General features: G+C 60.6%; 109 protein-coding genes, 2 tRNA genes and 1 riboswitch. Of the genes, 37 read left to right on the forward strand and 74 right to left on the reverse strand.

What is annotated here, in order from left to right:
* Positions 1-194 precede the first annotated feature (194 nt).
* Together PH562_RS20140 and PH562_RS20145 are read right to left on the reverse strand one after the other, a co-directional pair.
* Complete coding sequence (locus PH562_RS20140; protein WP_113229311.1) at positions 195-1,109, reverse strand: flagellin N-terminal helical domain-containing protein; 915 nt, start codon at positions 1,107-1,109, stop codon at positions 195-197.
* A gap of 255 nt (positions 1,110-1,364) precedes the next feature.
* The gene (locus tag PH562_RS20145) at positions 1,365-2,279 is read right to left on the reverse strand and encodes a flagellin N-terminal helical domain-containing protein (RefSeq protein ID WP_113234034.1); all 915 of its coding nucleotides are present in this window, start codon (positions 2,277-2,279) and stop codon (positions 1,365-1,367) included.
* Positions 2,280-2,611: 332 nt separating this feature from the next.
* Here PH562_RS20145 and PH562_RS20150 point away from each other — a divergent pair, with 332 nt between their 5' ends.
* A complete protein-coding gene (locus PH562_RS20150) occupies positions 2,612-4,555 on the forward strand; it encodes an O-linked N-acetylglucosamine transferase, SPINDLY family protein (protein ID WP_285175274.1) in 1,944 nt (647 codons plus the stop codon).
* 52 nt (positions 4,556-4,607) lie between these two features.
* On the opposite strand, the gene fliP is transcribed toward PH562_RS20150, so the two are convergent.
* The 13 genes from fliP to flgF all read right to left on the reverse strand — a co-directional run bounded on the left by fliP (position 4,608) and on the right by flgF (position 13,701).
* Positions 4,608-5,366, reverse strand: a complete 759-nt coding sequence (gene fliP / locus PH562_RS20155; RefSeq protein WP_285175276.1) for a flagellar type III secretion system pore protein FliP — start codon at positions 5,364-5,366, stop codon at positions 4,608-4,610.
* Positions 5,363-5,857: a flagellar basal body-associated FliL family protein gene (locus tag PH562_RS20160; protein ID WP_285175279.1), complete on the reverse strand. Its 495-nt coding sequence runs from the start codon at positions 5,855-5,857 to the stop codon at positions 5,363-5,365. Before PH562_RS20160 ends, fliP begins: the two co-directional genes overlap by 4 nt.
* Before the next feature lie 23 nt (positions 5,858-5,880).
* Entirely contained in the window at positions 5,881-6,594 is a 714-nt protein-coding gene (gene flgH / locus PH562_RS20165; protein WP_113229314.1) for a flagellar basal body L-ring protein FlgH, read from the reverse strand.
* A complete protein-coding gene (locus tag PH562_RS20170) occupies positions 6,591-7,130 on the reverse strand; it encodes a MotE family protein (RefSeq protein ID WP_285175281.1) in 540 nt (179 codons plus the stop codon). Before PH562_RS20170 ends, flgH begins: the two co-directional genes overlap by 4 nt.
* Positions 7,127-8,245 (reverse strand): flagellar basal body P-ring protein FlgI, encoded by a 1,119-nt coding sequence (locus PH562_RS20175; protein WP_113229316.1) that lies wholly within the window; start codon positions 8,243-8,245, stop codon positions 7,127-7,129. Before PH562_RS20175 ends, PH562_RS20170 begins: the two co-directional genes overlap by 4 nt.
* A complete protein-coding gene (gene flgA, locus PH562_RS20180; RefSeq protein WP_374821788.1) occupies positions 8,242-8,727 on the reverse strand; it encodes a flagellar basal body P-ring formation chaperone FlgA in 486 nt (161 codons plus the stop codon). The genes PH562_RS20175 and flgA overlap by 4 nt, the downstream gene beginning before the upstream one ends.
* A 34-nt stretch (positions 8,728-8,761) precedes the next feature.
* A complete protein-coding gene (flgG, locus tag PH562_RS20185) occupies positions 8,762-9,550 on the reverse strand; it encodes a flagellar basal-body rod protein FlgG (protein ID WP_113229405.1) in 789 nt (262 codons plus the stop codon).
* Between the two features lie 96 nt (positions 9,551-9,646).
* Positions 9,647-9,997, reverse strand: coding sequence for a flagellar hook-basal body complex protein FliE (gene fliE / locus PH562_RS20190; protein ID WP_285175286.1), 351 nt, complete (start codon positions 9,995-9,997; stop codon positions 9,647-9,649).
* The gene (gene flgC, locus PH562_RS20195; protein WP_092709099.1) at positions 9,994-10,410 is read right to left on the reverse strand and encodes a flagellar basal body rod protein FlgC; all 417 of its coding nucleotides are present in this window, start codon (positions 10,408-10,410) and stop codon (positions 9,994-9,996) included. The genes fliE and flgC overlap by 4 nt, the downstream gene beginning before the upstream one ends.
* Positions 10,411-10,426: 16 nt before the next feature.
* Positions 10,427-10,819, reverse strand: a complete 393-nt coding sequence (gene flgB / locus PH562_RS20200) for a flagellar basal body rod protein FlgB (RefSeq protein ID WP_113229319.1) — start codon at positions 10,817-10,819, stop codon at positions 10,427-10,429.
* 119 nt (positions 10,820-10,938) lie between these two features.
* Entirely contained in the window at positions 10,939-11,484 is a 546-nt protein-coding gene (locus PH562_RS20205; RefSeq protein ID WP_113229406.1) for a flagellar protein, read from the reverse strand.
* Positions 11,485-11,568: 84 nt separating this feature from the next.
* The gene (gene fliI, locus PH562_RS20210) at positions 11,569-12,954 is read right to left on the reverse strand and encodes a flagellar protein export ATPase FliI (RefSeq protein WP_113229320.1); all 1,386 of its coding nucleotides are present in this window, start codon (positions 12,952-12,954) and stop codon (positions 11,569-11,571) included.
* A 12-nt stretch (positions 12,955-12,966) separates the two neighbouring features.
* Positions 12,967-13,701, reverse strand: a complete 735-nt coding sequence (gene flgF, locus PH562_RS20215; RefSeq protein WP_285175292.1) for a flagellar basal-body rod protein FlgF — start codon at positions 13,699-13,701, stop codon at positions 12,967-12,969.
* 223 nt (positions 13,702-13,924) lie between these two features.
* Between flgF and motA the strand changes: the two genes are divergently transcribed.
* From motA to PH562_RS20245, 6 genes are all read left to right on the forward strand, one after another.
* The gene (motA, locus tag PH562_RS20220; RefSeq protein WP_095433943.1) at positions 13,925-14,797 is read left to right on the forward strand and encodes a flagellar motor stator protein MotA; all 873 of its coding nucleotides are present in this window, start codon (positions 13,925-13,927) and stop codon (positions 14,795-14,797) included.
* 2 nt (positions 14,798-14,799) lie between these two features.
* On the forward strand, positions 14,800-15,747 hold the full coding sequence (locus PH562_RS20225; RefSeq protein ID WP_374821935.1) for a FliM/FliN family flagellar motor switch protein: 948 nt from the start codon (positions 14,800-14,802) through the stop codon (positions 15,745-15,747).
* A 63-nt stretch (positions 15,748-15,810) separates the two neighbouring features.
* Positions 15,811-16,347: a flagellar motor switch protein FliN gene (fliN, locus tag PH562_RS20230; protein WP_113229323.1), complete on the forward strand. Its 537-nt coding sequence runs from the start codon at positions 15,811-15,813 to the stop codon at positions 16,345-16,347.
* A gap of 50 nt (positions 16,348-16,397) precedes the next feature.
* Positions 16,398-17,441 (forward strand): flagellar motor switch protein FliG, encoded by a 1,044-nt coding sequence (gene fliG, locus PH562_RS20235; protein WP_113229324.1) that lies wholly within the window; start codon positions 16,398-16,400, stop codon positions 17,439-17,441.
* A 193-nt stretch (positions 17,442-17,634) separates the two neighbouring features.
* Positions 17,635-18,714, forward strand: a complete 1,080-nt coding sequence (flhB, locus tag PH562_RS20240) for a flagellar biosynthesis protein FlhB (protein WP_285175299.1) — start codon at positions 17,635-17,637, stop codon at positions 18,712-18,714.
* Positions 18,715-18,719: 5 nt separating this feature from the next.
* On the forward strand, positions 18,720-19,160 hold the full coding sequence (locus tag PH562_RS20245; RefSeq protein ID WP_113229326.1) for a hypothetical protein: 441 nt from the start codon (positions 18,720-18,722) through the stop codon (positions 19,158-19,160).
* A gap of 143 nt (positions 19,161-19,303) precedes the next feature.
* Here PH562_RS20245 and visR read toward each other — a convergent pair whose 3' ends face one another.
* The 13 genes from visR to PH562_RS20310 all read right to left on the reverse strand — a co-directional run bounded on the left by visR (position 19,304) and on the right by PH562_RS20310 (position 31,602).
* Positions 19,304-20,050 carry a transcriptional regulator VisR gene (gene visR, locus PH562_RS20250; protein WP_167078273.1) on the reverse strand — a complete coding sequence of 249 codons (747 nt, stop codon included), beginning with the start codon at positions 20,048-20,050 and terminating at the stop codon, positions 19,304-19,306.
* 11 nt (positions 20,051-20,061) lie between these two features.
* Positions 20,062-20,799, reverse strand: a complete 738-nt coding sequence (visN, locus tag PH562_RS20255) for a transcriptional regulator VisN (RefSeq protein WP_113229327.1) — start codon at positions 20,797-20,799, stop codon at positions 20,062-20,064.
* A 522-nt stretch (positions 20,800-21,321) separates the two neighbouring features.
* A complete protein-coding gene (fliF, locus tag PH562_RS20260; RefSeq protein ID WP_285175304.1) occupies positions 21,322-22,998 on the reverse strand; it encodes a flagellar basal-body MS-ring/collar protein FliF in 1,677 nt (558 codons plus the stop codon).
* Positions 22,999-23,166: 168 nt separating this feature from the next.
* Positions 23,167-23,568 carry a chemotaxis protein CheT gene (cheT, locus tag PH562_RS20265; protein ID WP_285175305.1) on the reverse strand — a complete coding sequence of 134 codons (402 nt, stop codon included), beginning with the start codon at positions 23,566-23,568 and terminating at the stop codon, positions 23,167-23,169.
* A 16-nt stretch (positions 23,569-23,584) separates the two neighbouring features.
* Complete coding sequence (gene cheD, locus PH562_RS20270) at positions 23,585-24,139, reverse strand: chemoreceptor glutamine deamidase CheD (RefSeq protein ID WP_015338784.1); 555 nt, start codon at positions 24,137-24,139, stop codon at positions 23,585-23,587.
* The gene (locus tag PH562_RS20275; protein ID WP_007695708.1) at positions 24,136-24,525 is read right to left on the reverse strand and encodes a response regulator; all 390 of its coding nucleotides are present in this window, start codon (positions 24,523-24,525) and stop codon (positions 24,136-24,138) included. Before PH562_RS20275 ends, cheD begins: the two co-directional genes overlap by 4 nt.
* Entirely contained in the window at positions 24,525-25,568 is a 1,044-nt protein-coding gene (cheB, locus tag PH562_RS20280) for a protein-glutamate O-methylesterase CheB (RefSeq protein ID WP_113229330.1), read from the reverse strand. The genes PH562_RS20275 and cheB overlap by 1 nt, the downstream gene beginning before the upstream one ends.
* Positions 25,565-26,473: a protein-glutamate O-methyltransferase CheR gene (cheR, locus tag PH562_RS20285; RefSeq protein WP_113229331.1), complete on the reverse strand. Its 909-nt coding sequence runs from the start codon at positions 26,471-26,473 to the stop codon at positions 25,565-25,567. The genes cheB and cheR overlap by 4 nt, the downstream gene beginning before the upstream one ends.
* Positions 26,470-26,937, reverse strand: a complete 468-nt coding sequence (locus PH562_RS20290; protein WP_285175322.1) for a chemotaxis protein CheW — start codon at positions 26,935-26,937, stop codon at positions 26,470-26,472. Before PH562_RS20290 ends, cheR begins: the two co-directional genes overlap by 4 nt.
* 4 nt (positions 26,938-26,941) lie before the next feature.
* A complete protein-coding gene (locus PH562_RS20295) occupies positions 26,942-29,227 on the reverse strand; it encodes a chemotaxis protein CheA (protein WP_285175328.1) in 2,286 nt (761 codons plus the stop codon).
* Between the two features lie 16 nt (positions 29,228-29,243).
* A complete protein-coding gene (gene cheY1, locus PH562_RS20300) occupies positions 29,244-29,609 on the reverse strand; it encodes a chemotaxis response regulator CheY1 (protein WP_004128526.1) in 366 nt (121 codons plus the stop codon).
* On the reverse strand, positions 29,606-29,902 hold the full coding sequence (locus PH562_RS20305; protein WP_069611290.1) for an STAS domain-containing protein: 297 nt from the start codon (positions 29,900-29,902) through the stop codon (positions 29,606-29,608). Before PH562_RS20305 ends, cheY1 begins: the two co-directional genes overlap by 4 nt.
* Positions 29,903-29,964: 62 nt before the next feature.
* Positions 29,965-31,602 carry a globin-coupled sensor protein gene (locus tag PH562_RS20310; RefSeq protein ID WP_285175449.1) on the reverse strand — a complete coding sequence of 546 codons (1,638 nt, stop codon included), beginning with the start codon at positions 31,600-31,602 and terminating at the stop codon, positions 29,965-29,967.
* A 719-nt stretch (positions 31,603-32,321) separates the two neighbouring features.
* Here PH562_RS20310 and PH562_RS20315 point away from each other — a divergent pair.
* The 3 genes from PH562_RS20315 to secD all read left to right on the forward strand — a co-directional run bounded on the left by PH562_RS20315 (position 32,322) and on the right by secD (position 37,052).
* Positions 32,322-33,842: an ArnT family glycosyltransferase gene (locus PH562_RS20315; protein WP_285175333.1), complete on the forward strand. Its 1,521-nt coding sequence runs from the start codon at positions 32,322-32,324 to the stop codon at positions 33,840-33,842.
* Positions 33,843-33,980: 138 nt separating this feature from the next.
* Positions 33,981-34,400, forward strand: a complete 420-nt coding sequence (locus PH562_RS20320) for a hypothetical protein (protein ID WP_285175335.1) — start codon at positions 33,981-33,983, stop codon at positions 34,398-34,400.
* A 93-nt stretch (positions 34,401-34,493) separates the two neighbouring features.
* Positions 34,494-37,052: a protein translocase subunit SecD gene (gene secD, locus PH562_RS20325; protein WP_285175337.1), complete on the forward strand. Its 2,559-nt coding sequence runs from the start codon at positions 34,494-34,496 to the stop codon at positions 37,050-37,052.
* Between the two features lie 46 nt (positions 37,053-37,098).
* Here the strand turns inward: secD and PH562_RS20330 are convergent, their stop codons facing one another.
* The gene (locus PH562_RS20330; protein ID WP_285175340.1) at positions 37,099-37,974 is read right to left on the reverse strand and encodes an SMP-30/gluconolactonase/LRE family protein; all 876 of its coding nucleotides are present in this window, start codon (positions 37,972-37,974) and stop codon (positions 37,099-37,101) included.
* A gap of 272 nt (positions 37,975-38,246) precedes the next feature.
* Here PH562_RS20330 and PH562_RS20335 point away from each other — a divergent pair, with 272 nt between their 5' ends.
* Positions 38,247-40,313, forward strand: coding sequence for an ATP-dependent helicase (locus PH562_RS20335; protein WP_285175342.1), 2,067 nt, complete (start codon positions 38,247-38,249; stop codon positions 40,311-40,313).
* A gap of 269 nt (positions 40,314-40,582) precedes the next feature.
* Here PH562_RS20335 and mmsB read toward each other — a convergent pair whose 3' ends face one another.
* The 8 genes from mmsB to PH562_RS20375 all read right to left on the reverse strand — a co-directional run bounded on the left by mmsB (position 40,583) and on the right by PH562_RS20375 (position 48,926).
* Positions 40,583-41,464: a 3-hydroxyisobutyrate dehydrogenase gene (mmsB, locus tag PH562_RS20340; RefSeq protein ID WP_113229339.1), complete on the reverse strand. Its 882-nt coding sequence runs from the start codon at positions 41,462-41,464 to the stop codon at positions 40,583-40,585.
* A gap of 22 nt (positions 41,465-41,486) precedes the next feature.
* Positions 41,487-42,545 (reverse strand): enoyl-CoA hydratase/isomerase family protein, encoded by a 1,059-nt coding sequence (locus PH562_RS20345; protein WP_285175343.1) that lies wholly within the window; start codon positions 42,543-42,545, stop codon positions 41,487-41,489.
* Between the two features lie 39 nt (positions 42,546-42,584).
* On the reverse strand, positions 42,585-44,180 hold the full coding sequence (locus tag PH562_RS20350; protein ID WP_285175345.1) for a GMC family oxidoreductase: 1,596 nt from the start codon (positions 44,178-44,180) through the stop codon (positions 42,585-42,587).
* 159 nt (positions 44,181-44,339) lie between these two features.
* Positions 44,340-45,323, reverse strand: coding sequence for a branched-chain amino acid ABC transporter permease (locus PH562_RS20355; protein WP_285175348.1), 984 nt, complete (start codon positions 45,321-45,323; stop codon positions 44,340-44,342).
* A 1-nt stretch (position 45,324) separates the two neighbouring features.
* Positions 45,325-46,212, reverse strand: coding sequence for a branched-chain amino acid ABC transporter permease (locus PH562_RS20360; protein WP_285175350.1), 888 nt, complete (start codon positions 46,210-46,212; stop codon positions 45,325-45,327).
* 3 nt (positions 46,213-46,215) lie between these two features.
* Entirely contained in the window at positions 46,216-46,917 is a 702-nt protein-coding gene (locus tag PH562_RS20365; RefSeq protein ID WP_285175351.1) for an ABC transporter ATP-binding protein, read from the reverse strand.
* Positions 46,918-46,919: 2 nt separating this feature from the next.
* Positions 46,920-47,702: an ABC transporter ATP-binding protein gene (locus PH562_RS20370; RefSeq protein WP_285175354.1), complete on the reverse strand. Its 783-nt coding sequence runs from the start codon at positions 47,700-47,702 to the stop codon at positions 46,920-46,922.
* A gap of 15 nt (positions 47,703-47,717) precedes the next feature.
* On the reverse strand, positions 47,718-48,926 hold the full coding sequence (locus PH562_RS20375) for an ABC transporter substrate-binding protein (RefSeq protein ID WP_285175356.1): 1,209 nt from the start codon (positions 48,924-48,926) through the stop codon (positions 47,718-47,720).
* A gap of 172 nt (positions 48,927-49,098) precedes the next feature.
* Between PH562_RS20375 and PH562_RS20380 the strand changes: the two genes are divergently transcribed.
* On the forward strand, positions 49,099-50,025 hold the full coding sequence (locus tag PH562_RS20380) for a LysR family transcriptional regulator (protein WP_285175357.1): 927 nt from the start codon (positions 49,099-49,101) through the stop codon (positions 50,023-50,025).
* 14 nt (positions 50,026-50,039) lie between these two features.
* Here PH562_RS20380 and galE read toward each other — a convergent pair whose 3' ends face one another.
* The 5 genes from galE to PH562_RS20405 all read right to left on the reverse strand — a co-directional run bounded on the left by galE (position 50,040) and on the right by PH562_RS20405 (position 53,896).
* Positions 50,040-51,077, reverse strand: coding sequence for a UDP-glucose 4-epimerase GalE (galE, locus tag PH562_RS20385; protein WP_285175360.1), 1,038 nt, complete (start codon positions 51,075-51,077; stop codon positions 50,040-50,042).
* A gap of 264 nt (positions 51,078-51,341) precedes the next feature.
* Positions 51,342-52,508: a pyridoxal phosphate-dependent aminotransferase gene (locus PH562_RS20390; protein WP_285175362.1), complete on the reverse strand. Its 1,167-nt coding sequence runs from the start codon at positions 52,506-52,508 to the stop codon at positions 51,342-51,344.
* A 145-nt stretch (positions 52,509-52,653) separates the two neighbouring features.
* Entirely contained in the window at positions 52,654-53,079 is a 426-nt protein-coding gene (gene mscL, locus PH562_RS20395; protein WP_047628143.1) for a large conductance mechanosensitive channel protein MscL, read from the reverse strand.
* A gap of 30 nt (positions 53,080-53,109) precedes the next feature.
* Positions 53,110-53,316 carry a hypothetical protein gene (locus tag PH562_RS20400; RefSeq protein WP_285175364.1) on the reverse strand — a complete coding sequence of 69 codons (207 nt, stop codon included), beginning with the start codon at positions 53,314-53,316 and terminating at the stop codon, positions 53,110-53,112.
* Positions 53,317-53,329: 13 nt separating this feature from the next.
* Positions 53,330-53,896: a TetR-like C-terminal domain-containing protein gene (locus tag PH562_RS20405; protein WP_285175365.1), complete on the reverse strand. Its 567-nt coding sequence runs from the start codon at positions 53,894-53,896 to the stop codon at positions 53,330-53,332.
* Positions 53,897-54,031: 135 nt separating this feature from the next.
* Here PH562_RS20405 and PH562_RS20410 point away from each other — a divergent pair, with 135 nt between their 5' ends.
* On the forward strand, positions 54,032-55,243 hold the full coding sequence (locus PH562_RS20410; protein WP_285175368.1) for an MFS transporter: 1,212 nt from the start codon (positions 54,032-54,034) through the stop codon (positions 55,241-55,243).
* A gap of 8 nt (positions 55,244-55,251) precedes the next feature.
* Here the strand turns inward: PH562_RS20410 and PH562_RS20415 are convergent, their stop codons facing one another.
* The 6 genes from PH562_RS20415 to PH562_RS20440 all read right to left on the reverse strand — a co-directional run bounded on the left by PH562_RS20415 (position 55,252) and on the right by PH562_RS20440 (position 61,718).
* Positions 55,252-55,695, reverse strand: a complete 444-nt coding sequence (locus PH562_RS20415) for a YybH family protein (protein ID WP_285175369.1) — start codon at positions 55,693-55,695, stop codon at positions 55,252-55,254.
* Positions 55,696-55,796: 101 nt separating this feature from the next.
* Positions 55,797-58,007 (reverse strand): 3-hydroxyacyl-CoA dehydrogenase NAD-binding domain-containing protein, encoded by a 2,211-nt coding sequence (locus PH562_RS20420; RefSeq protein WP_285175371.1) that lies wholly within the window; start codon positions 58,005-58,007, stop codon positions 55,797-55,799.
* Positions 58,008-58,020: 13 nt separating this feature from the next.
* On the reverse strand, positions 58,021-59,229 hold the full coding sequence (locus PH562_RS20425; protein WP_285175373.1) for an acetyl-CoA C-acetyltransferase: 1,209 nt from the start codon (positions 59,227-59,229) through the stop codon (positions 58,021-58,023).
* 50 nt (positions 59,230-59,279) lie between these two features.
* Positions 59,280-59,519: a hypothetical protein gene (locus PH562_RS20430; RefSeq protein WP_285175375.1), complete on the reverse strand. Its 240-nt coding sequence runs from the start codon at positions 59,517-59,519 to the stop codon at positions 59,280-59,282.
* Between the two features lie 31 nt (positions 59,520-59,550).
* The gene (locus PH562_RS20435) at positions 59,551-61,347 is read right to left on the reverse strand and encodes an acyl-CoA dehydrogenase C-terminal domain-containing protein (RefSeq protein ID WP_285175377.1); all 1,797 of its coding nucleotides are present in this window, start codon (positions 61,345-61,347) and stop codon (positions 59,551-59,553) included.
* Between the two features lie 98 nt (positions 61,348-61,445).
* The gene (locus PH562_RS20440; protein ID WP_285175379.1) at positions 61,446-61,718 is read right to left on the reverse strand and encodes a hypothetical protein; all 273 of its coding nucleotides are present in this window, start codon (positions 61,716-61,718) and stop codon (positions 61,446-61,448) included.
* Positions 61,719-61,829: 111 nt separating this feature from the next.
* Between PH562_RS20440 and PH562_RS20445 the strand changes: the two genes are divergently transcribed.
* The 3 genes from PH562_RS20445 (at position 61,830) to PH562_RS20455 (ending at position 67,533) form a co-directional block, all read left to right on the forward strand.
* A complete protein-coding gene (locus tag PH562_RS20445) occupies positions 61,830-65,516 on the forward strand; it encodes a peptidoglycan-binding protein (RefSeq protein WP_285175381.1) in 3,687 nt (1,228 codons plus the stop codon).
* A gap of 287 nt (positions 65,517-65,803) precedes the next feature.
* The gene (locus tag PH562_RS20450) at positions 65,804-66,727 is read left to right on the forward strand and encodes a sulfite exporter TauE/SafE family protein (protein WP_285175384.1); all 924 of its coding nucleotides are present in this window, start codon (positions 65,804-65,806) and stop codon (positions 66,725-66,727) included.
* A complete protein-coding gene (locus tag PH562_RS20455; protein WP_285175386.1) occupies positions 66,724-67,533 on the forward strand; it encodes a TIGR02186 family protein in 810 nt (269 codons plus the stop codon). The genes PH562_RS20450 and PH562_RS20455 overlap by 4 nt, the downstream gene beginning before the upstream one ends.
* Here the strand turns inward: PH562_RS20455 and PH562_RS20460 are convergent, their stop codons facing one another.
* Positions 67,534-68,037, reverse strand: a complete 504-nt coding sequence (locus tag PH562_RS20460) for a winged helix-turn-helix transcriptional regulator (RefSeq protein WP_167078285.1) — start codon at positions 68,035-68,037, stop codon at positions 67,534-67,536.
* A 112-nt stretch (positions 68,038-68,149) separates the two neighbouring features.
* Between PH562_RS20460 and PH562_RS20465 the strand changes: the two genes are divergently transcribed.
* The gene (locus PH562_RS20465) at positions 68,150-68,710 is read left to right on the forward strand and encodes a dihydrofolate reductase family protein (protein ID WP_285175389.1); all 561 of its coding nucleotides are present in this window, start codon (positions 68,150-68,152) and stop codon (positions 68,708-68,710) included.
* On the opposite strand, the gene pdeM is transcribed toward PH562_RS20465, so the two are convergent.
* The gene (gene pdeM / locus PH562_RS20470) at positions 68,707-69,444 is read right to left on the reverse strand and encodes a ligase-associated DNA damage response endonuclease PdeM (protein WP_285175450.1); all 738 of its coding nucleotides are present in this window, start codon (positions 69,442-69,444) and stop codon (positions 68,707-68,709) included. The two genes, PH562_RS20465 and pdeM, sit on opposite strands and share 4 nt — an antisense overlap.
* 41 nt (positions 69,445-69,485) lie before the next feature.
* Positions 69,486-71,996, reverse strand: coding sequence for a ligase-associated DNA damage response DEXH box helicase (locus PH562_RS20475; protein ID WP_285175451.1), 2,511 nt, complete (start codon positions 71,994-71,996; stop codon positions 69,486-69,488).
* 358 nt (positions 71,997-72,354) lie between these two features.
* Here PH562_RS20475 and PH562_RS20480 point away from each other — a divergent pair, with 358 nt between their 5' ends.
* Complete coding sequence (locus PH562_RS20480; RefSeq protein WP_285175391.1) at positions 72,355-72,858, forward strand: RrF2 family transcriptional regulator; 504 nt, start codon at positions 72,355-72,357, stop codon at positions 72,856-72,858.
* 30 nt (positions 72,859-72,888) lie between these two features.
* Positions 72,889-73,350, forward strand: a complete 462-nt coding sequence (locus tag PH562_RS20485; protein ID WP_285175393.1) for a carboxymuconolactone decarboxylase family protein — start codon at positions 72,889-72,891, stop codon at positions 73,348-73,350.
* A gap of 354 nt (positions 73,351-73,704) precedes the next feature.
* Here PH562_RS20485 and PH562_RS20490 read toward each other — a convergent pair whose 3' ends face one another.
* Positions 73,705-74,745 (reverse strand): glutamine synthetase beta-grasp domain-containing protein, encoded by a 1,041-nt coding sequence (locus PH562_RS20490; RefSeq protein WP_095433900.1) that lies wholly within the window; start codon positions 74,743-74,745, stop codon positions 73,705-73,707.
* Positions 74,746-75,189: 444 nt separating this feature from the next.
* On the opposite strand from PH562_RS20490, the gene PH562_RS20495 reads away from it, so the two are divergent.
* Entirely contained in the window at positions 75,190-75,381 is a 192-nt protein-coding gene (locus PH562_RS20495; RefSeq protein ID WP_015338743.1) for a DUF2735 domain-containing protein, read from the forward strand.
* Positions 75,382-75,390: 9 nt separating this feature from the next.
* On the opposite strand, the gene PH562_RS20500 is transcribed toward PH562_RS20495, so the two are convergent.
* Positions 75,391-76,026 (reverse strand): YitT family protein, encoded by a 636-nt coding sequence (locus PH562_RS20500; protein WP_285175395.1) that lies wholly within the window; start codon positions 76,024-76,026, stop codon positions 75,391-75,393.
* A gap of 107 nt (positions 76,027-76,133) precedes the next feature.
* Positions 76,134-77,078, reverse strand: coding sequence for a class I SAM-dependent DNA methyltransferase (locus tag PH562_RS20505; protein WP_285175397.1), 945 nt, complete (start codon positions 77,076-77,078; stop codon positions 76,134-76,136).
* Between the two features lie 165 nt (positions 77,079-77,243).
* Between PH562_RS20505 and PH562_RS20510 the strand changes: the two genes are divergently transcribed.
* Genes PH562_RS20510 through PH562_RS20520 form a run of 3 tightly spaced genes read left to right on the forward strand, consistent with a single transcriptional unit; the run spans position 77,244 to position 79,381 of the window.
* Positions 77,244-77,510, forward strand: coding sequence for a DUF6460 domain-containing protein (locus tag PH562_RS20510; RefSeq protein ID WP_047628163.1), 267 nt, complete (start codon positions 77,244-77,246; stop codon positions 77,508-77,510).
* Between the two features lies 1 nt (position 77,511).
* Complete coding sequence (locus tag PH562_RS20515) at positions 77,512-78,015, forward strand: CAP domain-containing protein (protein WP_113229367.1); 504 nt, start codon at positions 77,512-77,514, stop codon at positions 78,013-78,015.
* 16 nt (positions 78,016-78,031) lie between these two features.
* Entirely contained in the window at positions 78,032-79,381 is a 1,350-nt protein-coding gene (locus PH562_RS20520) for an MATE family efflux transporter (protein WP_285175398.1), read from the forward strand.
* Here PH562_RS20520 and PH562_RS20525 read toward each other — a convergent pair.
* Both PH562_RS20525 and PH562_RS20530 read right to left on the reverse strand, forming a co-directional pair.
* Positions 79,357-80,445, reverse strand: a complete 1,089-nt coding sequence (locus tag PH562_RS20525; protein ID WP_285175399.1) for a quinone-dependent dihydroorotate dehydrogenase — start codon at positions 80,443-80,445, stop codon at positions 79,357-79,359. The two genes, PH562_RS20520 and PH562_RS20525, sit on opposite strands and share 25 nt — an antisense overlap.
* Positions 80,442-80,798 carry a DUF952 domain-containing protein gene (locus tag PH562_RS20530; RefSeq protein ID WP_113229370.1) on the reverse strand — a complete coding sequence of 119 codons (357 nt, stop codon included), beginning with the start codon at positions 80,796-80,798 and terminating at the stop codon, positions 80,442-80,444. Before PH562_RS20530 ends, PH562_RS20525 begins: the two co-directional genes overlap by 4 nt.
* A 105-nt stretch (positions 80,799-80,903) precedes the next feature.
* Here PH562_RS20530 and PH562_RS20535 point away from each other — a divergent pair, with 105 nt between their 5' ends.
* From PH562_RS20535 to PH562_RS20550, 4 genes are all read left to right on the forward strand, one after another.
* Positions 80,904-81,332, forward strand: a complete 429-nt coding sequence (locus tag PH562_RS20535) for a hypothetical protein (RefSeq protein ID WP_285175400.1) — start codon at positions 80,904-80,906, stop codon at positions 81,330-81,332.
* A gap of 126 nt (positions 81,333-81,458) precedes the next feature.
* The gene (locus tag PH562_RS20540; RefSeq protein ID WP_285175401.1) at positions 81,459-82,127 is read left to right on the forward strand and encodes a S24 family peptidase; all 669 of its coding nucleotides are present in this window, start codon (positions 81,459-81,461) and stop codon (positions 82,125-82,127) included.
* Positions 82,128-82,142: 15 nt separating this feature from the next.
* Positions 82,143-83,372: a thermonuclease family protein gene (locus PH562_RS20545; protein WP_285175402.1), complete on the forward strand. Its 1,230-nt coding sequence runs from the start codon at positions 82,143-82,145 to the stop codon at positions 83,370-83,372.
* 176 nt (positions 83,373-83,548) lie between these two features.
* The gene (locus tag PH562_RS20550; protein WP_015338732.1) at positions 83,549-83,962 is read left to right on the forward strand and encodes a tellurite resistance TerB family protein; all 414 of its coding nucleotides are present in this window, start codon (positions 83,549-83,551) and stop codon (positions 83,960-83,962) included.
* Positions 83,963-84,016: 54 nt separating this feature from the next.
* On the opposite strand, the gene PH562_RS20555 is transcribed toward PH562_RS20550, so the two are convergent.
* Complete coding sequence (locus tag PH562_RS20555) at positions 84,017-84,892, reverse strand: transporter substrate-binding domain-containing protein (protein WP_285175403.1); 876 nt, start codon at positions 84,890-84,892, stop codon at positions 84,017-84,019.
* A gap of 421 nt (positions 84,893-85,313) precedes the next feature.
* Between PH562_RS20555 and PH562_RS20560 the strand changes: the two genes are divergently transcribed.
* Positions 85,314-87,320, forward strand: coding sequence for a methyl-accepting chemotaxis protein (locus PH562_RS20560; protein WP_285175404.1), 2,007 nt, complete (start codon positions 85,314-85,316; stop codon positions 87,318-87,320).
* A gap of 29 nt (positions 87,321-87,349) precedes the next feature.
* Here PH562_RS20560 and PH562_RS20565 read toward each other — a convergent pair whose 3' ends face one another.
* Entirely contained in the window at positions 87,350-87,925 is a 576-nt protein-coding gene (locus tag PH562_RS20565) for an acyltransferase (RefSeq protein WP_113229375.1), read from the reverse strand.
* Between the two features lie 118 nt (positions 87,926-88,043).
* A complete protein-coding gene (locus PH562_RS20570) occupies positions 88,044-89,270 on the reverse strand; it encodes an MFS transporter (RefSeq protein WP_285175405.1) in 1,227 nt (408 codons plus the stop codon).
* A gap of 100 nt (positions 89,271-89,370) precedes the next feature.
* Here PH562_RS20570 and PH562_RS20575 point away from each other — a divergent pair, with 100 nt between their 5' ends.
* A complete protein-coding gene (locus PH562_RS20575; RefSeq protein WP_285175406.1) occupies positions 89,371-90,273 on the forward strand; it encodes a LysR family transcriptional regulator in 903 nt (300 codons plus the stop codon).
* A gap of 85 nt (positions 90,274-90,358) precedes the next feature.
* Here the strand turns inward: PH562_RS20575 and PH562_RS20580 are convergent, their stop codons facing one another.
* From PH562_RS20580 to PH562_RS20590, 3 genes are all read right to left on the reverse strand, one after another.
* Positions 90,359-91,390: a RelA/SpoT domain-containing protein gene (locus PH562_RS20580; protein WP_285175407.1), complete on the reverse strand. Its 1,032-nt coding sequence runs from the start codon at positions 91,388-91,390 to the stop codon at positions 90,359-90,361.
* A gap of 183 nt (positions 91,391-91,573) precedes the next feature.
* Positions 91,574-91,647 (reverse strand) — tRNA-Gly (locus PH562_RS20585).
* A gap of 58 nt (positions 91,648-91,705) precedes the next feature.
* On the reverse strand, positions 91,706-92,800 hold the full coding sequence (locus PH562_RS20590; protein ID WP_069611245.1) for a 2'-deoxycytidine 5'-triphosphate deaminase: 1,095 nt from the start codon (positions 92,798-92,800) through the stop codon (positions 91,706-91,708).
* A 72-nt stretch (positions 92,801-92,872) separates the two neighbouring features.
* Positions 92,873-92,951, forward strand: a riboswitch (SAM riboswitch).
* Positions 92,952-92,994: 43 nt separating this feature from the next.
* On the opposite strand from PH562_RS20590, the gene PH562_RS20595 reads away from it, so the two are divergent.
* Positions 92,995-94,182: an O-succinylhomoserine sulfhydrylase gene (locus PH562_RS20595; RefSeq protein WP_285175408.1), complete on the forward strand. Its 1,188-nt coding sequence runs from the start codon at positions 92,995-92,997 to the stop codon at positions 94,180-94,182.
* A gap of 79 nt (positions 94,183-94,261) precedes the next feature.
* Here PH562_RS20595 and PH562_RS20600 read toward each other — a convergent pair whose 3' ends face one another.
* The gene (locus PH562_RS20600; RefSeq protein WP_285175409.1) at positions 94,262-94,975 is read right to left on the reverse strand and encodes a DNA helicase; all 714 of its coding nucleotides are present in this window, start codon (positions 94,973-94,975) and stop codon (positions 94,262-94,264) included.
* Positions 94,976-95,588: 613 nt separating this feature from the next.
* Here PH562_RS20600 and apaG point away from each other — a divergent pair.
* Positions 95,589-95,981, forward strand: a complete 393-nt coding sequence (apaG, locus tag PH562_RS20605; protein ID WP_113229412.1) for a Co2+/Mg2+ efflux protein ApaG — start codon at positions 95,589-95,591, stop codon at positions 95,979-95,981.
* Positions 95,982-95,987: 6 nt separating this feature from the next.
* Here the strand turns inward: apaG and PH562_RS20610 are convergent, their stop codons facing one another.
* The 3 genes from PH562_RS20610 to PH562_RS20620 form a co-directional block, all read right to left on the reverse strand.
* Complete coding sequence (locus tag PH562_RS20610) at positions 95,988-96,977, reverse strand: Hsp33 family molecular chaperone (protein ID WP_113229379.1); 990 nt, start codon at positions 96,975-96,977, stop codon at positions 95,988-95,990.
* Between the two features lie 158 nt (positions 96,978-97,135).
* Positions 97,136-98,053: an ornithine carbamoyltransferase gene (gene argF / locus PH562_RS20615; protein ID WP_285175410.1), complete on the reverse strand. Its 918-nt coding sequence runs from the start codon at positions 98,051-98,053 to the stop codon at positions 97,136-97,138.
* A gap of 73 nt (positions 98,054-98,126) precedes the next feature.
* Entirely contained in the window at positions 98,127-99,326 is a 1,200-nt protein-coding gene (locus tag PH562_RS20620; protein ID WP_285175411.1) for an aspartate aminotransferase family protein, read from the reverse strand.
* Positions 99,327-99,750: 424 nt separating this feature from the next.
* Here PH562_RS20620 and PH562_RS20625 point away from each other — a divergent pair, with 424 nt between their 5' ends.
* On the forward strand, positions 99,751-100,278 hold the full coding sequence (locus PH562_RS20625; protein WP_113229382.1) for a GcrA family cell cycle regulator: 528 nt from the start codon (positions 99,751-99,753) through the stop codon (positions 100,276-100,278).
* 192 nt (positions 100,279-100,470) lie between these two features.
* Here PH562_RS20625 and phoB read toward each other — a convergent pair whose 3' ends face one another.
* The 7 genes from phoB to phoR form a co-directional block, all read right to left on the reverse strand.
* Positions 100,471-101,154 (reverse strand): phosphate regulon transcriptional regulator PhoB, encoded by a 684-nt coding sequence (gene phoB, locus PH562_RS20630; protein WP_004128368.1) that lies wholly within the window; start codon positions 101,152-101,154, stop codon positions 100,471-100,473.
* A 31-nt stretch (positions 101,155-101,185) separates the two neighbouring features.
* Entirely contained in the window at positions 101,186-101,899 is a 714-nt protein-coding gene (gene phoU, locus PH562_RS20635) for a phosphate signaling complex protein PhoU (protein ID WP_015338719.1), read from the reverse strand.
* Positions 101,900-101,950: 51 nt separating this feature from the next.
* On the reverse strand, positions 101,951-102,766 hold the full coding sequence (pstB, locus tag PH562_RS20640) for a phosphate ABC transporter ATP-binding protein PstB (protein WP_285175412.1): 816 nt from the start codon (positions 102,764-102,766) through the stop codon (positions 101,951-101,953).
* A 15-nt stretch (positions 102,767-102,781) separates the two neighbouring features.
* Positions 102,782-104,083: a phosphate ABC transporter permease PstA gene (gene pstA / locus PH562_RS20645; protein ID WP_285175452.1), complete on the reverse strand. Its 1,302-nt coding sequence runs from the start codon at positions 104,081-104,083 to the stop codon at positions 102,782-102,784.
* Between the two features lie 29 nt (positions 104,084-104,112).
* Positions 104,113-105,594 carry a phosphate ABC transporter permease subunit PstC gene (gene pstC / locus PH562_RS20650; RefSeq protein WP_285175413.1) on the reverse strand — a complete coding sequence of 494 codons (1,482 nt, stop codon included), beginning with the start codon at positions 105,592-105,594 and terminating at the stop codon, positions 104,113-104,115.
* Positions 105,595-105,656: 62 nt separating this feature from the next.
* Entirely contained in the window at positions 105,657-106,676 is a 1,020-nt protein-coding gene (locus PH562_RS20655) for a substrate-binding domain-containing protein (RefSeq protein ID WP_483315366.1), read from the reverse strand.
* A 200-nt stretch (positions 106,677-106,876) separates the two neighbouring features.
* Entirely contained in the window at positions 106,877-108,103 is a 1,227-nt protein-coding gene (gene phoR / locus PH562_RS20660; RefSeq protein ID WP_285175415.1) for a phosphate regulon sensor histidine kinase PhoR, read from the reverse strand.
* A 273-nt stretch (positions 108,104-108,376) separates the two neighbouring features.
* On the opposite strand from phoR, the gene ppk2 reads away from it, so the two are divergent.
* Positions 108,377-109,258, forward strand: coding sequence for a polyphosphate kinase 2 (gene ppk2 / locus PH562_RS20665; RefSeq protein WP_285175416.1), 882 nt, complete (start codon positions 108,377-108,379; stop codon positions 109,256-109,258).
* Positions 109,259-109,282: 24 nt separating this feature from the next.
* Here the strand turns inward: ppk2 and PH562_RS20670 are convergent, their stop codons facing one another.
* Positions 109,283-110,530 carry a hypothetical protein gene (locus tag PH562_RS20670; protein WP_285175417.1) on the reverse strand — a complete coding sequence of 416 codons (1,248 nt, stop codon included), beginning with the start codon at positions 110,528-110,530 and terminating at the stop codon, positions 109,283-109,285.
* 405 nt (positions 110,531-110,935) lie between these two features.
* On the opposite strand from PH562_RS20670, the gene PH562_RS20675 reads away from it, so the two are divergent.
* From PH562_RS20675 to PH562_RS20690, 4 genes are all read left to right on the forward strand, one after another.
* A complete protein-coding gene (locus tag PH562_RS20675; RefSeq protein ID WP_285175418.1) occupies positions 110,936-111,895 on the forward strand; it encodes an NAD(P)H-dependent flavin oxidoreductase in 960 nt (319 codons plus the stop codon).
* Positions 111,896-112,033: 138 nt separating this feature from the next.
* Positions 112,034-112,109, forward strand: a tRNA-Thr gene (locus tag PH562_RS20680).
* Between the two features lie 273 nt (positions 112,110-112,382).
* A complete protein-coding gene (locus tag PH562_RS20685) occupies positions 112,383-112,631 on the forward strand; it encodes a DUF982 domain-containing protein (protein WP_285175419.1) in 249 nt (82 codons plus the stop codon).
* Between the two features lie 74 nt (positions 112,632-112,705).
* A complete protein-coding gene (locus PH562_RS20690; protein WP_113229390.1) occupies positions 112,706-112,957 on the forward strand; it encodes a DUF982 domain-containing protein in 252 nt (83 codons plus the stop codon).
* The last annotated feature ends 65 nt before the right edge of the window (positions 112,958-113,022 follow it).

The raw sequence follows: 113,022 nt of genomic DNA on the forward strand, positions 1-113,022 counted from the left end.
CCCACAGGCGGCAATCCATTGTCGCCTAAAACGAGACAAAGTCATAAGACAAGCGGTTTTCCGTCCGGGATTGCGTGAAGCCAAAGAGATGGAGCGGCTGGATTTCCGCGCCAAAACGAAAACCGCGCCTTCCGGAGAAGGCGCGGCAAAGTCGTTTTCCTGTATGGCCAGCCAAGGCGTGCTGGCGCTTCCTATTAACGGAAGAGCGACAGGATCTGCTGGGTCGAGGAGTTGGCGATCGACAGGGACTGAACGGCCAGCTGCTGCTGCGTCTGCAGAGCGGAGAGCTTGCTCGATTCTTCTTCCATGTTGGCGTCAACCAGCTTGCCAACGCCCGACTGGATCGAGTCGGAGAGCGAGGAAGCGAAGGTCGTCTGCAGGTCGATGCGGCTGGAAACCGAACCGAGCTTCGAACCCAGGCTGGTCATGGAGTTCAGAGCGGTCTGAACCATGTTGAGCGCGCTGGAGATCTGACCACCCGTCATGTTGGTGATGTCGAGGCTGAAGACCGAAGCGCCGACGGTGGTGTCCTTCGTGCCGAGAATGCCCGAAGCTGTGTCGATCGTGCCGGCTGTATTGGCGCCGAACAGAACGTTGCCGGTTGCGCCGGTGTCGAAAGCGTAAGAGGTCGAGCTGATCGAAACGGTGCCGTTGGTGCCGCGGATGAAGGACGATACGACCGAAGCGGAATCGCCGCTCTTGGCCATGACCCAGTTTTCGCCGTTGAACGAAGCCGACTGGGCAACGCTCTGCAGCTGCTGCTGGAGCTGCGAGATTTCTTCCTGGACCGACTTCTTGTCGACCGACGGTTCCATCGCGGTTGCAAGCTTGTCCTTGATCTGGCCGACGATGTCGATGGCGCTGGTGACGGCGGTGGTCGCCGTGTCAACCTTGGCAGCGCCGAGACCGAGAGCGTCGGAAACGGCGCCGATGGCGCTGTTGTCGGACTTCATGCTGGTGGCGATCGACCAGTAAGCAGCGTTGTCGGAAGCCTTGGAGATGCGCAGACCGGAAGAAACCGCGCTCTGCGTATCCTGCAGGTTCGTGCCGATAGTGCGCAGCGTCTGGAGAGCAGCCATTGCGGCGTTGTTGGTAAGAATGCTCGTCATGATATTTGCCCCTTTGGCAGTGGTTGGATAAGGGACATTCCGGACCTAAAACCGGTAACGGCATTCAGCATCATGCCTGCTAACCAAATTCGTTAAGGTTAACTCGCCGCTTCGATGGTCTTAAGAAACAGCAATATAGTTAAGAAAAGCTGAACTGCGTTTGGCCTAAAAATATAAAAAAAACCGCGCCTTAGGCAGGCGCGGTTAACTTGTTGTTTAGGATTTTCGACCAACGCGCAGCGTTGGCGCTTCCTATTAACGGAAGAGCGACAGGATCGACTGGGTCGAGGAGTTGGCGATCGACAGAGACTGGATGGCCAGCTGCTGCTGCGTCTGCAGAGCGGAGAGCTTGCTCGATTCCTGTTCCATGTCGGCGTCAACCAGCTTGCCAACGCCCGACTGGATCGAGTCGGAGAGCGAGGAAGCGAAGCTCGTCTGCAGGTCGATGCGGCTGGAGATGGAGCCGAGCTTCGAACCCAGGCTGGTCATGGAGTTCAGAGCGGTCTGAACCATGTTGAGCGCGCTGGAAATCTGGCCAGACGTCATCTTGCTGATGTCGAGGCTGAAGACCGACGCGCCGACCGTGGTGTCCTTCGTGCCGAGGATGCCCGAAGCCGTGTCGATCGTGCCGGCTGTATTGGCGCCGAACAGAACGTTGCCGGTTGCGCCGGTGTTGAAGGCGTAAGAGGTCGTGCTGACCGAAACGGTGCCGTTGGTACCGCGGATGAACGAGGAAACAACAGAAGCCGAGCCGTTGTTTGCGGCCATGACCCAGTTTTCGCCGTTGAACGAAGCCGACTGGGCAACGCTCTGCAGCTGCTGCTGCAGCTGGCCGATTTCTTCCTGAACGGAACCCTTGTCAACCGAGCCTTCCATGGCGGTTGCAAGCTTGTCCTTGATCTGGCCGACGATGTCGATCGCACTGGTGACGGCCGTCGATGCGGTGTCAACCTTGGCAGCGCCGAGGCCGAGGGCGTCGGAAACGGCGCCGATGGCGCTGTTGTCGGACTTCATGCTCGTGGCGATCGACCAGTAAGCAGCGTTGTCGGACGCCTTGGAGATGCGCAGGCCGGAAGAAACAGCCTGCTGCGTGTTCTGCAGGTTGCCGCTGATGTTCTGCAGCGTCTGGAGGGCGGCCATTGCGGAATTGTTGGTGATAATGCTGGTCATAGAGTTGTCCCCTGGAAACTGGATACAAAAGGAGGACATACCGGACTGGAAATACCGGCGATGACGGAGCAGCTTCATGCCCCTCGATCCATTTTCCTAGAGGACCAAACCCGTCATGTCGCGAGGAAGGTCGCACCCATTGCTTGCCAATTTCTTAAATCAGAAGCCGGTGGACACCGCCTCTCTGGAACGTGGCTAAGAATCCGTAAAGGCAATTTCGACCGGTGCTTCGGTTTCAGGCAAGCTCCGTGAGGGATCATGAAGCGAATCCATGATGCCGGCCCTCGCCTTTCGGCGGAAGCCAGTCAACATATCGCTCGGAGTTCTCGCTCGTGAATACGAAAAATGCCTTTGTGACAGCGTCCGGCTTCTATCAAAAGGGCCAATATACACGCGCCCTCGAAACGCTGAACGAGCTGCTGAACGTCGACAGGTCGCCCAAGACCTATGCGCTGCTGGCAAAGACGCTGCTGAAACTCGGTTTCCGATCGGATGCCGCGAGCGCCTACGAGCTGGCCGGCCGGCAAAAGCCGCAGCGCGACGACTATCTTCGGGAAGCTCTGCTGCTGCATGGCGATTGCGGCAACGACGATCAGGCTCTCGCGATCGGAAGTCTGATCCTGCCCCTGGCATTCAAGGATCCGGACCTTGCCTTCGTCCTTAGCCGCATCTTCCTCGGCCGCCAGCAAAAAGACCTGCTGACCGGCTTCAAGACGGTGCTCGTCGAAGGGCCGGAACTCAAGCATCGCCAGATGGCCGCAAGGTTGCTGACCGACGATCTCTATGACGAAAGCAACCGGCATATCGTCACGACCCTGTTCAAGAAACATCCCGACCATGTCATTTTCCGCGCGCTCTACCTGATCTTCGCGCGCGAGGTGTCCGATCTGGCCGTCGTCGAAAAACATATGGCACCGGTCATGGCATCGCTTGCACAGGGCAAGCTCGATCATGTCATTCCCGACAATCCCTTCTTCCATCTCCACTGGTGCGGCGACGAGGCGCTTAACAAGCTCGTGGTCCACGACACCGATCCATTGCCGGCGGGCCATGCAGAAGCCCGCCGTAAGCTGCCGCATACATGGGGCGGCAAGATCCGCATCGGCTATCTCTCCTCCGACTTCTGGCCGGGGCATGCGACGATGAAGCTGATGCAGCGCGTCCTCGAGTTGCACGACAAGGATCGGTTCGAAATCACCCTTTTCGACCACTCGGAGGCGGCTCACCAGAAAGAGGAAGCTTTCGACTATTCGGCGCTGGGGACGACGGTCGACATTCGTGGCCTTTCCAACCAGGCCGCAGCAGAAGCGATCCGCGCCCGCGGAATCGACATTCTCGTCGACCTCAAGGGGCATACCAAGGGAAGCCGCGCTTTCATCCTCAACTACATGCCCGCTCCGATCCAGGTCGCCTGGCTGGGCTTTCCCGGCACGACGGTCAACATCGACCTCGATTACATCATCGGCGACCATTACGTCCTGCCGGATCAGTCGAAGGCGCATTTCTACGAAAAGTATTGCCGCCTGCCCGAATGCTACCAGCCGAACGATCCGCTCAACCGCCCGAAGCCGCGGCCGACAACGCGTGCGGAGCACGGGCTGCCCGAGGACGCTTTCGTCTACGCTTCCTTCAACGGCAACCGCAAGATCACGCCGCAGATGGTCGACGTATGGTGCAATATTCTCAAGCGCAGCAAGAACAGCGTGCTCTGGCTGCTGTGCAACGGCCCTCGGGCGGAAGCCAATATCTGGTCGCGCCTCGAAGCCCGCGGCGTCAACCGCAAGCGGGTCGTCTTTACCAGCCGCATTCGCTACGAGGACCATATCGACCGCCAGCAGCTTGCTGACCTCGGCCTCGATACCTTCCCCGTCAACGGCCATACGACGACCTCGGAACAGCTCTGGGGCGGCCTGCCGGTTCTCACCATCAAGGGTACCAATTTCGCTTCGCGCGTGAGCGAAAGCCTACTGAATGCCATCGGCCTGCCGGAACTGGTGGCTGACGACGTCAAGGCCTATGAAGACATGGCGGTGCAGCTCGCCGGCCAGCCGGAGCGGATTGCCCAGTTCAAGGAAACGCTGGCGGCCAATCGCTATATCAAGCCGCTCTTCGATGCCGAACGCTTCACGCATCATCTGGAGAAGGCCTTCGAGATGATGGCGGCACGGGCCAAGCAGGGGCTTGCACCCGATCACATGGATGTGCCAGCACTGCCGGCGCGCTCGGAACCGTTCATGGAAGACGACCAGAACTCGGCGGCAATCGCCGCCGAGTAAGTTTCAGCGATCATCGGCGCGAGAGCTCCGGTGATCGCCTTCCGTCGTAATATCAGTGGAAAGAGCGGACGAGGCTGCCGACCAGAAGGTTCCAGCCGTCGATCAGCACGAAAAAGAGAATCTTGAACGGCAGAGAGATCGAGGTCGGCGGCAGCATCATCATGCCCATCGCCATGACGATGGTCGAAACGATCAGGTCGATGACCAGAAACGGCAGGACCACAAGGAAGCCGATTTCGAAGCCGCGGCGAATTTCCGAGATCATGAAGGCCGGGATGAGGACGCGATAATCGATCTTGTTGTCGATCACGGTCGTCTGTCCGCGTTCCTGCGCGAGATCGACGAAAAGCTTCAGGTCCTTGTCGCGCGTGTTGTTGGACATGAAGGTGCGGAAGGGCTCGGCGATACGCTGCACTGCGTCCGCTTCCGAAATCTGATTGGCGAGCAGCGGCTGCACGCCATCCTTCCAGGCCTGATCGAAGGTCGGCGACATGACGTAGAAGGTCATGAAAAGGGCAAGGCTCAGCAGGATCATGTTCGACGGCGTCGTCGCAAGACCCATGCCGGTGCGCAGGATCGAAAACGCGATGATGAAGCGCGGAAAGCTCGTCACCATGATCAGGATACCCGGCGCGATCGACAGGATCGTCAGGAGCCCGAAGGTACGGATGATCCAGGCGGCAACCGAGCCGTTGACCGGCGCGTTCAGCAGATCGGTGGGAAGCTGTTGCGACAATTGCTGCGCCGCCGCCAGCTCAGGCGACAATGCTGCAATGACGAATATGAACAGGGCAAGTGCTAATCGACTCATTCGATCACGAAAGTTCTGAAGATAACTTTCGATACCCGTCCTTCGGAGCGCAGGTCAACACGCTCCTGAATGTCATCCCGAAGATATTGCAGGCCGCGGGCACCTTCGATCTGCTGCAGGGAAACCGTGCGGATGTAAGCAAGGATATCCTGATGGACTGCCTGGGCGAGCTGCGCGTCCGGCGGCCCCTTGAAAACCAGCGCCAGCTCCAGCCTGATCCAACTCTGCGAGGGATAAGCGAGATTGGTGGTGATCGGATCGAGCGCAATGATGCCGTTTGCCTGGGCGGCTGCCGCAGCCTGCTTGCTGTCGCCGCCGGCCATTGCAATCGCCTGCACGGCAGCGGTGGCCTCCTTGATCCGCGGCGCCACCATGGTTCCCAGTACCCAGCCGCCGCCGCCGCCGAGCGCGGTCAGCACCAGTAGCCCGACGATCATCATGATCATCGGCGATCCCTTGCCCTTTGCCGGTTCGTCCGAGGCTGCTGCCATATCCCTATCCGTTCACTGTCAAATCAGAGCGGCGAGAGCAGGTCGACGGCCTGCTGCCCCCTCGGCGGCTGCTGTATTTCCGTCAAGCGGCCACGGCCGCCATAGGAGATGCGGGCCTCGGCGATCTTGTCGTAGGAAATGGTGTTGTCGGAGGTGACGTCCTGCGGCCGGACGATGCCGGCGACGTTGAGAATGCGGATTTCCTGGTTCATGCGCACTTCCTGCGAACCGCTGATCATCAGGTTGCCGTTTTCGAGAATGCCCGTCACGACAGCTGCGACCAGAAGGTTGATCTGCTCGGAGCGCTGCATCTTGCCCTTGCTATCCGTGCTGGTGTCGGAGCCCGAAGTCGCGTCGGCATTGGTGCTTGGCTGCCAGCCGAAGATCTTGGCGGTAATGTTCCAGTTCATATCGCTTTTGTTCGTGCGATTGCGATTGGTCTCGTTGTCCCAATTCGCCTTGTCGTTGATCTGAATCGTAACGGTCAGGATGTCGCCGACATTGAGCGCGCGCGCATCCTTGAAGAGGGCGGCCTGCGAATCGTTCCAGAGCGAATAGCCCTGCGCGACCTGATGAGGCCGCTTCGGATACTGCGACATCTGCGGCGTCTGCGCATATTGCAGGCCGCTGCCGATCGGACTCATGGCAGGCGCCCTGCCGATTTCCTTGAGGGCCTGCGACTGGCAACCGGCGAGGAAGACGACGATTGCGCAGGCGGCCGTAAGACGCGTGTTCATGAGGGGTCCTTCGACTTCGATGTATTCGGGTCGGATGCGCTGGCGATGATATTGGTGATGACGGCTGCCTTCTTCGCATCCATTTCCGCGAGGATCAGGCTCGACTGACGCGCGGAAAGCTTCATAATGATGGCCGCTGCGACAACTGTCCTCACATCGTTGAGGCTGGCAGCCGCCGCATCCGGCTTCATGTTCTTGTAGATATCGACCAGGCCGAGATCCGCTGTCTTGAGAAAGTCGTCGCGCTTTTTCAGCCAGTCCTCGTATTCGGCCTTGCGCTTGTCCATGGTGGCGATGCGCTGATCGACATCGGCCTGCAGCTTTTCCAGCTCCTGCTTCTGCAGCAGGTAGCGCTGATCACGGGCGGGATCGGCAATGTTGGTGCAGAACTGACGAATCTCGTCCTGGCTGGAGGCCGGATCGGTAACCGGCTTCGGGGCTTCCTGCGCCAAAGCCGTACCAAGCGACAAGAGCAAGATGCCCGCCGCAAGACTGCAGGCAATCAGCGCATTTCTTGCGATAGTGGTCAATATCATTGCAATACGAGCTCCGCTTGCAGCGCGCCGGCCGACTTGATGCCTTGCAGGATGGCGATGATGCCGTCCGGCTTGACGCCGATATTGTTGAGACCGGAGACCAGCGTCTTCAGGTCAGGCCCTTCCAGCACCGCCACGCGGCCGCCGCTCTTGGTGGCGGTGATATCGGTCTGATCCTGGATCGCCGTCTGGCCATCGGAGAAGGGTTCCGGCTGGATTACCTGCGGGTTCTCGCTCACCTGCACGGTCAGCGTTCCGTAGCTGACGGCGACCGGCGAGACGCGGACATCGGCGCCGATGACGATCGTTCCGGTGCGCTCGTTGATGACGACCTTGGCCGGCGTATCGGTCTGGACGTTGAGATTTTCGATGTCGGCCATCAGCCGCGTCAGGTCCGCCATCTTCGGCTTGGCGATCGTCACCTCCTGCGAATCCTTGGCTTCCGCGATCGGCGCACCGAAACGCGAGGTCGCCCAGGTATTGACCGTGTCGGCGATGCGAATTGAAGTGGAAAAGTCCGGATTGCGCAGCTGCAGGACCAGATTGACGGAATCCTTGAAGCGCGACGGCAGTTCGCGCTCGATGATGGCGCCGCCGGGCACGCGGCCGGCTGTCGTGACACCTTCGGTCACCGTGGCAGCGGCGCCCTGCGCCTGGAAGCCGGATACGATGACCGAGCCCTGCGCCACGGCATAGATCTGCCCGTCGGCGCCGCTGAGCGAAGTCATGATCAGCGTACCGCCGCGAAGCGACGTCGCATCGCCGAGCGAGCTGACCGTCACGTCGATGCGGCTGCCCGGGCTTGCAAAGGGCGGCAGGTTCGCCGTCACCATGACGGCGGCGGTGTTCTTGGCGGCGGATTGGCCGCCCTGCGTCGAGATGCCGAGGTTCTGCAGCATCGCGCGCATGGACTGCTCGGTAAAGGGCGAGGAACGCAGACCGTCGCCGGTCCCCTGGAGACCGACGATCAGGCCGTAGCCGATCAGCTGGTTGTCGCGGCCGGATTGCAGCGACGCGATGTCCTTGATGCGCGATTGCATCGCGAGAGCCGGATCGGCGACGATCAGGCTCGGCAATGCGAACAGGATTGCGAGTAGTTGACGAAGCCGTTTCATTTCGCGACCACGCGGATCGTGCCGTTTTGGAGGACCGTGCCGTTGACGATGATGCCGGAGTCCATATTGCGGGCGCGGACATTGTCGCCGACGGCGCCATCATCCAGCGGCGTGCCGGCTGCCGTGATCGTCATGCTGCCCATGCTCATCACCAGACGGACGTTGGAGCCGCGCGTTACCGCATAGGGCTGGCGCAGCGCGGAGATGGAGATGGTGCGGCCGGGAAGAAGCGTACGCTTTGACACCAGACCGGTGACCTCGCGGAGCCGCTTGGCATAGTCGCCACTCAGATTTGGATTGGTGACCTCGACCTCTTCGAGCTGGCCGCTGCTGATGATATCGCCCGGATAGATCGTCTCGGTCGGCACCACGGCGGTTCCGAAGCTGGAGCCGTCGGCGCTCATTGCGCCGGCCGGCGCAGCCGACGCGAATACGACGGAGAGGCTCGCTGCGGCGAACCATGCCATTGCCAAGCTTTTCATCCGGCGAAACCTCATGTTCGGCCCGTCCCTCTTGCTACTTCAGGTTCTTGCTGACGATCTGCGCCATTTCGTCGGCCGTCGTGATGACCTTCGAATTCATCTCGTAGGCGCGCTGCGCGGTGATCAGATCTGTGATTTCCTTGACCGGATCGACATTCGACGATTCCAGATAATTCTGCTTCAGATAGGCGAAGCCGTTCTGGTTCGGATCGGAAACGACGGGATCGCCCGAGGCAGGCGTCTGCGTGAAGAGGTTGCTGCCCATCGGCTGCAGGCCGGCTTCATTGACGAAATTGGCGATCTGTAGCTGGCCGAGCACCGTCGGCGTGGTCGCCGTACCGATGATCGCCGACACCTGGCCGGACTGGCTGATGGCGAGGCTGCTGGCATTGTTCGGGATCGTGATGCCCGGCTCCAACACGTTGCCATCAGGCGTGACGATCTGGCCGGTGTCACTCTTGTTGAAGGAACCGGCGCGGGTGTATGCGGTCGTGCCATCGGGCATCTTGATCTGGAACCAGCCGCGACCGACGAGCGCCACGTCGAGCTCGTTCTGGGTCTGCGACAGCTCGCCCTGGACCTGGATATTGCGCACGGCTACGGTCTGAACGCCAAGGCCGATGTTGGCGCCTTCCGGCACGACTGCCTGGTTCGGCCTGTTGGCGATGCCCTTGGCGCGCTCGGTCTGGTAGAGAAGGTCGGAGAACTCGGCGCGCGAGCGCTTGTAACCCGTCGTATTGATGTTCGCGATGTTGTTCGCGATCACTTCGAGATTGGTCTGCTGGGCGTCCATGCCCGTCGCGGCAATTGCGAGCGCTCTCATGCTTTCGTCCTTCGAGCCAGGGCGGACCTTCGAAACCGCGAAGCGGCTTGCGAACAACTCACGCCAAATCAATTAATTAGAGCGGGAAACCCCGCGCTAGATCTGCATCTTCGTAATATCGAGGAACGCCGAGACCACCTTGTCGCGCAGTGCGATCGCGGTCTGCAGGGTCTGATCGGCCTGCATGACCTTATCGACGACTTCGCGGGTACTCATCGTGCCCTTGATGCCGGCGAAGGAGGCGTTTTCAGCGTCCTTCAGCGAGTTGATGGAATCCTTCGCGACATTCGACATGACCGAGGCGAAGCTCATTCCTGCATCGACGCCCGCGGCAACGGCCGGCGAGGCATTCAGAGCGCTGGAAGCGGCGGAGGTCAGATCCGTGGCGATGCTGCCAAGGCCGCGGGTCGCCGAAAGAGAGGCTATATTCTTAACCGAGTCGATCATTGGTTCTTCAGCAGATCAATAGTGGAGGAGATGAGATCACGGGCCTGTCTGACCGTCTGCAGATTGGCCTCGTATGAACGATTGGCCTCCCGCATGTCGGCCATCTCGACGAGGATGTTGACGTTGGGCATCTTGACGTAGCCCTTCTGGTCGGCCGCCGGATTACTGGGATCGTATTCTTCGACGAATTTGCCCGTGTCCTGGCCCAGTTTCTTGACGCCGACCGTGGTCAGGCCATTGGCGCGATCCATTTCGGCACCGAACGTTACGGTCTTGCGTCGATAGGGATCGGCACCGGGCGTATCGCCCGTCGAGCGGGCGTTGGCGATATTTTCGGAGACAATACGCAGACGAGTCGATTGAGCCTCCAGGCCGGAGCCCGCAATCTTCAATGCGGCTGATAAAGGGTCCATGACATCTTCACTTCATCTATTGTTTTACGGTCATCAACATCATGCGATGAAAGGAGCCGACGAGAGCGGTGTTCAAGCTGTACTGGCGCTTGATGTCACCGGCCTTGGCGAGCTCGTCTTCCAGGCCGACGGTGTTACCCGACTCCTGGACACCAATTTCCTGATTGAGCGGCGCTTCCTCTACGTTGACGTTGCCGCTCGTGCTGAATTCGCTGCCCGAAAGATGCGCGGGATTGGTCCGGACCATACCGACGTTCTGGTTGTCCAGAACGGCCTGGAATGGCGTGACATCCTTGGCGTGAAACTTCGGCGTATTGGCATTGGCGATATTGCCGGCAACAACCTGCTGACGTACCTGGAGCCACTCGGCTTGCCGCGAGGCCAGGTCAAAGAGCTGAATGGGTTGCATGGGCTTCTCTCCGTTCTTACACTGTGAATCTAGCGGGATAATCTTGCGTGGGACTTGCGAGAAATGCGTTCCTGTAAAGTCTTCGAAGTGCCTGAAATCCGGGCGATTCCGGGTTTTCCTCAATTGTTGCCATAGACATCGCCCGTCGAGGTGACGATGACCCATTTTCCCTCTCGCTGTTCGATCGAGGCCAACCGACTGTTGTCAGGCAAAACAGATCCGACTCGCACGACATACATGCCGGTGTCGTCCTCGATCAGCGCGCGGCCATTGGCGACATGCAGCAGCTGGAAGGCAGACTTGCCGGGAAACGGCTGCTGATCGGCCGGCTGCCCCTTGTCGTCCTCACGGCCGGCATTGCTGACCGTCGCCGTCGTCAACGGATCGGGAATCAAATCTTTCGGCTGGTCAGGATTCTTGTTGACCATGGCGAGCGGCGACACGCTGACGATCGCGCGGCCAGGCCAGTTCGGCAAATCGCGGGTGCGATCGCCTTCGGCCACCTGAATGCCGAACTTGTCCGGGTTCAGAAAGACGTACCAGGGGAAGAAGGCAGAGGCGCCGGCAAGCGCCAGTCCCGTAAAGGCCAGAGCCTTGTCCGCAACGGTTCGCCTTCTCGCCGATTTCGGCGGGGCGACCGGTTCGTCAGCGTCGGATTCTTTCACTTCTGGCCCCTTTTTCGGCATGACATTCGGCGATATCCGGCAGGCTGCGGACAAGGAAAATCGAGGTAGTGCTGTGCATGACCATCACTTGGCTCTGGCGGGAACACCGCTCGAAGCGTTTCTGAGGGCCGTCGCAAGATCGGTGAACGCATCCGCCGACGGCTCTTCGCCCGGCGTCTGCTTCAGTATGTCGTAGATGATCGGCACCTGACGCACGGCGATATCGAGATCGGCGTCGGCTCCCTGGCGATAGCCGCCGATCAGGCGCAGGTCGCGCGTTTCCTCGTAGCGGTGTACCAGCGCCTTCAGGCGAGAAACCAGCTTCTCCTGATCCGAGGTCCAGGCCTTGCGGGCAAGACGCGAGACGGATGCGAGCGGATCGATCGGCGGATAGCGCCCCTCCTCGGCAAGGCTGCGCTGCAGGACGATGTGACCGTCGAGAATGCCTCGGGTGGAATCGGCGATGGGATCGTTATGATTGTCGCCATCGACGAGGATGGAAATTATGGCGGTGATGGTGCCGGTCCCCTCCGGTCCCGGGCCTGCCCGCTCGAGAAGGCGTGGCAACTCGGTAAAGACGGATGCCGGATAGCCGCGTGCGATCGGCGGCTCGCCGGAGGCAGTCGCCACTTCGCGGATGGCATGGGCAAAACGGGTGACGCTGTCGACGATCAGAAGAACGTTATCGCCTTTGTCGCGGAAATGTTCGGCGATGGTGATGGCCGAGAGCGGCGCCATCTTGCGCAGCATCGGGCTCTCGTCGCTGGTCGCAACGACGGCGACCGATTTCTGCATGTGGGAACCCAGCGTATCCTCGATGAATTCGCGCACTTCGCGGCCGCGTTCGCCGACGAGCGCGATCACCACCTTGTCGAAGGCTTCGGCTCTCGCCAGCATCGACAGCAGCGTCGACTTGCCGACGCCGGAGCCGGCGAAGATGCCGAGGCGCTGACCAAGGCAGAGCGGCGAGAAGATATCGATGGCACGGACGCCGGTCTTGAAACCGGTTTCGACGCGCTTGCGCGTCATCGACGGCGGGGCCGTGTTGGAGATCGAACGCGCTTCGAGACCCGCGGTCAGCGGTCCCAGCCCATCGATCGGCTCGCCGAGCGAGTTGATCGTGCGGCCGCACCAGCTGTCATCGGGCGCGATGCGGAAGGCACCTTTACGGATGATGGTGTCCTGGATACCGATCGGTTCGCCCGGCTCGATCGGACAGACATAGGTGAGATCAGGTTCGACGCGAACGACTTCGCCGAGGTGGACGCCCGTCGGCGATCGATGCGCGACGAAATCGCCGAGGCGCACCTGCCTGGAAAGGCCGGCAACCGTATAGTGTCCGGCAGCGATGGTGCGCACATGACCGCCATGGGCCACGGCATTCTCCGCCATCGCATACTGGCCCGCCAGTACGGCCATATGCGAAAGCTTCAGCGACACCGCGCCCTCCGGCAACCGATCCTCGACCATGACAAGTCCTCTTTACTGGCTACCGCCGAGGGTCTTGATGGCGTCGGTAAGCGTGCCTTCACTGCTGCTGGTGAGCGTGCTGATATTGTCGAAGGCGCGGCTGACCTCGATCAGATTGGTCATTTCCCGCATGCCGTTGACGTTGGAGTTTTCGAGATAACCCTGTGCAATGCCGATATTCGAGCGGTCGATGACAGGCTGTGGCGTATCGGTCAGCAGGATGCCGCTGTTTTCGTAGCGCAGGAAGCCCTTGCTGACGTCGGCGCTATAAAGGCCGATCTGACCCATGCTGCGGCCATTCTGCGTGATCGTGCCGTTCGACGCGACGCTCGGCGGACCGCCAGCGGGGTCGAGCTGGATCGGCGCACCGCCAGGATCGAGGACCGGGAAGCCACGCGTGGAAACCAGCGCGCCGCTTTCGGTCATGGTGAAGCGGCCGTCGCGGCTCAACACCAGGCCGGCCGGCGTGTTCATGCCGAAATAGGCGTCGCCCTTGACGGCGAAATCGAAGAGATTGCCGGTGTTCTGAAGTTCGCCATTGTCGGTGGAGAGATAATCGTTGCCCTGCGAGACGAAGGCGACCTTGGCGTTGAGCTTGTTTTGCGTATTGCTGAGGACCTGATCGAACTTGACCTCGGTACCACGGAAACCCGTCGTATTCACGTTGGCCAAATTGTCGGCGATCGTCGTCAGACGCCGCTCGAGCGCCATCTGGGACGACAGCGCGACATAAATACCAGACTGCATTTTCAACGCCCTCCGGACATTGGAGAATAACGGGAAAGGAAACGCCGTCGGCGCTCCTACATTTCGTTAGCGGGGCATGGATGCCCTTACCCGCCATCCTGCAGGGCTTGGCTTGTGCGAAGCTGACAAGGCAAAAAGGACGTTCAGGGGCCCATCGAACAGCCTCACGCAAGGCAGGTCCCCTAGTTCATCGTATGAAGCAACGTTCAGGTGTGGACCGACGATGAATATTATTATCGGATTTGTAGTGACCTGCGGCTGCATCATAGGCAGCTTCATGGCTATGGGCGGAGACGTAGGCGCGCTGTTCCAGCCCTTCGAATTTGTCATTATCGCAGGCGCCGGTCTCGGCGGCTTCATCATGGCCAATCCGATGAAGGTGGTGAAGGATTCGGGCAAGGCGCTCGGAGAGGCCTTCAGCCACAAGGTGCCGAAGGAGCGCGACTATCTCGACACGCTCGGTGTGCTCTACGCCCTGATGCGCGACCTGCGCACCAAGTCGCGCAACGAGATCGAAGCCCATATCGACAACCCGGATGAATCGACGATCTTCAAGGCCGCTCCGACGGTTCTGAAGAACAAGGATCTGACGGCTTTCATCTGCGACTATGTCCGCCTCATCATCATTGGCAATGCCCGCTCGCACGAGATCGAGGCGCTGATGGACGAAGAGCTCGAGACGATGCAGCACGACAAGATGAAGCCTTATCACGCGATCACGATCATGGGCGATTCTTTCCCGGCGATCGGTATCGTCGCCGCCGTTCTCGGCGTCATCAAGGCGATGAGCCACATCAACGAATCACCCGAGGTGCTCGGCCACCTCATCGGTTCGGCGCTGGTCGGCACCTTCCTCGGCATCATCCTGTCCTATTCCGTCTGCGCGCCGCTGGTCTCCCAGATCAAGGTCGTGCGCAACAAGCAGCACCGCCTCTACGTCATCGTGAAGCAGACGCTGCTTGCCTACATGAACGGATCCGTGCCGCAGGTGGCACTCGAATACGGCCGCAAGACCATCTCCTCCTACGAGCGCCCCTCGATCGATGCGGTCGAGCAGGAAATGATGAACCCCGGCGGTGAAAGCAAGGCAGCCTGACGATCATGAGCCAGCAATCCGCGCACAGGGCACAAACGATGGACCGCACCCTTTTTGCCAAGCTCACGGGCAATCTCGGCGATCAGGCGACGCTTGCAAAACTCGGCACAGCCTTCGCCCAGGTCTATGCCGAATTCCTGCCCGACGTCATCAAGAGCGAGACGGGCCTTGATATCAACATCGCCTATGCCGGCTGTCAGTCCGGCTCGATGAACGAGCTGATCGCCGGGCTTGGCGGCGGCCACGCCTTGGTCAACGGTTCGCTGCGCAACTGGGCGCCGAATTTCATTCTCGGCTGCGGCGCCGGCTTCATCATGACGCTGATGGAGCATATGCTGGGCGCGCGCGCCGAAGATATGGAAGCGCCTGTCGCCCGATCGCTTTCAGTGATCGAACTCGATCTTTCCGTCATGGTCTTCGAAAAGATCGCTAAAGTGCTCCGCTCGGCAGTGAATGCAGCCGGCGGTTTCGAGCCCTACCTCGATCCACCCTACAATATCGAGGACCGCCCGGCCGCCATCGGTGACAACGGTAACGATTTTGCCGCCGCGATTACGATGACGATCTCGCTTGGCAAGTCGATTTCGCAGATCGTTATCATCGCACCCCAACGAGATCTGCTGCGCACCGTCGTCAGCACGCCTCGCGCCAAGAACCCGACAGCCGCTTCCCAGGCATGGTCGGAGCAGCTCAGCGAGCAGGTCCGTCGCTCGCAGGTGACGCTCGATGCGCGAATCCGGTTGGAATCGCTGACGCTCGACACCATTTCCAAGCTCGCGGTCGGCGATATCATTCCCTTCATGGACACCGGCGATGTCCGCGTCGAAGTCAGCGCCAACAGCAAAGACCTTTACATCTGCGAATTCGGCCGCTCTGGCGAAAATTATACGGTGCGCGTCAAGGACAACGTCAATTCCGACGACGAGCTTCTCAGACACTTGATGAATTGATCGGCTGGCGCGTGATCCCGCACACGGCAGCTTGAGGCAAGTTTCAACTGGAATAGTGATTTCATGGCTACGAAGACGACACAGCAAAGCAGCGAGGAATCGCTGGAGATTTCAAACAGCGACGCCGCCCTGGACGAGGCCATCGATGGTCTGCGCGGCGTCCTGAAGAAAGATAACGAAGGCAGTCTGCCTGATTTCGACGCCGACGCATTCGGCGCGCAAACAGGAACGGATCTTTCCACCTTCGGCGATTTCGGCGACGACAATTCCGCTCCGGCCTTCGATGACGGCGAGTTCGGCGGCGTTTCCGCAGCAGCCGCACCGGCTGCCCCCGGCAGCGCGCTGACCGCCAATATGGACCTGATCATGGACATCCCGATCGACGTCCAGATCGTGCTCGGCAGCAGCCGCATGCCGGTATCCGGCCTGATGAACCTGACTGAGGGCGCCATCATCGCGCTCGACAAGAAGATCGGCGAACCGGTCGAAATTACCGTGAACGGCCGCAAGATCGGCCGGGGCGAGATTACCGTTCTGGAACATGACGACACCAGATTCGGCATCAAGCTCACTGAAATTTATAACGCAAAGAAAAGCTGAACCCGGCTCAGGATGAGCCCACTCCCCCTTGCGGGACGGAGACGAAGACCATGATGGACTTTGACGATTTCAGCGGCGCAATCGCCGAGAAACCGTTATCTCAGACTGAAAAGGCAGCCGCCGTCCTTCTCGCCATGGGCAAGCAAGTGGCAGGACGGCTGCTGAAATACTTCACGCAGAACGAGTTGCAGATGATTATCGCCTCGGCGCAATCATTGCGGCTCATTCCGCCGGACGAACTGGCGCAGCTCGTGGCGGAATTCGAAGACCTCTTCACCGAGGGCGCCGGCCTCATGGATAACGCCAAGGCCATCGAGAGCATTCTCGAAGAGGGCCTGACACCGGATGAGGTCGACAGCCTGCTGGGCCGCCGCACCGCCTTCCAGGCCTACGAGACGTCCATCTGGGATCGCCTGGGCGAAGCCGATCCGGTCTTCGTTGCCAAGTTCTTCCTGCGCGAGCATCCTCAGACGATCGCCTATGTGCTCTCCATGATGCCTTCGGCCTTCGGTGCCAAGATCCTGCTGCAGCTCCCTGAAGCCCAGCGCGCCGACATCATGAACCGCACCGTCAATATCAAGGATGTCAGCCCCAAGGCTGCTCAGATCATCGAGAACCGCGTTCTCGGACTGATGGCCGAGATCGACGCCGAACGCAATGCGTCCGGTTCCACGAAGGTTGCCGACCTGATGAACGAACTCGACAAGCCGGTGGTCGATACCCTGCTGAGCTCGCTGGAATCGATCAACAAGGAATCGGTCGAGAAGGTTCGCCCGAAGATCTTCCTGTTCGACGATCTCACCCGCATGCCGCAGCCGAGCCGCGTCCTGCTGCTCAACGACATCGCCGCCGACATCCTGACGATGGCGCTGCGGGGATCGGGCAACGAAATCCGCGAGATCGTGCTGTCCTCGATCAGCCCGCGTCAGCGCCGCATGATCGAATCCGACCTGCAGATGGGCAATGCCGGCATCAATCCGCGCGAAATCGCGATTGCCCGGCGTGCCATCGCCCAGGAAGCCATTCGTCTGGCCAACTCCGGCCAGATCGAGCTCAAGGCCAAGGAAAATACGCCTGTGGAAGAAGCCGCATAAGCGCGACGCGACTCAGCTAAAACGTCATAGACTGACAAGCTCTACGGCGCCGCGCGTCACATGTGACGCGCAAGGGTCGCCGTAGCACTTTAAGTCTGCTGCATAATTCCTCAAATCGATTCCGATTTGAGGAATTATGCCGAGGGCTGCGCATGATGCGCGGCCTCTTTCCGTTTCGTAAAGGGCAGCTGCTTTGGCTGACGAAGACAAGGACAGTAAAACAGAAAAACCGACGGAGAAAAAACTCCGCGATACGATCGAGAAGGGCAATGTCCCTCACTCCAGGGAAGCAACGCTCTTTGCTTCCATGCTCGCGACGGTCATCTACGTCACCTTCTTTCTGCCCGAGCGCATGGGCCGCATGGGCGAGGTTCTGCGCGACCTCTTCGAAAAGCCGGATCAATGGCAGCTGGAGACAGGCCCCGATGCCATCTCGCTGTTTACGCGTATAGGCTGGGAAATCGGCAACATGGTGCTGCCGGCCGTGGTGCTCTTCTTCACCTTCGGTATCGGCGCCTCAATCTTTCAGAACCTGCCGACCCCCGTTCTCGAACGCATCCGGCCGCAGTTTTCGCGCATATCGCCGGCGAAAGGTTTCACGCGCATTTTCAGCGCGACCGGCATGGTGGAGTTCGGCAAATCCCTCGCGAAAATCGTGCTGGTCGGCATTGTGATGTTTTTCGTCCTGCGGAGCCAGTATTTCCATGCGATCGATTCGATGGTGTCGGACCCGCAGACCATCTTCGTGCGCCTGTCGACGATCGTTCAGCGTATCCTGATCATCGTGCTGATGGCGACCGTGGTCGTCGGCGTTGCCGACCTGTTATGGAGCCGACACCACTGGTTTGACCAATTGAAGATGACGAAGCAGGAGATCAAGGACGAGCACAAGCAGTCGCAGGGTGACCCGATCGTCAAGTCTCGACAGCGCTCGATCGCACGCGACCGCGCCCGCCGGCGCATGATGAAGCAGGTGCCGCGAGCCACTCTCGTCATCGCCAACCCGACTCACTTCGCCGTCGCGCTGCGCTATGTGCGTGAGGAAAACGACGCCCCTGTCGTCGTCGCTAAAGGCCAGGACCTGATTGCGTTGAAAATCAGGGAGATAGCCGAGGCCAACAATATTCCCGTTTTCGAAGACCCGCCGCTCGCACGCTCCATGTTTGCGCAAGTCTCGGTTGATAGCGTCATACCGTCAGTATTTTACAAGGCTGTCGCAGAACTCATCCATCGGATCTATGCCGCGCAGTCGAATAGAAAACGGGTACGATAAACCAAATGAAAAAATGCCCCTACTCTGCCCAACGTGAACAAATACTAGCCGAAGCCATCAGCCCGGTCGCAAGCGAGTTGCGCCTCCTCGATGCCGCCGATCTGATCTCGCTGCTGCGCTTCGAACGATACGGCAATCTCGATGACCTCGTCGCCTCGGCCGCCGAGCTCTATTTTCTTCCGGGCGTGGTCAATTTCGGGCTCGGCGGCGACTACAAGCTCGATTGGGGCGGGCCGGCGGAAGTCACGCTCGATCTGGAGATCAAGCCGCGGGGCGTCACCATCTATGCCAAGCTTTCGCTCGCGGATCATCATGCGGGCATCGAGATCAACCACATTGCTTTCGACAAGGCCTCCGTCGATCCCGACGAGAACACGGCACTGCTCGCCCGCAGCCTAAGGGACGCGCGTTACGTCGTCCGCGGCGAGGCCGCACACGCATTCTGACGAAGTCCTTTTTCAAAAATCGGCAAAATGATTCGCGAGAGCGGCGTGCATCCGGCAGAAACCGGACCGCCGCTCTATTCGTTTGTTCGGTAACCTGTCGCAGGTGATTTCGTCTTGCTGCAATGCCCCGAGGCGCCGCTATCTCAGCTTATGTAGCCGAAGCGGATCGCCTTTGCGATGGCCTGGATGCGGTTGACGCTGTCGAGCTTGATCGTCGCCGATCCGAGATAGGCGTTGACCGTGTGCACCGACAATCCAAGCTTCTCGGCAATCTCCTCGCTGATACGCCCGTCGCCGGCAAGCTGCAGACAGGCGATTTCGCGCTCGCTCAGCGCTTCGGCGGCCTGTGAGCGGCGCTCATCCAGTGACAGGAGCTCCATCATGATCTGGCAGCTACGGCCGTGCAGCTCGACGATCATATCGCTCGAGAGATCCATGAACTTGGCCGTGAAGACGGTGTAGCCGTTACCGACGGCGCCCAGCCGCACGGGAAAGGCGGCACCGGCAAAAGGCAGGAGATGCGGCTTCAGGCGCTGCGTGAAGACGGCAAAATCCGGCGTCTCAGCCGTGCTGTCGCTATCGCGCCCGTTCCACATCAGCGGCAGCAGCGATTTGTCGATATGCTCGATCAGCGCTTCACCATAGGCCTCAACAAAGGATTTGCCGACGACGGAGTTGGCCGAGCCCCAATTATCGAGTTCGCACACCAGGCGCTGCTTGTGCGGCAGGCCGGAGCCGTGCAGGCGATAAACGGCGAAATGCTGCGCGTCTATCAGCTTTTGCATCGACACCAGCTTCGGGAACAGATCGGAGCGGCCGGAAATCCGCCCGGAACGGGTAAGCCGTGATTCGCCCGGCATATCCGTCGTCCTGTCTGGCTGATAGCGCATCCGGTCGGCCCTTAAACGAGATTGTTGCGCACTGCAAAGGCGATGGCCTCCGAGCGGGTCTTGGTGGCGGTCTTGCGCATGACGCTGGTGATATAGTTGTTGATGGTGTTGCGCGAGATCCCGAGGATCATCGCGATCTCATCGCTCGTCTTGCCTTCGGCGATCCAGAACAGGCATTCCAGCTCGCGCTCGGTCAGATCGAAATCACGCTCCAGCTTGCCCTCGAAGCAACGCGTGGAACTGGCGAGATAGCCGGCCAGGAGACCGACATCCCTCAACCGCTCAGGCAAAAGCACTGCCGCTTCGCTCGCCAGTAACAGCAGGGAGAAGCGAGTGCGACCGACATTGAACGTCAAGGCATGATATTGCCGGCCCACACCGTCCGGCAGCGAGACGTCATCGGGAAGCAGTGCCAGGCTCGGCTGAAACAGCGCCATGCACTTTTCCAGCTCGCCGATGCGGCCGTAACCACTCGTCAGTTCCGCCGCCAGACGCCGGACGAGATCGAAGGGCCAATCGGAGGAAATCACGAAGTCGAGGCCGCTTTCCTGGATGAGATCGGATCGGACCAGAAGATAATGGGAGGCGCCGGCATAGCTCGCCAAGGCGTGAAGGCCGGCTTGAAGATAGGCAGGACCTGAAACGGCATTCAGCTGCAGAATGAGCTGCTCGCGCGACATGGCTCCGGCGGACGCGATCGATCGCGCATCCCTATCGCCTTTGCTCATCTGCGATATCTGCATGTCCATACTTGCATTTCCTGCCGCTGTTGGACGATCGGTCGTCAACGAGAGCATTGTTCCGTCAGAACCCAATCCCTTTACCTCAAAGAACCGACAACGAATCTCGATGAGGCATCGAAGCCGGATCTTTCCCTACCGCGACACAACACTTTCCGGCGGCTTCGGGCGGATGGGCATCTCATCCCTGATTTCGACATCCGCGATCACACCGGCATGCATTGCCGCAAGCACGATCCACGAACCACAAGCTAATTTTTCCGCTCCGGAATCTACAAACTTAAAACATGTGAAACACGGAAAACGACGGCCGATTCGCTCGGAATACACGGTTATTACGCAATAGATATAGTATTTGTAAGTCGATTCTTCATACCCAGCAACCGTATATCAATTGAAATTCCATCTTACGAATACGTCAATTCGTCTGGCCGCGACTAATTGATCACAGGTGGCATCGACAATGATGCAAGTTCAAATGTCATCCACTGGATAGAAAAAAGGACCGAGAAAATTTCCCGGTCCTTTTTGTCAGGCGGCCTGGTCGACGGCCCATTTCCTGAGGATCTTTGCAGCGCGTTCTTCGCTGATCTCCACCATGCGGGACAGGCGGCGCTCCGGCCCTTCCTTGACGCGGCGGTTGAAGGTTCCGCCATCGTCGCCCATCGTCAGCAGGTCGTCGGTGCTGTCGAAGCCGAAGTCGGAGCCAAAGCCGTCCATCAGCGCGGCGCCGGGGCCGCCCACCGCCGGCGCGAAATCCGGTAGTTCCAGGCCCGCCGCTTCGGGAAGCGCAGTGCTGTTGGACGAGCCACCGAGCGAGCGGATCAGCGGACGGAAACCCATCCAAACGATCAGGAAGGCGACCGCGACGAAGGCCAGCGAGTTGATGATGCCGGCCATGTTGCGGCTCAGCATGTCGGTGATGCTGAAGCTGGAGGATGTGTCTTCAAGCAGCTGGTTGTCGAGGAAATCCATGGCATTGACGGTAACGATATCGCCACGGGCCGGATCCACGCCTGCTGCCGTTGCGACGATCTTCTGCATCTCCGCAATATAGGCGTCGATCTTGGCCTGATCGGCGCCCTGGCCGACCATTTGCGCGATGCGGCCCTTGTTGACCACCACGGCGACGGACAGCTTTTCGATCTTGTAGCTGGAGCGGGTCGTGGCCGTCGTCTTGCTGTTGATTTCGTAGTTGGTCTGCTCCTCGCGCTTGTCGGACTGATCGTTCGACGTCGGCGTGTTGCCGCCGGACTGCGGGGCCGCCTGCGGAATGTTCTGCTCCACGGTCGCGGCGCTGTCGGGCTGGCTCTGCTGCGACTTCTGAGCTTCCTTCACGGTACGGACGGATCGTTCGACCTTCGAGTCCGGATCGTATGTGGTTTCCTGCACCTGCTGGCTGTCGGTATTCAGCTGCGCCGTTACGCTGGAGCGGAAATTATCCATACCGAGGAAGGGCGCCAAGGCCTTGTCGATGTTGGATTCGACTTCGCTCTGCACGTTCTGCACGATGCCGAGATTGCGGCTGAGCGCTCCATTGCCGGGCTCGTCGCCCAATGCGAGCAACTGGCCTGTGGAATCGAGGATGGTCACGTCGTCGACCTCCAAGCCGGGAACGGCGGAAGCGACGAGGTGGCGAATAGCCGAAGCCGATTTGCGGGCAGCTTCCGCACTCGCGCGGATCATGACGGATGCCGTCGGCTTCTGATCCGCCTTCCGGAAGTTGCCGACATCCTGCATGACGATATGGACACGGGCAGCACTTATGCCGGCAATCGAGGTGATGGTGCGGCTGATTTCGCCCTCGAGAGCACGCACGCGGGTAACTTCCTGCATGAAGGAGGTCAGACCCAGCGAACCGACATTGTCGAAGAGCTCATAGCCGGCTTTGCCGCTCGTCGGCAGGCCGCGCTCGGCGAGAAGCGCGCGGGCCTTACCGGTCATGCCTGCCGGAACGGTCAGGCTGGAACCGTCCGTACCGACCTGGAAATTGATCTTGGCTTCTGCGAGCGCGATGCTGATCTGGTTGAGATCGGTCGCATCCAGGCCGACATATAGCGTTTCCTGTGCGGGCTTATTGACATAGAGGGCTGCAAAAAGGATCAGCAGCATGGACACCGCGCCCACGCCCCCCAGGATCATCAGCCGCGTTCTCCCGAGATTCTGAAGATTCCGAAGCAGAGGAACTAATTGATTTAACAGATTCATTCTGTTCTCGCACGATTCGTCAAAGACCTGATGGCTTTGTGCTATGCGGCAAAAATAGAAATCGAAACTTGTGCGAGCGTTTCGTCCGGCCAGAAAAGCCCAGGAAAAAACCGGGAAGATACGCCGGAGATTATATAAGAAAAACAGTATCTATTGCCGACGACGCGGTCAGAAGAAATCGAAATCGCCGGCAGCCTTTGCCATGGATTGGGCCATGGGCTGCGAATGAGTTTGAAAACCGCCGCCGCCGAGCGCCTTTTGCATCTCCGTCAGCTTGACCAGACTCAGCGCCGTCGCGAGATCCACCGTCCAACCCTCGGGCATGGTACCGGCAATGGTGTCGATGAATTCGGCGATGCCGCGCGTCTTCTGCACGGCAAGATCGATACCCTGCACCACCTTCATGGCCTCCGGCGAGGCCAGTATGTTGGCGTCGCTGATATCAAGCAGCTGGGGCTCGATGCGTTCGATCAGATAGGCGACGTCGTGTAATTCGGAAACGATGCGCAGGAGGATAGCCGGGAGCGTCTCCTCAATGGCGGCCGTCTCAACGCGCTGGAAGGGGGTCATGCGCTTGCCTCGTTGATCAGAAAAATTCGATCGTGTTGTCGACCGGCTTGGGAGCGACGACCGGACGCTGCTCCAGCGCAACGGTCTTCTGCGTCTCGGCGCCGGTCAGCGGATATTGCCTGGCCCTTCCGGAGATCGGCCAATATTCGATCTTGCGCCCGTGTTCGCCGCCCGTGCTGGAGCTGACGACCGGGATGCCTTCGTCTTTCAGAAATTGCATCGCAAAGATTGCGTTCTGCTCGCCGACATTGGAGAAAGTCGCGATCGTCTTGGCGCCGCCGAAAACTTTCGCCTCCAGCCGGTCACGCCTCGCGCCCTTCTTCAGAAGGCCGTTGATCAGAAGTTCCATCAGGTGCACGCCGTAACGCGTCGCATCGCCACCGCTCATCGGCGAGTTCGCCATCCCCGGAAGGAGGAAATGGTTCATGCCGCCAACGCCGGCGATGGGATCGCGCAGGCAAGCCGCCACGCAAGAGCCGAGAATGGTCGTCAGCACCACTTCGGGATCGCTGATGACCTTGTACTCGCCCTGAATAATATGCACGCGGCGGGCAGCACCCTCGACGATCATTTCAATGCTCCGAACACGGCCTCGATGGCCGCTTTCATCTTTTCGATGGTGAAGGGCTTGGCGAGAACGTTGTTGGCCCCGAGCTGCGCCGCCTTCTGGACCAGCGCACGGTCGCCCTGCGCCGTCAGAATGATGAAGGCCGCCTTCTTGGTCGCGGGGTTAGTGCGCACCGCCTGCAGGAGGCCGAGGCCATCCATCTTCGGCATGTTGAAATCGGAGATGACAAGATGATGCGGCTGCTGCTGCATGATCTTCATCCCTTGCTCGCCGTCGCCGGCGGCCGTGATCTGCTTGAAACCGAGCTGCGTCAGCGCATCGCTCAACAACAGGCGGCTGGTGACCTGATCGTCAACGATCAGAACTTTGATTTTCTCCGCTAGAGACATTATTCGCTCCCTTCCTTTCGGGCGGCTGTGGCTTTCAAAATTTCCTCGCCAATGGCGTTCAGCGGAAACTGCTGTTCGACTGCACCAAGCTCGTGGGCGACCCTCGGCATGCCGTAGACCACGCAGGTCTTCTCGTTCTGCCCGATGGTGCGCGCGCCGGCGTGGCGCATCTTGAGGAGACCGGCGGCGCCGTCGCGCCCCATACCGGTCAGGATCACACCGACGGCATTGCGGCCTGCCAGTTCGGCAACCGAATCAAAAAGCACGTCGACGGAAGGGCGATGGCCGTTCACCGGCCCGCCGTCTACCAGACGGCAATGGGGTGCTGCGGCATTGGCGACCCTAAGGTGCCTTTCGCCGCCGGGCGCCAGATAGATCTTGCCGATTTCCAGCCGCGCGCCATCTGTCGCCTCCTGGACGACCGGCGCGCAGAGGCGGTTCAGCCGCTCGGCGAAGCTGCGCGTAAAGGTCGGCGGCATATGCTGCGTGATAACGGTCGGCGGGCAATTGGCCGGGAACTTCTGCAAGACGTTGATCAGCGCCTCGACGCCGCCGGTGGAGGAACCGATGGCGACGATCTTGCGTCCCACGCGGAAGTCCGCGACGGCCGGCGGCGGCCCGCGCTGAGCGGTGGGCTTCACATACTGACGCTGGGAGCGAGCAGCCGCCTTTACCTTATCCGCCAGATCGCCGAAAGGATGCGGCTCGCCCGGCGAGGGCTTTCCGACGCAGTCGAATGCGCCGATTTCCAAGGCGGCAAGCGTCGCGTCGGCACCACGATGGGTCATGGTGGAGACCATGATGACCGGCATGGGCCTGAGCGTCATGATCTTTTCCAGGAATTCGAGGCCGTTCATGTTCGGCATCTCGATATCGAGGGTGACGACATCCGGATTGAGCGCCTTGATGGCGGCGCGCGCCTCGAGCGCATCGCCGGCCTGGCCGACGACGTCGACTTCCGGATCGGCGCGCAATACGGCCGTGATCAGGCCGCGCATGGTCGGGGAGTCATCGACGACGAGAACACGGGCAGCTGCGTTCATGGTTTCCTCCCCGCGTTCCTGCCGAGATAGCGATAGGTGGTGATGCCGATATTGTCGAAGACCTGCTTGGCCTCCCCGGCCACGCGTTCGGAGTGGCCGATATAGAGATGGCCGGCATCCTGGAGTTGGCCGGCGAAGCGCGTCCAGATTTTCGTCTGCGTCGGCTCGTCGAAATAGATAACGACGTTGCGGCAGAATATGACGTCGAACAGGCCCTTGAAGGGCCACTGCCCGAGCAGGTTCAGCTCGTTGAAGGTGATCAGCCGCTTGACGCGATCGTCGATCTGGAATTTGCGGCGACCCTGGACATTAACTTCCTGGAACCACTGCTTGCGCATGGCCGGAGAAACCGTTTCGAGCGAAGATTCATCATAGGCGCCGGCGCGGGCAAGCCCGAGGATCTTGGGGTCGATATCCGTCGCCAGGATCTTGAAATCGAAGTCAGCCACATTCGGCATCAAGGCAAGCACCGTCAGCGCGATCGAGTAAGGTTCCTGCCCGTCGGAGCAGGCGGCCGACCAGATGCGCACCCGGCCCCCAGCCTTGGCGCGTGCCAACAGGCCCGGCAGAACCTCGTCGCGCAGATGATCGAAATGATGATTTTCGCGGAAGAAGCGGGTGAAATTGGTCGTCAGATGCGACAGCATCTCGCGACGCGCCGCACTTCCAGCCGGCGAAGACACCAGCAGACAGTAGTCGCGGAAGCCGGCGAGGCCCAGCGCGCGGATATGCTTCGACAACCTTGAATAGACGAGCGACGCCTTGCTCTCATTGAGAGAAATTCCCGCATCCGCATAGATCATGGCGGCGATTTCCGAGAGGTCGCGCCGCGTCAGCGGATATTCGCCGCTCGCCAGCACCTCATCCGGAGACGCCTTGAAATCCATTGCTCCCATCACGCTCATGCAGCCTCGCTTTCGCTTTCAGGGAACAGGGCTTCCAGTTCGATCAGGCAGATCATGCGGCGGTCGATCGCCACGATGCCGCGGGCAAACTGCCGCTCGTGATCGGAGGAGACCTCCGGTGTCGGCTGGATGCTGTCGTCGGTGATGGTCAGAATGTCCGAAACCGCATCGACCAGGAGGCCGACCATCTTGCGCTTGACCTGCGCCACGATGATCACATGCCGTGCCGTCGGTTCCGCCCGCTTCATGCCGAGCCGGGCGGAAAGATCGATGATCGGCAGCACCGCGCCGCGCAAGTTGACGATCCCGAGCACGTAGCCCGGCGCGTGCGGCATGGCCGTTGCCGGGGTCCAGCCGCGGATTTCGCGAACCGACATGATGTTAACGCAGAATTCCTGATCGCCGATGCGGAAGGCGATCAGCTCGCGATTGCCCTGGCTCAGTTTCTTGTCGGCATAGGACATCAACTCACCCCACCGCCGCATAAGACATTTCGGGCTTCAACGACTGGCCACGCGAAGCGCCGACCACCGCATCGACGTCGAGGATCAGCGCCACGCGGCCATCGCCGAGGATGGTGGCGGCGGCAATGCCCGGGACATGCGTGTAGTTGGCCTCGAGGCTCTTGATGACGACCTGGCGCTGGCCCTGAATGGCATCGACCATGAGGGCGCGCTGACCGCCGCCTTCCGATTCCACCAGCAGCGCGACGCCTTCGACCGGATTGGCCTGCGTAGCACGGAAATTCAGGATGCGGCCGACATCGACCAGCGGGCAGAAGCTGTTGCGGATCGAGATCAGGCGGTGGTTCGCACCGAAAGAGTGGATGGCGGCAGCCTCGGGCTGCAGCGTCTCCACGATCGCTGTCAGCGGCACGACCAAGGTCTGGCCGGCAACCGTCACCACCATGCCATCGAGTACGGCAAGCGTCAGCGGCAGGCTCATGGTGAAGACGGAGCCCTGACCCGGTCTGGAGCTGATGTTGATGCGGCCGCCAAGCGCCTGAATCGAGCGCTTGACCACGTCCATGCCGACACCGCGGCCGGAAATGTCCGAGATCTTGTCGGCGGTCGAGAAGCCCGGCAGGAAGATCAGGTTATCGACTTCCTCGTCCGACAGATTGGCGTCGGCCGGGATCAGATCGTTGTCGATCGCCTTCTGGCGCACCTTCTCGCGGTTGATGCCGGCGCCATCGTCGGCAAGCTCGATCAGGATGCGGCCGGAGCGATGCTTTGCCGTCAGGCGAACCGTACCTTCCGGGTTCTTGCCGAGCGTCGCGCGCTTTTCCGGCGTTTCGATGCCGTGGTCGACGGCATTGCGGATCATATGCGTCAGCGGTTCGGCAAGCTTGTCGATGACCGTCTTGTCGACTTCGGTGTTCTCACCTTCAGTGATCAGGCGGATCGATTTGCCCGTCATATCGGCGATTTCGCGGACGATGCGCGACATGCGCTGGAAGACGGGCTTCACCGGCTGCGCACGGATCGCCATGACGCTGTCCTGGATCTCGCGGGTGAGCTGCTGCAGCTCTTCGAGACCCATGTTGATCGAAGACGCGCCGTTGTTGTCGTTCTCAATGACGCTCTGGGAGAGCATCGCCTGGTTGATGACAAGCTCGCCGACGAGGTTGATCAGGCGATCGACACGATCGAGATCGACACGGATGGTCTGGCCGGCGGCAGCAGCGGCAGCACTGTTCTGTGCGGCGGCCGCATTGGAAGCGGCAGCGGCGGCAAGGGCGGCCTCCTTCTTCTCGACGCGTGCGGCAGCCGAGGCCAGCTGTGTAACGTTGCTTGCGGTTTCCGCGGCGGCCACGGCGGCAGCGACATCGCTTTTCGGCGCCGGTGTCTCCTCTACGGTTTCGGCAGCCGGTGCGGCGCCGTCGTCGAGGATCGAAAGATCAAAGGGCACTGGTACCATCGGCAATTCTTCGCCGCTCGAAGACCCGCCGCTTCCGGCCAGCTGGACATCGAGATCGCAGTCCCATTCAGCGAATTCGAAGACGGTGCGAATGGCGTCTTCGCCCTTGTCCGTCTTGATCGAGATTGCCCATTTGAAATAGGCGCCTTCCGGATCGATGTCGGGAAGGCTCGGCAATGCATCCATATCGCAGAAGATGTTCATCTCGCCGAGCCGCGAGAGGTCGCGCAGCAACAGCGTCGCATCGTTGCCCTTGGCGTAGAGATCGGACCGCGGCCTGAAGCTGACTTCATATTCCGGCCTGGCATCAACGGCCAGCTCGTCGCTGCCGAAATCATCGTCGAAGCTGAAGGGGATGGGCTGGAATCCACTTTCATCCGTTGGCGCAGGCGCGGCGACGACGGGCTTCGGAGCAACATCGACAAGCACCGCGGCTGACGGCGTAGGAATATCGCCATTTGCCAAGGCTTCCAATTCCTTGACCAGGCCGCGGCTGCGGGCTTGGTCGACACTGCCGCCGTCGCGGGCGGCATTGGTGAGATCCGCCAGAACGTCGGCGGCCTTGAGCATGACCTTCAGAACTTCCTGAGTCGGCTCCAGCTTGTTGGATCGAACGCAATCGAGTGTGGTCTCGAAGACGTGAGCGAATGCGACCAGGTCGTCCAGACCGAAGGCACCTGCCCCACCCTTGATGGAATGAACGGCGCGGAATACGGCATTGACGGTTTCCGGGTCGCGGTCACCGTCATTCATTTTCAGGAGACCGGATTCCAGTTCGGCGAGCTGCTCTTCGCACTCCTGGAAGAAAATCTCTTTGATTTCGTTCATATCCATAAGGGGCGGATCCTGTTTAGGCGGTTACGCGCTCGATGGCATCGATCAGCTTGGCGGGATCGAACGGCTTGACGATCCAGCCGGTCGCACCGGCCTGGCGGGCACGGTTCTTCTTTTCCGCATCGCTTTCGGTCGTCAGAACGAGGATCGGAACGGCGCGGTATCTGTCGTTGCGGCGAACGCCCTCGATGAAGCCGAAGCCGTCAAGGCGCGGCATGTTGATATCCGTGACGATGACGTCGGGATTGGCTTCCTCCAGGATTTCCAGTCCCTCGACACCGTCTTCGGCCTGAATGGTCTCGAAACCCGCATTGTTGAGGGTGACGAGAAGCATGTTTCGAATGGTCCGGGAATCATCCACGGTCAGCACTTTTTTCTTCATTGCCGGATCTCCTTGGCAAGCAGATGGGAGATATCCACCCCGATCACCTGCATTGTTTTTTGAAATGCATCCGACACCTTGGAGAAGGTGAAGGAGAGCTTGTCCTCATCCCAGGTCTTGGCGGCGGCCATGATGACCTGCACGCACAAGGTCCCGATCCTTTCGACGCCGGACGCATCGATCGCGACATTGCTGCCGCGCAACCCCATCAGCGTGCCGCGAAGGGCAGAGGCCTCGTTGAGGTCCAGCACCGCGGCCAGACTGATTGTCTTTTCGCCTTTCCTGCTCGGCATCGCTTCATTCCTTGTTGTCTGACATCGAGCCGATCGGCCCACATGTGCATGAAACTGAAAAATCAAAAGGCATTGCGCTCAGCTCCCGATGCGGTCCTGCGAAGCGGGAAACCGAAATCGGTCATCTCGTCTTCATCCCGCGTGGTATTGAACTCATCACGAGCCGAAAGCTGTCGTTGCGGCGCGGACTTGACCGAAGCCGCATGGCGCCGCTCGCGTTCGATGCGGAACTCGCGAATGGTCCGGCCAAGTTCAACGACGACGGCATGGAGATGATCGGCGCCTTCCTCGGAGCGGCTTGCCTCGTTGCCGGCGGCTGCCGCACGCTCGCTGTAGCCGCCAATATCTGATGCCAGCGCCTTGAGGCCGGTGAGCTGTTCGTCGCTCGCCGCAGCAATTCCAGAAATGGCGTCGTTGATATCGGTCACCTGGCTGACGATGCTGCCGATCGCTTCCTGGGTGCGGCCAACCATCTGGACGCCCGCGTCCACCTGCGCCTTGGTGCCCGTCACCAGAACCTTGATCTCGCGTGCAGCATCGGCGGACCGCTGGGCAAGCGCGCGAACCTCCTGCGCGACGACGGCAAAGCCGCGGCCGCTATCACCGGCGCGGGCTGCCTCGATGCCGGCATTCAAGGCTAGAAGATTGGTCTGGAAAGCGATCTCATCGATGACGCCGATGATCTGGCCGATCTTTTCGGCTGACGTTTCGATATCGGCCATAGCGGAGATCGCCTGCCCGACGATCCTTCCGCTGTCTTCCGCCGCCACGCGGGTCGATGCCGTGACGCGCTCGGCCGAGCGGGTATTGGCCGCATTGCCGCGCACCTGTTCGGCCAATTCCGCGAGCTGCTTTGCGGAGGCCGCAAGTCCTCGCGACTGCTCGGACGATTTTTCAGCCAGGGATTTCGAGGCGCGGGAAATGGCGTCGCTCGTCGCTTCGGCCGCCTGTACACCACCGGACAGCGCCGAAAACTGCTGCTGGATGTCAGTGAGCGCCGCATTCAGGGCTTCCGCAACCTCGGCATAGTTTTCGGGACAATCCATCGGCAGCCGGGTCGTCAGATCGCGAACGGCAAGGCCGTTGGCGAGATCGGCAATATAGGCCGCTGCCTCGGCGCGATCGCCAGCCCGCTGTTCGGCCAGCGCCCGCTGGTGACCGACGCGCAATTCGTTGAAGCGTAGCGAAACGGCAATCTCGACATCGACCATGACGAGCCGCACGACCGATGTGACAAGTTCGCTCAGTTCACGGGCGCGACGCTTGGCTCCCGGAAGAATGGCGCGGCTTCCCATATCCTCGAGAAGGCCAGCAAGGAGATGCTCCAGCACCACGCCATGGCCCGCAACTTGCCAGCGCGGATCGAGCCCCATCTTGCTTTCGCTGTCGGAGAGAACCTTGACGCGCTCGGCATAGAGGCTGTCGAAGCGCGCATCCGTCAGCACATCCCAGTGCGAGGACTGCAAATCCTGGAGCCGTTCGAGCTGGCTTTCACTGGTGAAATTGCGAGCGGCATCCGGGAAGGTCTGGAAGCGGTGGAAAAGATCGCGCAGACCGGCTTTGAGATGCGCCTCTAGGATTGGCCGATGACGGCGCAAGGTTTCACATTGCCCGGCATCGAGACCAGCAAAACGCAAGCGGTCGCGAAGGCTGCCAGCCTGCGCCCTGCCTGCCTGATCTGACGGCGAATCCTGCGCCAAAATCGTCCCTGCCGAACTGCCGCGCATTCAAGCGCCGGCGAAACCGCTGATGATCCGCGCCAAGCGCAATGAGGAGGCGAGAAAAGGCAGGCGCTGCCGTCGATCAGCTGATCGAGGCACCGAAGCTCGCTCGTTCATCAAAGTCTGTTGCGGACCTGTTTGATGAAATGGATACCGGATCGGACCCGGTACGACGGGGCGGCTTCATGCCTGCTGAGAACGAGTCACAATTTTCCCATTCCGACGTTCAAGTTCAATATTTATGGTTAATTCCTTGCCCGAAGGTTAATGACGGAAGAAGGCGCGTCAGCTACTGACCTATACTAAATTAGCGATTACTTTCCGATATGGTTTATCTGCCCGGCAAAACACAGATCGCAAGTCACGAGCAAGCTTCATCCCTTACTATCCAGGGGATAGACAGTTTCGATGTCGCTACGGAGAGAGCAATGATTGTTCTTGGTTTGACCGCCTCGCTGATGGCCAGCCTGACGCTTTTGGCCTTCATGCTTCTGTCCCGCATCGAAGAGGCGCGCGGCAAAGCTACCCCACGCATCCTCTAGCAAGCTTTAACGAACGTCTGAGATCCAAAAATCGGACATATGGCACGTCGTGGCCACGATGCGAACGCTGCTGTTCTTACGGATGGCAGGGAGCTAGCTTTGGCCTCAATAGTTCCGTATTAAGCCTCACGATCAGGCACCGAGACCCATCTTTTAATGCTCGACACGACCCATTCCCGAACAAACGCCCAGAAACTTTCGCTGGCGCTCGCCCTCGCGATCATCTTCGGAGTGACGCTCTGGCGCGTGCTCATGTTGCTTCTCAACAGGACGGATCTCTTCGTCGACGAGGCGCAATACTGGTTCTGGGGTCAGAATCTCGATTTCGGCTATTATTCCAAGCCACCGATGATTGCCTGGGTCATCCGCTTCTTCAATGCGATCTCCGGCTCGGATTCGACCTTCTGGATCCGCATATCGGCGCCGCTCTTCCATCTCGCCACCGCCCTGATGCTGATGTGCACCACGCGGCGGCTGATCGACGACGAGACCGGACGCGAGATTGCGCCATGGGTCGGCGTCATCTTTATCACGCTGCCGGCTGCCTCGCTTTCGGCCGTTCTGGTATCGACCGACACAATCCAGATCCTGTTCGTGACCATCGCCATCTGGGCCTTTATCGGCCTGACCAGGCGCTCCTCGGTGCTGGAAGCCATCATCCTCGGCGCCAGCCTCGGTTGCGCCTTCCTGACGAAATATTCGGTGCTCTTCCTTCTGCCCGGCGTCGGCATTGCCATGCTGACCATGCGTTCGGCGCGGATCGCCTGGCGGGATGTGGCCATTGCCGCCATCGTCGGCGCCATCGTCGTTTCCCCCAATCTCTGGTGGAATCTTACCCATGATGCGGCGACCATAAAGCACACCGAAAACATCGCCCAATGGAGCAAGAGCGGCGGCGGCAATACCCTGCTGAAGCACATACTCAACGGGCTCAGCTTCTTCGGCGCCCAGTTCGGCGTGGTCGGGCCGGTCGTCTTCTATGCGCTTTTGTGGGCGACGTGGCGGCTGGTCCGTGGACAGAGCGACGACCGGGAAAAGCTGCTGTTCTGGCTGTCGGTGCCTGTCGTGGCGCTGATCACGCTGCAAGCCCTCCTCGCCAAGGCCTACGCCAACTGGGCCGTCTCGGCCTATGCCGCCGGCACCATTCTTGCCGTCTGGTTGCTCTATCGGCTGACGAAAAAGGGGCTGAGCACCTCGCTGATCATCGGCGCCGTCGTCGCCGTCGTGATCCCGGTACTGACGGTCTTCGCCTATGACATCAAGCTGCCGAACGGCGATCTCGTCATGAAGCGCTATGTCGGCCGCAGCGTCATCAGTGAGGAAATAGCCAATATCGCCGCGGAGGGGAAACTGACTGAAATCGTTGCCCAGGACCGCGATATTCTCGCCGATCTCTACTACACGCTGAAAGGCAAGCCGTTCCGCATCTATGCCCGTCCTTTCGGTGGCTTCCCCCACAACTATTATGAGCAGGATTTTTCCCTGCCGGCCAGCGTGACCGGTCCGGTCTTGTTCGTCGACAACGATCATATCGATTGCCCGGAAGGCCAGGCCGAGCTCCTGAAGAGTTGGTCGCCGCCCTATGGCGAGATGAAGGGCAAGACGCTCTATGCCTATCGCGTCCCGGCATCCTGCCTGGCGCCCAAACCGTCAGTAACGGGTGTGACGGAAAATTAAGAAATCGAACCGGGACTGTTGACCGGCTCGTGCAACTGCATCATGACAGGCGGTTACTAGGAAGACGCTAGGCGTCCTGTTATCATGGCCGAACCGCCGGAGTTCGCTCTGGCAAAGGAATGAAGGCATTTTGGACCGTTGAACCCGCTCGAATTCGGCGCCGCCGACAGCGAAGATAGAGACGACAGGACGCACCGCGCCGGAGCGCGCGTGATCGCCTCGTTGTTCGTCGCGTTCTTCGCCTATATCGGATTGGCGCTTGGCGGCGGCATCAATCTTGCCGCACGCGCCGATGCAGACGCGCTCTCCTCGGGCAAGGACACCCAGCCTCTCTATCTATCTCTGCGTGATCCGGTGCGCGGCATCGTCGTTGCCGATCGGCTAGTGACGCCGAAGGCCACATGGCACGACATAGGGCCTGCAACGCTTGGCTCCCTCCCTACCCTCGGATATCCGGCAACCTCGTGGCAATCGAACCGCCCGAACGATGCCGCACGGCTCGAATCCCTGGCGTTTCGCGCCTATCTCGCGCGTGCACCTCCTGGCGCGCTTGCCTAAGCGTTTGGCGCAGACGCGCTGCATTTCCAACACGACCTCAAGTCCGCCTGCGGCCAGACCGTCGGCATAAGCCTATTTTCAAGGATAATACCCATGCGTACCTCACCATGGCTCGTGGCACTCTATACGGTGATCATCGTCATTGGCTTTCTGATCGCCCTGCCGAACGCGCTGCCGCCGTCGGTTCTCAGCAAGATCCCATCCTGGCTGCCTCATAGCCAGGTATCCCTCGGCCTCGACCTTCGCGGCGGCTCCTATCTCGTTCTCGAAGTCGACGAGAAGGATTTGACGAACGGCCGGCTGCAATCGCTGCAGCAGGACGCACGCCGCGTGCTGCGCGACAAGAATATCCAGGTCCGCTCGGTCGTTCGCAACGGCGACCAGATCGTCGTGACGCTCAACGATGCCTCGCAGAGCGGTGATGCGGTGACGCAGCTGCAGACGCTGGCCAATACGATCACGTCGGGCCTCTCGGCCGGCCAGTCGGATCTCAGCATCAAGCCGAACGGCGCGACCATCGCAATGTCCTTCTCGCAGGCAGGCATTTCGGCCAACGTCGATTCCGCCGTCCAGCAGAGCCTTGAAGTCATCCGCAAGCGCGTCGACCAGGTGGGCGTCGCCGAGCCGACCATCCAGCGCGTTGGTCCGAACCGCGTTCTCGTCCAGTTACCGGGCGCACAGGATCCGTCGCATCTGCGCGAGCTTCTCGGCTCGACGGCGAAGATGTCCTTCCACCTGCTCGCCGATAACGTCGATCCGAACAATCCCGGCCCCGGCGTTACCATCATGAAGGACGAGCAGGGCAACAGCTATCCGGTTCTCGACCGCATCGAACTGTCTGGCGACCGCCTGACGGATGCCCGCGTCAGCTTCGATCCGAACACGCACGAGCCGCTCGTCACCTTCCGCTTCGACAGTGCCGGCGCCAACCGCTTTGCCGAAATCACCCGCGAAAATGTCGGCAAGCCCTTCGCCATCGTTCTCGACAACAAGGTTCTGAGCGCGCCGAACATCCGCGAGCCTATCACCGGCGGTTCGGGCCAGATCTCCGGCAACTTCACCGCCGACAGCGCCACTACGCTTGCCGCCTTGCTGCGCGCCGGCGCTTTGCCCGCCAAGCTCACCGTCATCGAAGAGCGCACCGTCGGCGCCGACCTCGGCAGCGACGCCATCCAGAAGGGCATCTATAGCGGCCTGGTCGGCTTCGTCCTGGTTGCCGCCTTCATCTTCGTGCTCTACGGCGCCTGGGGAATTCTCGCGAACGTTGCCCTGCTCATCCACACGGTCCTGACCTTCTCGGCCCTGACGCTTGTCGGCGCCACGCTGACGCTGCCCGGCATCGCCGGCGTCGTCCTCGGCATCGGCCTTGCGGTTGATGCCAACGTTCTCATCAACGAGCGCATCCGCGAAGAGACCCGCAAGGGCCGCGGCGCCTTCGCCGCCATCGATAACGGCTTCAGGAAGGCTTATTCGACGATCATCGACGGCAACATGACGGCCCTGATCGCCGCCGCCATCCTGTTCTACTTCGGCTCCGGCCCGGTTCGCGGCTTTGCCGTGACTATGGGTCTCGGCCTCATCATCTCGATGTTCACCTCCGTCGCCTTCGTGCGCGTCGTGATGATCGCCATTACCCGCCGCCGCAAGCTGAAGGTGATCAACATCAGGCCGCTGATCCCCTTCAGCCCCTATGACAAGCATATCCAGTTCATGAAGGCCCGCTTCTTCGGCATCACCGTCTCGGCGATCCTGTCGATCGCCTCGGTGGTCCTGTTCATCCATCCGGGGCTCAACTACGGCGTCGATTTCCGCGGCGGCATCCAGATGTCGGTCAAGACCAAGGACGCGGCCGATCTGTCTACGTTCCGCGAGGGCCTGAACACGCTCGGTCTCGGCGAAATCGCACTGCAGTCCTTCGGCGACAACAACAGCCTCCTTGTCCGCGCCCAGCGCCAGGACGGCGGCGAAGAGGCGCAGACAGCCGCGGTGACCAAGCTCAAGGCGGAAATCATCAAGATCGATCCAAGCGCGACCATCGAAGGCACCGATGTCATCGGTCCGAAGGTCTCGGGCGAGCTTGCCTGGGCCGGCATCCTGTCGGTCGTGATCGCCAGCCTGGCGATGCTCGTCTACATCTGGGTGCGGTTCGAATGGCCGTTCGCGGTCGGCGCCATCGTCACGCTGGTGCTCGACGTCACCAAGGCAATCGGCTTCTTCGCGATCACCGGCCTCGATTTCAACCTGACGGCCATCGCCGCGATCCTGACGCTTGTGGGATATTCGGTGAACGACAAGGTCGTGGTCTATGACCGCATGCGTGAAAACATGCGGCTCTACAAGTCGATGCCGCTGCGAGATATCATCGACAAGTCGATCAACGAGACCCTGGCGCGAAGCCTCTACACCAACGCCACCGCCTTCCTGGCGCTGGTGCCGATGGCGATCTGGGGCGGCAGCGCCGTCTCCAGCTTCGCGATCCCGATGGTGTTCGGTATCCTCGTTGCAGGCGCCTCGTCGGTCTTCATTGCCGCACCGATCCTGCTGTTCCTCGGCGACTGGCGTCGCCGTCATGCCAAGCCGGTCGCCAATGACACGGCACCGGCAGACGGCAAGTCCGGCAAGGACAACAAGCAGATTCCTGCTGCGGAATAAGCAAAAAAGGGACATGCCCGGCTTTCGGGCATGTCCGCCGGCCGCGTTACGAGATCGACGGGATATGCAAAGGCAAGCCCGGACGCGGCGCCGTAATCTTTTCCACGACACCGTTTTCCTGCTCACTGACGAGCAGATGTTTGCGGTCGACGGTAAAGGCTATATTGGCTGGCCGTGTGCCGTCCGTGCGGATATGGCCGGCCATTTTTCCCTCCGCGTCCACCATGGAAATTTCACCCAGACCGTACATGGCGCAATAAAGCATGCCGCTGCGATCAAAGGCGAGGCCCGCTGGCCCGCGCAGCGCATTGACGGCGGGTGATGTCATCGACTGGACAAACATTTCCTGCCTGCCGCCAACGACCTGCCGATAAATTTTTCCGGTCAACGTTTCACTATAATAGAGCAATCCATCGGCACCGAAGGCAATGCCGCTCGCAAAGAGCAGGCCGGCTGCCAAGACCCGGATAACCCGGCCCTCGGCCGGATCGATCTGATAGACGCAGCCATTATAAGCCGCCTTGAAGAAATCGGGATGGATGTGGCCGCCTTCGAGAAGATTGGCAAGGCGGATGCCAGAATCGGTCATGTAAAGCAGGCCGTCAGGTCCGAAGGCGAGTGCATTCGGATGGAGGAATGGACCATCCGCGCTACCCTCGATGACTTGCAGGACGCGGCCTTGCGCCGATAATCTCACAAGGGAATTTTCCGGGCCGTTGGCTACCCAGAAACATCCGTCACCATCGACCGCAACCCCCATCGGCCGGCCGCCGACCCGGCAAAGTTCCTGCGGTACGCCGCTTGCGTCGAAAAGTTTCAGACTGCGGCGACTGGCATCCATTTCCACGACCGCAAGGCGGCCGCCCGGCAAAGCCACGAGGCCGCTAGGCAGACGCAGCCCGGTGGCAATCGTTTCGTTCATGTTTTGAAACCTTCATTCTACGCATTACGAAGCCCCAAAAACTCAAAATACTGCGCCGTAAAGATACATAAGCACGAAGCAGTTTCTTTTCGAGCCAAACGAGTGCAAATCCCTGCAAGATTCTTGCGCCCGAGGTCACATCCGCGTGCAGGCCCTGCTATCTTGACAGGCTTTGGCGATTCGGAACATCCATAGAACGTCCCTATATTTTCGCGCTTGCGATTCGCCGCATGTCGCGCTCCGCCTGCCGCCGGAGGTACTCAGGAGAGTTGATGACCGCCGCCTATCTGGAAAAGCTGAACCCGGAGCAACGGCTGGCGGTGGAACATGGCACGAGCGGTGACGGCCATATTGCCGGCCCGTTGCTCGTCATTGCCGGGGCCGGCTCCGGCAAGACGAATACACTCGCCCATCGCGTCGCGCATCTGATCGTGAGAGGTGCGGACCCGCGCCGCATCCTGTTGATGACCTTCTCGCGCCGCGCTGCCGCCGAGATGGGCCGCCGCGTCGAGCGGATCTGCCGCGAGGTGCTGGGTGCGAATGCCGGCATTAACGCCGACGCGCTTGCCTGGAGCGGCACGTTCCACGGCATCGGCGCACGCCTGCTGCGGGACTATGCAGAGCAGATCGGCATCGACCCGGCCTTCACGATCCACGACCGGGAAGACAGCGCTGACCTGATGAACCTTGCGCGCCATGACCTCGGCTTTTCCAAGACCGAAAACCGCTTCCCGACCAAGGCGACGTGTCTTGCCATCTATTCGCGCTCGGTCAATGCAGAAGCGCCGCTCGACGGTGTGCTGCGCGATTTTTTCCCTTGGTGCGCCATGTGGGAGCAGCAGTTGCGCGATCTCTTCGCCTCCTATGTCGAGGCAAAGCAGGTGCAGAACGTGCTCGATTACGACGACCTGCTGCTCTACTGGGCGCATATGCTTCAGGAGCCGCTGATTGCCGAGGATATCGGCAGTCGCTTCGATCATGTGCTTGTCGACGAATATCAGGATACCAACCGGCTGCAGTCCTCCATCCTGCTGGCGCTCAAACCCGATGGCCGGGGATTGACGGTCGTCGGCGACGATGCGCAGTCGATCTACTCCTTCCGTGCCGCGACCGTACGCAATATTCTCGATTTCCCCAAGGCTTTCACGCCCTCTGCCGATATCGTAACACTCGATCGCAATTACCGCTCGACGCAGCCGATCCTCGCCGCCGCCAATGCCGTGATCGATCTCGCCTCGGAACGCTTCACCAAGAACTTGCGTACCGAGCGGCAAAGCGCAGAGCGGCCGCGGCTGGTGACGGTGCGGGACGAAGCCGACCAAGCGCGCTACATCGCCGATCAGATACTGGAAAATCGCGAGGGCGGCACACGGCTCAAGCAGCAGGCGGTGCTCTTCCGTACCTCGAGCCATAGCGGCCCGCTGGAAGTGGAACTCACCCGGCGCAACATTCCCTTCGTCAAGTTCGGCGGACTGAAATTCCTCGACAGCGCCCATGTCAAGGACATGCTGGCGGCGCTGCGCTTCGCGCAAAACCCGCGCGACCGTGTGGCAGGCTTCCGCCTGATGCAGCTCCTGCCAGGTATCGGTCCCTCCACGGCGCAGCGCGTGCTCGACCAGATCGGCGAAGAGGCAAGCCCGATCACGGCACTCACCGAACTGCCACCGCCACCGCGCACCGGAGAGGACTGGACCGCCTTTGTCGAGACCATGCGGGAGGTGAAGAGCGGCAAGGCCGGCTGGCCGGCGGAAATCGGCTTGGTTCGCCAATGGTATGAGCCTCATCTGGAGCGCACGCATGAGGATGCCGCGACCCGTCAGGCGGATCTCGTCCAACTCGAACAGATCGCCGTCGGTTACGGCTCGCGCGAGCGTTTCCTCACCGAGCTGACGCTCGATCCACCAGATGCCACCAGCGATCAGGCCGGCGTGCCGCTGCTCGACGAGGACTATCTGATCCTGTCGACCATTCATTCCGCCAAGGGGCAGGAATGGACGAAGGTCTTCATCCTCAACGCCGTCGACGGCTGCATCCCCGCCGATCTCGCCGTCGGATCGTCTGCCGAGATCGAGGAGGAACGGCGGCTGCTCTATGTCGCGATGACGCGGGCGAAGGACAATCTCGACCTCGTCATTCCACAGCGCTTCTTTGTGCATGGCCAGCATGCGCAGGGTGATAAGCATGTCTTTGCCTCGCGCACCCGCTTCATTCCAGCAACCTTGCTGCAGTTTTTCGAGGTCTGCGGCTGGCCGCAGGCGCGTGCCGAAAGCGCTGCCGCCGTCCGGGCGCGGGAGGTACGCGTCGATGTGGGCGCGCGGATGCGGGGCATGTGGCGATGAGTTGCAGCAATTGAGGTCGGCAGGTCAGGCATGTTTGTTGATGCCGCCTCCGCAAGTTCCTTCTCCCCTCGGGGAGAAGGTGGCCCGAAGGGTCGGATGAGGGCGTAACGGATTTGAATACGCGGGCTTTCGTGCTCTTGGCGGCCCCCTCATCCGCCTGTCGGCACCTCTCCCCGAGGGGAGAAGGGGTGCGCGGCAACGACCTCATTTCATATGCGATTCCGGCCGGGGTGAGGGGCAGCCTGCCCCGTCTGATCCTCCAGCCATCCTCACTTCGCCTCGCGAAACATCTCGATGATCGCGGAAAAATCGCGGCCGCCATTGCCGAGCTTTTCGAAGAGCGCATAGAGCTGTGCCGCTTCCGCGCCCAGAGGCGTCGACGCGCCGCTGGAGAGCGCCGCTTCCTGCGACAGGCGTAGATCCTTGAGCATCAAAGCGGCTGCAAAGCCAGGCTTGTAATCATTATTAGCAGGCGATGTCGGCACGGGGCCGGGCACGGGGCAATAGGTATTGATCGACCAGCATTGGCCTGACGACGTGGAGGCGACATCGAACAGGGCTTGATGAGAGAGGCCAAGCTTTTCGCCGAGCACGAAGGCTTCGCAGACGCCGATCATGGAAATGCCGAGGATCATGTTGTTGCAGATCTTTGCCGCCTGGCCGGCGCCGGCATCACCGCAATGGACGATCTTCTTGCCCATGACTTCAAGCAGCTGTTTGGCGGCCGCAAAGCTTTCCGTCGAGCCGCCGGCCATGAAGGTCAGTGTCCCGGCCGCAGCACCGCCCGTGCCGCCGGACACTGGGGCATCGAGCGAAAGGCAACCGGCATCGCTTGCCATCGCATGCGCCTTGCGGGCGCTATCGACATCGATGGTGGAACTGTCGATCAGCAGAGTTCCCTTCGGCACGGAGCGCAGTACGTCGGTCCAGACGGTCAGGACATGCTGCCCCTTCGGCAGCATGGTCACGACCACTTCGGCATCAGCCAGGGCCTCTGTCAGCACGTTGGCGGGCTTCACGCCAGAAGCTTCGGCTGCCTTCAGCACGTCATGCGAAAGATCGAATCCAGTGACGGCGTGGCCGGCCTTGACGAGATTGGCGGCCATCGGCCCTCCCATATTGCCGAGGCCGATGAATGCGATCCGTGTCATGATGTTTTCCTCCCATGATCGGTTATCTTGTGAAAAGTGGTGGCTGCACCGGTATGAAGAAACGGTCGATGGCATCCGCCGTTACTTCGGAAAGGCTCGCCGGAGACCATTTCGGATTGCGATCCTTGTCGATGACGGCAGCGCGCACGCCCTCGTAGAAATCATGATTATACAATATGCCCTTACAGGCGCCGAGTTCACGATTGAGGCATTCGGCCAAATCGGCGCTCGTTCGCCCTGCCCTGAGCAGCCGCAAGGTCAGCTTCAGGCTGGTCGGCGAGCGGCTGGCGATCACGCCAGCGGCTTCAGTGGCAAATTCTCCCGGTTCATCGGCCAAAGCCTTGAGAATTTCCTCCACCGTGTCTGCCGAAAACGCCCGATCGATCACCTGTCGATTTGCCGCAAGCCGGCTTTCGCCGGCATCTACAGCCATCGTCCGGATGAGGGCGTGCACGTCTGCGGCAGAGGCGGCAGCGGGCAGCGCTACGATCGCATCCACGAGAGCCGGCAATGCGGAGGACGCGACACGATGATCGGCAAAACCGGCGTGGATAACATCGGCTGCCCCGACGGTCTGTCCGGTCAGACCCATCCAAGTGCCGGCTTCGCCCGGCGCCCGCGGCAGCAGCCAGGTGGCGCCGACATCCGGGAAATAGCCGATGCCGGTTTCGGGCATGGCAAGGCGCGTGCGCTCGGTGACGACGCGATGGCTGCCATGGGCCGAAAGGCCGACGCCGCCGCCCATGGTGATGCCGTCCATCAACACGACATAGGGTTTGGGATAGCGCGAGATGGCATGGTTGAGCAGAAACTCCTCGCGCCAGAAGGTTTCCGCTTCATCGGTGCCCTCCTTGCCGCTCTGGTGCAGCAGGCGGATATCGCCGCCTGCGCAGAAGCCACGTTCCCCTTCGCCCAGGACGATGACGCTGGCGATTGCGGGATCTGCGGCGAAATCCTCCAGGGCCGGCGCAATGACCCGCACCATCGGCAATGTCAGGCTGTTCAGCGCCTTCGGGCGGTTAAGCTTGATAATGCCGGCCGATCCGCGCCGCTCGATGATGACTTCATCCGTGCTATCCATGCAAATCTCCCGTCCTTACCGTGACCGATCCTCAAAAATTCATCTGTTATCGGCAAGGATCATTTCGGCCGCCTTCTCGGCGATCATGATGGTTGGTGAATTGGTGTTGCCCGATGTGATCGACGGCATGACGGAGGCGTCGGCGATACGCAGCCTTGCCAATGCTCTGAGCCGCAAGCGGGGGTCGACAACGCTTTGCCCGTCGCCGCCCATGCGGCATGTGCCAACCGGATGGAAAATCGTCGTGCCGATATCGCCAGCGGCGCGCTCCAGATCGGCATCCGTCTCGTAGTCCGGTCCGGGCTTGAACTCCTCCGGGCGGAACCGGGCGAATGAGGGCTGCGCGACGATCCGCCGCGTCAGGCGAATGGAGCGCGCGGCGATCTCCCGGTCACGGGCTGCGGAAAGATAGTTGGGGCTGATGGCTGGCTGCAGGGCGAAATCGGGGCTGCGCACATGCACCGAGCCGCGGCTTTCAGGCCGAAGATTGCAGACACTCGCGGTAATCGCCGGAAAGGGGTGGACGGGATCGCCGAACTTGTCGAGCGAGACCGGCTGCACATGATATTGCAGATCCGGCGTTTCCTTGTCCGGTCCGGAGCGGGTGAAGATGCCGAGCTGGCTCGGCGCCATCGCCATAGGGCCTGAACGGCGAACCAGATATTCGAGGCCGATCGCCGCTTTGCCGATCAGCTTCGTCGCCTTCTCGTTCAAGGTGGGCACGCCGGTCACCTTGTAGGCAAGACGAAGCTGCAGATGATCCTGCAGATTTTCGCCGACGGACCGAACCTCGCGCAGGACCTCGATGCCGGCTTTACTTAACACTTCGCCGCGGCCGATGCCTGACAGCTCGAGAATGTGCGGCGAGCCGATGGAGCCGGCAGAGAGCACCGTTTCCTTGGTGGCATAGGCGCGCTTTGCCACGCCGTCGTGCTGGAATTCGACACCGGTCACGGCATCGCCCTCGACGATCAGGCGGCGGACCTGCGCCTTGGTATAGACGGTAAGATTGCTGCGCTTCATCGCCGGGCGCAGGAAGGCTTTCGTCGTGTTCCAGCGGATGCCGGAGCGCTGGTTGACGTCGAAATAGCCGGAACCTTCATTGTTGCCACGGTTGAAATCCGCCGTCTCGGGGATGCCGGCCTCCTTGGCGGCTGCCTGGAAGGCATCGAGCACAGCCCAGCGCACGCGGGCCTTCTCGACCCGCCACTCGCCGCCGGCGCCATGCATCTCGTCCTTGCCGCGATAATGATCCTCGGACTTGATGAAGTAGGGCAGCACGTCATCCCAGCCCCAGCCGGCGCAGCCGAGCTGGCGCCAGAGATCGTAATCGCGGGCCTGGCCGCGCATGTAGATCATGCCGTTGATGGAGGAGCAGCCGCCGAGCACCTTGCCGCGCGGATAATTCAGCGACCGGCCATTCAGCCCCGCTTCCGGCGAGGTGGTGAAGCACCAGTCCGTGCGGGGGTTGTTGATGCAATAGAGATAACCGACCGGGATATGAATCCAATGGTAATTGTCGTTGCCGCCGGCTTCCAGCAGCAGCACCCTATTGTTGCGGTCGGCCGAGAGCCGGTTGGCCAGTACGCATCCGGCACTGCCGGCCCCGATGATGATGTAGTCGAAGCGATCCATGTCCAAACTCAGTAGTTCCTTCTCCCCGCCTGCGGGGAGAGGGCTAGGGTGAGGGGCGGGAAGGCTCGGCAAATTCCGAAGTCGCTGGAATAGCGCGGGCCCCTCATCCGCCCTTCGGGCACCTTCTCCCCGCCTGCGGGGAGAAGGAAACTCAAATCGCTAGCGCCGATACTCAAACCCCAGCTTCCGTCCCAGCCGCGAGGCATAGAATTCGCCGACGATGCCGCGGCGGAAAAGCAGGACGCAAACCATGAAGACGATGCCGGTGATGATGGTGACGGGGAATTCCGAAGTCGCCAGATAGTTTTCCAGCGTCGCCACGAAACCCGCGCCGAAAAGCGGGCCGATCAGTGTGCCGATGCCGCCGAGGAGCGTCATGAGAATGACTTCGCCGGACATCTGCCAGGCGACATCTGTCAGCGTCGCAAACTGGAAGACCAGTGCTTTGACTGCTCCGGCAAGCCCCGCCAGTGCGGCCGACATGACGAAGGCGCCAAACTTGTAACGCGCGACGGAATAGCCGAGCGAGATCGCCCGCTGTTCGTTTTCCCTGATCGATTTCAGAATCATGCCGAAGGGCGAATTGATGAAACGCCAGATGATCAGCACGCCGATCAGAAACACCGCGAGGATGAAATAATACATGTTCAAGGAGTTGCTGAGGTCGAGGACGCCGAAGAGATAACCGCGCGGCACCGACTGAATGCCATCCTCGCCATGGGTAAATGCCGCCTGCAGGCAGAAGAAATAGAACATGTAGGAGAGCGCCAGCGTGATCATGGCGAAATAGATGCCCTGTCTACGGATGGCGACGAAACCCATGACGAGGCCGAGCAGCGAGGCGCCGGCGACGCCGATCAGGATGCCGAGTTCGGGTGGAAGCCCCCATTCCTTCACCGCATGGGCGGTGAAATAGGCCGCACCGCCGAAGAAGGTGGCATGGCCGAAGGAGAGCAGGCCGGCATAGCCGAGCAATAGATTGAAGGCGCAGGCAAACAGCGCGAAGCACAGCACCTTCATGACGAAGATCGGGTAGATGAAGAACGGCGCCCAGATCAGGCCGACAAGGCCGAGGATCAGCAACAGCTTCTGCACGGAAAGTTTTGGACGCTCCTTGGAGCCCAAGCTGATTAATCCAGCCATATCACGCCTCCCGACCGAAGAGACCCGCCGGCCTCAGAAGCAGCACGATTGCCATGATCACGAAGATGACGATGTTGGAGGCTTCCGGGTAGAAGACCTTCGTCAGGCCTTCGGCGATCCCGAGCATGTAGCCTGTTACAATCGCTCCCATGATCGAGCCCATGCCGCCAACGACAACAACGGCGAAGACGATGATGATCATGTTCGATCCCATCAGCGGTGAGACCTGGTAGATCGGCGCGGCCAGCACGCCGGCAAAGGCTGCAAGCGCAACGCCGAAACCGTAGGTGAGCGTCAGGAGCACCGGCACGTTGACGCCGAAGACCTGCACAAGTGTGGAATTTTCCGTCGCCGCGCGCAGATAGGCGCCGAGCTTGGTCTTCTCGATCAGCAGCCAGGTGCCGATGCAGACGACCAGCGAGACGATGACCACCCAGCCGCGATAGACGGGCAGGAACATGAAGCCGATATTTTTCGCGCCCGCCAATTCCGTCGGGACGGCGTAGGGCTGGCCGGAGGAACCATAGAGATAGCGGAAGGTTCCTTCGATGGTCAGGGCCATGCCGAAGGTGAAGAGCAATCCGTAGAGCGGATCGATCCTGTAGAGCCGCCGCAGGCAGAACCGCTCGACCAGCGCCCCGAACAGGCCGACGATCAGCGGCGCCAGAACGAGCGCCGGCCAATAGCCGATACCGGCATAGGCAAACAAGAGATAGGCGGTGAAGGCACCGAGCATATAGAGCGCGCCATGGGCGAAGTTGATGACCCGCAGCATACCGAAGATGATCGCCAGGCCGAGGCTCAGCAGCGCATAGAAGGAGCCGTTGATGAGGCCGATCAGCAATTGACCGAGAAGCGCCTGGGCGGGGATGCCGAATATCGTCGTCATGGCTCAGACCCCCAGAACCTTGTGCAGCATATCCATGCGCTCTGTGAGTTCGCCGACCGGAAATTCCGAGACCATCTGGCCGTGATCCATCACGTAGAAGCGATCGGCGATGCGGCTGGCGAAGCGGAAATTCTGCTCGACGAGCAAGATGGTCATGCCGCGGCCTTTGAGCTTCTGCAGGACTTCACCGATGCGCTGGACGATGACGGGGGCGAGACCTTCGGTCGGCTCATCGAGCAGCAGCATGCGGACGCCGGTGCGCAGGATGCGGGCCATGGCGAGCATCTGCTGCTCGCCGCCAGAAAGTCTTGTACCGACGCTATTGCGCCGCTCATGCAGGTTGGGAAACAATTCGAAGATCTCGTCGAGCGTCATGCCGCCAGCAGCGACGACCGGCGGCAGCATCAGGTTTTCATAGACGCTGAGCGTGGAAAATATGCCGCGCTCTTCCGGTACGAAGCCGATACCCTGATGCGCCGTCTTGTGCAGCGGCACCTGCATCATGTCCCTGCCGGCAAAGACGATCCTGCCCTTACGGGCGCGAACGATGCCCACGATGGTACGCAGCGTCGTCGTCTTGCCGACGCCGTTGCGGCCGAGGATGGTGATGGTCTCCCCCTCGCCCACGCGCATGTCGACACCATGCAGGATGTGGCTTTCGCCATACCAGGCATTGAGGCCCTGAACGTCGAGAAGCGTCGCCATCGTCAAGCTTCCTCCGTGCCCATATAGGCTTCGCGAACGCGCGGATCGCGGCTGACCGTCGCGTAATCGCCCTGGGCGAGGATCTCGCCGCGCTGCAGCACCGTGACATGATGGCAGATATCGGCAACGACCGAGAGATTGTGCTCCACCATCAGCACTGCCCTGTCGCGCGCGACATCACGGATGATGGCCGAGACGGTGTTCACATCCTCCAGCCCCATGCCGGCCATCGGCTCGTCGAGCAGCAGCACTTTCGGATCGAGCGCGAGCGTGGTGGCGATCTCCAACACGCGCTTGCGACCATAGGAAAGATCGGCGGCGATGGCATCGCGCTCCTTCGAAAGGCCGACTGAGGCAATAAGCTGTTCGGCTCGGGCATTGAGACTGTCGAGAGCGGATAGCGGCCGCCAGAACTGGTGGGCGAGATTGTTTGGCCGCTGCAAGGCGACCCGCACATTGTCCAGCACCGTCAGATGCGGGAAAACAGCGGAAATCTGGAAGGAGCGCACGAGGCCCATGCGCGCGACCTTGTCGGGCCTCGTCTTGGTAATATCGGTGCCGAGCAGCGTGATCGTGCCGTGCGTCGGCTGCAGGAATTTGGTCAGGAGATTAAAAACCGTCGTCTTGCCGGCGCCGTTCGGGCCGATCAGAGCGTGAACCTGCGCGTGATGTACGTCGAGATCGACATTCTTGACGGCGGTGAAGCCACCGAAATCGCGGCGCAGTCCCCGAGCGGACAAAACCACCCGGGGCTCTTCATGCGCATGTGTCGCGGACATCGCCATGGGCTGTTCCAAGCCCTATTGCTTGACGAGGTCGCAGCCGCTCTTGGCCGGATCGATATAGGCTTCCTTGCCCGGGATCGTCGCCAACACGTTGAAGTAATCCCACGGCTCTTTGCTCTCGTCAGGCTTCTTGACCTGAAGCAGATACATATCGTGGATCATGCGTCCGTTGGCGCCGACCGTGCCGCCGCGGCCGAAGAAATCATCAACAGGCATCTCATGCAGCTGCTTGGCAACAGCGTCGGTGTCATCCGTGCCGGCCTTCTGCACGGCTTTCAGATACTGCATCACGGCGGAATAGGTGCCGGCATGGATCATGTTCGGCATCTTGCCGGTGCGGGCAAAAAAGCGCTTGCCGAATTCGCGGCTCTTGTCGTCGAGGTTCCAGTAATAGCCTTCCGTCAGCGTCAGGCCTTGCGCCGCCTGCAGGCCGAGGCCATGGACTTCGGCGAGCGTGAAGAGCAGTGCCGCCAGATGCTGGCCGCCCTGGGTGATACCGAATTCGGAGGCTTGCTTGATGGCATTCGAGGTATCGAGACCAGCATTGGCTAGGCCGATAACCTTGGCGCCAGACGACTGGGCCTGCAGCAGGAAGGACGAGAAATCATTGGTCGACAGCGGATGGCGGACGGAGCCGAGCACCTTGCCACCGCTTGCCTTGACGAAATCGCTGGTCTGTTGCTCGAGCGAGTAGCCGAAAGCATAGTCCGCGGTCAGGAAGAACCAAGTATCGCCACCCTGCTTGACGAGCGCACCGCCGGTACCCACCGCCAAGGCATGCGTGTCATAGGCCCAATGGAAGCCATAGGGCGAACATTGCTTACCGGTGAGGTCGGTGGTCGCGGCACCCGTGACGATATCGATTTTCTTCTTTTCCTTGGCGACCGCCTGCACGGCGAGTGCGACCGAAGAGGTCGTCAGCTCCATGATGGCATCGACCTTGTCCTGATCGTACCATTGGCGGGCGATGTTGGAAGCGATATCAGGCTTGTTCTGGTGATCGGCATCGACGATCTCGATCGGCACGCCGAGAACCTTGCCACCAAAATCCTCGGCAGCCATCTTGGCGGCCGCTACCGACGACCTGCCGCCGAAATCCGCATAGACGCCGGACTGGTCGTTGAGGATGCCGATCTTGACGACACCATCGGACGGGCCGGCGGCGAAAGCCGCGGTGCTCGCTGCAAGCAGAAACGCAAAGGATGCAATAAGACTCTTTCGCATATCCTCTCCTCCCAGAGATTTGGCAAAAACGAATCTGTTCAAAATTGGCCAGCTGCTTTCCTCAAAACAGCTTTTCCCAAGCGCCAAGATCACGGAATTCGCGCGTTGACGCAAGTCGCGATTGCAATTAATTCCAAACAAGGTCTGTTCATTTTTGAACAGAGGAGGATACATGAAGCGCACGCCGCATTTTACCTGGGACGATTTGCAGTTCTTCCTTGCGGTCGCGCGAACGGGGCAGCTTTCCACCGCGGCGCGACAATTGCGTAGCAGCCATGCCACGGTCTCGCGACGCATCGACCGGCTGGAATTCGCCTTGAAGGTCAAGCTCTTCGAACGCAATCCGCGCGGCTACATGCTGACCAGTATGGGCCAGCGCTTCGTCGATACGGCCGAGCATATGGAGCAGGAGACGGAACGTCTACGCGCTGATCTATCTGCGGGATCGGCAGCACAACGGGGTGTTGTGCGTATCAGCGCGCCGGAGGGATTTTCCAATTTCTTCTTCACCGGTGTCCTGCCAGAATTCACTGCGAAGCACCCGAACATTTCGCTGGAGCTGATCACCATCCAGCAGATCATGTCGCTCTCGCGCAAGGAGGCCGATATCGTCGTGGTACTCGACCCGCCGAAGGCTGGTCCCTACTTCACCGAGAAGCTGACGGACTACCACCTGCAGGTCTACGGATCGCGCGATTACCTCGCCCGCCATCCGCCGATCGAAAGCCGTGACGACCTGCCGGACTTCGCCTTCATCGGCTATATCGAGGATATGATCTTCGCGCCAGGCCTGGATTATCTCGATGACGTCCATCCACGCATCAGGCCGCAATTCCAGAGCTCGAGCATCTTTGCCCAGCTGACGGCGACGAAGAACGGTCAGGGGCTCTGCGTGCTGCCATTTTTCATCGCCGGCAAGCACCCCGATCTGCAGGTCGTCCTGCCGCATGAGGTGGATCTCAGGCGCCACTATTGGATCACCTGCCATCGGGACCTGCGCCAATCGCCACGCGTGCGCACCGTTATCGATTTTCTGGCGGAAGCCGTGCGCAAGAACGCACCGGCCTTTCTGGGGCCTTGGAGACGCCCGGAAAGCTGAGATCGCTGCTCGCGTTATAGCATGCTTGGAGCGGCGTAGACCCTGTTGACGCCGGCGGCATCGAAGCCCGCACGTTCTGCAAGGCGAAGCTCCCAATCAAGCGAGGAGCGCACGATCATTTCCAGATTATTGTATTTCGGCGTCCATCCCAATTCACGACGAGCAAGCGTCGCATCGGCGACGATACTGGCCATATCGCCGGCACGCCGTGGAGCAATATGGATGCGGAAGGCGCGGCCATGGACGCGCATGACCATGTTGAGCACATCCAGAACCGAATAGCCCTGGCCGTAACCGCAATTGGCGACCAGCGAGCGGCCGCCATCGCGCAGATGCCGCAATGCCATCAAATGCGCCTCAACAAGATCGCTGACGTGGATATAGTCGCGCACGCCGGTGCCGTCGTGTGTCGCATAATCGGTGCCGTAGATATCCACCTGGCGGCGGCGGCCGAGGGCGGCCTCGCAAGCCACCTTGATAAGATGGGTGGCGCCATCAGTCGACTGACCCGCCCTTCCCTCGGGATCAGCGCCGGCCACGTTGAAATAGCGCAGCGCCACATAGCGGAAGTCATAAGCAACAGCGGCATCGCGCAGCATCAGCTCGGACATCAGCTTGGATTGACCATAGGGGGATTCAGGCCGCAGCGGCGCATCTTCGCCGACCGGCCTGTCCGCCGGCTGCTGGCCATAGACTGCAGCGGTGGACGAGAAGACGAAATGGCGGATGCCGGCCCTGACGGCGGCGCTCACCAGGATACGGGTCTTGCCTGTATTGTTCTCGTAATAGGCAAGAGGGTCCTCAATCGATACCGGGACGACCGCGGAGCCTGCGAAATGGATGATGGCTTCTATATCGTTCTCGGCGAAAATCTGATTCAGCAACGCTTCGTCGGCGATATCGCCGAGATAGAAGCGGGCAGCCGGCGGAACGGCCCAGCGAAAACCCGTGGAGAGGCGATCGATGACCACGACGCCCTCGCCCGCGTCAAGCAATCTCCAGACCATATGGCTGCCGATATAGCCGGCTCCGCCCGTCACCAAGACAGTCATTCTTCGCGTCCCCGCCAAGTCTTATCAGCACCATATGAGACCGCTTCCCCTGCGAAATTGATTAAAAGCGGGAGGCCTGGCGGGAAAGATTACGGGGATGGTTAGGGGAGGATTTCGTCGATCGATTGGATTTTATGGATTGGGGCGCGCGACGGCAATCTTGGTGGGCGTGGAGAGTGTTCACCTCCCTCTGTCGCTGTCGCGACAGAGGGAGTCAGGCCCAGCTAGGTCAAACGCTACCAACCACAGCGCACATGCCGGCCCTCACAAACTCAAAATATACCGGCTCAGCCTTTCCGCGGCATCCGCGACCTGCACCGGATCGCGCAGGAAGCAGGCGCGCATGAACAGCTCACCGCCTAGACCGAAGGCCGTTCCGGGCGCCAGGCCGACGCCGGTCTTGTCGACGATGTCGATGGCGGCCTTGCGGCTGTCGGTGACGCCATCGATCCTGAGGAAGGAATAGAGCGCACCATCCGGCTTCAGCGTCTGCACGCGATTGGTGGCGATCAGCGCGTCGCAGAGGATGTCGCGCGAGCGAGTGGCCTTCTCGATATTGGAGCGGACGAAATCATCGCCCTCATTCAATGCCGCAACCGCGCCTCTCTGCATGAACTGCGCGACGCCGGACGTCGAATATTGCACGAGGTTTTCGATCACCTGCCCAAGCTCCGCGGGTGAGACGATCCAGCCGACACGCCAGCCGGTCATCGACCAGTTTTTCGAGAAGGAATTGACGAAGAGGATCTTGTCATCGGCTTCCTTGACATCCAGGAAGCTCGGCGCGCGGCCGCCGGCGTAGTAGTAGAGCGCATAGATTTCGTCGGCCATGATCCAGAGATCATGTTTGCGCGCCAGAGCCAGAATGTCGCGAAGATCCTGATGAGTGGCCGTCCAGCCTGTCGGGTTGGACGGGGTATTGATGAAGAGGCCCTTGGTCTTCGGCGTGATCGACGCTTCCAGCCGGTCGAGATCGAGCGACCATTTGCCGTGCTCGAATTGTAAGGGTACGGCGACGGAGCGGGCGCCTGCGATCTCGAGCGCCGCAGCGATGTTCGGCCAAGCCGGGGAGAGATAAACCATCTCGTCGCCGGGAGCGGTGATCGCCTGGACGGACAGCTGGATCGCCTGCATGCCGGAGCCGACGACATAGAAGTTCTCCATCGGCAGCGAGGTCCCGAAATGCCGGCCATAATAATCGGCGAGCGCCTGGCGCAGTTCCGGAATGCCGCGCTGCCAGGTGTAGAAGGTCTCGCCGGCGTTGAGCGAGGCCATGGCGGCGCGGTTGATGAAATCCGGCGTCGGCAGATCGCCCTCGCCGACCCAAAGCGGCAGCAGGCCCTCACGGCCACGGGCATAATTGACCACTTCGACGATCCCGCTTTCGGGTGCTGCAAGCGCGCGCGGGCTGAGGCTATCTAGTATCGACATGCAAAGTCTCCGGTTTCTGCCTTCATAAAGCAGAGCGGCGGACAAATCCCATGACTTTGCCTTAGCGAATGATCGATTTTGGTGATGAATAAAGCCCCAGTCCTCGCATGGACCGGGGCTTGCAAAGTGAATCCAGCGAAGCCTATCAGCGCTTGGCGAGAAGGTCGCGGATTTCCGTCAGCAGCTGGACATCGGCCGGCGGCGGCGCTGCCTCGGCAACCTTCTCTTCCTTGCGCTCGACTTGCGAGCGGAGCGCGTTCACGCCCTTGACCATCAGGAAGATGATCCAGGCGAGGATGAGGAAATTGATGAGGACGGTGATGAAGCTACCGTAGGCAAGAACCGCGCCCTGGGCGCGGGCCGCAGCAAGCGTCGGTGCGTTGACCCCCGAGGCGAGGCCGATGAAGTAGTTCGAGAAATCGAAGCCGCCGAAAATCGCACCGACGATCGGCATGATGATATCGTCAACCAGCGATTTAACGATGCCGCCGAAAGCGCCGCCGATGATCACGCCGACCGCGAGATCCATGACATTGCCGCGGGCGATAAATGCCTTGAATTCATTAAGCATTGAGCAGTCCCCTTCGCGTTGCCGTTGAATTCACTGTTGGTAATTAGCACCATCTTTTTCCTTATTTTTCAATATGAAATCGACCGCGAGCCTTATCCAAGCACGCATATCCCATGAAAATTTCGCCACATCAGCAACTTCAGAGTGCATATATTCGGCACCTTGTTCGTCAGTTGCGAGCAACCAAGCCGAAGTCGCTGGATGTATCTCAGGAATTTCTGGTGAGTCGTTCGGCATTGTCGGCCGCGCTTCAAGCGCTGACCACACTCTCCCGCATCACCTTCGCGACGAGCTTGCGAACGTAGTGGGGATCGGGCGTCTGGTCGAAGAGAATGCGATAGATGATCGGCGAGATGACGTGATCCATCAGCTCCGCCAAGGTCGGAAAGGGCTCGCCGCATGCCTCTGCCCGCGCGATGAAGACGCTCAATTGATAGCGCGTATAGGTGCCGCATTTCTCCGCGTTCGCATTGTCGGCTGCCGCAAGAATGTCGCGCAGCATTTGCCGGCCGACGCCGGAGGCCATCTCGTCGGCATATTGCTCGACCCAGGCCTCCAGATCCTCGCGGGCGCTGCCGATCCGGGCGGGTTCGCCTTCCGGCCGCAGGCGCGCGGCGGCAACATCGGCGAGAAGCGCCTGAAGATCGCCCCAGCGGCGGTAGATCGTCGACGGCGTGACATTGGCGCGCTGTGCGATCAGGGGGATCGTCACTTCGGCGCGATCCATGCTTGCCAGCATGTCGCGGACAGATTGATGCACGGCCGCTTGCACTCTGGCGCTGCGCCCGCCGGGGCGGGGATTTTCTCGGTAGCCCATAAGCCCTTGCCAATTTTCCCTTTTTGCGGATCGTGAATGACCGAAGGCATCTACTAACGCAAATTATTTGCCTTTATACGCCAGGCACCCTATATCCGCTAACGCAATCTTTTAGCTTTAGGTAGGATATAGTCGATGACCCCGCTCGATTCCACCGCCAGCGCATCGATTTCATCAGCCAGACGCCTGGCGCCGTTCTATTATGCAGCAACCAGCGCCCTGTTTTTGGCTGCCTCGTCCGCACCGACGCCTCTCTACCGCCTTTATCAGCAGGCCTTCGCCTTCTCGCCGGTGCTGCTCACGGTGATCTTCGCCGTCTACGCCTTTTCCCTTCTCGCCGCGCTGCTCATCGTCGGCTCGATTTCCGACCATCTCGGCCGTCGGCCGGTGATCTTCGCGTCGATCCTCCTCAATATGGTGGCGATAGCGTTGTTTTTAATGGCCAAGGGTCCGAATTGGCTGATTGCGGCCCGCATCGTGCAGGGCTTTGCGACGGGAACTGCCATCAGTTCGATCGGCGCCGCCCTTGTCGATCTCGATCCGATCCGGGGATCGATCACCAACAGTCTTGCCCCGCTTGCCGGCATGGCGATCGGCGCGCTCGGCACGAGCCTGCTGATCCAATTCGCGCCGGCCCCGACCGTGCTCGTCTATATCGTCACGCTTGCCTTGCTGGCGCTGCAAGCCGCGTTGCTATGGCTGATGCCGGAGACAACGAGCCGACGGGCTGGCGTGCTCGCATCGCTGAAGCCGGAAGTCGCCGTTCCCCAGCAGGCACGGCGGACGCTGCTGGCGCTGACGCCGATCAACATCGCCGTCTGGGCACTCGCCGGCTTCTATCTGTCGCTGGTGCCCTCGCTGGTCATCGCGACGACCGGCAGCACGGCGCCGCTGGTCGGCGGCTCCGTGGTCGCAGCCTTGACGATCAGCGGCGCTGCCGCCGTCTTCCTGCTGCGCCGGAGATCCGCCACCATGATCATGACGTTCGGCATACCAACCATGAGCCTCGGCATACTGACCATCATCGCCGGCATGCATGCCGCTGAAGTGTCGATCCTCGCGCTCGGAACTCTGATTGCCGGCTCAGGCTTTGGGGCGGCTTTCCTCGGCACGGTCAGGAGCATCATGCCGCTGGCAAAGCCCGACGAACGCGCCGGGCTACTCTCCGCCTTCTACATCCAGAGCTACCTCGCCTTCAGCGTCCCCGCCATCCTCGCCGGCTTTCTGTCAAAGGCGCTCGGCTTTGCCGAGGCCGCCGATATCTATGCGGCGGCGATCCTTCTGCTTATCGGCTGGGGCGTTGTTGCCTTGCGATCCAGTCGGGAAAAACCCCTGAGCATTGCGTAAGAAAAATCTTACGGTTTGAGACCAAGCTCGGCAAGACCGCTGCCGTCCATGGCAAACGGCACCGACGTATGTTCGTGGACGATCTTCCAGATGCTAGCCTCTTTTCTGAGGCCGAGCGTCTGGCGAAACCAGAGATCAACTTCGACACCATCCGTCTTCTTGCCGGTCATCTGCACGAGGCCCGTCCAGAAGGCGACATCTTCACCAACCGTCAATCTGACCTCGATGACATCGCCGCCAATCGGCCCGTCCCAGGTCGAAAACCAATCCGCCAATCCCTTTTCACCCTTACCCTTGTGCACCAATGGTGCCGCCAGGGTGAAGCCGATGACATCATCGCTTAAATGCCGGACCACGCCCGCCGCATCCTTGTTGCCAAGGGCTGACGACCAGCCCGCAAGCATTGCGTTGATGGCTTCCGCCTCATCGCGATTGCCGATGATCTCGATCATGTCATTCTCCTCGGTTTGATGAACTCAAGCAGAGGACGAATAAAAAAGGCCGCTCCCGACAGGAGCGGCCCATTATTTGTCGTCAGCAACGATTTGTTGGCTCAAGCCGCCTTCGCGACACGGTAGGGATCGAAGCGCCTGTAGAAGGTTTCGCTCTTTGCGGCCATGTCCTTCAGCAGCGCCGTCGGCTGGAAATGCGGGCCGTAGGTGGCGGCGAGCTTGTCGCAGAGTTCCACAAAAGCTTTCACGCCCATGCCATCGATATAGGAGAGCGCGCCGCCGGTATAGGGGGCGAAGCCGAAGCCGAGGATGGAGCCGACATCGGCCTCGCGCGGATCGGTGACGATGCCTTCTTCAATGGTGCGGGCAGCTTCCAGCGCGATGGTCACGAGGAAGCGCTGCTTCAGCACGTTGACATCGATCTCATCGGCCTTCTTTTGCGGATAGAGATCCTTGAGACCCGGCCATAGCGACTTCTTCGCCGGCTTCGGCGGATAGTCGTAGAAGCCCTTGGCGTTCTTTCTGCCCAGGCGGCCCTCGCCTTCTACGAGCCCGTTGACGAGCTGCATGTGACGCGGGTCGACAGCCTTCTCGCCGAGATCGGCGACTGTCGCCTTCAGGATCTTGTAGGAGAGGTCAATGGCGACTTCATCGTTGAGCGCCAGCGGCCCGACCGGCATGCCGGCCATCTTGGCGGCGTTCTCGATCATGGTTGCCGGCACGCCTTCGATCAGCATGTCATAGGCTTCATGAATGTAGCGGAAGACGCAGCGATTGACGAAGAAGCCGCGCGTGTCGTTGACGACGATCGGCGTCTTCTTGATGGCGGCGACATAATCGAGCGCGACGGCCAGAGCATGATCGCCGGTCTCTTTGCCGAGAATGACTTCGGTCAGCATCATCTTCTCGACAGGCGAGAAGAAGTGAACGCCGATGAAATCGGCCGGGCGCTTGGAATTCTTCGCAAGGCCCGTGATCGGCAGCGTCGAGGTGTTGGAGGCGAAGACGGCGCCGGCCGGCAGCACAGCTTCGACAGCCTCGATGACGGCCTTCTTGACCTCGCGATCCTCGAACACGGCTTCGATGACGAGATCCACATCCTTGAGATCCGAATAATCGGCCGACGGCGTGATGCGTGAGAGCAGAGCTGCACCCTCGTCTTGCGTCAGTCTTCCCTTACCGATCGAGTCCTTCACCAGCCCTTCGCCGACACCCTTGCCCTTGGTCGCGGCCTCGATGTCGCGATCGATGAGCGTGACCGGAATGCCGGCAGCGGCCGTGACATAGGCGATGGACGCGCCCATGAAGCCGGCGCCGACGACACCGACCTTCTTCAGCTCCGTCTTCGGCTGGCCAGCCGGGCGTCGCGCGCCCTTGCCGAGTTCCTGCATGGAGATGAACAGCGAGCGGATCATCGAATAGGCTTCGGTGGTCTGCAGCACATGCGTGAAATAGCGCTGCTCGATCTTCAGGCCGGTATCGAAGGGAACCTGCAGGCCTTCATAGACGCATTTGAGAATGGCGAGTGCCGCCGGATAATTGCCGGATGTCTCGCGGCGCAGGATGGCGGGCGCTGCCGGCCAGAGCTGGGCTGCGGCCGGCGTCCAGATGCCGCCGCCCGGCGCCTTGAAGCCCTTCTCGTCCCAAGGTGCCACAGGCTTCAAACCGTCCTTGATCATCTGCTTGGCGGCCGGGATCAGCTGATCCGGCTCGACCACCTGATGCACGAGGTTCATTGCCTTGGCGCGCGCCGCCGTCAGCGACTGGCCCGTCGTCATCATCTGCAGGGCGGATTGTGCATCCGTCAGGCGCGAGATGCGCTGCGTGCCGCCGGCACCAGGGAAAATGCCGACCTTGACCTCGGGCAGTGCGATCTTGACGCTCTTGGCGCTTGAAGCGACACGGCCATGGCAGGCCAGCGACAGCTCGAAAGCGCCGCCCATGCAGGTGCCGTTGATCGCCGAAACCCAGGGTTTGCCGCAGGTTTCGAGCTTGCGGAACAGGCCGGTCATACGCCCGACGAGATCGAAGAGCTTCTGCGTGGCAGCGGCCGGATCCTTCGCCTTTTCCTCCTGGTAGAAGGAGAACATCGACTTGATCATCGAAAGATCGGCACCGCCGGAGAAGGAAGACTTGCCCGACGTGAAGACGACGCCCTTGACGGCGGCATCGGCGACGGTCGCGTCGATGATGGCATTCAGCTCTTCGAGGATCTCGGCGGTGAAGACGTTCATGGACTTGCCAGGCATGTCCCAGGTGACGAGCGCGATGCCATCTGCGTCGGTTTCGACGGTGAAATTCGTGTAAGCCATTGGTTTCCCCTCCTCAGACGCGTTCGACGATCGTAGCGGTGCCCATGCCGGCACCGATGCAGAGCGTGACCAGCGCGGTGTTGAGATCGCGGCGTTCCAGCTCGTCGAGTACGGTGCCGAGGATCATCGCGCCGGTGGCACCCAGCGGATGGCCCATGGCAATCGCGCCGCCATTGACGTTGATCTTGTCGTGCGGAATGTCGAAAGCCTGCATGTAACGCAGCACCACAGCGGCGAAGGCTTCGTTGAGCTCGAAGAGGTCGATATCGGCAAGCGTCAGGCCGCTGCGCTTCAACAGCTTTTCGGTGACGTCAACCGGGCCGGTCAGCATCAGCGCCGGGTCGGAGCCGATATTGGCGAAGGCCTTGATGCGGCCGCGCGGCTTCAGGCCCATGCTTTCACCGCCCGCCTTGGAGCCGAGCAGCACGGCAGCGGCGCCATCGACGATGCCGGAGGAATTGCCGGCGTGATGGACGTAATTGATGCGCTCGACTTCCGGATGTGCCTGAATGCCGACGGCCTCGAAGCCGCCCATTTCGCCCGGGAGCTGGAAGGACGGATTGAGCGAAGCGAGCGCCTGCATATCGGTGCCGGGACGCATATGCTCGTCGCGGTCGAGAATGGTCAGGCCGTTGATATCCTTCACCGGAATGACCGAATTCTTGAAATAGCCCTTTTCCCAGGCATTGGCGGCGCGCTTCTGGCTCTCGACGGCATAAGCGTCGACGTCATCGCGCGAGAAGCCGTATTTGGTGGCGATGAGATCGGCCGATACGCCCTGCGGCATGAAATAGGCCGGGAAATTGACCGAGGGGTCCATGAACCACGCGCCGCCTGACATGCCCAAGCCGACTCGCGACATGCTTTCAACGCCGCCGGCGATGACGATGTCATCAGCCCCTTGCGCGATCTTGGCCGCGCCGAAATTCACGGCATCGAGACCGGAGGCGCAGAAACGGGAGATCTGCATGCCGGGCGCCTTCGTGGAATAGCCGGCCTCGAAGGCGGCGCCCCTCGGGATGACGGCGCCGGCTTCCATGACCGGATCGACGCAGCCCATAATGATGTCGTCAACCGTTGCGGTATCGAGACCGTTGCGATCGCGGATCGCCTCGAGCGTCTTGGCGGCGAGGCGCACGGACGGCACTTCATGCAGCGACCCATCCTTCTTGCCGCGCCCGCGCGGCGTGCGCACGTGGTCGTAAATGAAAACCTCGGTCATGTCTCATCTCCTCAATGCGACGTTAAGGTCGCCGGTCCGCTCAAAGCGGGTTATTTTAGGGTCCACTTTCCACGACGGTCGTCACCTGCCGCAACTAGTAGACCTTTCTTTCGCAGTTCCGTGGCGGCCCAACGCATGTCGTATTGCCATGAATAAAATAGGGGACTGCCGGCCAGATCTTTCTCGTGATTTTCCCAGATGTGTTGGGCAACATAAAGAATTGACGCAGATCCTTTATTTGAACGGAGGGCGTCGACCACCCAATCCTGTAAATCACCCTTCGATGCCATCTTCCCTCCAAGAAATTATCATCTCAGTCCGTCAAAAGGCTTCCGCCGCCAGTTCCATCATCGTATCGGCGCCGGTTTCGATGCGGGCCTTGCGCAGCGCCGTTTCCGGCATGATGCGCTCCATATAGAACCGCGCCGTGACAAGCTTGTTCTTCAGATAATCCTCACGCGCCGTGTCGCCAGCCGCAAGACCTGCCTGCGCCGCCTTGGCCATCTTCACCCACATATAGCCCAGGACGACGAGGCCGAAGAGGTGCATGTAGTCGGTCGAGCCGGCGCCGGCATTGTCGGGCTTGGCCATGGCGTTCTGCATGAACCACATGGTCGCCGCCTGCACGTCGTTCAAGCCCTTCTTCAGATGCTTGGTGAAGAAAGCCATCTGCTCGTCGTTGCGGTTTTCCTCGCAAAAATCGCCGATTTCCTTGAACAGCGCCATAACGGCGCGGCCGCCGTTCAGCGCCAGCTTGCGGCCGACGAGATCGAGCGCCTGAATGCCGTTGGCGCCCTCATAGATCATGGTGATGCGAGCGTCGCGGACATACTGGCTCATACCGTGCTCTTCGATGTAGCCATGGCCGCCGAAGACCTGCTGCGCCATGACGGCATGCTCGAAGCCCTTGTCGGTCAGGACGCCCTTGAGGATCGGCGTCGCGAGGCCAAGGATATCGTCAGCTGCCTGACGGTCCTTCTCATCCGGAGAGCGATGGGCGATATCGGATTTCAGCGCCGTCCAGAGCAGGAAGGCACGGCCGGCCTCGTTGAAGGCGCGGATGGTCATCAGCGAGCGGCGGATATCCGGATGGACGATGATCGGGTCAGCCTTCTTGTCCGGTGCCTTCGGGCCGGAGAGCGAACGGCCCTGGATGCGCTCGCGGGCATAGTTGGCGGCATTCTGATAGGCGATCTCGGCGATGGAGAGACCCTGCAGGCCGACGCCGAGGCGCGCCTCGTTCATCATGACGAACATGGCATTGAGGCCCTTGTTCTCGGCGCCGATCAGGAAGCCTGTGGCTTCATCATAATTCATGACGCAGGTGGCGTTGCCGTGGATGCCCATCTTGTGTTCGATCGCGCCACAGGAAACCGGGTTGCGCGCGCCGAGCGAACCGTCTTCCTTGACGAGGAATTTCGGCACGATGAACAGCGAAATGCCCTTGGTGCCCTCAGGCGCGCCTTCGATACGGGCAAGAACGAGATGGACGATATTGTCCGTCATGTCGTGCTCGCCTGCCGAGATGAAGATCTTCTGGCCTGATATCCTGTAGCTGCCATCCGGCTGGGGCACCGCCTTGGTGCGCAAGAGGCCGAGATCGGTGCCGCAATGCGGCTCGGTGAGGTTCATGGTGCCGGACCAGCTGCCCTCGACCAATTTCGGCAAGTAAGTCTGCTTCTGCGCATCAGAGCCATGGACGAGGATCGCGGCGATCGCGCCCTGCGTCAGGCCCGGATACATCATCAGCGACATGTTGGCGGCCGAGGTATATTCGCCGACGGCGCAGTGCAGCACGTATGGAAGCCCCTGCCCGCCGAATTCCTGCGGCACGGCGAGACCCAGCCATCCCCCTTCGCGATAGGCGCGATAGGCTTCCTTGAAGCCCTTCGGCGTCGAGACCGTGCCATCGTCATGGCGTACGCAGCCTTCCTGATCGCCGGAATAGTTGAGCGGGAAAAGCACCTCTTCCGACAGCTTGGCCGCTTCGCCGACGATCGCCTCGATCATGTCAGGGGTGGCATCGGCATAACCGGGAAGATTGTTGTAGCGCTCCAGCCCGAGCACATCGTTCAGGACGAAGAGCGTATCGTTCACCGGGGCCTTGTAGACTGGCATTTCTCGAATTCCTCCAATTCGCCGCCGGACCTTGAGATTCCGGCCACTGTCATACCTTTACAAAATATTGACGTTTGCGTAAACGTCAAATTCGCGCCTCACGTTGAAATTTTGGTGAAGCCCGTGAGGGAGACCATCCCGCCTATTGCCGATACGCCCCCCTCCACCTCAGCGACCGGGTACTGCCTGCGTGCAAGAATATCAGGCCGCGGGACAGCAGAACCAAAATAAAAGGTTAAGACTTCCGGCAAACTTAACGAGTTGTTTACCACGTTTCGTAAATTGTACGAGTTGAGCAGCAGTGCTTCGGGTTTCTTCAACTTATGCTTGGAAATCGCGCTGTCTTTGCCGCTCTGTTTGAGGAAAGCCAATACATTTATCCCTTTCCGAACGACGGATGCAGACAGCGCGGCGATATAGCAACGTCTTCTTCCATCAGCATGACGGCCCGGGGTGGTCCATAGTTCAAGGCGAGCAAAGATATGAGCGGATCGCGATCAAATCCTACCGGTACGGGCGACTGGACGTCGCTGGATGCTCTGAGCCGCACGATCGAGGGGCTGGAGGCGCGTATCGAAGGGCTGATGGGAACCGCCGCGGCGCGCGATACGCGCCAGCGTGTCGCTGCCGGCTATGCGCCTGCCCCCGAACGAGCCGCACCGGAGCGGATGCCGTCCCGCCCCGAGCGCGAGCAGTATGCCAGCCGCGCTTACGAGCGCCCGCTGCGCAGCGAACGTCACGAAAGCGATCTTCGCTCCGATCCGCTCGCCGAAATCCGCCAGCGTCAGCGCACGCTGGAAGCAAACCGCGAACGACTGCAACCGCGGCGTGAGGAAATCGCGCACGCAGAACCGCAGCCGGCCCGGCGTCCGCTCGACAGCTATCCGCAGCGCCAGCCGATGAGGGCCGCTGCCGCCGAAGCTCCAGTCGACATCGCCCAGGCGCTCGTCAACCTTCGCCAGGATCTGAAGCGCGACATCGCCGAGAGCGTGACCCGCGAAGTCTCCGCTCTGCGCGCCGAAATCCGCGATATCCGCGAGAACGCCGAAGACAAGCATTTCGTCGCCGATGTCCGCCAGGACATGGCCAGGCTTGCCGACAGTATCAACCAGCTCGCCGGTCAGCCGGAAACCGCCGGACTGAAAGCCGAATTCGACGAGCTGCGCTCACTGATGGACGGCCTTGCCCGCGAGGAATCCCTGCATCACGTCGAGCGCCAGGTGAAAGCCATCGACACGTCGGGCCTGCAGGACGAGCTCGTCTCGCTTGCCTATCGCCTCGATGACATCAAACAGCATCTCGGCGGCATGAACGACAGCCCGGCCGTGCATGCGCTGGAAAACAAGCTGCTCACGATCGCAACCGCGATGGAAAGCCTCGGCTCGATGATGCAGCCGCAGGACCAGGCCATGCAGCGGCTGGAAGGCCGCCTTAGCGGCCTTGCCGACCAGATCGACCTGATGAGCCGCGATGCTGCAGGCCGGCGTCAGCCTGCCGACGATCTTTCCGGTCGTCTCGAAGCGCTCGCCATGCGCATCGACGAGCTCGGCAGCGCCAAGGCCGTCGCCCGCCTCGAAGAGCGCCTCGACCAGCTCTCGCATCTGATGGAGCGTTCGCAGAAGGCCGCACCGCAGCCGGAGCTCGTCACCTATCTCGCCGACATCTCCCACAAGATCGATGCGCTGGAACATGGGTCCGTCGGCAACGTACTGGCCGACCGGCTGGATTATCTCGCCCGCCGCATCGACGAGATCGATTTTCATCCGCCGGCTACGGCCGCAAGCATGGACGACGGCATGGCGCGCCGGCTGGAAGGCCGCCTCTCCGACATCGCGGCCCGGCTCGAAGCCAGCACGGCTGCACCCGCCACGGATACGCAGGCACTGCGCAATCTCGAAGAGCAGATCGCCCATCTCTCGACACTGCTGACCGCCGAGCCGCGAGCCGCCGCCGACCATCTGCCCCCGGATTTCGACCGCCGGATGAGCGCGATCGAAGACTATATGGCGACCAACGACGAATATATCATCGAAGCAGCCCGCCATGCGGCGGAAACCGTCGTCGAAGCCTATTCGCGCGAGGGCGGCATGGGTCATGGTGCGCAAGCAGCCGACATGGCGGCATTGACGGCCCTTGCCGAAGACCTTCGTCATCTCGAGGATCTCAGCCGCGCCAGCGACGAGCGCACGCACCGCACCTTCGAAGCCCTGCACGACACGCTGCTGCAGATCGCCGACCGCCTCGACCATATGGAACAGCGCCGGCCGGCGCCCGCCATGCCGGCCGCGACATTCGAAAGCGACGTCTTTGCCGAAGAGGATGCCCCAGGCCTGAAGCCGCCCATGGCCGCGCAGCAGAAGACAGGTCCGATCATCCGCACGGTTGCGCCCGCCGAAGCCTCTGTCTCGGCCGAAGTTGCCGTCGCACAGGCGATCGACGCCAATACGAAGGCCGAAATCAAGGCGGCAGTGAAGAAGAGCGGCAAGTCCAGCCTGTTTGCGAGCCTCGGCAAGCGTTTCTTTACGCCGGAAAAGGCCGAGCCGATCTTTCCGCCGGACCGTCCGGTCATCGAACAGGCGCCATCGATCGATCCCGCCGACGTAATGCCCGGCGAAGAGGCCAACGAACTACTGGAGCCGGGTTCCGGCGCGCCTGATATCAAGAAGATCCTTGAGCGCGTGCGCGCCAGCCAGACCACGTCGCGCAGCGGAAACACGCGCCAGCCGACCGAAAACGAACGGGCGGATTACATCGCAGCCGCCCGGCGCGCCGCACAGGCTGCCGCCATGGAAGTCGATCAGACGCAGCGCTCGGCTCCTGCTTCCACCAAGGATGCCAGGAAGGGCGGCGCCTTCTCGCGCTTCCGCCGGCCGATCCTCCTGGCGTTGGGCGCCGTCATGCTCGCCATCATGGCCTATCCGCTGGCGAACACGCTGACGCGCGGCCAGAAAGCGCCAGCACCGGCCCAAGCATCGACGATGGTCGCGCCTGCGGACAGCGCCGCGACCAATATCGTCGCCGCCAATGCGAACCCGGCCGCCAGCAATCAGCAGCCTGCTGCAAATCAGGCCGCCGTACCTTCGGTTTCCACGACGCAGACGGCGGAAGTCCAGCGCGCCCCCATGGCCAGCGATCCCGTCGCAGCGCCAGCCAATGACCACCTGACGGCAGCGACCCCGCTCGACGGCAACCAGACGGCAAGCGAAGAGTTGGCGCCTGCCGGCAGCGCACCTGCGCAGCAGGCCACCGCTTTCGTTCAGACTGAGAATACGGCCGCGGCAACTCCCGCCGCCACGCCGGCAGCGCCTGATATCGCCGTGCCTGACGGCATACAGCCGCCATCGCTCGTCGCTGCCGCCAAATCGGCCGATCCGGTCGCACTCTTCGAAATCGGCGCACGCTATACGGATGGCCGCGGCGTTGCTGCCGATATGAAGCAGGCCGCGAACTGGTATCAGCTTTCGGCCGATAAAGGTTATGCCCCGGCCCAGTATCGCCTCGCCAGCATGTATGAGAAGGGCAACGGCGTCGATCGAGATCTTGTCAAAGCCAAGCAATATTATGAGCAGGCCGCCAATCAGGGCAATGCCAGCGCCATGCACAATCTCGCGGTTCTCTACGCCTCGGGCACAGTAGGACCGCAGGATTATGATAGCGCGGCGAACTGGTTTATCCGCGCCGCCGATCTCGGCGTCTCCGACAGCCAGTTCAACCTCGCTATCCTCTATGCACGCGGCAACGGCGTGAAACAGGACCTGCAGGAATCCTACAAATGGTTCGCGATTGCTGCAAAGAGCGGCGACAAGGACGCTGCTCAGAAGCGCGATGAAGTCGCCAACGCCATGAAACCGGCCGATCTCGAAAGTGCGCGCGCCAAGGTCGACCTCTGGAAAGTGCAGCCGGGCAACCCGAAGGCGAACGGCACTGACATTCCTGACGAATGGACTACCGGCAAGGGCGTGAATACAGCCTCGATCGATATGAAGAAGGCGATCCGCAATATTCAGGCCATCCTCAACAAGAATGGCTTCGATGCCGGTACGCCCGACGGCGCCATGGGCGACAAGACAGTGGCCGCCCTGAAGAGCTTCCAGAAATCCGTCGGCCTGCCGGCGGATGGACGGGTCACCGATCAGGTGGTCAAGGAGCTGCTCGCCCGCAACAAGTAGCTCCAGGATTTCGTGCGAAAGCGATCAACAGACATGCCGGCGTCAGCACGCCGGCATTTTGTTTAGGTAGCTCAACGTTGCCGCGTCCCTGCTGACGCCCACCATTCCGCTATACAGCGTCACAGAAAAGTGGAAAAAGCCGGGTTAGGGTGAAATCCGGCAATTCGAAAACTGTGGCGGCGGCGCCTTTCCTAAGGCTCTGGCAATGATTTCAGATTAGAATCCGCCATTTAAGGGGAAATGGGCTTCGGTCACCGCGCCGAAAAGCCTGCAAATGGGAACAAGGCGTGACGATCTATCTGCCGATTGCAGAATTGTCGGTGAATATTTTGATTATTCTCGGCATGGGAGCAGCCGTAGGATTTCTCTCCGGCATGTTCGGCGTCGGCGGCGGTTTCCTCATCACGCCTCTTCTGATTTTCTACAATATCCCGCCTGTTGTCGCAGTTGCCACCGGCTCCAATCAGGTCGTCGCCTCCTCCGTCTCGGGCGCACTCAGCCATTTTCGCCGCGGCTCACTCGACCTGAAACTGGGCTCGATCCTGCTGGCCGGCGGCTTGGCAGGGGCAACGTTCGGCCTCTGGCTATTCGTGCTGTTGCGAAGGCTCGGCCAGATCGACCTGATCATCTCGCTGATTTACGTGATTCTCCTCGGTACGGTAGGCTCGCTGATGCTGTGGGAAAGTGTGCGGGCCATGCGCCGTGGGGCCGGCAAACTGCCGCCGGCAACCGGCAAGCCGCGCCATCACAACTGGGTGCAGCGGCTGCCGTTGAAACTTCGGTTCAAGAAATCCAAGCTCTATCTCAGCGCCCTTCCGGTGATCGGCCTCGGCTTCTTCGTCGGCATGCTGACGCCGATGGGTATCGGCGGCGGCTTCATCCTCGTGCCGGCCATGATCTATCTGCTGCGCGTACCCACCAACGTCGTTGTCGGCACCTCGCTGTTCCAGGTCATTTTCGTGACGGCCTTCACGACAATCGTCCAGGCCGCCACCAACTATTCCGTCGATATCATCCTGGCTTTCCTGCTGATGGTGGCGGGCGTCATCGGTGCGCAATACGGCGTTCGCGTGGGCCAGAAGCTGCGCGGCGAGCAATTGCGCGCGCTCCTCGGCCTCCTCGTCCTGGCCGTCGGTCTTCGCCTCGTCGTTACTCTCGTGGTGACGCCGGCGGACGTTTACTCCGTCGTCATGGAAGGAGTGAGCCGATGAGAGGATTCGGACTGCTCCTTGCTGCCGCATTGCTGCTCGCTCCGTTCTCCACGCGGGCGCAGGTGCTGCTCGATCAGCCGACGACCTCGACTACGGCGCGGGAGACGATGGAGATCGGCACGTCGACGAGCGAGATTGCCATTACCTCGGACTTCACCGGCGCCGATCTGACGATTTTCGGCGCGCTTTCCAACACCGACCAGCTGCTGCTGGCCATCGGCCAATACGATATCGTCGTCGTACTGGAGGGGCCGCGCGAGAATGCAACGGTTCGCAGGAAAGAGCGCGTCTTCGGCATATGGGTCAACACTCGCTCGATGACATTCGAGCATGTGCCGGAAGCCTATTCGCTATCCAGCACGCGCGCGGTCGACAATATCACCACGCCGCTCGAACTCAGCGACCGCGGCATCGGCGTCGATCACATTCCACTGACGCCGGTCGGCTTCGTCGGCAACGTCGGCGATGTTCCGGAATTCCGCAATGCCTTCCGGCGCCTACAAAAGACAGGTGGGCTCTATGAAAGCGATCCCGCCGGCGTTCGCTTCGTCAGCTCCTCGCTCTTCAAGGCAACGCTCAGGGTACCCGCCGATGTGCCGAACGGGGTGCATATGGTGCGCGCCTACCTCTTCAAGAGCGGCAAGTTCTTTACCGAGAAATCGCTGCCGCTGCGCGTCATCAAGACGGGGATAGAGCAGACGATCACGGATGCCGCGCATCAACGGCCGATCACCTATGGCATTTTTTCGGTGCTGCTGGCCCTCGTCACCGGCTGGAGCGCAAGCTTCATCTTCCGGAAGAACTGATCAGCCGCCTTTCCGACGACTGGCGACCTCGATATAGGCTTCGGTCAACCGGTCGAGTACCGAGGGCGTGCCCGGGGGCAGTACCTTGCCGAGATGCTTGGCACGCAGCTCGTCCATAAAATCATCCCAGAGCTCCTGGCCGCCATCTTCCAGAAGCTCGGCCCGGATCGACAGCTCTTCGGACACCGGAAGATGCTTGCGGCCCCAGGCGCCCATATGGGCAAAGAGGGGCACGAGGTCGATCGACATTTCCGTCAGGCTGTAGACGGCCTTCTGCTTGTGAGTGGGATCGTTCTCGCGGGTCAGCAGGCCACGCTCCACCAGCCGCTTCAGCCGGTCCGCGAGGATATTGGAGGCAATCCCCTCCTGCGACTTCTGCAGCAGCTCGCGAAAATGCCGGCGATTGCCGAACATGATATCCCTGATGACGATCAGGCTCCAGCGATCGCCGAGGATTTCGAGTGTCAAATTGATCGGGCAGCCGGAACGAAGCAGCGCGTCCATAAGGACCTCCAAAAACTGCTTGCATTTTGCTATCAGGGTATTTAGTTTGCAACTGATTTCTTTTAACAACCAGTTTTGATTATGATCCAGTTATCACAATGGAGGAGAAGTGATGAGGAAGCTCGTTATCTGGAATCTCATGACGCTCGACGGTTATTTCGAGGGAGCCAAGCCCTGGGACCTCGATTTTCACATGCTCGCCTGGGGCGATGAGCTGGAACACTATGCGACCGAGCTCGGCAAGGAAGGCGATCTGCTGATCTTCGGCCGCAAGACCTATGAAGGCATGGCCGCCTATTGGCCGACCGCGACGCAAGCGCCCGACATCGCCGCCTACATGAACGGCATCGCCAAGATTGCCGCTTCGCGAACGCTCGATAAAGCAGACTGGCACAATACCCGCGTCGTTAGTGACATCGTCGCCGAGGTGAAGAAGCTGAAGGAAGAAGCGGGCAAGACCATGTTTGTTTTCGGCAGTGCCGAAGTGACCGATGCATTGCTCAAGGCGGGGCTGGTGGACGAGCTGAGGATCTGCCTCGTTCCGGTCGTCCTCGGTGCTGGCAATCCGCATTTTAAACCGGCGGCCGACCAACGCCCGATGAAGCTCATCGGCTCCACGCCCCTCAAAACCGGGGCTGTCATCCTGCGTTATGAACCGGCGAACGCGGCCTAGGCCGAGAGATTGCCGAACCGCACGGAGTAAATGCGGTCGCGGCCGAGCAGGTGCGCAATCAGGCTCTCCCGCTCGAAGAGGCCTGCCATCGCCTTGTGGCGAAGATCGAGGCCACCTGTCATCACGCCGAAGGCCGGCATCAGCAGACGGGCGCCATCCGTGGCAAAGCACGGGCGGCGCACCGATTTCTCCCGACGCCGAACGGTGGCCGAGGGATGCAGATGGCCGGCGATCTCGCCGGCCTGCAACCCGGCCTTTGGCTCATGGCGGAAGGTGAGCCCGCCATAATGCATCTCGTCGACGGAATGGCCGGGCAAATCGACGGTGCCATCCGGATCATGATTGCCGTTGATCCAGATCCATTCGCGGCCGCGCGCCATATTGACGATCAGGCTGCGAAACGCTTCCGGCAGATGCTGTGAACCGACCCGATCGTGGAAATTATCACCAAGCGACACCACGAGTTTCGGATCGTAGCGTGCGATGACGGCGGAGAGGACTGTCAGGGTCGCCAGCGTATCGTAGGGCGGCAGCATCATGCCGCGGCGGGCAAAGGCCGCACCCTTTTCCAGATGCAGATCGGAGACGACGAGAATGCCGGCTTCCGGCAGATAGAGCGCACCCAGGGGATCGCAGACGGCAGCGACACCATGAATGACGGCTTCAACGCCCGCCGCACTGGTTGCGCCGTTACCCTGACCGTTCATATCTCGCGCTAGCGCCAGGCGGTTCATCACCGTAACAATCTACCTTCGTCGTCTGCTTTACAGCATCCCTATTCCATTGCCTCGCGGATCAGGTCGTCAGCCGCTTCCGCAAGCAAAGAATCGTGAGCCTCGCCCGGCACCGGCACCTTGCCGATCTCCAGCATCACCGGCACGGCGAGCGGGGAAATATGATCCAGCGCGCGATGGGTGATGTGGCCCTTGATTCGCTTCAGCATATCCGCAAGACGGCCAATATCCAAAAGCCCGGTCGCAGCATCCTGCCTCGTCGCCTGCAGCAGGATATGATCAGGCTCATGGCTGCGCAGCACATCATAGATCAGATCGGCCGAGACGGTCACTTGCCGGCCGGTCTTTTCCTTGCCCGGATGCCGGCGCTCGATCAAGCCGGCAATCACGGCGCAATTGCGGAAGGTGCGCTTCAAAAGAAAGGATTCATCGAGCCACGCCTCGAGATCGTCGCCGAGCATATCCTCGTCGAAGAGATCGGAGAGGCTGAGGCGCCCATTGGCGATCATCAGCCCCATATCCTCCAGCCCCCAGATGCCGAGAGAATAATCGGTTGCGACGAAGCCCATGGGCTTGGCGCCGACGCGCTCCAGCCTTCGGGTCAGCAGCATGCCGAGCGTCTGGTGCGCCAGCCTTCCCTCGAAAGGATAGGCGACCAAGTAGGCGCGGCTGCCGCGCGGGAAGGTCTCGATCAGAAACTCGTCGCGCTTCGGCAGCAGCGATTTCTCGTTCTGAATTTCCAGCCAGTCGCGCACCTGATCCGGCAGACGGTGGCGCCGGTCTGGATCGGCAATCATCGCCCGCACCTGATCGGCGAGGTATGTGGAAAGCGGAAACTTGCCGCCGGCATAGGAGGGAATTTTCGGATCCAGCGAGAAGGCCTGCGACGCGAGGCATTCGCTTTCGCGGATGCCCTCGAAGCGCAGAACCTTGCCGGAAAAGAGGAAAGTGTCGCCGGGCGAGAGCTGCTCGACGAAATATTCCTCGACCTTGCCTAACGGCGCGCCACCTCTTCCAAGCGAGCCCAGCGCGTTGCGTTTCACCAAGCGGATATTCAGCATCGCCTCTTCGACGATCGTGCCGAGGTTCAGGCGATATTGCTGGGCGACCTGCGGATTGGAGACGCGCCAGCGCCCATCCGACGTCTTGCGAATGCGGGCATAGCGCTCATAGGTCCGGAGCGCATAGCCGCCGGTGGCGACGAAATCGACGATGCGCTCGAAGGTCTCCCAGGAAAGCTCGGCATAGGGCGCCGCGCTCTGCACCTCGTCGTAAAGCTCGAGCATATCGAAGGGTTCGGCGCAGGCCATGCCGAGCACATGCTGGGCGAGAACGTCGAGCGCTCCTGCGCCGATGGGCGGCGTGTCCTGGGCGCCCATATAGTTGGCATCAAGTGCTCCCTGACATTCCATGACCTCGAAGCGGTTAGCCGGCACCAAGATCGCCTTCGACGGCTCGTCCATGCGGTGATTGGCACGGCCGATACGCTGGGCAAGGCGGCTGGCGCCCTTGGGCGCGCCAACATGGATGACGAGATCGACATCGCCCCAGTCGATACCGAGATCCAGTGTCGACGTGGCGACGACGGCGCGCAGGCGGTTTTCCGCCATGGCCGCTTCCACCTTACGGCGCTGGCCGACATCGAGCGAGCCGTGATGCAGCGCGATCGGCAAGTTATCGTCATTGGCCGACCATAGCTCTTGAAACAGCATTTCCGCCTGCGAGCGCGTGTTGACGAAGAGCAGCGTCGTGCGGTGCGCCTTCAGCTCGCGATAGATATCGGGGATCGCATATTTGGCGGAATGGCCGGACCAGGGGATGCGTTCTTCCGTGGACAGAATCGAGATATCGGGCTTGGCGCCGCCCTCGACAATGACGAGGCCGGCGTGGTGCTCTTGCCCCGGCTCTTGCGCTACCAGCCATTTCTGCAGGTCCATCGGGTCAGCGACGGTGGCCGAAAGGCCGATGGTCTGCACGCGCGGCGCCAGTTTGCGGATGCGGGCAAGGCCGAGCGACAGCATATGACCGCGCTTGGATGTGACGAGCGAATGCAGCTCGTCGAAGACGATGTATTTTAGATCTTTGAAGAAGCGCTCGGCTTCGCGATTGGCGAGCAGCAGCGCCACCTGCTCGGGCGTCGTCAACAGGATATCCGGTGGATTGAGCTTCTGCCGCTGGCGCTTGCCAGCAGGCGTATCACCCGTGCGGTTCTCGACCGTGACAGGCAGGCCCATTTCCGAAACGGGCTTCATCAGGTTGCGCTCGATATCGACGGCAAGCGCCTTCAATGGCGAGATGTAGAGCGTGTGGATGCCGGTGAAGGCCGAGCCGGGCGGGATTCTGCCGCGCCGGGTGATATCGGTGAGCGACGGCAGGAAGCCGGCGAGCGTCTTGCCGGCGCCGGTGGGGGCGATCAGCAGCGTGCTTTCGCCGGCCTCAGCGCGGGCCAGCAGTTCCAACTGATGGGCGCGCGGCTGCCAGCCCTTTTCCGCAAACCAGCGGATGAAGGGGGCAGGCAGGGCAAGGAGGCGGTCGGCGTCGATCTGGTCCACGGGCTGAATGTAGTTGAAATGTGGAGGATAGGAAGCGGGGAGCTGGAGAAGAGCAAGGACGATCCGGCCACTCCTCTTCTGCGCCAAGACCGCCATGTGTCCATGGTCTCCACACGCACCGTCATCCTCGGGCTTGACCCGAGGATCCAAGCACAGGCGCTTCCGATTGGTATCTAAATCGCTTGATGGCGCAAGGATGGATACGCCCTTGTCTGCCATCGCGCGGGGCTGCGAGGCTTGGGCATGGTTCCTCGGGTCAAGCCCGAGGATGACGGCGCGCGTGGGGACGTTCGCATTCCCTACTTGACTCCCATCATAATCATAGATAAAAATTATCCATGATTTGAGAGGCACGAAAATGAAGCTCGGAGACGGTGTTGAACAATCCATCCATTGCGTTGGCATGCTGGCTGGCCTGTCCGATGGCGGCGTGCTCTCGGCGGCTGCCCTTGCCGAATTTCACGGCGTTTCGGTCAGCTACCTTCTGAAGCATCTGCAGGCGCTTTCGGGTGCCGGCATTCTCGATACCGTGCCGGGACCGAAGGGTGGCTATCGGTTGGCGCGCAAGCCGGAGCAGATCACACTTCTCGATATCGTGCTGGCGGCTGAAGGCCCCGCACCCGCCTTCCGCTGTGCGGAAATCCGCCAGCGCGGTCCGTACCCGCTGGAAGGGCGCTACTTCGCCAAGCCCTGCGGCATCAATGCCGCCATGCTGGCGGCCGAGCGCGTCTATCGGGCTGAATTGGCAAAGACAACGATCGCCGACGTCCTGACCGATCTCAGGCAGACGGACACAGATGGCAGGATCGCCGCGAGAGGCTGCGCCTTTCTCGAGCTGCATGAACGCAAGACCAGAAACTGAACCTCAATTTAAAACCCAAGGAGAAGACCCATGCATCCGCGTTTCAACTTCGCCAAAGCCTCCCCCGACTCCTACAAGGCTGTCGTCGCGCTGGAGAACTTCGTTCAGAACAGCGGCCTCGAGCGCCGTTTCATTCACCTAATCAAGCTCCGCGCCTCGCAGATCAATGGCTGCGCCTATTGCGTCGACATGCACTCGAAGGAAGCCCGCCATGATGGCTTGAGCGAGCAGTGGATCAACCTGATGTGCGTCTGGTGGGAATCGCCTGTTTATGACGACCGCGAGCGTGCTTTGCTCCGCTGGGTGGATTCCGTCACCAAGATCGCCCAGACCGGCATTCCGGATTCCGACTACGAGCCGTTGAAGCAGCATTTCAGCGAAGAGGAGATCGTCAAGATCACCGTCGCGATCGGCACGATCAACATCTGGAACCGCCTCGCCGTCGGCTTCCGCTCGCAGCACCCGGTAGATGCGGCGAATAAAGCTGCGTGAGCCTGGCTTCTCTGAGCATGTTATGGCCAGAGCCCTCCCTTGAGCGGCGTTATCCTCGGGCTTGACCCGAGGATCCAAGCGCAGGGGGGCGGCTCAGCGGGAATGCCGCAAGCGAGCGTTGGCGAGAGTGCATCCCTTGATGCGATGCACACCAAAACCCTCTCATATGGTCGGTAGCTTGGGCGTGGATCCTCGGGTCAAGCCCGAGGATGACGGACTGTGGGGTTAGCAGCGGGGGCCTAAGAAAGTCTGGGCGACAGCGGCTACTTGATAACCTCAAAACGAAAAACGCGGTGCCAAAGCCCCGCGTCATTTATTCCTCTCTCGTGCTCGGCAGGCCAAGCATGAAAGCTATCAGGCAGCAACCGAGCCGAAGCCAGCCGTCGGAACTTCCGAGATAGTCTTCAGGACCTGGGAAGCGATCTGGTAGGGGTCGCCTTGCGAGTTCGGGCGACGATCTTCGAGGTAGCCCTTGTAATCGTTCTTGATGAACGAGTGCGGAACGCGAATCGAAGCGCCGCGGTCGGCAACGCCGTAGGAGAACTTGTTCCACGGAGCCGTTTCATGCTTGCCGGTCAGGCGCATGTGGTTGTCCGGGCCGTAGACAGCGATGTGGGCTTCGAGGTTCTTGTCGAACTGAGCCATGAGCGCTTCGAAATAGGCCTTGCCGCCAACTTCGCGCATGAACTTGGTCGAGAAGTTGCAGTGCATGCCCGAGCCGTTCCAGTCGGTATCGCCGAGCGGCTTGCAATGGAACTCGATGTCGATGCCGTATTTTTCGCAAAGACGCAGCAGCAGGTAGCGTGCCATCCAGATCTGGTCGGCGGCCTTCTTGGAACCCTTGCCGAAAATCTGGAATTCCCACTGACCCTTGGCCACTTCGGCATTAATGCCTTCGTGGTTGATGCCTGCTTCGAGGCAAAGGTCGAGGTGCTCTTCAACGATTTCGCGAGCGACATCGCCTACGTTCTTGTAGCCGACGCCGGTGTAGTACGGACCCTGCGGAGCCGGGTAGCCGGATTCCGGGAAGCCGAGCGGACGGCCGTCCTTGTAGAAGAAGTATTCCTGCTCGAAGCCGAACCATGCGTCTTCATCGTCGAGGATGGTCGCGCGGCTGTTGGACTCGTGCGGGGTAACGCCATCAGGCATCATGACTTCGCACATGACGAGAGCGCCGTTGGTACGGGCGGGGTCCGGATAGATGGCGACGGGCTTCAGCACGCAATCGGAGCTGCGGCCTTCGGCCTGCATCGTCGACGAACCATCGAAGCCCCAAAGCGGAAGCTGCTCGAGCGTCGGAAATGCGTCGAATTCCTTGATCTGCGTTTTACCGCGCAGGTTCGGCACCGGGGTGTACCCGTCGAGCCAGATGTACTCGAGCTTATATTTCGTCATTACGCACCTCATAACAGTTAATCAGGCGAAGTAGGAAAAACTTGGCCGGCGCGCCCGCCGGAAAATTCCTCACTACGAACGGCTGCCAGGAGAGATGCATGTGCCGTGCCAGATCGCATCGACATCTGACCCGTCAGGCGAGATTTTTATGATTCAGACGCGTTCCGGCAAGATTTCCCGGTGCCAAGCATCAGATTCTTTTCAAATCGCCGCCATGGTTCCAATCGAGCTGCCAAAGTGTCGCAGGCTCAGCCCGCCCTATAATGGATTGGAAAATCGACAGATCAAAGAAGCGGCATCCGCTGCACTACCGTCGAATTGCCTATAATTTCATCATTTAGCATTTTTTTTAAGCGGAATGGTGATATTCGTCTTCGGCTTTGCTATATATGAGCTGTCTCTTGAAGCGCACCCGCTTGAACACCAAAAAGGGAGAGACAAAGAATGGCAATCGGTACTCGGCACGAAACCGCAAAGATCTATCAGTTTCCCGTTACGGCTCGTCCCACGGCGCTCAGCCAGCGTCCGAAGGTGAACCTCACCCCGGATATCGGGCCGTCCATTGCGACGGCCGCATTCGATAGCTGGTATCATGAAGCCGCGATCGTCGAATCCGACGAGACCCGCAAGCAGTAGGCTTCAGCTTTACAGCGCTATATAGCGATCCGAGCGATGGTTGATCGCGACGAAGAGATTGAGCGCGATTGCGCCGATCACCGAGCAGATGACCACGGCAGGCGTGGTCACCGCAAAAGCGACGGCGAGCACGCATAGGTCGATTGCCAGCTGCACCAAGCCCGCCCTGATGCCAAAACGCTCCTGCAGGTAAATCCCCAGAATGCCTACGCCGCCGAGGCTTGCCCGGTGGCGATAGAGTGCGAGCAGCCCGAAGCCGAGCAGAATGCCGCCGAGCACCGCCGACCAGAGGGCGTTGATATGCGCGACATCGAAGAGGAGCGGCTGCAGATTGGTCAGCAGCGAGGTCAGCGCAATGGCGATGAAGGTCTTGATGGTGAAGACCGGGCCGAGCTGTTTCAGCGAGAGATAGAAGAACGGCAGATTGACCACAAAGAAAGCCAGGCCGAAATTCACGCCGATCGCGTAATGCAGCAGGAAAGCGATGCCGGCGGTACTGCCGGTCAGAAGGCCGGCACTCGAAAGGCAGAATAGCCCGAGCGACGAAATCAGGCTGCCGGAGACGATGCCCTGAACATCCTCAATCCACGAATGCCGGGTCGCGGAGGTCTTCCAGACACCAAATGCGCTCTTTGCGTTTGCCATGTGCTTTCCCCTGGGTTTCCAGGCTTTTTGCTGAAAACTCAGGCGATAATCAAGCGAAAATACGTAAGCAATACTGACCTATTTCAAATTCGCAAGATTCGAAATTATCAAGCCGATTTCCGGGTAATGAACAGAATGCCATGGACCGGTTTTCCGCCATCCATGCGAATGACGCTGCGGGTGAGATCCAGCACGGCAAAGCCGTGACCGGTCAAAATCTGCCTGACATAGGCTTCGGAATGGGCAAACCGCAGGGAATCGCGCAGCACATAACCATCCGGTTGCTGCGCGTCCTCGACGGAAAAGGCGAAGATCGCTGTACCGACCGAAAGCTTGCGGACGATCGCCATCACACCTTGCAGATCGCCGAGATACATCAGCACGTCGGCCGCGGTGATCAGATCCGCGCGGCCAGCCTCAAGCCCGACATCGAAAATGCCTGACAGATCCGGCTCCAGCGAGAGGTCGGCCTGGCCGAGATGATCGTAGACATTCTTCTCGGCCGCCTTGGCGAGCATGCCCTTCGACAGGTCGTAACCTTCCAGCCGATCGACACGGGCGCGGATTTCCGGCCCGAGCAGGCCCGTGCCGCAGCCGAGATCGACGGCAAGGCGGAAATGTTCGGGGATGTCGGTCGTTTCAGCGATCAGCGCCGCCAGCTTGCCAGGCACACTATAGCCCAGCTTCTCGACCAGCGAGGTTTCGAAGCGGTCGGCATAGTCATCGAACAATTGCTCGACATAGAGGCTCGGCGGCCGGTCCGGCACATCGGCACCGCCGAGAACGGCAAGCTTCAGGCGCGCGCCGAAGACATCGCCCGCATCGAGCGTCAGCACCTCGTTCAACGCTGCTATCGCGCCTGACGCATCGCCGGCCTTCTCGCGAAAGGTTGCGAGCGTGAACCAGCCCGCCGCCCAGCGTGGCGCCAGCTCCAGCGCCTGCTCCATCAGCTCGGCAGCACTAGCGGGCTCGCCGCTTTCTGCAAGCATCTTAGCATAGTCGGCGCGGCGGTCGGCAATGACATCGCCGGAGGAAAGCTGGCTCGGCAGCATGGGTTTCATCCTGTTTGACGCTTGCCTTTGAATGCGGCCATAAAAAAACTCAAGTCCTATTTCAGGCAGACGCTGGTTTGAGGCGCGCGCCGACCAAAAATGCTTGCGAGTCGCGGGCGCCGGCCCTATCTCAACACCGACCGACTGCCATATGGAGACGTCAGTATGTCCGATCAGGTGAACAGATTCCTTGGCGACTCGCCAGGCCGAACGCTGGTGAAGCTCGTCATCGTGTCGCTCGTCGTCGGCTTCGTGATGAAGTTCTTCGGCTGGCGGCCACTCGATTTCCTCTATGGCGTCCGGCGCTTCCTGCTCGATCTCTGGCACAGCGGCTTTGCCGCGCTGGGCGAATTCGGCGATTATGTGCTGCTCGGCGCATCCATCGTCATTCCGATCTTCATCATACTTCGTTTGTTCAATTACCGCAGCTGACATGACCTCCCAGACACTGACCTTAACGCGCCGCGATGCGTTGCGCCTCGCTGCTCTTGCGCTTACCGCATCCGTTGCGAGCTGCGCCACGCCGCCCGCCCGGATTTCCAATATCCCTTCCAGCGACCAGACCGCCTCCGCCCTGCCGCTTGTCAATGCACTGCGCGCCAAGAACGGCTTGCCGCCATTGAAGATCGACACGGCCGCCAGCACCGCCGCCGTCTATCAGGCCCGGCGCATGGCGAATGCCGGCAAGATGGAGCACCTGATCGGCCTCGGCGACGATTTCGGCAAGCGGGTCAAGGCAAGCGGCGTCAAGCTGCCGGCAGCCGAGAACATTGCCGAGGGGCAGCGCGACGTGAATGCAGCAGTGACGGCCTGGATCAATTCGCCGAAGCATTTGCACAACATGCTCGGCAAATATGATGGGCTTGGCGTCGCTCTCGCCTATGCACCCTCTTCCGGCGACAGGCCTTATTGGTCCATGGTGCTGTCCTCGAACTGAGGAGGCGTAACGTCAAATGGATGTCCAGCAAGGGAGCCGGCGGGTTCTGCCCTTCGACGTGACGCATCGGCTCGTGCTGTCGATCGCGCTTCCGATGACGCTCGGCTTCATGACGACACCGCTGCTCGGCCTTGTCGATACGGCCGTCGTCGGCCATATGGGCCAGCCCGACGCGCTCGCCGGCCTTGCGATCGGCGCCGTGTTGTTCGATCTGCTTTTCTCAAGCTTCAACTTCCTGCGTGCTTCGACGACAGGGCTCACCGCGCAAGCCTATGGCCGGCACGACCGGCACGAACAGCAGGCCGTCTTTTGGCGAGCACTGATATCGGCGCTCACATCAGGCATCCTGATCGTGCTCTTGTCGCCTCTTCTCCTTTGGCTCGGCCTCAAGCTCATGGGGCCGCAAGGCGGCATCGCGGATGCGACGCGCACCTATTTCTCCATCCGCATGCTGTCGGGACCGGCAGCGCTTGCCAATTACGCGCTGCTCGGCTTCGTGCTCGGCCGCGGCCAAGGCCGTATCGGGCTCTTACTGCAGACCGTCATCAATGGCGTCAACATCATGCTCGCCATCCTGCTCGGGCTCTATCTAGGCTGGGGCGTCGCCGGCGTTGCCTGGGGTACCCTGATCGGCGAAGCGAGCGGCATGCTGCTGGGGCTTTTCATCGTGCTGCGCAGCTTTGCCGGTGAGGAACGGCCGGCGCGCGCGGAGCTGCTCTCGCGCGTCAAGCTCATGCAGCTCTTCGCGCTCAACCGCGATATCCTGATCCGGACCTTCGTGCTGATTGCCGCCTTCACACTGATGACACGCATCGGCAACAGCTTCGGCGCCGTCATGCTTGCCGCCAATGCCGTGCTGATGAACTTCTTTCTGCTGTCAGGCTATTATCTCGACGGGCTCGCGAACGCGGCGGAGCAGATCACCGGCCGCTCGATCGGCGCCAATTATCGGCCGGCCTTCGAGCGCGGATTGAAGCTGACCGGGCTCTGGTCCTTTGGGCTGGCGCTTGCCGCCGCCATTTTCTTCTTCACGGTCGGGCCGGCGCTGATCCGCCTGCTGACAACTTCCGAAGAGGTGCGCCTCGCTGCGGAGACCTATCTGCCCTGGGCAGCGATCACCGGCCTGACCGGCGCACTCGCCTTTCTGATGGATGGAGTCTTCATCGGCGCCACATGGTCGCGCGAGATGCGCAACAAGATGCTGCTCTCCTTCGGCGGTTATCTCATCGCGCTGGCCATCTTCGTGCCAACGCTCGGCAATCACGGCCTATGGATGGCCATGAACGCCTTCCTGCTGTTTCGTGGCATCTTCCTGGCCATGGGCCTGAAGAAGCGGGCGGATCAGACGTTCCGGTTCGCCCAGTAGTCCAGCCTGATGTCGCGCAGGTCGCGGATCGAACCAGCGCGCTCCCGGTCGAGCAGTTTCGACAGGCCGGCAACGATCTGTGACGGCAAGCCCGGCCCTTCATAGACCATGCAGGAATAGAGCTGCACGAGATCAGCGCCGGCCTTGATCTTCTCGAGCGCCGTCTCCGCTGAGGATACGCCACCGACGCCGATGATCGGCAAAGCGGCACCCACGCGGCGACGCATCTTGGCAAGCACCACGGTCGATTTTTCGAAGACCGGCTTGCCCGACAGGCCGCCGGCCTCTTTGGCCTGCCGCTGATCCCTCAGGCCATCGCGCGCGAGCGTAGTGTTGGAGACGATCAGGCCATCGAGCGCATGCGACAGTGCTTCCGCGGCGATATCGTCCATGCCCTCCTCCGTTAGATCGGGCGCAATCTTGAGAAAGACGGGAATGCGCTTGCCGGCCTTTGCCGCCTCCTCGTCGCGGGCAGAAAGCACGGCCGACAGCAGGGCCGACAAGCTTTCGCGGGCCTGCAGATCGCGCAGGCCCGGCGTGTTCGGAGAGGAGATATTGGCGGTGAAATAGCGGGCGACGGAATAGAAGCGGCGGATGCCGGCGACATAATCGGCGATGCGGTCGGCGCTATCCTTGTTGGCGCCGATATTGACACCGATGATACCATTGCCACGGATGGTTTTGAGGCGCTGAAACGCTGCCTCATGGCCCTCATTGTTGAAGCCGAGGCGGTTGATGACGCCTTCGTCGTCGACTAGGCGGAAGATGCGCGGACGCGGATTGCCTGGCTGTGCCTTCGGCGTGACCGTGCCGATCTCGGTGAAGCCGAAACCAAGCTTCAGCAGCGCCTCCGGCACTTCGGCATTCTTGTCGTAGCCGGCCGCCATGCCTATAGGGTTAGCAAAGTCGAGCCCTGCCACAGTCTGGCGCAGGCGGGGATCGTTGTGTGTGCGGCAAGCCGGAATGAGGCCGGATTTCAGCGCCGCAATCGACATGCCATGTGCCGTTTCCGGATCGAACAGGAAAAGGCCGCGCCGGCCGAGATCGCGAAAGGCGCCAATCATTCCGCCATCTCCGGAAAGATATGGGCGCCGTCATCGCCAATCGGCAGCGGCTTTTCCCAGAGCACGGCCGAAAGCGGCAGCGGCGCATAAAGATGCGGGAAGAGATCGCCGCCGCGGGAGGGTTCAAAGACCAATTTGTCGCCGAGGACGTCGCCATCGACCGCGACCAACAGTAGCCCGGTCTGCCCGGTAAAATAGAGCTCGGCGGTTTTCTTTGCCTGCTTCGCGGTGGAGAGATGAATGTAGCCGTCGGTCAGATCGATCGCCGCGCCATGAAAAACGCCGCTTTGTCTGGCTTGCTGCCAGAGCGTGTCCGGCACGATCTTGTAAACCACTGGCATGGCGGTCATCATCCCTCTGTAAAGCTGTCCTGATAGGGCTTTGCACGAAAACATCAGCCGATGTCCACGGTTTCCGTGATGGATTTGGGGTTTAACGCAGAAAATCCGGAGGATGACATGACGAAGGAACTGAAAATCGGCCTTGTGGCCATGCTTCTGCCCGCTGCTTTTCTTCTCTCCACACAGGCTTTGTCGGCCGAACCGGATGCGGAACGCTTCCAGCTGGAGCGCAGCGGCGATCACTTCATTCGGCTCGACAAGCAGACCGGCGCGATGTCGATCTGCCAGGATCAGGGCGGCAATCTCGTCTGCCGCATGGCGGCCGACGAGCGCACAGCCTATGACGATGAGCTGGACCGGCTTTCCGACCGCGTGACGAAGCTGGAAAAGACAGTCGCCGCAAACAAGGGATCAAGCCTGCCCGACGATGCCGAGATCGACCGCACGCTCGGGATCATGCAGAAATTCATGCGTGGCTTCATGGGCATGGCGAAGGAGTTCCAGAACGAGCAGCCGGACGTCAAGCCGCAGCCGCAGAAGACCTGATGCCGCCACGAAAGCACGGGGATAAAGGATCCTATTCCTATGCCGGTCTTTACTCGCCAAAATGCCTCGGTTAACCTTTTTTAAAGAGCAGAGCGCCGGGCGAGCCGGCGCGGATACCGAGCGGCGATGCTGTCACACGAGCAGATATGGGGTGCGATCGACCGGCTTGCCGAGCGGCATGCCTTGACCCCTTCCGGCCTTGCCCGCCGCGCCGGTCTCGATGCCACCTCCTTCAACAAATCGAAGCGGCTGAGCCAGGACGGACGTCTGCGCTGGCCATCGACGGAATCGATCGCCAAGATTCTCGATGCGACGGGTGCCAGCCTGGAGCAGTTCCTGAGCTTCATCCGGCCCGCCGAGCCACGGGGCGCTACTACTCCGCCAAACGGGATTTTGCCGGCCGGCAACGCCATACCGCTGATCGGCTTTGCCCAAGCGGGCGCAGGCGGCTTCTTCGACGATGGCGGATTTCCAGCCGGTCAGGGCTGGGACATGGTGGAATTTCCCGTCGCTGCCGGGCACAGGACCGGCGCCTATGCGCTTGAGGTGCAGGGCGAAAGCATGTTGCCGCTCTATCGCGACGGGGATATTCTGATCGTCGAGCCAGGTGCTCAGATTAGAAAAAACGACCGTGTCGTCGTGAAGACCCGCGAGGGCGAAGTCATGGCCAAGGTCCTGCTGCGGCAAAGCGCCAAGTCGATTGAGCTTTTGTCGCTCAATCCGGAACACCCCAACCGCAGCTTCGATCTTGCGGATGTGGAATGGATTGCCCGCATCATTTGGGCCAGCCAATAGGAAAGTTTTCTCGTTATGCGTCGTAATATTTGGCTTGCAGGTGTGGCAGGCGTGATCGTCGGTTCTTGGTTGACCCTCGTCGCGATTCAGGTCGGTGAGCGTGGTTTCAGCCTGCCCCACCGCGGCCACAGCGAAACCACGGACGAAAGCAAGCCGGCTACGGCTGCGCCGAGCGAGACCGCCAAGGCCGACACCACGCCACCAAAGGCTATCGAGGCACCCACGCCTGCCGAAACCACGAAGCAAAGCGACGCAAATTCAGGTCAGGCGCAATCGGAAGGCCAACCAGTAGCGCAGGCCGCCGGCTCGGCCACACAAGCCACGAAGGGTAAGGCGACGATCCTAGCTACAGCGTCCCCTTCGACAAACAGCTCCGACAGCAGCCCCGAACTGTCCGCCGCGGCTATGGCGGCGGCGGCACAGCCGGCGACGCAACAGGACGACAAGGTTCCGACCGACCCTGCCCGTTCGAACGACGTATCGACGAAGCCAGAGGAAACCCAAAAGCTGCCGCCTGCGATAAAGACTGCGAGCGGCAAGAACGCCGCCATGTCCCAGGCCCAGCAACCAAGCGAAACCACGCCGGATACGGCGGCTGCCGCTTCATCGCAGACGGCATCTGACAATCATGCCAAGACCGATCCCGTCCCGGACAACCGGATACCGGCCGACCAGATCGACAGGGAGACGGCGGCGGCCGAACATCGAACCCTGCCGCCGGAGTCGCCGCAGCAAAAGTCTCAGCCGGCGTCTCAGTCCGAACAGGCAGCGCTTGATCCCGCATCCAAGCCACAGGAGCAGACGACGACGATCGAACTCGTCCGCCCTTTCTCGGATCAGGCCGGCATATTGACCATCACCGGTAGGAGCGTGCAACTCACCGGGATCATTCCGACCGATGTCGACCGAATGTGCACCGGCCCGAGCGGGAAGGACTGGCCCTGCGGCCAAGCCGCGCGCACCGCATTCCGCATGTATCTGCGTGGCCGTTCAATCGATTGCGATGTGCCCGATGCCAACTGGAAAGGCACCGTCAAGGGCGCCTGCCGCTATGTCCGGGTCGATCTCAGTTCCTGGCTGGTGCGCTTCGGTTGGGCGGATCCGGAGCCGGGCTCGCCGCTCGCATCGCTCGTTGACGAGGCCAAGCAGAAGAAGCGCGGCATGTATGGCGACGATCCACGCAAGAATGGAAAATCGACGCTCGGACCGGCCTTGCCCAAGGAAGACCCGCTCAATCCGATCTGACGTCTTGCTTCCGCCACTGCAGCCATGCGTCACATATGACGCGCAAAGGCTGCTGTAGCACTTTTAATCCGCCGCATAATTCCTTAAATCGATTCCGATCTAAGGAATTATGCAGTAACTTTTGCCATGAGACGCGCGGCTTTTCAGCTTGCCAAATTCAAAGGACTTCGCCTGTCATGAACAAGCCGCTTTCTGCTCACGAGGCCCTGATCTACGTCATGGTACTGGCCTCGGCCGTCGATCGCACGATGAACGACCGGGAACTCAGCCGCATCGGAGAACTCATTCACGCCCTGCCGGTCTTCAAGGGGTTCGACGACGAGAAGCTGATTTCCGTTTCCCGCGATTGCGCCAAGCTTCTTTCGAACAATGAGGGATTGGATATCGTGCTCGAAACCGTGCGCGACACGCTTCCCGCCCGTCTCTACGACACGGCCTATGCGCTGGCCGTCGAAGTCGCTTCAGCCGACCTGTCGGTCAAGGCCGAGGAATTGCGCCTGCTCAGCCTGCTTCGCGACCGTCTCGGCCTCGACAAACTGACCTGTGCGGCCATCGAGCGCAGCGCGATCGCCCGCTACCGCAAGGCCTGAGGCATTACGCATTCCGGACGGAAAACCGCTGCGCGGTTTCCTGAAATTGCTGAATCAGTAAAGCCCGTAAGGGAAATAGCGCAGATAGATTTCCTGCAGCCTGCCATCGCGCGACAGGGTGGCAAGCGCGTGGTTGATAGCGGCCGTCAGATCGCCATCCTGCTGGCGCAGCATGATGGTCATGCCTTCGCCGAGAAACTGCTGCGACAGATAGGGGCCGTCAAACAGAGCGCAGCATTTTTCCGCCGCCGGCGAAGAGACCCAGAACGAAAGCTGCAGGCCATCGGCAAATGCCGCATCGACCTTGCCGTCCTTGACGGCGGCCAGAAGCCCATCCTTGTCGTCGAACGGTACCGGCTTGATCGCCGGGAAGAAGGCCGCCAGCATCGCTTCGTGCACTGTTCCCTTGACGACGCCGATCGGATGCCCAGAAAGCGAAGCTGTGGTCGTGCCGCCGATCGATGCCTTGAGATTGCGCACGAAACGGGCCGGCAACATCAGGAAGGGTCGCGAAAAGGCGAAGGTCTTGCGCAGTTCGGGCGTGACCGCAACACCGGCGATGACGGCATCGCCTTGCGAGGCGGCCAGCGCGCCCTGCAATTCGCCGAAGGGCAAGGCCTGGATCTGGCATTTGTCCGCTATTGCGAGCTCGTCGCAGATCTTGCGGGCAAGCTCGACATGGAAGCCGGTGAGCTTGCCGTTCTGATCGAGAAAATTGAAGGGCGGAAAATCGATCGACGTCAGGAAGCGCAGTCTGACCAGCGAGGATAGGTCCGGTTTCGGCAGGCGTTCGCGCGCATCGAAGAGGATCGGCAGGTTCTGCGGCTTCGTCTCCTGGGCGGCCAGCGGCAAGGCGCAGGAGGTGACGATCAATACCGCTCGCGCCAGAAGCCGGGCGATTGACATCGTCGACGAAAGGCAAACACGCATGGTCTTGATCCGGCCTCCGGTCGTGGATGCACATTTTTGGTTCACGAATCCGATGTAGCAGAGTCACGCCGCAGGGGGAATATCGCGCGGCGCAATGGCGGCACTCGTGACTGCAGGATGAGTGGCGGAGATCAACCACATCGGCCAGTTGCGCGGTTTTGAACATGTGCAAATTAATGGGGGAATTCCACCCGGCAGTCTCCGCCGTTAGCAGTCGATTAAGCTCTATTGATTGTACTCTCGCCACCGACGACATCGGCTCCAAGCCGATCGCATGACGCAGGTCGTCTGGGCCTTCCTGGCAAGGTATCACGTAGACTCGGCTTCACCCGTGCACATCAGGCAGCCCCCTCCCCCAAAGACGAACGAGCGGGTTCTCGGCCTCATTGTGATAAAGCACGGCATTCGCAGGCGGACCGCCATGTTCAGGAACCTGAAAATCAAAACCAAGATACTTGCCGTGATCCTGTTTCTCGGCATCATTTCCTTTGTCGGTCTGCTGCTGATCGCCAGCGAATTCCACAAGGCGGATCGGGCCTACAGCGACTTCCTCGATCATGAGGCCATCGCGGCGAGCGAAGCTGCGCGCGCGAGTGCTGCCTCTCTCGCCTCCGTGCTGCAAGCAAGCCTGATACTGAATTTCGATCCCGCCAGCGATGCTTTCAAAGCAGTTGCGGCGGGCAGCAGCTATTTCGGCGAAGCCAAGCAAAGACTGGTCCATGCGGAAAATCTCGTTCCCACGGCAAAACAATCGATCGATGAAATTCTTGCTCGTCTCGACGAAGTGCAAGGGCTTACCGACAAGACCATCGACCAGCGCAAGAATGGCGACCTGAAGGGCGCCGAAGCGACCCTGATCCTGGTCAACCAAAAACTGCCCAGCCTCATTGCCAGCATACAGGCCAACGACGAAGCGCTGACAAACCGGATGAATGACGGCGCCGACACCTTGTCGGTTCACCTCAACCGTTCCGTCAACTCCATGCTCTTCGCTCTCGGCGGCCTCGTCGTGCTCGCCATCCTCCTCGGCATGTATGTCGCGCAGATGGGCATCGCCGCGCCGCTGATGCGGCTGCATCAGCGCATGACGACACTCGCGCATGGTGATACGGCAAGCGAGATCGAAGGCCGCGAGCGCCGTGACGAGATCGGACAGATGGCATCCGCCGTCGCGGTATTCCGTGACAATGCCGTCGAGCGATCTCGCCTAGAAACCCAGGCCGAGGCGGATCGCATCCTCAGCGACAGCGAGCGGGCACAGCGCGAAACGAGGCAGGCGGCCGAGGCGGCACAGCTCCAGCAAGCTGTTGAGGCTGTTGGCGACGGCTTGAAGCGCCTTGCGGAAGGCGATCTCGTTACGCAGATCGACGTCCAGTTCGTCGCGCATCTCGACCAGTTGCGGCAGGATTTCAACAACTCGCTTAGCAGGCTCAACGGAGCCATGCAGGCTGTCGGCTCCAATGCCCGCGCCATCAGCGCCGGTGCGGAGGAAATTCGCTCGGCGGCTGACGAGCTTTCCAAACGCACCGAACAGCAGTCGGCTTCCGTCGAGGAAACCGCCGCCGCGCTGGAGCAGATCACCATCACCGTCAAGGACGCCGCCAAGCGCACGCAGGAGGCAAGCCAGCTTGCCGCCCATACACGCAACGACGCGGAGCGCTCCGGCGAGATCGTCCGCAATGCGATCGGCGCCATGCAGCAGATCGAGAAATCGTCAGGGGAGATCAGCAATATCATTGGCGTCATCGACGATATCGCCTTTCAGACCAATCTTCTCGCATTGAATGCCGGTGTCGAAGCCGCCCGCGCCGGCGAGGCAGGCAAGGGCTTTGCCGTCGTTGCCCAGGAAGTACGCGAGCTTGCGCAGCGCTCCGCCGACGCTGCCAAGGAAATCAAGGACCTCATCAGCACTTCCGAAAGGCATGTGCGCACCGGCGTCGGCCTGGTCAGCGAAACCGGCAAGGCGCTCGATGCCATCGTCTCGGGGGTGCAGGAAATCAGCCGGCATGTGCATGCGATCGCCGAGGCTTCCCGCGAGCAGTCGGCTGGCCTGCAGGAGATCAATACGGCCGTCAACACCATGGATCACGGCACGCAGCAGAATGCCGCCATGGTCGAGGAGAGCACGGCGGCGAGCCATAGCCTTGCGACCGAAGCGGCCTCCCTGTCCAATCTTCTTGCTCAGTTTCGCACGGATGGTAGCGATGCCATGCGCATCTCGACGAAACCTGCCGCCAGCTCAGCGCCGAGGCCGGCGCCTCGACCGACAGCCCCGCCGGCTGCAACTCCGCGCATCCGGGCCGTTGATGATGCCAAGGTGCGACCGGCCGCTTCCCCAGCGCGCGCCCTCGGTCAGAAGCTGCTGAGCGCCTTCGGCGCCACACAGACGGCGACAACGAACAAGGATGCGGACTGGACGGAATTCTAAGGTCCGGCCGGCGCGATCGCGGCGCCCCCCTATTTTCTCGGGAGGGCGAACAGCCCGATATTGCCGGACCTGTTGCCTTCGGCTTCTCCGCGCCGTTTCAATAGCCTTGCCGGAGCGCCGACATAGATGCCGTAGGGCTTGGTCCGGCCCTTGACGACGGCATTGGCGCCGATGACGCATCCCTTGGCGACGTGGGCGCCGCCGAGAATCTTGGCGCCTGCTCCGATCCAGACATCGTCTTCGATGACGATGGGCTTCTTCGTCACGCCCTGAAGACGAATTGGGCGCGAAACATCATCAAAATTGTGATCGAAGGAAACGACCATCGCATGCGCGGCGATGCGCACATCATTGCCTATGACAATCCCGCCGCGGCCCAGCAGGATGCTGTAATCGTTGAAGGAGACATGATCGCCGATTTCGATGCTGCCTTCCTGCGCATCGATGACGACACCCTTGCGGAAATGCACTCTTTCCCCGATGCGGACGTCGCCTCGCTTCCAGATGATCCTAGTGCCGAGAGGTACTTTCGTACTACGGGCAATCTTCAGCACACCGCTCCGAAAGAGCGCTCTCAACCTGTAAAACCATGCTATTCCACGCATTCCGACGCTCCTGACAAGGAGCGGCAGTTTTTGCATGTTTGCCTGGCGCCCACCTGAATGATCTACAGATGGCGACGCGGCAGTGCATTCACAAGTGCGGTCCCGTTGCCTGCGCTGTTCAGATGCGCGCGGCAAGGCCTGTGATCAACGCAATCACGCCGAAGCCCGCGGCCCCTGCACAGACGGCAACCCAGCCGCCGAAGTCCCATGCCGTGCCAGCAAGCGCCGATCCGAGAGCGCCGCCGAGGAAGAAGATGCCGACGAACAGACCATTGATGCGCCCGCGCGCCTCAGGCTTCAGGAGATTGACGGCGCGACGACCCAGGGTCTGATCGCCGGTGACGCCGACATCGAGCAAGACCGCGCTGACGCCCAGAAGGATCAATAACGCCACCGAGTCGCCCGATCGTATTCCACCCACCCAGGCGGCCAGCGCCATGGCGGCGAGGACAATCAGATGCGAGGCCAATGTCGCCGTCCGCGTCCAGCCCCTGTCGCCCATACGGCCGAAGACAGAAGTCGCCGCAGCGCCGCCGGCACCCACAAGGGCAAACAGGGCGATGCCGGATTGGCCGAGCGAGAATGGCGGCTGCGCCAGACGCAGGGCGACGGAAGTCCAGAACAGGCTGAAGCTCGCCATCATCAAGGCTGCTGTGAAGGCACGCAGCCGCAGCACCGGTTCCTCCCGCAGGAGCCCGAAGAGCGAACCGATCAAGGCCCCATAGCTCGCGCTGACCAGAGGGCGCCGCTCAGGCAGGCGCAGGACGAGCACAGCGGCGAGCAGCGCAAGCGTCGCGGCACTCAAGGCATAGAAGCTTCTCCAGCCCCAGAAATCGGCAATCAGGCTCGCCAGCGGGCGCGAGACAAGAATGCCGACCATCGCGCCGCTCATGATATTACCGATCACCTGACCACGATGCTCGGGCGGCGCCATCGCTGCCGCGATCGGCACGAGGATCTGAATGGCAGAACAGGCCGCTCCCAGCAGGAATAGGAAGATCAGCAGGCTCCAGCCCGTCGGCGCGAAGGCGGCGGCAATAGCCATGACCAGAGCCGACAGAAGCATGCGCAGCACGAGCTGCCGGTTTTCCATGAGATCCGCCAGCGGCACCAGGAAAAACAGGCCGGCGGCATAGCCGAGCAGCGAGGCCATGGCCACCAGGCCGGCACCGCTCTCGGAAAAGCCGAGCGACGGGCCGATGATGCCGACCAGCGTCTGCGGCGCAAAGAGATTGATGACGATGACGCCGGTGGCGACGGCAAAAAGTAATGTCGAGGGTGCGGCGACAGCCTCGGATACGTCGTCCTCCCCCTCGCTCATCATACGTTCGGGATTTTGAGACATAGGCTCTCCAATAATTTTGATAATATTGATAGTCATCTTTATCCCTTTGCTGCATAATGCGGCAATTGAAATGAAATAATAATGTTTATGCGAGTTCATCATGAACATTCATGATCTGGAAGCTTTCGTCGCCGTGGTGGAGACGGGTTCGATCGTCGCCGCCTCGGCGCGCATCAATCTGACGCAGCCGGGCATCACCCGGCGCATCCAGAACCTGGAAGACAGTCTCGGCATTGCGCTGCTCGACCGGCAGTCGAAACCCCTCAAGCCGACGGCTGCGGGCCGCGAAGCCTATGAGCATGGGCGCCGTGTGCTGCGCTCGCTCGACGATCTCAAGGCCGGCGTTTCGCCCGGGGGCGCGATCGGCGGCGAATTCCGTCTGGGGATCATGCCGTATCTTTCCGAAGCGGCCTTATCCGCCCCGCTCGACGCATTGCGCAGCCAGTTTCCGCAATTGACGCTGCGCATCGTCACCGGCTGGTCGCCACAGCTGATCGAGCAGGTCGCTCACAGTCAGCTCGATGCAGCAACCGTCTGCCTGGCGGAGGGGTTGCAGCCGCCGGATAATGTCATCGGCGAAATGCTCGGAATCCATGCCGTCATTCTCGTTGCGGCGCCGTCGCTCGGCGTTCCCGCGGAGCCGAGCCTTGAAGATCTCTCCCGTTTTCCCTGGATCATGAACCAGAGCGGCTGCGGCTTTCGGGCCTTCATTCATCACCGCTTCGAAGCCGAGCGCCTGCCCTTCGATGTCGCCGTCGAGGCGATGAGCGCCGACCTGCGCATGTCGCTGGTCGCGCGCGGGCTCGGCATCGGCGTCTTGACGCCAGCGGCACTGGCGGACAGCCGCTGGCGCGATTTGGTCGAAGTGGTCGAGGCGCCGGATTTCAGCCCGAAAGTCGTCAACTGGCTGGTGCATCGCCCGCCGGCGGGGCGGCTGGCGCGGCCGATTGCAATCTTTGGAGATGCGCTAAAGGAAACGCTGAAAACAAGAGGCCGCTTTTGACCTTGATCCCCGCACGCTATTTCGATCAGCTTCAGCTAAAAGTTGTCAGCTGCAAGGTGCTACTCATCAATGTGGCTGCTGCACATTAAAGCGCGCTCTCTACTAGCTGAATAAATTCAGTGGCGTTGCGAAAGTAATTTCTGAAGGTACTTTTCAGGCTTTCGCCTTCGCTACCGCCAACAAGTACGACATCCCACGTGGGCTGCTCGCGTTCTATTTTTAGCAGCTCGTGCCAGGCACTCCGATAAGACCGGTGCCTTTCAACTCGAAGATCACTGCCGTTTTCAGGCACAACCAACAAAATAAAGCCTTTCAAGTCGTGATCGGCCCCCTGCTGGCCTGCCTCTCCCAGCGTTCGGAAAATGTGACTCCTTCCCTCAAGGAATGACCACTCTTCCACAAGCTCGCGATGACTCATATCAGGCAGGCAAGAGACAGAGTTCTCATACTTGCGTGCAAGAAGTTCGCTACAAATTTGGAAAAAGCGAGTGTGGTCTTTCTCGCCCTGACTGAACTTAACACGATTGGCTGTGAGCACATCCGAAAGTTCAACTGCTGTTGCCCAAGCGTGCTGAACTATCGTTCGATATTGCAGTTCGATAAGGAGACCGTTCCATTGAGCCCCGGCCAGGGTTCCTGCTTTATATTTGTATACGTCATGGATACCGCGATAACCACTCTCTTTTGGTGCGGCAATATAATCGTATTTGGGAACAGCGTTAATCATCTCATGTTTTGCGCGGCTAAGGTGAAACGATGCTCGAAATTCGTTTAATGAAGGTATGTCGCTGAAAACCAAGCGCATACCAGCTATATCGTGCATTGAAGACAAATCTAACGCGCGTCCTTGGCGCAGCTTGTCGATAATTGTGTTAGCGCGCTTAAGGCGCTGACCTACTTGTATATTTGTTCCGCGCGTCCTTTGTCGAAGATTAGCTTGGAAAGTGTTGATGATATATCCATGAGCAGCGCGCCATCGATTAAGAATGTTCAGATCTCCGTCTGCATCTTCACCATGCCGAATGCGCTCTCCCGCTTTCTTAACCGCTTTTTTGCTATCTGATGGCGCAATCCAGCCCATAACATCACCAAGTTGAAGCCATGATCTTTCGTACACTGCCCCTTCAGATGTAACAATTAAATTCGGGACTTTATTCCAGCGCGTTAACCTACGCTACGTTCTACCGCGTTATCTGCAAGCAGGACGAATTCAATGAATGAGCGGGTCGCTGTAAAATGGCCTGTAAAACCACCATTGTTTTACGGCCTCAAATTGTTCATAAATATTTGAAAAGGTTGCTGGAGCGGGTGAAGGGAATCGAACCCTCGTATTCAGCTTGGGAAGCTGCTGCTCTACCATTGAGCTACACCCGCCTGACACTGTGAGATGTCCAACAGTTGGCGGCCTCTGTCAAGGCCGGTTGGTGGACGCCTAGAGCCGGAAGTGCTTCGAGAGCTTCAGGCCCTGTGCCTGATAGTTCGAGCCGAGGCCGGAGCCGTAGAGGCTGCTCGGCTGTTCCAGCATATGTTCGTAGATCAGGCGGCCGACGATCTGGCCGTCTTCCAGGATGAAGGGCACTTCGTGGCTGCGCACTTCCAGCACGGCGCGGCTGCCGCGGCCACCCGCCGGTGCATGGCCGAAGCCGGGATCGAAGAAACCGGCGTAGTGGACGCGGAATTCGCCGACCAGCGGATCGAAAGGCGTCATTTCGGCGGCAAAATGCGGCGGCACATGCACCGCTTCGCGCGAAACGAGGATATAAAACTCATCCGGATCGAGGATCAGCTCGGTGCGGCCGCGGCTATAAAGCGGCTCCCAGAAATCGAAAATATCGTGCTGGGCCTTCTTGTCGACATCGACAACGGCGGTGTGGTGCTTGCCGCGATAGCCGATCAGCCCTTCCTTGTCGCCGGCAAGATCGATCGACAGCGCGATGCCGCCGCCGGTGATATTCGGCTTCTTACTGGCGACAAGAGTCTCGCTCTCGTGCAGCGCCAGCAATTCCGGTTCGGTGAGCAAGGCCTGGCCGACGCGGAAGCGGATCTGCGACAGGCGCGAGCCGCGGCGCACGACGATCGGGAAGGTGCGCGGGCTGATTTCAAGATAGAGCGGGCCGGAATAGCCGGCCGGGATCTTGTCGAACTCCTGCGCCCGGTCGGTGATGACACGGGTGAAGATGTCGAGCCGGCCGGTCGAGCTCTTCGGATTGGCCGATGCGGACATATCTTCCGGCAAGTCGAGGCGCTCCATCAACGGTACGATATAGACGCAGCCCGTTTCCAGCACCGCACCTTCGGAGAGATCGACCACATGCAGCTTCAGCCGGTCGAGTTTGTCGGCGACCAGATGCGACGGGCCGGGCATGAAGCTGGCACGAACACGGAAGGCATGCGAGCCGAGCCTGAGGTCAAGGCTTGCCGGCTGGATCTGATCGACGTCCAGTTCTCTCTCGCTCGTCAGCCGCCCCGTTTCAAACAGTGCTGCGATGGCCCGGTCGGCCAGAATTCCAGTATTGCGAGCCATCATGCTTCTTTCATAATTTGCCGCAGACAAAACCAAACTCAGGGAATTGACGCAAGCCGTCAACGGCAGTATTGCAACTTATCCCGTGGTGATTTGGCCGGTCGGCTTGCAGCCACGTTAAACAAATGGCTAAAAAGACCGGGGTTGAACCGGTCTGCTTTTGCGACCGGTTTTTTTGTTTTGAAAGTGGTGATGGCATGAGCAAGACTTGGCGCCCCGCAACCCAGCTCGTACACAACGGAACGCTCCGTTCGCAATTCGGCGAGACCTCCGAAGCAATCTATCTGACCCAGGGCTTCGTTTACGACACATCGGAAGCGGCGGAAGCACGCTTCAAGGGTGAAACGGATGGGTTCATCTACGCCCGCTACGGCAGCCCGACCAACGACATGTTCGAGAAGCGCATGTGCGCTCTGGAAGGCGCCGAAGATGCTCGCGCCACGGCGTCCGGCATGGCCGCCGTTTCCGCAGCCATCCTCTGCCAGCTGAAGGCCGGCGATCATATCGTTGCCGCCCGCGCGCTCTTCGGCTCCTGCCGTTGGGTGGTCGAGACGCTCGCGCCGAAATATGGCATCGAATGCACGCTGGTCGACGGCCGCTTCACTGAAAACTGGGAAAAGGCCATCCGCCCGAACACCAAGGTCTTCTTCCTCGAAAGCCCGACCAACCCGACGCTGGAAGTGGTCGATATTGCCGCTGTCGCCAAGCTCGCCAACCAGATCGGCGCCAAGGTCGTGGTAGACAACGTCTTTGCAACGCCGCTCTTCCAGAAGCCGCTGGAACTCGGCGCGCATATCGTCGTCTATTCCGCCACCAAGCATATCGACGGCCAGGGCCGTTCGCTCGGCGGCGTCATCCTTTCCGATAAGCAGTGGATCGACGAGAACCTGCAGGACTATTTCCGCCACACCGGCCCAGCCATGTCGCCCTTTACCGCCTGGACGCTGCTGAAGGGCATCGAGACGCTGCCGCTGCGCGTCGCGCAGCAGACGGCGAATGCCTCCAAGGTTGCCGATTTCCTCGCCGAGCAGACCAACAAGGTCGCCCGCGTGATCTATCCCGGCCGCAAGGACCACCCGCAGGCCGATATCATCGCCAAGCAGATGAGCGGCGGCTCGACGCTGGTCGCCTTCGAGCTCAAGGGCGGCAAGGAAGCGGCCTTCAAGCTGCAGAACGCGCTTGAAATCGTGAAGATCTCCAACAACCTCGGCGACTCGAAGAGCCTGATCACCCATCCGGCCACCACGACGCACAAGAACCTCACCGACGAGGCCCGCGCCGAGCTTGGGATTTCGCCGGGCACCGTGCGCTTCTCCGCCGGCATCGAGGACGGCGCCGATCTGATCGAAGATTTCGCCCGCGCGCTCGAGCAGGTTTCCGCCTGATATTGATCGAGCCGCCCGGAGAAAATCCGGGCGGCTCGACCTGCCTCATCGGGCAATCTCGCGGGAAATGGGCAGCTCGTCAGCTGGCAGCCTTGAACTCGACCAGGCCGTTGTTCAGGAAGACCATCTTGTCGAACAGCGTCAGATCCAGCGGATTCGGCAGGCGAATATCCGAGAGATCGGGCACTGGTTTCAGCGCCGGATCGTAGGAGCGGTCGATCTGCGAGACGAAGACGACGATTACGCCTCTGTCGCGCGCAAAGACCTTCAACGCCCGAACCTGGATCATCACATCGGGTTTTTCCCGCTTCTGATCCAGCAGCTGCAGATAATCGACCACTGCCAATGTACCGGGCGCCGCCGCAGTCAGCCTTTCGACGATATAGTCGGCGCTGATGGCATCCGAATTGTCGAATTCGAATAGATCAGCAAATTCCGCATGATCGGCACCGATCACCGGGAAACGCTCCAGAACGACCTTTTCCGTGTCCTCCAGCGTGAAGAAGACACCGCGATTGCCAGCCTTCATGGCTTCGACGGCGAGCCGCAAGCTCATCAGGGTCTTGCCGTGACCGCGCCGCGCGCCGATCAGCACCAGATCGCCCGGGCTTAAACGCGAATACAGCTCGCCGACTGGCACGGCTGAGCTCGTTTTGCTTGCAAGCAAGCTCCAGCCTTCAAAACCTTCGCCAGCCGCGACGCGATCCAGCGCGGCGTGCAAAGGGATATTCTGCTGGCGGGACAGGAGCCTTGCCTTGCGCTTCAAATGATAAACAGGGGCGGAAAGCCTCATCTAAACCTCCTATTGCGAGCAATGACCGCAACCCCTCCTTATGCCAGGCGCTCAAACAGTCGGTTTGGATATCGACGGCCCCGCATGAAATATACTTTCCCGAATGGAGGGGGGAGGCACGGGCCATGCCAGAATCAGATCATAGCCGAAATCCTCCCGAGAGGGAATCCGGCGCAAGTTCCCTCCGAGGAACATAAAGGAGGGACACGGGGTTTATATGGCCGGGAGGTTTTAATAATTGGCGATCAGATGTGACGCCCGATCCCTGAAGTGCACCAGCAATGGCGGCAAGCGTATCCGCACCCCACAAGCTCTGCCTGCGACAATATGGTAGACAAGACTAAATGACGGGCGAAACGAGATACTTTGAGAAGAAAGGACTAACCTTCTTCATTGGCCGTAATAGCTGGATTTCAGAGCGATCCGTCTCCCCGAGCGAGATTTCATCACGCCGTTCCTTGACGGAATGGATTGGTTATAGGATACCGCTAGATATCCTGCGCTTTGCGGGAGCAGTGGAAAGCGGATAATATGCCGCAGACTTGAAAATGCTGAAACGACAATGGGCTTCGAGGAGCCTCCGGCGCTTCAGAGCAGTGGCAAGGTATCAGGCATGTATCGCGCCCTAACACGCGACATCGAAGTGGTTGTAGAGCCGTTTTATCTGGAGGAGCAATCCGATCCGGACGATGATCGCTATGTATGGGGGTATCGCATCGTCATTTCCAACCACTCGGAGCGGGCCGTGAAACTGGTGACGCGCTACTGGCACATCACCGATATGAACGGCATAGTGGATGAGGTGACGGGGCCAGGCGTCGTCGGCGAGCAGCCGCATCTGAAACCCGGCGATACCTATGAATATTCCTCCGGCTGCCCGCTGGACACGCCCTCAGGTATGATGTTCGGCCATTACCAGATGGAAACGGACGACGGGGAGCTCTTCCATGTCAAGATCCCCGCCTTCTCGCTGGATACGCCGAACCTGCTGCGCACGCTGAACTGAGCGGCATTACGCCGCTTCTATCTCCGACACTTCGAAGCGATAGGTGGTCGAGCAGAACTCGCAGGTCACGGCGATCTCGCCATTCTCCTGGCTGGCCTCGATCTCTTCGGCCGTGAAGCCCTTCAACACACCCTTCAGCTTGTCGCGCGAGCACGAACAGCGGTCATAGACCGCCTTCGGTTCGTAGACGCGTACGCCACGCTCGTGGAAGAGGCGATAGAGAAGCCGCTCGGTGCCGACTTGCGGATCCGTCAGCTCATCTGCATCGATGGTTTCCACCAGACTGCGCGCTTCCGCCCAGGCATCGTCTTCGGCATGATCGCGCACGCCGGTATCGCCGTCGCCGCCATGCAGGTCGGGCTGGCGCATGCGCTCGGGCGCCTCCGGCAGGAACTGCGCGATCAGGCCGCCGGCACGCCAGCGGTGACGCGGCTTGCCATTCTCGTCGCGATCGAAGAGCTCTGCAGCACCGAGGCGCACGCGCGTCGGGATCTGTTCCGACTGGCGGAAATAGGTGCCGGCGATCTCTTCGAGCGAGGCGCCGTCAAGCGCGACGATGCCTTGATAGGGCTGCGTGAAACGGCCCTGATCGATGGTGAAGGCGAGGACGCCCTTGCCGAGCAGTTGTTCCGGCTCGGTCCTGCCTTCGGCGACTGCCTTTGCCAGCGCTTCTTCGTCGAAACGGGCATAGGCGCGAACATTTTCCGGCGTCGAGAAATCGGCAACCAGAAGGTCGACGGGACCGTCGCCCTTGGTCTGCACCGTGAACTTGCCTTCGAACTTCAGTGATGTGCCGAGCAGGACGGTCAGGACGATGGCCTCGGCCAGAAGGCGTGCAACCGGCATCGGATAGTCGTGCCGGGCGAGGATCGCGTCCAGCAGCGGACCAAGCTGTACGGCACGGCCGCGCACGTCGAGACCTTCCACCTGGAAGGGAACGACATGATCGTCACCGGCGAAATCGAACTGACCCAGCGTTGCGGCATTTTCGGCCATTGCTTTACTCCTGGAGCATGACGCCGAAAAGTGAGAGCGGTTTTCGGGCGCCGTCATGCTCTATTTCTTTGATTCTAGACCGGATTCAGGCCTTAGGTCGCTTCGACCTAAGGCCATCCGGCTCTAGGGCCCGCGCCTCAAGACGCGGTTTGATATCTTCAGATCGCGCCCAGGCACCAAGCAAGAATCGACTTCTGCGCATGAAGGCGGTTTTCCGCCTCATCGAAGACAACGGATTGCGGACCGTCGATCACCTCATCCGTCACCTCCTCCCCGCGATGGGCGGGCAGGCAATGCATGAACAAAGCGTCTTTGCCGGCCTGTGCCATCAAAGCCTTGTTGACCTGATAGGGCTGGAAGACGTTGTGACCGCGTGCCCGGTGCTCCTGATTCATGGAAACCCAGGTATCGGTTACCACGCAATCGGCGCCGGCGACCGCACGGTCTGCATCATGCGAGAGCATGATTTCGGCGCCCTCGTTGCGGGCCCAGTTCAGATAGTGATCCTTCGGCTCAGAACCAAGGGGTACCGCCATATTCATGCGATAGCCGAAGCGCGCGGCCCCTTCGATCAGCGAATGCAGCACGTTGTTGCCGTCGCCCGTCCAGGCGAGCGTCTTGCCCTTGATCGGGCCGCGATGCTCCTCGAACGTCATGATATCCGCCATGATCTGGCAGGGATGCGTATCGTCGGTCAGCGCATTGATGACCGGAACGGTCGCATGTTCGGCCAGCTCCAGCAGGCGCGAATGATCGGTCGTGCGGATCATGATCGCATCGACGTAGCGCGACAGCACCTTGGCCGTATCGCCGATCGTCTCGGCGCGGCCAAGCTGCATCTCCGTGCCCGAGAGGAACAGCGTCTCGCCGCCCAGCTGGCGCATGCCGACATCGAAGGAAACACGGGTTCGGGTGGACGGCTTCTCGAAGATCATCGCCAGCATCTTGCCGGCCAGCGGCTTGTCGGCCGTGCCGGCCTTCTGCGCGTTCTTTCGCACGATCGCGTCGTCGATGATATTGCGCAGATCGGCAGCCGGAACGGCAGAGAGGTCGAGAAAGTGTTTCGGAGAAGCCATGTCCTTACCTGTACTCCAGAAAAAACAATAACGCCCGCGTGGGGCAGGAACGCCCCATCCACGGGCGTTGAATTCAAGCGGATTTCTTGGTGCGGGCAGCGCGCGCACGCTCGGCGGCGCGCTCCAGGCGGGCGAGACCTTCGCGTGCTTCTTCGGCAGTGACGACCAGCGGCGGCAGCAGACGGATAACGTTATCGCCGGCCGGCACACCCAGCAGATGCTCGGCGCGGATCGCCTGCAGCAGCTCCGCCTGCGGGATGGCCGCCTTGACGCCGAGCATCAAGCCTTCGCCGCGAACGTCCTCGATGATGTCAGGAAAGCGATCCTTGAGCGAGGCGAGCCCCTGGCGGAACACCAGCGAGACATCGCGCACATGCTGCAGGAAGCCTTCGGCAAGCACGATGTCGAGAACGGCATTGCCGACCGCCATGGCAAGCGGATTGCCGCCATAGGTCGAGCCGTGTGTGCCGGCTTTCATGCCGGAAGCGGCTTCCGCCGTCGCGAGGCACGCACCGAGCGGGAAACCGCCGCCGATGCCCTTGGCGACCGCCATGATATCGGGCTTGATGCCGGCCCATTCGTAGGCAAAGAGCTTGCCCGTGCGGCCGACGCCACACTGTACTTCGTCGAGGATCAGCAGCAGGCCGTGCTCGTCGCAGATCTCACGCAGCCCGCGCAGGAATTCGTTGGTGGCGGGGCGGATGCCGCCCTCGCCCTGAACCGGCTCGATCAGGATCGCAGCCGTCGCGTCGGTGATGGCAGCACGCACGGCATCGAGATCACCGAACTCCACCTGATCGAAACCCGGTGCTTTAGGCCCAAAGCCCTCGATATACTTCTCCTGGCCACCGGCGGCGATCGTTGCGATGGTGCGGCCGTGGAAGGCGCCCTCGAAGGTGATGATGTGGAACTTCTCGGGATGCCCCTTGGCGAACTGATAGCGCCGCGCAGTCTTGATGGCGCACTCCAGCGCCTCCGCGCCCGAATTGGTGAAGAACACCTTGTCGGCGAAGGTCACTTCCGTCAGCCGCTTCGACAGCTTCTCCTGACCGGGCACCTCATAGAGGTTGGACAGGTGCCAGACCTTGTCGGCCTGGGCCTTCAATTCGGCAACGAGGTGCGGATGGGCGTGACCGAGCGAGTTGACCGCGACGCCGGCTGCGAAATCGAGGTAGCGTTCGCCATTTTCGGTGACCAGCCAGACGCCCTCGCCTCGCTCGAACCGTAGCGGAGCGCGCATGTAGGTGTCATAAAGCGGCGTGGTCTCGGCCATGGCCATATCTCCTGATCACAACTCTAAGGACCGATCGCTTCCATTTGATGAAACGGGTCCGAAAAAATCAAAAATGCCGCCTTGCGGCGGCCTGGGCACTATTGATGTTTTGCACCGCGATGTCAACAAAACTGGCGTTTTAGCAGGTGCGAGATAACGCTTGCGGGCAAAAGAGATAGGTTCGGCGGCGCCTATTGCAGAAATGCCACGCCTGGGCAGCAAGTTGGGGAAAACCTCGAAATCGATTCCTCAAGATTCTCGCGACTCTTGTCACGGAGTCAGCCTCACACTAGGTTAAAAAGCAATTGCTAGACTGCATGCGGCGGAACTAGTCACCACAATTTTAGAGCGTTTCGCGCCTCGTTCCCATGCGAGGCAATGGTGAGGGATTCTGCCATCGGAAACGCGACAGCGGAGACAGGGCATGAATTGGACAGACGAACGCGTCGAGAAGCTGAAAAAGCTATGGTCCGAAGGGTTGAGCGCCAGCCAGATCGCTGCGCAGCTCGGTGGCGTGAGCCGTAATGCCGTCATCGGCAAGGTGCACCGCCTGAACCTTCCCGGCCGAGCGAAGGCGGGCGGCACGGCAACCGCAGCGCGCACGCCGAAGCGCAGCGCAGCTGCACCCCGCGCCGCGACCTACGGATCGCGCGTTGCTACCCGCACGGTCGTCGCCCGCCAGCAGGGCGCAACCATGCTGAAGGAAGAGATCGAGATCGATTCCGTCAATGAAATCCAGTATCGGCCGGCATCGAACGTCGTCGTTCCGATCTCCCGCCGCCTCGGCCTGACGGAATTGACTGAGCGCACCTGCAAGTGGCCGGTCGGCGACCCGCTGAAGGACGACTTCCACTTCTGCGGCAATGACAGCCCGGATTCCTCGCCCTACTGCACCTATCATCAGCGCATGGCATACCAGCCGGTGCATGACCGCCGTCGTAACAACGGCTGAAAGTCACAGCAAGACAATGAGAAACGGGCCCTCGAGGCCCGTTTTTCTATTTCCGCCGCTATTTAAAGCACGTCACGATCTTTCAGATTCGCTTCCTATGCTTTAGGTTTTCCGTCTGGCGCATGTCGTTCTCGCAAAACCGCTACGCACTTTTGCGCGACATGCTTTAGTGATACCCGAGCGGCAAGCCGCTCAGGCTTCCATGGAATAGCCCGCGCCGCGAACGGTGCGGATGACATCCTGCATATTGGAGAAATTGAGCGCCTTGCGCAGGCGGCCGACATGGACGTCGACCGTGCGTTCGTCGACGTAGATATCGTGACCCCATACACCGTCGAGCAGCTGCGAACGCGAGAAGACGCGGCCCGGCGAGGACATCAGGAACTCCAGTAGGCGGAATTCCGTCGGCCCCAGTCGCACTTCGCGGCTCTTTCGATGGACGCGATGGGTTTCGCGATCCAGCTCGATATCGCCGCAGCGCAGCACCGTGGAGAGAACCTCCGGGCGGGCACGCCGCAGCATCGCCTTGACACGGGCCATCAGCTCCGGCGTCGAGAACGGCTTGACGACATAATCGTCCGCGCCGGTCGAAAGCCCGCGCACGCGCTCGCTTTCCTCGCCGCGGGCCGTCAGCATGATAATGGGCAGGCGCTCCGTCTCCGGCCGCATACGCAGCCGGCGGCAGAGCTCGATGCCCGATACGCCGGGGAGCATCCAGTCGAGGATCAGGAGATCGGGGATGCGCTCCTGGAGACGCAGCTCGGCCTCATCGCCTCTGAGGATCGTATCGACCTCGAAGCCTTCGGCCTCAAGATTGTAGCGCAGCAGAACGCTAAGCGCTTCCTCGTCTTCTACAACAGCAACTCTCGGAACCATGCGCCTATGGTCTCCTTTCTTCTCTTCCAGATTATTCCGTCACTGCGCCGACGGTATTGGCGGTATCATCCTTCGGGCGCTCGCCTTCCGGCTGCGCGCCCGTCGCCATGTAATAGATCGTCTCGGCGATGTTGGTGGCATGGTCGCCGATGCGCTCGATGTTCTTGGCGCAGAAAAGAAGATGCGTGCAGGTGGTGATGTTGCGCGGATCTTCCATCATGTAGGTCAGCATCTCGCGAAAGAGCGAGGTGTACATGGCGTCGATTTCTTCGTCGCGTTCGCGGATCGACACGGCCTTGTCGGGCGAGCGGGTCGCGTAGACATCCAGAACTTCCTTGAGCTGGCTCAGCGCCAGTTCGGAGAGATGCTCGATGCCGCGGGCGAGACGGCGCGGGACACCGGTGCCCTGCACGGCGATGACGCGCTTTGCGGTGTTCTTGCCGAGATCGCCGACGCGCTCCAGATCGGAGGCGATGCGGATCGAGCCCATGATTTCGCGCAGGTCGGCCGCCATCGGCTGACGGCGGGCGATGGTGACGATCGCCTTGTCGCCGACTTCGCGCTCGGCATGGTCAAGAACAACGTCGTCGGAGATGACCTTCTGGGCCAGGGCAGCGTCGCTGTTGACCAGCGCGCGTACGCTGTCGCTAACCATCTGCTCTGCCAGGCCGCCCATTTCAGCAATGCGGCGCGTCAGGAACTTCAGGTCTTCGTCATAGGCAGAGAGAATGTGAGTGGAGACCATTTTTCTATCCTCAAGGTGAACTGTGTGAAATGAGCCGCGCGCCTGACATCATCAACCAAAACGGCCCATGATGTAATCCTGCGTGCGGAAATCGTCGGGATTGGTGAACATCTTATCGGTGTCGTTCTCCTCGACCAGGTGGCCGAGATGGAACATTGCGGTACGCTGCGAGACGCGGGCTGCCTGCTGCATGGAATGCGTCACGATGACGATGGTGAAATTCTCCCGAAGCTCGTGGATGAGATCCTCGACCTTGGCGGTTGCGATCGGATCGAGCGCCGAGCACGGCTCGTCCATCAGGATGACCTCCGGGCTGACCGCGACGGCGCGGGCGATGCACAGACGCTGCTGCTGACCGCCCGACAGGCTCGTGCCGGCGTCATGGAGCCGATCCTTCACCTCACCCCAGAGACCGGCCTTCTGAAGACTGCTCTCGACGATATGCTCGAGATCGGCCTTTGAGCGATGCAGACCGTGGATGCGGGGACCGTAGGCGACGTTCTCATAGATGGACTTCGGAAACGGGTTGGGCTTCTGGAAGACCATGCCGACGCGGGCGCGCAACTCCACCACGTCGATGCTGTCGTCGTAGACATCCTGATCGTCGAGCGTGATCTTGCCGGTGACGCGGCAGGTCTCGATCGTATCGTTCATGCGGTTGAGGCAGCGCAGGAAGGTGGACTTGCCGCAACCGGAAGGGCCGATGAGAGCCGTGACCGTATTGGCGCGGATCTTCAGATTGACGTCGAAGAGCGCCCGCTTGTGGCCGTAATAGACCGAAACATCCTGGCCGATCATCTTGTAGGGGATCGTCGTCATCTTCTTGGCCAAGGCTCTTTCGCTGGCGGCTTCCGTCATCATGTTCATTTCGTGCGCCCTCCCTTACCAGCGACGCTCGAAGCGGCGGCGCAGCAGGATGGCGCCGATGTTCATCGCGACGAGGAAGAAGAGAAGCACAATGATGGCGCCGGATGTCCTTTCGACGAACGCCCGCTCGGCTTCGCTCGCCCACATGTAGATCTGCACCGGCAGCGCCGTCGAAGGATCGAGCGGCGATGCCGGATAGTTGGCAACGAAGGCGACCATGCCGATCAGAAGCAATGGCGCGGTCTCGCCAAGCGCATGGGCAAGCCCCAGGATCGTGCCTGTCAGAATGCCGGGCATCGCAAGCGGCAACACATGATGGAAGACCATCTGCATGCGCGATGCACCAAGCCCGAGCGCCGCGCTGCGGATCGACGGCGGCACGGCCCGCAGCGCCGAGCGTGTGGCGATAATGATCATCGGCAGCGTCATCAGGCTCAGCACGAGACCGCCGACCAGCGAGGCCGAGCGCGGCAGACCCATCATGTTGATGAAGACCGAGAGGCCCAGCAGGCCATAGACGATCGAAGGGACGGCGGCGAGATTGTTGATATTGACCTCGATCAGATCCGTCAACCGGTTCTTCGGCGCGAACTCCTCCAGATAGATCGAGGCGGCAACGCCGACCGGCAAGGCAAGCACGAGAACGGTCAGCATCAGGTAGAACGAGCCGATCAGAGCGACGCCGAGTCCGGCGGCTTCGGGCCGGCTCGAATTGCCCCACAGGAAGAGACCGCTGTTGAAGGCCTTGTAAAGCGCACCGCTTTCGCTGAGTTGCTTCATCCAGGCGACCTGGCGGTCGGATATCTTGCGATCCTTCTCATCGACTGTCAGATCGATTTGGCCCTTGTTGGCGGAATCGATATTGGCGCTGGCGAGGAACGTGACCTTCTGCGTCGCCCCTATGATCGAAGGATTGGCGACGACCTTGTCACGCAGTGCGATCCTGGCGCCGTCCGACACCATCGCCGTCGCCTCGCGAACGAGCGCGCGATTGGCCGGATCGATGCCAAGCGCCTTTACAAGCGCATCGCGCACGAGAACCGGATAGTTGGCTGCGATCAGCACCTTCGGATCGCCGGAGCGCTTGGCTGCGGGGTCGATCACCTTCTCGGTGAATTCGATAGGCAGGGTGATCGAGGTCTGAACGAAGGCGGTATAGCCAGTGCGGACCACGGTCGAGACCAGGATGATCAGGAAGATGAGACCGAAGATGACGGCGGTAATCCCATAGGCGCGGAAGCGGCGTTCGGCGGCATAGCGTTTTTTGATACCGATATCGCGGCGCACGGGCACACCCGGCGTCAACCCGCGCGGCATGTTGAGCTGAGAGGAGGATACGACGCCGCTCATTCGTATTGCTCCCTGTATCGACGGACGATGTAGAGCGCGTAGACGTTGAGGCAGAGTGTCAGGCAGAACAGCGTGATGCCGAGAGCGAAGGCGACGAGCGTCTGCGGCGAGGTGAACTCCAGATCGCCGGTCAGCTGGTTGACGATCTTCACCGTGACGGTCGTCATCGGCTCGAAGGGATCGAACTGCATGCGCGCGGCAACGCCTGCTGCCAGCACCACGATCATGGTTTCACCGATCGCCCGCGACGCAGTCATCAGCAGCGCGCCGACGATGCCGGGAAGAGCGGCCGGCAGGAGCACGCGCTTGACCGTTTCCGACCGCGTGGCGCCAAGCCCGAGCGAACCGTCGCGCAGCGAACGCGGCACCGCCATGATGATGTCGTCCGACAGCGACGAAACGTAAGGGATGAGCATCACGCCCATGACAAAGCCGGCGGTCAAAACGCTCTGCGCCTCGATGAAGCTTCTGTAGTTTCCGGTCATCAGCCCGTCGATCTCGGCGGAGATATCGCGCAGGAAGGGGCCGACTGTGACAAGGGCGAAGAAGCCGTAGACGATCGTGGGAATGCCGGCCAAAACCTCCAGCATCGGCTTGGCGATGGAGCGGACGCGAGCCGAGGCATATTCGGCCATGTAGATCGCAGCAAACAGACCGATGGGCACGGCGAAGAGCATGGCCACGAGCCCGATATAAATCGTGCCCGCCAGCAATGGGATCAGGCCGAAGGTGCCTGAGGTCTGAGCGCCGGCGCTGGTGAAGCGCGGGTCCCAGACGGTTCCGAAGAAGAACTCGCTCGCTGGCACCATGCCGAAGAAGCGTGCGGCTTCCGAAAGCATGGAAACGACGATGCCGACCGTCGTCAGCACTGCGATAGAGGAAGCGACGATCAGTGCGCCGAGAATGACCTGTTCCACACGATTGCGGGCTCGAAAGCGCGGGGCAATGGCGCGCAGACCGTAGACCGCGCAGAGCAGCGACAGGACGATCGCCGCCGCCGACATCACCAACCGGCTCACTTCACGCATGCCGTTATACTTGTTGGCGGCATCGATCATGTAGCCAGTGGGGCGAACGGCGAGCGGAACTCCCTTCTGCGCCAGCAGCAACTGCAGATCGGCCTTGCCGCCTGCGACGTCGGCAAGCTCCCGGCTGTCGAGCAGGCGCATGCCGCGGGCGATGCTGCGCACCATGCCGTAGCTGAGATTGAGTTCAGCCGGCGGCAGAGACTGAACCTCGTCGGGAAAGGATTTGGTCACCAGGCGGTCGATGACGATGGGAGTGACGATCAGCCAGGCGCAAACGAGCGCCAAGGGCGGAAGTACAGCCCAGATAGCGGCATAGGCACCGTGATAGCCGAGGCGGGAATGCATTGACGAGGGCCAGCCGCCCGACAGCGCAGCCGCCCTCACCCGCCCCAGCACGAAAGCGGAGGCGCCGAAGACCGACAAGCAGAGCAGCAGCAGCGATACACTCATTCCCGTTCCCCGGCGAACCTCGGCGCAGCGGAAAGCCGCACCGGTGCCCGACCCTTCAGCACTTACATGATCTTCCCGCCCGCAAAATCCCTGCGGATCTGGTCGCGCTCAGCATCCGGTGCCGGCACGAGGCCATATTCCGCGAGCGGGCCGTCCGGTCCGATCATCTGATCGCTCGTGAAGAAATCGACATATTCCTTGAGCCCCGGGATGACACCCAGATGGGCTTTCTTGACGTAGAAGAACAGCGGCCGCGATACCGGATAGGTGCCGTCGGCGATCGTCTGGCCCGAGGGCACGATGCCGCTGACGGTGGCGACCTTCAGCTTGTCCGCGTTGTTCTGAAAGAAATACAGGCCGAACACGCCGATGCCATGCTTGTTGGCATTGATGCGAGCCAGCGTCTCTGGATAGTCGCCGTCGATATCGACCGCAACGCCATCCTTGCGCACGGCAATGCATTTCTTGGCCTGCTGAGCGGCATCGGAGACTGCTGCCTTGATGACATCGGCCGCGCTGGAAGCCTTGCAGCCGGCGGCAAGCACCTTCTCTTCGAAGACTTCACGCGTGCCGTGCTTCTCACCCGGGATATAGGCGGCGATTTCAAAATCCGGCAGCGACGGATTGATCTCAGACCACTTCTTGTAGGGGTTGGCGACGAGCTTGCCATCGACGACCACTTCGGCAGCAAGTGCCTTGTAGAGATCGAGCGGTTCGAACTTGATGTCGGGATTGCTCTTGTCGAAAGCAAAGACGATGCCGTCATAGCCGATCTTGATCTGCTGGATGTCGGCGACGCCGGCAGCCTTGCAGGCTTCGACTTCGCTGTCCTTGATCGGACGCGACGAATTGGCGATATCGATCGAATCCGTTCCGACGCCCTTGCAGAATTCCTTCAGCCCGGCTCCGGAGCCGCCGGACTCGACCACAGGGGTCTTGAAGTTGGTGAAGGTCTCGCCGAAGGTTTCGGCAACGATCTTGGCATATGGAAATACGGTCGAGGAGCCGGCGATCTGGATTTGATCGCGGGCAGTTGCAGTGCCGGCAAGGGCGGCCGATGCAACCAGCGCAAGAACGGACATTTTCAAAGCATTCAAAACGAATCCCCCTGATGAGCTTTGAAGAGCGCCGAGGTGGAGGCCACATCCACTTTTTCGGCAGTCCATTCTTACTGGCGAAAACACCGCCCTTTTATGTCAGGCGAGTGAAACAATTATGACAGGCTATATACCTGATATAATTTGGATAAATCGCCACCCAAACCTGGGATATGCGGAGGTCGTCAGAAGCGGACCGTAAAGTCGGTTCCCTTTCCGACTTCCGACTTGACGATCAATCTGGCGCGGTGGCGGGTCAGAATGTGCTTGACGATGGCAAGCCCGAGACCGGTTCCCTTCTTGGACCGGCTGTCCTCAACGTTAACGCGATAGAAGCGCTCGGTCAGGCGCGGCACATGTTCTGCGGGTATCCCCGGCCCCTTGTCCGAGATCACGACCTCGACGGCTTGGCCGGCACCGTTCAGCAGCGAAACCTCGACCGACTTGCCTTCCTGGCCGTATTTGCAGGCATTCTCGATCAGGTTCTCGAAGACCTGCACCAGCTCGTCTCGATCCCCCAATACCTCCACCTTGCCCACCGGCAAATGCAGATTGATGGTCACATCGAGATCTCCGGCAAGCGGCAGGAGGGAGTCGCGCACATGGCCGAGCAGAGGTACGAGATCCACCTTCTGATCCGGCGCGATATGCGACTTCAGCTCCAGGCGCGAGAGTGACAGAAGATCGTCGACCAGCCTGCTCATGCGCGTCGTCTGGTCCAGCATGATGCCGAGAAAACGCTGCTGCGCTTTTGGGTCGGCTTTGGCAGGCCCCTGGATCGTCTCGATGAAGCCGCGCAGCGATGCCAAGGGCGTGCGCAATTCATGGCTGGCATTGGCGACGAAATCGGAGCGCATGCGGTCGATGTGGCGCAATTCGGATATGTCGCGGAAGGAGAGCAGGAAGAGAGCATCTTCCTGCTTGTCGATCTCGGGCAGATCTATCGGTGCGATGCGCACGACATAGACGCGCTCCGAAGGCAGGCGCTCGGAATGCTCGATCTGGTTCGGCGTATTGGTCGCGATGGTCTCGCGTACCATGTCGAGCAGACCCGGCGAACGCAGCTTGGAGGAAATATGTGCGCCGATCGGAAAGGCACCGAAGGCTTTTTCGACGGCCATGTTCTGTACCAGCACCGACGCCTCGCGGTCGATGATCAGCACCGGCATGTCGAGTGCCGCCAGTCCGGCAAAAGCGGTGTGCAACAAGGCTTGAGGATCGGCGGGCGCCGTCTCAGCCGGCGGTGGCACGACCACGCGCTCCACCAGGGGCGGGCGAAGCAGCGTGACAATCATGACGATGGCCCAGATCCAGAATACGGCGCCGGTGTTGATGCCTTCGACCAGGGCGAGTGCGGCAATCAGCGTCGCCAGAACCAGGATCGCACTCTCCTGCCGCAGCCGAACTGCCAACCTCCTGACAAATGACCATTCGTCTTCCAACTGCGCCGTCCTTCGCCTGACATCATGGAACGCTGGATTCCGCGTCTTATCTGCGATTCATGACAGAAGTATTCGGCTCTATCCACAGAAGCCAGTAACTGGCAAAAATAAATGTAGCCGGCAAAAGAGGGTGGCGGCAAAAGGCTTGAAACTATTGGATAAATGCCCCAGTTTTCTGGCCAAGCTTTTTTGCCGCCGCCGGTGGCAGGGTTAACGCTATGTAAACAGCCGAGGAGCCGACATATGGGGGAGAAGACAGGAAGCCGGGCGGTGGAGCTGGATATTCATGGCATCAAGCGCATATTCGATGTCGATGATCCCATCCTGCCGAACTGGATCGATGACGAGGCACTGACCTCGGGTGGCTATCCCTACAAGAAGAAGCTGAAGGAAGAAGAATATCTCGATGAGCTGAAAGCGCTGCAGATCGAACTCATCAAGGTGCAGTTCTGGCTGCAGGCGACCGGCAAGCGGGTGATGGCGCTCTTCGAAGGCCGCGATGCCGCCGGCAAGGGAGGCTCGATCGCTGCGACCTCAGCCCATATGAACCCTCGTCTGGCGCGCGTGGTGGCGCTGACGAAGCCGACCGATCGTGAAAGCGGCCAATGGTATTTCCAGCGCTATGTCGCCCAGTTTCCGACGGCGGGCGAATTCGTGCTCTTCGACCGCTCCTGGTATAACCGCGCCGGCGTCGAACCGGTCATGGGCTTCTGCACGCCGCAGCAATACGAGCAGTTCCTGAAGCAGGCCCCCAGGATGGAGAAGCTCATCGTCCAGGACGGCATCTACTTCTTCAAATTCTATCTCGATATCGGCCGGGAGATGCAGCTGAAGCGTTTCCACGACCGGCGCCATGATCCGCGCGCCGTCTGGAAACTTTCCTCGATGGATATCGCCGCACTGCCGAAATGGAAGGACTACAGCGAGAAGCGCGACCGCATGCTGAAGGAAACGCATACGGACCACGCGCCCTGGACTGTCCTCCGCGCCAACGACAAACGGCGCGCGCGCCTGAACCTTATCCGTCACATTCTGCTGACGCTCGACTATGACGGCAAGGACAAGGAAGCCATCGGCAAGGTCGACGAGAAGATCCTCGGCATGGGATCGGATATCCTCGCCTGACGAGTTCGAAGCATCGCCCGGGACTTATTGCCCGGGCAGGACGCGGATGGCGTAGATATTGACGCCGCGGGCCTTGCCATCGACATCGCTATTGATGATGAGGTGCCCTGAACTCGTCGGCGCCATGGCGCGATCGAATTTGACCTGGAACAGCGAATCCGTTTTTTGCCGGCTGACGGTGAAACGATGGCGGCCGCAACGCCCGAGTGAACCGAAATCGCACTCCACTGTGATCTGCGTCGGTGCATCCGAAGTGGACTGCAAAGTCAGCGCGATCGTCGAGGCTTTTCCCGCCATCTGCTGCAGCATATTGACGGGCACCTCGATCGAGCCACTGCCGTCCGCACCGCTGCTGAGCGAGGTCAGCCGCACGGCCGGTCCCTCGTTCTCCGAGACGTTTTCAGCCTTTGACTGCGGGCCGGCCGTCACCTTCGGCGCGTCGGTGGGCTTCAAGATCTCCAGCCATTCCGCCGAGAAGCTGTTCTGCGGATCGATGGTCGCAAGGCCCGGATTGACCGGACCGCTATTGTCGTCCTGGTCCGACATGTCCTCGTCGTTGCCGTTGCCGCTGAAATCCTGGGAATCGACATGTGCCGGCGGATTAGGCACGCTCGTATCCCTCTGGGAGGCGGACATGAGCAGGCCCGAGGTCTTGATCCACCAGGCACCGACGCCGAGGAAGGCGAGCAGAATACAGAAGACCAGCAGGCGCGAGAAGAACTTGCGCGGTTTGCGGCGCACGGCCGCCCGCTCCGGCTTGAAGTTCATCGACCGCGCCGGCGGCGCATCGGCCGTCGGACGCACATCGCTGTCCGCACCGAGATGATCGGCGGGTCCGGCGCGCATATCGCCGAAATCGTCTTGACGTGCCGCCAACTCGGCCGAGGTCGGCTCCGCCGGAACGGCGGGGCCTGCCGACATCGGCGGATCGCGTGTTTCTCCGCGTACGCTCATGACGGGTTCCTGCGGCCGTGCAGCTGTCTGCCTTGCATCGGACCTGGGCGCAGAAGGAGAAACATGCGGAGCATCCAGCTCTGGCGAAACCGGTATCGCCTGTGCGGGACGGGCGCGCTCTTCGGCCTCGATCTCGCGGATCGTCGCCTCCAGACGCTGGCGCTGGGCGGCAATGACGTTGACATCGGTAATGTCCTGCTTGCGAAGGCCGGCTTCCAGAGCCTGCCGCGCAGATTGATAGATGCGAGCCCGAATTTCCGGATTGGTGCGATCAGACCGATCCAAGGCGCTTCTGATAGCCGTTTCTAATCCGCTCACATCCGATCCTTTATGCTCACTCGCACCATACGCGCATACTCTACCGATAAGGCAGCCATATTTTCATCATCCGTTAACCGGATTCGGTAACGCCCAGTTTTGCAATACGCAAGCCTCCGGCAAGGGTTAAGGCCACTCGGGCGGGGATAAATCGCAAAGACGACGCAAATGGGGTGGAGGTGGGGCAGTAGGCAGTAGGCAGTAGGCAATAGGCAGTAGGCAGTAGGCAGTAGGCAATAGGCAGTAGGGGAAGATAGCCGGGACGGGACGGTCAAGCACTATTGCCTATTGCCTATTGCCTATTGCCTATCGCCTATTGCCTGTTGCCTGCTGCCATCTTCCCCTCTCGATAGACATCTGCTATCCCTTTTGACGTTTTCGTAAACGTCAAAAGGGATGATGTCCATGGCCCTCCCCTCCATCCTGACCGAGCACCTGCGCCTGCCGGTCGTGGCTTCGCCGCTTTTCATCATCTCCCACCCCGCCTTGACGCTGGCACAATGCAAGGCCGGCGTCGTCGGCTCCTTTCCGGCGTTGAATGCGCGCCCGGAAAGCCAGCTCGACGAGTGGCTTGCCATGATCACGGAGGACCTTGCCGCACACAATGCCGCAAATCCGGATCGTCCTGCAGCTCCATTTGCGGTCAACCAGATCGTCCATACGTCGAACAAACGCCTCGAACACGATCTGATGCTTTGCGTGAAATACAAGGTGCCGATCGTCATTTCCTCGCTCGGCGCCGTGCCCGAGGTGAACGCCGCCGTGCATTCCTATGGCGGCATCGTGCTGCACGATATCATCAACAACCGGCACGCCAATTCGGCGATCCGCAAAGGGGCAGACGGGCTGATTGCCGTCGCTGCCGGCGCCGGCGGCCATGCCGGCCAGCTTTCCCCCTTCGCGCTGGTGCAGGAAATCCGCGAATGGTTCGACGGGCCGCTGCTCCTGGCCGGCGCCATCGCCACCGGCGGCGCCATCCTGGCCGCCCAGGCGGCCGGCGCCGATCTTGCTTATATCGGCTCGCCCTTTATCGCCACGGAGGAGGCGCGCGCCGTGGACGCCTACAAGCAGGCGATCGTCGAGGGAACCGCCGCCGATATTGTCTACTCCAACTATTTCACCGGCGTCCTTGGGAATTACCTAAAGCCCTCGATCCGTGCCGCCGGCCTCGACCCGGACAACTTGCCCGAGGCCGATCCTTCCAAGATGGATTTCGAGGCCGCCACAACCGGCGTAAAGGCCTGGAAGGATATCTGGGGTTCCGGCCAGGGCATCGGCGCCGTCAAATCCATCCAGCCAGTATCCGCCCTGGTTGACCGGCTGGAAGAAGAATACCGGCAGGCGCGCGCCCGGCTGGCACTTTGATCGGGCGCGAAATGCGGTACTTTTTTCACAAGCATCCCGCTTTTTTGCCAATTGGCGATTTGAGCGCTTGAAATCTGACCACATAGACTGTATCAGCGCCATGCAAATCGCGGGGCCGAACCGAATGCTCCGCAGAATGCCGCTTTAGCTCAGTCGGTAGAGCACATCATTCGTAATGATGGGGTCACGTGTTCGAGTCACGTAAGCGGCACCATTTATCCTGTCACCCCCGGTATCCTCAGCTCCGTTTCAGGTGTTGATAGTCTTCTTTCGGTTCGCCCGCGCCGTCGACCAAATTTGTCGCGAGAAGTACCGATCTTCGCGTGATCGGCCAGTCATGCACTCAGGCGCGATTTTGCTGATATCGCGGGCGAGCGGATGAAGATTGATCACATATGTCTCGAAGCGGCCGCCGGATTAAGAAAGTTAAATGCACGCCCATGGCAAAAGGCCCAAAACAGCCTCTGCTTTGACGGAGTCTGCTACCATGAACATCGTGCCGCACTTCTCTCCAATCCGCGTCATTCGCAACGATTCCGGTGAAGTGAAATCCGTAGGCACGGCCGACGAAGTCTGGAAGACGCTTCTCGATGACTGGCCTTCGGAGGAAGGCGACTGCTTTCTGTCTGCATTGCTCATCTGCATCGACGTCCAACGCGGCAGGCGAGCACCGGAAGAAGCGCGCATCGCCTTCATTGCCGCGGCGGCCGAAGCGGGGGTTCCCTTGCTGTCGTGACGCTGCGGATTCGACCGGCAGGCCTCCTGGAACATTCCAGCCAACCGCACGTTGACCGCGGAAGGAGAAACTTCATGGCCCAATGGTGGAGCAAACCCGTAATCGTCGAGACCCGCAAGACGGGCGACCGGCTGGTGATATCGAATGCGGAACGCGCCCTGGAATACATGGCGAAGGAGTGGCCGACGCTCGAGGATGGGCAAGCCTACAAGACCGCCAGAAAAGCGCTAGCGGACGCGCATGAGGGCTCGCTTGAGGCGGAGAAGGCCAGGGAGGCTTTCATCGCGGCTTTGCAGGAAGGCGATATCTTCATCTTCGAGGATTGAACCTGAGTCGGCCCATGATCGGCCGGTATTCAAAATCCTGGTGGGAAGCTCCACGCCAATGAGTC

The sequence above is a fragment of the Rhizobium centroccidentale genome (assembly GCF_030182565.1).
Lineage (GTDB): Bacteria > Pseudomonadota > Alphaproteobacteria > Rhizobiales > Rhizobiaceae > Rhizobium.

What these genes read in the sequence shown, in the direction of transcription:
- PH562_RS20375 (WP_285175356.1), bottom strand. Translation starts at nt 48,926, where the DNA reads ATGCGAAAGAGTCTTATTGCATCCTTTGCGTTTCTGCTTGCAGCGAGC.
- phoB (WP_004128368.1), bottom strand. Translation starts at nt 101,154, where the DNA reads ATGGTTCCGAGAGTTGCTGTTGTAGAAGACGAGGAAGCGCTTAGCGTT.
- pstA (WP_285175452.1), bottom strand. Translation starts at nt 104,083, where the DNA reads ATGCCGCGCGGGTTGACGCCGGGTGTGCCCGTGCGCCGCGATATCGGT.
- PH562_RS20550 (WP_015338732.1), top strand. Translation starts at nt 83,549, where the DNA reads ATGAACAAGCCGCTTTCTGCTCACGAGGCCCTGATCTACGTCATGGTA.
- PH562_RS20480 (WP_285175391.1), top strand. Translation starts at nt 72,355, where the DNA reads ATGAAGCTCGGAGACGGTGTTGAACAATCCATCCATTGCGTTGGCATG.
- fliI (WP_113229320.1), bottom strand. Translation starts at nt 12,954, where the DNA reads ATGGTCGAGGATCGGTTGCCGGAGGGCGCGGTGTCGCTGAAGCTTTCG.
- cheR (WP_113229331.1), bottom strand. Translation starts at nt 26,473, where the DNA reads ATGAGCGTGATGGGAGCAATGGATTTCAAGGCGTCTCCGGATGAGGTG.
- PH562_RS20500 (WP_285175395.1), bottom strand. Translation starts at nt 76,026, where the DNA reads ATGGCAAACGCAAAGAGCGCATTTGGTGTCTGGAAGACCTCCGCGACC.
- PH562_RS20315 (WP_285175333.1), top strand. Translation starts at nt 32,322, where the DNA reads ATGCTCGACACGACCCATTCCCGAACAAACGCCCAGAAACTTTCGCTG.
- galE (WP_285175360.1), bottom strand. Translation starts at nt 51,077, where the DNA reads ATGACTGTCTTGGTGACGGGCGGAGCCGGCTATATCGGCAGCCATATG.
- PH562_RS20525 (WP_285175399.1), bottom strand. Translation starts at nt 80,445, where the DNA reads ATGATTGGCGCCTTTCGCGATCTCGGCCGGCGCGGCCTTTTCCTGTTC.
- PH562_RS20625 (WP_113229382.1), top strand. Translation starts at nt 99,751, where the DNA reads ATGAATTGGACAGACGAACGCGTCGAGAAGCTGAAAAAGCTATGGTCC.
- phoU (WP_015338719.1), bottom strand. Translation starts at nt 101,899, where the DNA reads ATGGTCTCCACTCACATTCTCTCTGCCTATGACGAAGACCTGAAGTTC.
- flgB (WP_113229319.1), bottom strand. Translation starts at nt 10,819, where the DNA reads ATGCAACCCATTCAGCTCTTTGACCTGGCCTCGCGGCAAGCCGAGTGG.
- PH562_RS20655 (WP_483315366.1), bottom strand. Translation starts at nt 106,676, where the DNA reads ATGTCCGTTCTTGCGCTGGTTGCATCGGCCGCCCTTGCCGGCACTGCA.
- PH562_RS20575 (WP_285175406.1), top strand. Translation starts at nt 89,371, where the DNA reads ATGAACATTCATGATCTGGAAGCTTTCGTCGCCGTGGTGGAGACGGGT.
- PH562_RS20175 (WP_113229316.1), bottom strand. Translation starts at nt 8,245, where the DNA reads ATGAAACGGCTTCGTCAACTACTCGCAATCCTGTTCGCATTGCCGAGC.
- PH562_RS20570 (WP_285175405.1), bottom strand. Translation starts at nt 89,270, where the DNA reads ATGTCTCAAAATCCCGAACGTATGATGAGCGAGGGGGAGGACGACGTA.
- fliN (WP_113229323.1), top strand. Translation starts at nt 15,811, where the DNA reads ATGGCTACGAAGACGACACAGCAAAGCAGCGAGGAATCGCTGGAGATT.
- PH562_RS20590 (WP_069611245.1), bottom strand. Translation starts at nt 92,800, where the DNA reads ATGATGGCTCGCAATACTGGAATTCTGGCCGACCGGGCCATCGCAGCA.
- PH562_RS20350 (WP_285175345.1), bottom strand. Translation starts at nt 44,180, where the DNA reads ATGGATCGCTTCGACTACATCATCATCGGGGCCGGCAGTGCCGGATGC.
- flgG (WP_113229405.1), bottom strand. Translation starts at nt 9,550, where the DNA reads ATGAGAGCGCTCGCAATTGCCGCGACGGGCATGGACGCCCAGCAGACC.
- PH562_RS20355 (WP_285175348.1), bottom strand. Translation starts at nt 45,323, where the DNA reads ATGGCTGGATTAATCAGCTTGGGCTCCAAGGAGCGTCCAAAACTTTCC.
- PH562_RS20460 (WP_167078285.1), bottom strand. Translation starts at nt 68,037, where the DNA reads ATGGACGCGCTGCTTCGTTCCGGCTGCCCGATCAATTTGACACTCGAA.
- PH562_RS20420 (WP_285175371.1), bottom strand. Translation starts at nt 58,007, where the DNA reads ATGGCTTACACGAATTTCACCGTCGAAACCGACGCAGATGGCATCGCG.
- PH562_RS20305 (WP_069611290.1), bottom strand. Translation starts at nt 29,902, where the DNA reads ATGCCGAGCAGGAAAGGCGAAAAGACAATCAGTCTGGCCGCGGTGCTG.
- PH562_RS20545 (WP_285175402.1), top strand. Translation starts at nt 82,143, where the DNA reads ATGCGTCGTAATATTTGGCTTGCAGGTGTGGCAGGCGTGATCGTCGGT.
- visR (WP_167078273.1), bottom strand. Translation starts at nt 20,050, where the DNA reads ATGCGCTATCAGCCAGACAGGACGACGGATATGCCGGGCGAATCACGG.
- visN (WP_113229327.1), bottom strand. Translation starts at nt 20,799, where the DNA reads ATGGACATGCAGATATCGCAGATGAGCAAAGGCGATAGGGATGCGCGA.
- PH562_RS20295 (WP_285175328.1), bottom strand. Translation starts at nt 29,227, where the DNA reads ATGGATATGAACGAAATCAAAGAGATTTTCTTCCAGGAGTGCGAAGAG.
- PH562_RS20290 (WP_285175322.1), bottom strand. Translation starts at nt 26,937, where the DNA reads ATGTCCTATGCCGACAAGAAACTGAGCCAGGGCAATCGCGAGCTGATC.
- PH562_RS20140 (WP_113229311.1), bottom strand. Translation starts at nt 1,109, where the DNA reads ATGACGAGCATTCTTACCAACAACGCCGCAATGGCTGCTCTCCAGACG.
- flgA (WP_374821788.1), bottom strand. Translation starts at nt 8,727, where the DNA reads ATGAAAAGCTTGGCAATGGCATGGTTCGCCGCAGCGAGCCTCTCCGTC.
- apaG (WP_113229412.1), top strand. Translation starts at nt 95,589, where the DNA reads ATGTATCGCGCCCTAACACGCGACATCGAAGTGGTTGTAGAGCCGTTT.
- PH562_RS20610 (WP_113229379.1), bottom strand. Translation starts at nt 96,977, where the DNA reads ATGGCCGAAAATGCCGCAACGCTGGGTCAGTTCGATTTCGCCGGTGAC.
- PH562_RS20485 (WP_285175393.1), top strand. Translation starts at nt 72,889, where the DNA reads ATGCATCCGCGTTTCAACTTCGCCAAAGCCTCCCCCGACTCCTACAAG.
- PH562_RS20170 (WP_285175281.1), bottom strand. Translation starts at nt 7,130, where the DNA reads ATGATATTGACCACTATCGCAAGAAATGCGCTGATTGCCTGCAGTCTT.
- PH562_RS20600 (WP_285175409.1), bottom strand. Translation starts at nt 94,975, where the DNA reads ATGAGGCTTTCCGCCCCTGTTTATCATTTGAAGCGCAAGGCAAGGCTC.
- PH562_RS20360 (WP_285175350.1), bottom strand. Translation starts at nt 46,212, where the DNA reads ATGACGACGATATTCGGCATCCCCGCCCAGGCGCTTCTCGGTCAATTG.
- PH562_RS20390 (WP_285175362.1), bottom strand. Translation starts at nt 52,508, where the DNA reads ATGTCGATACTAGATAGCCTCAGCCCGCGCGCGCTTGCAGCACCCGAA.
- argF (WP_285175410.1), bottom strand. Translation starts at nt 98,053, where the DNA reads ATGGCTTCTCCGAAACACTTTCTCGACCTCTCTGCCGTTCCGGCTGCC.
- cheB (WP_113229330.1), bottom strand. Translation starts at nt 25,568, where the DNA reads ATGAACGCAGCTGCCCGTGTTCTCGTCGTCGATGACTCCCCGACCATG.
- cheY1 (WP_004128526.1), bottom strand. Translation starts at nt 29,609, where the DNA reads ATGAAGAAAAAAGTGCTGACCGTGGATGATTCCCGGACCATTCGAAAC.
- PH562_RS20520 (WP_285175398.1), top strand. Translation starts at nt 78,032, where the DNA reads ATGGATGTCCAGCAAGGGAGCCGGCGGGTTCTGCCCTTCGACGTGACG.
- cheD (WP_015338784.1), bottom strand. Translation starts at nt 24,139, where the DNA reads ATGATCGTCGAGGGTGCTGCCCGCCGCGTGCATATTATTCAGGGCGAG.
- mmsB (WP_113229339.1), bottom strand. Translation starts at nt 41,464, where the DNA reads ATGACACGGATCGCATTCATCGGCCTCGGCAATATGGGAGGGCCGATG.
- flgH (WP_113229314.1), bottom strand. Translation starts at nt 6,594, where the DNA reads ATGAACACGCGTCTTACGGCCGCCTGCGCAATCGTCGTCTTCCTCGCC.
- PH562_RS20405 (WP_285175365.1), bottom strand. Translation starts at nt 53,896, where the DNA reads ATGGGCTACCGAGAAAATCCCCGCCCCGGCGGGCGCAGCGCCAGAGTG.
- fliG (WP_113229324.1), top strand. Translation starts at nt 16,398, where the DNA reads ATGATGGACTTTGACGATTTCAGCGGCGCAATCGCCGAGAAACCGTTA.
- PH562_RS20530 (WP_113229370.1), bottom strand. Translation starts at nt 80,798, where the DNA reads ATGATGACCGCCATGCCAGTGGTTTACAAGATCGTGCCGGACACGCTC.
- PH562_RS20490 (WP_095433900.1), bottom strand. Translation starts at nt 74,745, where the DNA reads ATGACGAAATATAAGCTCGAGTACATCTGGCTCGACGGGTACACCCCG.
- PH562_RS20445 (WP_285175381.1), top strand. Translation starts at nt 61,830, where the DNA reads ATGAGCGGATCGCGATCAAATCCTACCGGTACGGGCGACTGGACGTCG.
- pstC (WP_285175413.1), bottom strand. Translation starts at nt 105,594, where the DNA reads ATGAGTGTATCGCTGCTGCTGCTCTGCTTGTCGGTCTTCGGCGCCTCC.
- mscL (WP_047628143.1), bottom strand. Translation starts at nt 53,079, where the DNA reads ATGCTTAATGAATTCAAGGCATTTATCGCCCGCGGCAATGTCATGGAT.
- PH562_RS20515 (WP_113229367.1), top strand. Translation starts at nt 77,512, where the DNA reads ATGACCTCCCAGACACTGACCTTAACGCGCCGCGATGCGTTGCGCCTC.
- PH562_RS20380 (WP_285175357.1), top strand. Translation starts at nt 49,099, where the DNA reads ATGAAGCGCACGCCGCATTTTACCTGGGACGATTTGCAGTTCTTCCTT.
- PH562_RS20425 (WP_285175373.1), bottom strand. Translation starts at nt 59,229, where the DNA reads ATGACCGAGGTTTTCATTTACGACCACGTGCGCACGCCGCGCGGGCGC.
- fliF (WP_285175304.1), bottom strand. Translation starts at nt 22,998, where the DNA reads ATGAATCTGTTAAATCAATTAGTTCCTCTGCTTCGGAATCTTCAGAAT.
- PH562_RS20595 (WP_285175408.1), top strand. Translation starts at nt 92,995, where the DNA reads ATGAGCAAGACTTGGCGCCCCGCAACCCAGCTCGTACACAACGGAACG.
- PH562_RS20430 (WP_285175375.1), bottom strand. Translation starts at nt 59,519, where the DNA reads ATGGCATCGAAGGGTGATTTACAGGATTGGGTGGTCGACGCCCTCCGT.
- flgF (WP_285175292.1), bottom strand. Translation starts at nt 13,701, where the DNA reads ATGCAGTCTGGTATTTATGTCGCGCTGTCGTCCCAGATGGCGCTCGAG.
- flgC (WP_092709099.1), bottom strand. Translation starts at nt 10,410, where the DNA reads ATGGACCCTTTATCAGCCGCATTGAAGATTGCGGGCTCCGGCCTGGAG.
- PH562_RS20555 (WP_285175403.1), bottom strand. Translation starts at nt 84,892, where the DNA reads ATGCGTGTTTGCCTTTCGTCGACGATGTCAATCGCCCGGCTTCTGGCG.
- PH562_RS20330 (WP_285175340.1), bottom strand. Translation starts at nt 37,974, where the DNA reads ATGAACGAAACGATTGCCACCGGGCTGCGTCTGCCTAGCGGCCTCGTG.
- PH562_RS20370 (WP_285175354.1), bottom strand. Translation starts at nt 47,702, where the DNA reads ATGGCGATGTCCGCGACACATGCGCATGAAGAGCCCCGGGTGGTTTTG.
- fliE (WP_285175286.1), bottom strand. Translation starts at nt 9,997, where the DNA reads ATGATCGACTCGGTTAAGAATATAGCCTCTCTTTCGGCGACCCGCGGC.
- PH562_RS20675 (WP_285175418.1), top strand. Translation starts at nt 110,936, where the DNA reads ATGGCCCTCCCCTCCATCCTGACCGAGCACCTGCGCCTGCCGGTCGTG.
- PH562_RS20335 (WP_285175342.1), top strand. Translation starts at nt 38,247, where the DNA reads ATGACCGCCGCCTATCTGGAAAAGCTGAACCCGGAGCAACGGCTGGCG.
- PH562_RS20435 (WP_285175377.1), bottom strand. Translation starts at nt 61,347, where the DNA reads ATGCCAGTCTACAAGGCCCCGGTGAACGATACGCTCTTCGTCCTGAAC.
- PH562_RS20345 (WP_285175343.1), bottom strand. Translation starts at nt 42,545, where the DNA reads ATGGATAGCACGGATGAAGTCATCATCGAGCGGCGCGGATCGGCCGGC.
- PH562_RS20495 (WP_015338743.1), top strand. Translation starts at nt 75,190, where the DNA reads ATGGCAATCGGTACTCGGCACGAAACCGCAAAGATCTATCAGTTTCCC.
- PH562_RS20505 (WP_285175397.1), bottom strand. Translation starts at nt 77,078, where the DNA reads ATGCTGCCGAGCCAGCTTTCCTCCGGCGATGTCATTGCCGACCGCCGC.
- PH562_RS20145 (WP_113234034.1), bottom strand. Translation starts at nt 2,279, where the DNA reads ATGACCAGCATTATCACCAACAATTCCGCAATGGCCGCCCTCCAGACG.
- PH562_RS20560 (WP_285175404.1), top strand. Translation starts at nt 85,314, where the DNA reads ATGTTCAGGAACCTGAAAATCAAAACCAAGATACTTGCCGTGATCCTG.
- PH562_RS20620 (WP_285175411.1), bottom strand. Translation starts at nt 99,326, where the DNA reads ATGGCCGAGACCACGCCGCTTTATGACACCTACATGCGCGCTCCGCTA.
- PH562_RS20160 (WP_285175279.1), bottom strand. Translation starts at nt 5,857, where the DNA reads ATGGCAGCAGCCTCGGACGAACCGGCAAAGGGCAAGGGATCGCCGATG.
- PH562_RS20510 (WP_047628163.1), top strand. Translation starts at nt 77,244, where the DNA reads ATGTCCGATCAGGTGAACAGATTCCTTGGCGACTCGCCAGGCCGAACG.
- ppk2 (WP_285175416.1), top strand. Translation starts at nt 108,377, where the DNA reads ATGGGGGAGAAGACAGGAAGCCGGGCGGTGGAGCTGGATATTCATGGC.
- PH562_RS20245 (WP_113229326.1), top strand. Translation starts at nt 18,720, where the DNA reads ATGAAAAAATGCCCCTACTCTGCCCAACGTGAACAAATACTAGCCGAA.
- PH562_RS20535 (WP_285175400.1), top strand. Translation starts at nt 80,904, where the DNA reads ATGACGAAGGAACTGAAAATCGGCCTTGTGGCCATGCTTCTGCCCGCT.
- motA (WP_095433943.1), top strand. Translation starts at nt 13,925, where the DNA reads ATGAATATTATTATCGGATTTGTAGTGACCTGCGGCTGCATCATAGGC.
- PH562_RS20685 (WP_285175419.1), top strand. Translation starts at nt 112,383, where the DNA reads ATGAACATCGTGCCGCACTTCTCTCCAATCCGCGTCATTCGCAACGAT.
- PH562_RS20565 (WP_113229375.1), bottom strand. Translation starts at nt 87,925, where the DNA reads ATGCGTGGAATAGCATGGTTTTACAGGTTGAGAGCGCTCTTTCGGAGC.
- secD (WP_285175337.1), top strand. Translation starts at nt 34,494, where the DNA reads ATGCGTACCTCACCATGGCTCGTGGCACTCTATACGGTGATCATCGTC.
- PH562_RS20365 (WP_285175351.1), bottom strand. Translation starts at nt 46,917, where the DNA reads ATGGCGACGCTTCTCGACGTTCAGGGCCTCAATGCCTGGTATGGCGAA.
- PH562_RS20400 (WP_285175364.1), bottom strand. Translation starts at nt 53,316, where the DNA reads ATGCCGAACGACTCACCAGAAATTCCTGAGATACATCCAGCGACTTCG.
- PH562_RS20415 (WP_285175369.1), bottom strand. Translation starts at nt 55,695, where the DNA reads ATGATCGAGATCATCGGCAATCGCGATGAGGCGGAAGCCATCAACGCA.
- cheT (WP_285175305.1), bottom strand. Translation starts at nt 23,568, where the DNA reads ATGACCCCCTTCCAGCGCGTTGAGACGGCCGCCATTGAGGAGACGCTC.
- PH562_RS20275 (WP_007695708.1), bottom strand. Translation starts at nt 24,525, where the DNA reads ATGTCTCTAGCGGAGAAAATCAAAGTTCTGATCGTTGACGATCAGGTC.
- pdeM (WP_285175450.1), bottom strand. Translation starts at nt 69,444, where the DNA reads ATGAACCGCCTGGCGCTAGCGCGAGATATGAACGGTCAGGGTAACGGC.
- PH562_RS20465 (WP_285175389.1), top strand. Translation starts at nt 68,150, where the DNA reads ATGAGGAAGCTCGTTATCTGGAATCTCATGACGCTCGACGGTTATTTC.
- PH562_RS20410 (WP_285175368.1), top strand. Translation starts at nt 54,032, where the DNA reads ATGACCCCGCTCGATTCCACCGCCAGCGCATCGATTTCATCAGCCAGA.
- pstB (WP_285175412.1), bottom strand. Translation starts at nt 102,766, where the DNA reads ATGAACATGATGACGGAAGCCGCCAGCGAAAGAGCCTTGGCCAAGAAG.
- PH562_RS20690 (WP_113229390.1), top strand. Translation starts at nt 112,706, where the DNA reads ATGGCCCAATGGTGGAGCAAACCCGTAATCGTCGAGACCCGCAAGACG.
- PH562_RS20540 (WP_285175401.1), top strand. Translation starts at nt 81,459, where the DNA reads ATGCTGTCACACGAGCAGATATGGGGTGCGATCGACCGGCTTGCCGAG.
- PH562_RS20455 (WP_285175386.1), top strand. Translation starts at nt 66,724, where the DNA reads ATGAGAGGATTCGGACTGCTCCTTGCTGCCGCATTGCTGCTCGCTCCG.
- fliP (WP_285175276.1), bottom strand. Translation starts at nt 5,366, where the DNA reads ATGAGTCGATTAGCACTTGCCCTGTTCATATTCGTCATTGCAGCATTG.